The organism is Arthrobacter pascens (assembly GCF_030815585.1).
Classification (GTDB): Bacteria; Actinomycetota; Actinomycetes; order Actinomycetales; family Micrococcaceae; genus Arthrobacter; species Arthrobacter pascens_A.
In genome coordinates this window covers 3374255-3489597 of sequence record NZ_JAUSWY010000001.1, presented here as the reverse complement: position 1 = coordinate 3489597, position 115343 = coordinate 3374255, and the positions used below count along the sequence as shown (strand labels likewise).

The window sequence follows — 115343 nt, the reverse complement described above, 5'->3', positions numbered from 1 at the left end:
TCCGGGTAGTCGTCCTGCAGGATTTCGACATACCCCAGGATGGAGGTCAGGGGCGTCCTGAACTCGTGCGATACGTTGGAAACGAAGTCGTCCTTGGCTGCTAACGCGTTCACCAGGTCCGTCACGTCACTGAAAACAATCACCGATCCCGAGAAGGTGCCATCCGGGTCCTTCATTGCCCGGGCCGTTGTGGTGATGGCACGCTGTTCCTTGCCTGACCCCAGCCAGACCAGGTAGTCCGTGAATGTCTCGCCCAGGATCGCACGGCGCACCGGGCGTTCTTTGATGGGAACAGGAGTGGTGCGGTCCGCTGCGAAGACCAGCAGCTGGGACTCGTTGGGATCCTCGATATCCTTTGGCGTGGCCAGCTTGTGGTTGGCGCGCTGCTTGCGGTTCATGAGGATATCGTTGCCGTCGGCATCGACGGCAAGGACGCCCAAGTGGACAGTGTCCAGGATCGTATTCAGCAGCGACTCGTGCCGCATGCTGTTCCGCAGGCTCGCCTGGAGCAGCTCGTCCTTTTCCTCCAGGACCTGCTGTTGACGCATCATGCTCATGGTCAGGACGCTGACGGACACTCCGATCCCCAGCGTCATCACCGGCAGGAGCAAGGAACGCGCCAGGGTCTGGCCGGAGACGTCCCCCTGGATGAACAGCGGAACCCAGATGATGGCTAGGGGCGCAAAAAAAGAAAGCCACAGCGACGCCCGCGGATAGTAGCCGGAGGCGCACAGCCAGATCACGGGGAAAACCGTCAGCAGGCTGATTCCTGTAAGGCTTTCCTGCCCTCCCTCCCTGCCCGCCGCGATGGAAACGAAGTCCAGCAGCGGGATCACCAGGAAGCTGGTATACGGCAGGCGCTCCCATGGCACCACGTAGCACAGCACCATAATGGCCAGCTGGGAGACGAGGAACCCTACAAACAGCGGGTTGTCCATGGTCCCGGGGAAGAAAGCTGCTACCAGGGCGGCGGTGAAGAGGGCGGTCACGAAGAGCGGCGTCTGGCTCAGGACAACCCGGTCCGTCAGCCGGTATTCGTGGAACTGCCGGCGGAAGAACCTCAGCCGTCCTGAAGCCCACGCTTTGGGCTCACTCGCGGGTGGGGGTCCGGTAAGCCCGGTGTTGAGACGCATACCAGCAGGATATCGGCAGCCAGCTATACTTCTGACGGTGTTAACTTGGCTGAGGGGGCTGCAATGAGTGAAGCACGTGTGGGTCTGGTCATCGAGGATGACCAGGATATCCGGGAACTGGTGCGCACTGTGTTGAGCCAGGCGGGCTTTCAGGTGACGGTGGCCTCCAGCGGCGCTGAAGGCGTTCTGGCGGCTAAAACCTTGAATCCTGACGTGATCACGCTGGATCTGGGTCTTCCGGACATCGACGGTTTTGAAGTCTCACGCCAGATCCGCGAATTCTCCGACGCCTACATCGTGATGCTCACCGCCCGGACAGAAGAGCTGGATACGCTGATTGGCCTGGAATCCGGGGCAGACGATTACCTCACCAAACCCTTTCGTCCCAGGGAGTTGCGCGCCCGTGTGGCTGCCATGATGCGGCGGCCGCGTTCAGCCACGGAACCGCCAGAAAATCCCGGCGCGGCCGACGCGCCAGCAGACACGGGACTAACCGTAAGTGGCCGCGGAAACTTCAGACACAACGGCCTAGACCTTAGCTACGCGGCTCGTTCGGTGGCGGTGGATGGCCAGGAGCTGAACCTGACCCGAACGGAATTTGAACTCCTGTACGCCCTCCTGGAAGCTGGCCGAACTGTACGGACCAAATCGGACCTGGTCCGGCGGCTCCGTGACGAGGATTACGACGTCGGAAGTTACATCAGCGAAGCGGACGAACGTTCTGTGGAGGTCCACATGGGGAACCTGCGGAAAAAGCTCGGGGATTCGCCGCAGCGTCCGCGGTGGCTCCAGACGGTACGCGGCGTTGGCTACCGGTTGGCCCCAGAGGAACGTTGAGCCTGCAGGCGATGAAGGGTCTGCCGGCTGCATTGGTTAATCGGCTTCAGGAATGCGGCAGCCAGGTGAGGCAGCGAAACTGCGGCGTCCGCCTGCCGTGACTCGTCGCGAATTGCCACCTCCAGGTCCATTGCCAGCCCTGCCAGCCGCTCAGCTCCGACCATCTGGCTGGAGGTCTTCAGGCTAAGGACCGCATCAATCGCACCGTCCAGGTCCCCGGTTGTCAGGGCGAGCCGCAGCTTGGCGATCCTATGAGGAAGGTACTCGATGAAATTCGCCACGAACACGGTGCAGTAGCCCTCATCGTCGTCCAGTTCCGCCCGCAGCCGGTCAAGCACTGACTGGTCCACCAGCGGTCGACTGGAGTCATCAGGCTGTGTCATGACGGTCCTTTTCGCTGGGCTCACCCGCCCCGGAAACGAGGCCGTGAGGTAAGGCATTCGTCCTCCTTCAGATTAGGTCCCTTCTCTTACCCGGCAACGGTTGCGGAGGAGGATTGCGGCTTTCTTGGGGAGACTGCGGGATTTACGGATCGGTGGCTCCGCTGGGCGGGGCCACCGGATTCAATCTTCTGACGGGGTGATCAACAAGGGAGGGCGTAAAGGAGAAAGATTGGCTCAATATTCCCGGTGCGTCTGCTGAGTGCCGAGGAACTGCACCAGCTGGTTCTCCAGGGCCGAGCCGTCCTTCAGCTCGCACTCCCACACGGTTAGCACCTTCCAGCCGGCGTCTTCGAGCTGACGGCGCTGATCTGCGTCGCGGTTTCTGGTCCGCGTGCGCTTGGTTTCCCAGAACAAGGCATTGGCCTTGGGGGAGTGCTGTCCCACGCGGCAGTCGTGGAAATGCCAGAAGCACCCGTTGACGAAGATGACCTTGCGGCGGCCCGCGAATACCAGGTCCGGATTGCCCGGGAGGCGGCTTTTGCCTGCCTGCCCGTGCAAGCGGTACCGGTAGCCCTTGGCGTGGAGGAGTTGGCGCACCAGCAATTCCGGCTTGGTGTTTTTGCCCCTGATCCTGGACATGTTCCAGCTGCGCTGCTCCGGAGTCAGCCTGTCCGCCATGCTTCCAGTCTAGGGAGGTCCTAGATGTCGCGCTCCGGCTGTTCTCCGAGCTGGAAATGGCGGCCGCTGACGGACGCGGGATCGATCTCCACGTAGAAGTCCTTTAGCGTTGGAACCCATGACTTAAGCCCCAGTTCCTCCGCCGCTGCAATCTCCGCCGAATTGCTGAGGACTCGCGCAGTTCCCCTGAGCACCACAGACCACGCTTCGTCGGACAGGATGCCGTCCGTTTCAAAAAGCACGGTGGCGTTGATTGTCAGCTGCGCCAGCTTGTTGCCCGGCGCCGTCCGGAGATAGATCTTCCGGTCCGAGGTCAGGTAGTTGACTGGGAAAATGTCAGGCTCGCCCGCAACGGACACCACCAAGCGGCCGTGCCGGGTGCTCTCCAGGAGCTTCCAGGACTGCTCGTCGTCGAGTTCCAGGACCGGGTTTCCATCTGCGTGATTGAACATCATGGCCCTATTCTTCTACGTTCCGTAGAAAAAGACCAGAGGCATCCGATATCCGCACCGTCAGGCCGTGGTGACGCACCGTCGCTTCACAGTCTTGTCAACACTTAACCCGGCTGAAACAACGCCGTGACCAGTTTGTCGTCCCTGCTGGTTAGCGTCGCAAGGAGACGTCCAACCAGCGCGTTCCAACAATCACGTCCCATCGACGAAAGCGACCCGCCGAATGAGTAACGACCTGGAGAGTACCCAGCTATTGGAGCCGACGGCGGCAGGCAGTGCCGGCGTCGTCAGCGGTCCGGCTGAAATCACGACGGCGGGCAACGCCGCGGCACTGAGCGCCACCAAGGAGAGCCTGGAGGATTACACGCTCCGGTTTGCGCCGCGCTCGTACCGGAAATGGAGCGCCGGGGTGGTGGCCACCAGTGCGTTGGGCGGCATTGCCTACCTGGCCGACTTTTCCATCGGGGCGAACATCGGCATTGCGTACGGCACCATGAATGCCATCTTCGGCATCTTGGTGGCGGCTGTCATCATCTTTGCCACAGGCTTTCCGCTTGCTTATTACGCCGCGCGGTACAACATTGACCTGGACCTGATCACCCGAGGTTCCGGGTTTGGCTACTACGGATCCGTGGTCACGAACGTCATCTTCGCGACGTTCACGTTCATCTTTTTTGCCCTGGAAGGCTCCATCATGGCCCAGGGCCTGGAGTTGGGCCTTGGTATTCCTCAGTGGCTCGGGTATGCGGCGTCCACGGTGATCATCATTCCGCTCGTGATCTACGGGATGAACACGCTGGCCAAGCTGCAAGTCTGGACCACTCCGCTGTGGCTGCTCCTGATGGTGGTGCCGGTGGGCTACCTGCTGGTTTCCCATCCGGAGAGCATCGACGGCTTCTTTGCCTACACGGGTGGGTCCGGTTCCGGCGGCCCCAACCTTGCCTCGGTGATGCTTGCTGCCGGCGTTTGCCTCTCGCTCATGGCGCAGATCGCCGAGCAGATCGACTACCTGCGGTTCATGCCTCCGAAGACTGCTGAGAACAAGGGCGCCTGGTGGCGTGCCGTGATCCTGGCCGGGCCTGGCTGGGTGATTTTCGGGGCGATCAAGCAGATCGTGGGCATGTTCATTGCCATCTACCTGATCGCCACCCTGGATCCGGCCGCATCCGTTCACGCGAACGAGCCGGTCCACCAGTTCCTAGGGGTGTACCAGGAGATGATGCCGGCGTGGCTGGCGATGAGCCTGGCAGTGGTGCTGGTGGTCATTTCCCAGATCAAGATCAACGTCACCAACGCCTACTCCGGCTCCCTGGCGTGGACCAACAGCTTCACGCGCGTCACGAAGACCTACCCGGGGCGGATGGTGTTTGTGGTGGTGAACCTGGTGATCGCGCTGATCCTGATGGAGGCCAACATGTTCGATTTCCTGAACACCATCCTGGGCTTCTACGCGAACTGTGCCATGGCCTGGGTGGTCACCGTGGCGTCCGACATTGCCATCAATAAGTACCTGCTCAAGATCTCGCCCAAGGTTCCGGAGTTCCGCCGCGGCATGCTGTACGCGGTGAATCCGGTGGGATTTGTGTCCATGCTGGTATCCGCGGGGATCTCCATAGCGGTGTTCTTCGGGGCCTTCGGTGCCGCAATCCAGCCGTACTCGCCGATCTTCGCCGTCGGGCTGGCGTTGGTCCTGCCGCCGGTCCTGGCACTGGCAACGCAGGGACAGTACTACCTGCGGCGCACTGATGACGGCATTGACCTGCCAATGTTCGACGCCGACGGGAACCCCAGCGACCAGAAGCTGCTTTGCCACGTCACCGGGCTGGAGTTCGAACGTCCGGACATGATCCGCTCGGCCCAGGACGGGCCCGACGGCGAAGCGCAGTACGTCTCGTCGCTCGCCCTTTCGACGGACAAGACCGGGCAGTTGGTGCTGCCGGCGCAGAAGTAGCTTTTCTCTTTGTTTGGTCGGGAGGCCGGTGCATTTATGTGCCGGCCTCCGTTTTGACTTTTTATTGGTGCGTGACGGTGGTAGAACCAATGGCGGGTGCCTGTGGATAACTTTGATCGCTGAAATGTGACCTGGGCTACCCTTAAGTCATTGTTCGGAGCCAGGCGTCTTGAAAACTATCGGGGGATTAGCTGCCCATGACATCGCACAAGTTCCTTACGTCCCGTTTTCCTGCGTCCCGGCGCGTGCGCACGTTTCTTGTTGCTGTTGTGGCCGCGGCTGCCCTGATGCTCGCCGGATGCAATTCAGGGGGCACTCCCAGCGGTCCGGACACTACGTCTCCATCTGCCACGGAGTCTGCGACGCCGAGCCCGACGCCTACGCCCACGCCTGCTACCGAAACGAGTAGGGCGCTCAACTTGATTGCGCCGAAATTGCCCGAGGACGCAAGTAGCAACACAAAGGACGGCCTTCAGTCATTTTCGAGGTATTACGTGGAACTCCTTGAGTATGCATATTCGACAGGGGAGGTTTCTAAGTTGGAAGGCATTAGCTCGCCGACTTGCTCGACCTGCTCGGGGCCCATTGGCGATATCGAAAATGCATACTCTGACGGCGGGTGGGTGGTGGGAGGAGACCTTGAGGCAACGGCTGTCACAACGAGCTTTCTTCCGTCGTCGACTGGATCTTTTTTCGTGAACCTGTCTATCAAACAGGGCAGAACTGCCTACTACTCAGGCCCCGGGATTCTCCGTAAAGATATTCCTGCGCCAACCGAAGACGCGCCTATGCAGCTCACTGCGAAATTCCTGAGCGGGGCTTGGCAGGTTGAGGACTTCTCACCACCTAAAGGGCTTCAATGAGTCCTAAGGGAAATTCTCATGCTTCCACAAGACCAGTCCTTCATTGCTCCATCGGCGCCATATTGGCCATTGTTCTAAACCTGGTTGCATTCACCGCTGTGGGTTACGCAGACAGCTTACAAGGGACCAATTGTCATGTGGACGGTGGTCTCACCGGGAGTGGCGGTTCGGCGTCAGGTGTCTGCGGTGGGGACAATATTCCTAGTCCTCAGGAACAACAGCCGATCGAACCAGTGGCAGATGACGGCTTTGAGTACTGGTGGGAGCCAGAATGCAGCGCGGACGTTCAAGTCGAGCAGGAGTGCGCTTTGGTTGCAACGAGGAGTTGCCAGAGAGAGCCTGATGGACAATTTCTTCGCCCTGTTCGCGCTCCCAGAGACAATCTAAATCTGAAGCAGCAGTTGGGTAATGCCAGATGTGTCTATCCTGGAGAAAATCCTGGGGAAGTCATTGCTCCCCAAGACCCTGTTGTTTCCTTGGCTCAGTTCCAAGAACTTCCGATTTCGGCAGGCTCTTCCACAGTCCAACCCTCCCCCCATACACTCGTTGGCGCTCAAACCAATGTATTTGCTGTCGCGACGGAGCAGATCCTGCAGCTGACGGTCGTTGGCCGATCCGTTCGTGTCAAGGCCATTCCAGTGGAGTATCAATGGGACTACGGCGACGGAAATGGATTGGGGCCGTCGACGCTATCTGGATCTTCCCTCCCACCAGAACGATGGGGGGAGAAGACGAGAACCAGCCATATTTACAGGTCGACTGGTGACGTCTCCGTGACCCTCTCTACGTTTTATCGCGGCGAGTATTCAGTAGAAGATGGGCCGTGGCAGCCGATAGTAGGCAGGGCCACGGTAGTCACAGCGCCCCAGACCATCAGCGTGTGGCGGTCCATCACCCGGAACTACGCTGACGACTGCAATAGAAACCCGCGTGGACAAGGCTGCCCAGGCGTCGCTCCGGCTCCCTAACCAGTAGAGGTCCTAAGCAGCAGGAATCGAGGGAAGAGCAGCAGCCCATCGGTGATCCCCGTCTCTTCCGGAATAGTTGCAGACGCCGGGCAGTTGGGCACAGCAGAACCAATTCATCTTGAAAGGAACTGCGCATGCTGTTTTCCCCGTTGACCCTTGGCGAGCTCGAACTGCCCAACCGCCTGGTGATGGCGCCCCTGACCCGCGTCCGCGCCGGTGAGGACGGCGTGCCCGGGCCCCTAGTCGTCGAACACTACCGTCAGCGCGCCTCGCTGGGACTTATTGTCAGTGAAGGCGCCTACCCGAGCCCTGCCGGCCGGTCTTACCCAGGCCAGCCCGGACTGGTCACGGAAGAGCAGATCGCCGGCTGGAAGAATGTCACCGACGCTGTTCACGCCGAGGGCGGCCGGATGTTCGCCCAGGTCATGCACGGCGGGAGGGTCTCGCACCAGGACATCACCGGCGGCCACCGCATTGTGGGCCCCAGTGCCATAGCCATCGAAGGGGAAGTCCGCACCGCGACAGGAAAGCAGCAGTACCCCGTGCCGCACGCGCTCGCCACTGATGAGCTGCCCGTGGTGATTCAGGAGATTGTCAGCGCATCGCTCAACGCGATTGAAGCCGGGTTCGACGGCGTGGAACTGCACTCGGCCAACGGTTACCTCCTGCACGAGTTCCTGGCCCCGAACGCCAACGTCCGCACGGACAGCTATGGCGGGTCGCCGGAAAATCGGGCCCGCTTTGTCATCGAGACGGTCAACGCGGTAGTGGCTGCGCTTGGGGCCAACCGGGTGGGCATCCGCATTTCGCCGGAGCACAATGTCCAGGGCATTTCCGAAACCGACGCCGCAGACATCCGGGCAACTTACGAAGTCCTCGTAGACAGCATTGCACCCCTGAATCTTGCCTACTTGAGCATCCTTCACCACGAACCTGCCGGTGAGCTGGTCCAGGATCTCCGTGCCCGCTTTAACGGGACATTCCTGGTGAACACCGGCTTCGGTTTTGTCACCACGCGCGATGAAGCTGTCGCGCTGGTTGCCGACGGGTACGCCGACGCAGTCGTGGTGGGCCGCCCCGCCATCGCCAACCCGGACCTGGCCCGCCGTTGGAAGGAAAGCCTCCCGCTGAATGAGCCTGACCCGTCCACTTTCTATGGCGAAGGCGCGAAAGGTTACACGGACTATCCCGCCTACGCAGGCTAAAGGTTCAGTAATGACGACGGCGGCACCCGGCCTGGGTGCCGCCGTCGCTGGCTGCTCGGTGTGCTGTCCCGGCAGCGGGCGCCAATAGGCCATCCGACGGCTCTTCTTGGCTCATCTATCAACGTGGACCGCTCGGGATTCTCCTTGTTTGCCCATATGAGGCCCGGCGGTAGCAAAATAATACTCCACCGAATGGAGTATCGCTAGGGGTTTATTCGCGGGCATCCCAAGCTGCTAATTGGGGAACGGTAGGATTTGGCCATGACTGACCCCGTGTTCGAAGCCGCCTACCAGGCCGCCCAGAAAAGCCTCAGAGAAGGCGGCATCCCCATCGGCGCTGCACTGGCGCGTGCGGGACAGGTTATCGCCACGGGGCACAATGAACGTGTCCAGCAAGGCGATCCGATTGCCCATGGCGAGATGTCTGCGCTCCGGGCGGCTGGCCGCCAGGTCAATTACCGGGACACCGTGCTCTACACCACCCTGGCACCGTGTGCCATGTGTACCGGGACCATCATCCAGTTCAAGATCCCCAAGGTTGTTGTGGGGGAAGCCAAAACCTTCCCCGGCGAATTCGATCTGCTCCGGTCCCGCGGAGTGGAAGTTGTGGTTCTGGACGACCAGCGCTGCATTGACATGATGCGCGACTTCCAACGCGATCACGCGGAACTCTGGGCCGAGGACATCGCTGAAGAAGTGGATATCCCCGAATAGCTAGAGAAAAGCCTCTCTCCCTGTTCCTTCCTGCATCACCAGCTTGCCGTCCTCGATGGAGACCAGCAGGCTCTTGGGCTTTCCGCTCACTTTGAGGATGCCTTTGAGTCCCCGGTTGGTGACTTCCACACCCACCTGGGCGCCTTTGGCGGGCAGCTCCACTGTCGCTTCGTACGCTTCTCCGAGGAGCGGGTTGGTGGACACTCCCACATCGCGGCGGACCTCTTTGCCGTTGACCATGACGGTGATGTTGGCCTCCTCGAACCCATCTTGGAAGACGATGAGCAGTTCCCGCATGGTGGCCTCTTCCTCGAGATTGGTTGCCTGTGACGGCATATCCACTACAGCACTTCGCGGCCCCGAGCGGAATACCCGGATACTGAGCCGGCTCGTTGCTGGTGCAGCGGTTCAGGTCAGTAGGGCAAAATGTTCTGGTGACCCAACTCCCGCAACGCCCCTCCGCCCCCGTGCCCGCATCCCAGGCGCCGGACAACGCGATCCATAGCCAGATTGCCGCCGAGCTGGGCGTGAAAACCTGGCAGGTGAAGGCTGCCGTGGAACTGCTCGACGGCGGGTCGACCGTCCCGTTCATCGCCCGGTACCGCAAGGAAGCCACCGGAACGCTGGATGACACGCAGCTCCGCGAGCTCGACGAACGCCTGCGGTACCTCCGCGAGCTGGAGGACCGCCGTCGTACAGTCCTTGAGGCGATTGCCGCCCAGGGCCAGCTGACTCCGGAGGTCCAGGCGGCTGTCATCGCCGCGGACACCAAGTCGCGGCTGGAGGACATCTACCTCCCGTTCAAGTCCAAGCGGCGCACCAAGGCGCAGATCGCCCGCGAAGCCGGGCTGGAACCCCTGGCTGAGATCCTGCTGAAACGTCCGGAGCTGGACCCGGAGCGCGAGGCTGCCAAGTACCTGAACCCCGAACATTCCATTGATGACGCCGCAGCCGCCCTCACCGGTGCCCGCTCCATCCTGGTGGAGCGCGTGGCGCAGGACCCTGACCTCGCTGCAACCTTGCGCGAACGGCTCTGGACGCAGGGTCGGATGGTGTCGCGCGTGAAGATGGGCAAACAGGCTGACGGCCAGAAGTTTGCGGACTACTTTGAGTTTGCCCAAGCGCCGTCCGGGATGCCGTCGCACCGGGTCCTGGCGTTGCTGCGTGGCGAGAAGGACGGCGTCCTGGAGCTGGATCTCGCCGAGGCGGACCCGAACGACGACGACGCCCTCGCCGCTGCGCGCTCCCGCTACGAAGCCGCGGTGGCTAAGTGCCTGGGGGTCGCCGACCGCGGCCGTCCCGCCGATGCCTGGCTCGTCCAGACTGCCCAGCTGGCGTGGCGCTCGCGTGTGCTGGCACGCCTCACGGCAGACCTTCGCGGCCGGATGTTCACCGCAGCGGAGGACGAGGCCGTGCGGGTGTTTGCCGCCAATCTGCGCGACGTCCTGCTCGCCGCACCTGCCGGGAACCGCGCCACCCTGGGCCTGGACCCCGGGCTGCGGACGGGTGTGAAGGTGGCCGTGGTGGACGGCACGGGGAAGGTGGTAGCCACCGATACCGTGTATCCGCACGCACCGGCGCGGAAGTGGGACGAAGCGTTGGCCACCCTGGTGCGGTTGGCGCGGAAGCACGCCGTCGAGCTCGTGGCAATCGGGAACGGCACGGCTTCCCGTGAGACAGACAAACTGGCCGCGGAGCTCATCAAGCTGCTGCCCGCTGCGGACCGGAAGCCGCAAAAGCTGGTGGTGTCCGAGGCCGGTGCGTCGGTTTATTCGGCCTCAGCCTTGGCCTCGGCGGAGTTGCCGGGGATGGATGTGTCCCTCCGTGGCGCAGTGTCGATTGCTCGCCGGCTTCAGGACCCGCTGGCGGAGCTGGTGAAGATCGATCCCAAGTCCATCGGAGTGGGGCAGTACCAGCACGACGTCACGGCATCGAAGCTGGACCGCAGTCTGGACGCCGTGGTGGAGGACTGCGTGAATGCCGTCGGCGTGGACGTGAATACGGCGTCGCCGGCGCTGCTCAGCCGCGTGGCCGGCGTCGGTCCTTTGCTGAGCGAAAACATTGTGGCTTACCGGAACGAGCACGGGCCGTTCGCCAAACGCAGCGAGTTGAAGAAGGTGCCGCGGCTGGGCGCCAAGGCGTTTGAGCAATGCGCGGGCTTCCTGAGGATCACTGGGGGTGCGGAGCCGCTGGATGCATCCAGCGTGCATCCGGAGGCCTATGCGGTGGCCCGCAAAATCCTGGTGGCCGCCGGTTCGGCCCCGGCGTCGTCTTTGGACCCGCGGAACTTTGTGGACGGAACCTTCGGCCTGCCCACCGTGCAGGACATCCTGGCGGAGCTGGACAAGCCGGGCCGCGACCCCCGGCCGGCGTTTGCGGCGGCCACGTTCTCGGAGGGAATCGAGAAGATCTCCGACCTTAAGCCCGGCATGGTGCTGGAGGGCACTGTCACCAACGTTGCCGCCTTCGGCGCGTTTGTCGACGTCGGCGTCCACCAGGACGGGCTGGTGCACGTTTCCGCCCTGGCCAACCGCTTTGTCTCCGATCCCCGCGAGGTGGTGAAGTCAGGGCAGGTTGTACGCGTGAAAGTGCTTGAAGCCGATCCGGAGCGGAAGCGGATCTCGCTGACCTTGAGGCTCGACGACGAGCCGTCACCTTCCGGCGGCCGGCAGCCTGCGGGCGGAGGCCGTCCGGCACGAGCGGCCGATGGAGCAGGCGCACGTGCAGGCAGCGGCGACCGCACAGGCTCAGGCTCGGGCGCCCGCGGCCCCCGTCCGGAATCCAGCGGACGCAAAGCCGCTCCCGCACCGAAAACAGCATCCGCAAGCCCGCCGAACACTGCCCTGGCGGAGGCACTGCGTAAGGCGGGCCTCGCTTAGTAGGCAATCCAGTCTGAGGGCCTCGAGCACGTGCTTAACCGTCCGGTGTGCTCCGATCAGGTCGACGCCATCACGGCCCTAACGTCGGTGTTGTCCCTCGTCCTGCTGTTCTCCGGTCTCATCGTTGTGCGCATCGTCTTTATGGCGGGCTTCCTGAAGATGGTGCTCCAGCTTTTCTTCTGCATCGCGGCGGCGTTGACCCACCGTGCGCATCTGTTGAGTCGTCGGCGCCCCATGGGCGTGCTGGTGCGGGCCAAGGTCCCGCAGATTCTCGCTCATACTGAAATGGTCTCACTCGAGACCGGCATCAGGAAGGCTCGGTCTCGCACCCCACCGGAGCACTGTTTGCAGCTAATTACGCCCCCGCCGTGCATGGAAGGCAGCGGATGTGAAGGCACAGCCCCGCGATCAATCTGGACGGCGGCGGGTCCACCACGATGGTGGCCAACGGGGCTGTAGTAAACACTCCGTCAAATACCGGCGGCTCGGAGCGTGGGGTAGGCGACGCGCTGGTGGTGCTGCCCTCCAGGAAAACGGTCGAGCGTTAGACCGGCGGCTGCGGAAAGCAGACCGGAACCGGTCCTACGCAAGCGACAGGGTGAACGCCAGGACGAACCCTGCAGCCGTGCTCAGAGCTACGGCAGGGCCGCCATGCTCGTAGGCTTCCGGCATCAGCGTGTCTGCCAGGGATGCAATCACCGCACCGGCAGCAAAGGCCAGGGGCAGCGAGATAGCTTCCGGGTCGGTGCCGGAGAGGGGACCTGCGCCTACCACTACTGCAGCCACCAGCAGGACAGCACAGGCAACCCACAGCCCGATGATGCTGACAGGCGAGCGTCCCTGGCTGCGCATGGACGCTGCGCCCACAAGGGCCTCGGGAAAGTTGGATACAAAAATGGCGGCGAGTAGGGCCAGACCGCCGGTTCCCTCGCCCAAGGAGACCCCCAGGGCGACATTTTCAGGCACTCCGTCGAGGGTGACCGCTGCCAGGAGCGCCATGCCTGCCGCTCCGCGGGTGGATGTGGCCGCAGCCGGACGCTCAGCAGCCGCGGCGTCGGTGTCAAGCTTGGCGCTGCCTTGGAATTCATCCGCCGGAGTGGCCTGCGAACCTGGCTGTGCCCAGCGGTCCAGGAGCGCACTGAGCGCGGTAAACACGATGGCGCCAACCATCAGGCCGATGGCGGCCCGGAGGATGCCGCCGCGTTGGTAGGCGTCCTCGAAGAGTTCGAAGGCAAGGGCGGTGATCAGGGCACCGGCGGCGAAGGACAGAAGGATGGCCAGGAGTCGCTTGGGTAGCTCAAATCGAACGCCAATGAAGGCACCCAGAATCAGTGCACTGGATGCTATGACGCCGAACAGCAGCGACATCATCATGCCGTCAGTATAGGAGTGCGGTGCTGGTCAGGGAATATGATGCCGAAGCTCTGCATCTGCTGAAGAACTTTCGGGGCTGGACGGTTTCTGCAAGGCTGGAGGCATGACTTACTTCTTGGAATACACCATCCCCGCTGCTTCCGACGATGCCGGGTTTGAGTTCCCTTACGATGAGATTAATGCGGGCTCCACGATTCCCCTGACGCAGACCCACGCCGAGACCGTCCATGCGCCAGATTTGCCCGCGCGGACAGGCATTATCGGTGCCACTGTCCCAGAAGCGAAGCTCGAAGCCGAGCAGCTCATCACGCACAGCCGCGCCACGGAAGCCGCTTTGTACTTTGATCCGTCAAACTCGCTCCAGGCCGGCGTCGGGACCTTGGTGGCTACCTTCGCCGAAGGCCGCGGTTGGCAGGACGCCTAGTTCATAACCCGCGTTCCAAGACGGGACTGTCCGATAAACGGCGTGTGGGTCCGGCCGGTTTTCATTAGTGAGTGGTTCTTTCGAACCGACCGGCGAAGGTAATCGCGAACGCGTTCAGCGCAGGCTTCCACCTCATTACCCAGCGTGCCCGGCCGCCGCCGGTTGGATCAAGAGATCTGGTGACCAGATACAGGCATTTCAGGGCCGCGGCCTCGTTCGGAAAGTGCCCGCGGGCCCTCACAGCCCTTCTGTAGCGGGCGTTGATCGACTCGATCGCGTTCGTTGTGCAGATCACCCGGCGGATCTCCACGTCGTACTCCAGGAATGGCACGAACTCAGCCCAGGAGGACTCCCAGAGCCGCACGATTGCCGGATATCGCTGGCCCCATTCGGCCGTGAACTCGGCGAACCGGTCCTTCGCCGCCTGCTCTGACGGGGCCGTGTAGACGGGCTTGAGCGCCTTGACGATGCCGTCGCGGTGCTGGCGTCCGGCGTAGCGGAAGCTGTTGCGTATCAGGTGCACGACGCACTGCTGCACCACCGTTCGCTCCCACGTGGTCGTGATCGCCTCCGGCAGGCCTTTGAGCCCGTCACAGACGGCGATCAACACATCTTCAACGCCCCGGTTCTTCAGCTCGGAGAAGACCTGCAGCCAGAACCGTGCACCCTCGCCGCCGTCGCCTGCCCAGATGCCCAGGATCTCCCGCTCACCACTTGTGGTGACCCCCATGACGACATAGAACGGGGTGTTGCGCACCTGCCCGTCACGGACCTTGACCACGACCGCGTCAACGAAGAGCACCGGGTAGATCGGATCCAAAGGCCGGGCCGACCATTGGGCCAGTTCCCCGGCGACCTTCTCCGTGATGCGGCTGATGGTGTCTTTGGAGACCTTGGCCCCGTAGACCTCTTCGAAGTGCGCGGCGATTTCCCCCGTGGTCAGCCCCCGGGCGGACAGCGAGAGCACGATCTGGTCGATTCCGTCCAGACGCCGTTTCCGTTTGGGCACGATCACCGGCTCGAACGAGCCGTCCCGATCCCGGGGCACCTCGATCTCGACCGGGCCGATCTCGGTCAGCACGGTCTTTGACCTGGTGCCGTTGCGCATGTTGGCTGCGATCGGTCTCTGGCCATGCTCGTGCCCGAGGTGCTCGGTCAGCTCCGCTTCCAGCGCGGTCTCCAGCACATTCCTCGTGAGCTGGTTCAGCAGCCCACCCGGGCCTACCAGGCTCACACCCTGTTCCTTGGCCTGCGCGAGCAACCGCTCCGCAAGCTCCTTCTGATCGATGATCTCTCCCGTCACAGGATCGATCATCACCCCTGTCATCTCGGTCGTGGAATCTGACACGGCCATCTCCTTTCGGATCAGGCCGGACCCCACACACCGTTATTCAGACAGTCCCTCCAAGACGGGCTCAACGGCAAGCCGGAGCAGGTGTCAGGGACCTAGGCCGACTGCGAAAACCTGCCAATCGGGAAGTGGATCTTTGGGCAGCTCCACGTCAGCCGCCACTTCGGGAGGGTCCGGGATGTCGTCCGGCCAGTGGGGTGGTTCCCAGTCCTGTTGTTCGCTGGCGTAGTGGCGGCCGGTGGGTGAAATCCAGCCGGGTGGTTCGTTGGGTCCGGCTCCGGTGGGTGTCCAACTTGTTGTGTGTTTGAGTCTGTGGTGTTTGCGGCAGGGCTGGCCGAGGTTGGTGATGCCGGTGGTGCCGCCGTCTGCCCAGGCGAGGAGGTGGTCTGCTTCGTTGTCGAGGGAGTGGTTACTGCAGCCGGGGAACGGGCACTTCCCGTCGCGCAGGCGGAGCCACTGCCGCATCGCCTTCGGTACCCGGTAGCTGGTGCGTCCGATCTCCAGCGGTGCCCCGTTGCGGGGGTCGGTCAGGACCCGGTGGAAGGAATCAGCCCCGTCGGCGACAAGGCGGCGGGCCATGGACGGCGGGACGGTCCGTAGCCGTCGAGCGTGGCAGGCTCCTCCCCGGCGCCGAGCAGGGAGAGTACGGGGACGGTGAGCAGGACTTGGGCTGTGGGAGAGCGGGTTCCTTCCGCGACGCCGCGGAGCAGCCAGGCGGCGGCCTGGTCGGCCCTGAGCTGCGTCAGGGTCCGCGGCTCGTCCGGACCCTGCACTGCCCGTGCGGCGGCTGTGGCCCGGTTCCAGATGCCCTCGGCCTGGTCGGCGGGCAGGTACGCGGAGAGCCAGGCCATGCCGTCGCGGTCCGGGGTGTATTCAAGGCGTCGGTCCTCGGCGCTCTTGGCGTGCCTCGTCTCGATGGATACGGGGTGGTGGCGTTCCCGCCAGGTGCGGGCCTTGTGCCGGAACCGGGACGGGACGAGTTCCCCGGCCGGGCAGCTGCGGGCAGGGTTTGGTGTGTCGGGGTCCAGGAAGTGCGCTTCGAGCGCCTTGGTGCCGGCGGGGTCGAGGTTGGCGGTTTCGTCGACCATGACCCTCGCGTGCTGCCACGAAATCGTCCCGGCCTGCAACGCGGCGAGAGTCAGGGGAAGGGCGGTGGTGAGTTCACAGGCTTCGGACAAGAGGGCCCCAGCGGTGCGTTCGCTGACCGTCAGGACGACGCCCGCGACCTCCGCGACCACGGCCATTTCGTTGGCGGTGTTTTCCTGCGGCGACGCGGCCGGTGACGCCAGAGCCTTGGCCCCTTCCGCAAACTCTGCGGCGGTCCGGACTTTCAGGGCGGCAGTATGTGCTTCCAACCGGGCGATCTCGGCCAGCCTGTCCAGACAAGCATCGACCTGGCGGCGCAACGGATCTGAGCCGGAAGCGTCGTCACGCCGCGGATTGCAACGGGGACTGGCAAGAACAGCGACGGAAGCCTTAACGGCCTCCAACGCATCGTCTGCTCCTGTGCTTTCCATACTCAAATGATCCTGCGAGGGTCTGACAGTAATGCTCCGAGGCTACGCGGCCTTCCTCAGAGGAATTCTGAACCGGCTTTGGCAATCAAACTACAACCGCGGATGCGAGTTGCACTGGGACACTCTGCTCAGCCCACGTGGCTGTCAGGATCTTTTGTCCCGATGTCAGTCCGCTGAGATCGAGGACGCCGCTGACCAACAGGTCGATGTGCCCTGTATGGATGGTTGTTAAGCAGCCCACCGTTTCGGGAACGGCTGAGGTGACGGCTGGAACGCCAGTACCGGGTATACCCGAACCCTGCAATTGCACTGTCTCAGCGATCAGCTCAAGGTGACCATCGACGTCGAGCAGCTGTTCGGCTTGAGGCTGTCCTGACAGTATTGTCGTGGCCAAGGTGGACGCGTAGACGGGATCACGGGCGGCGTCGTAGACCCATCTCGTTCCGAGTACGGAGTGCTCGGTGGTTCCGATGAGGCCGGCGTTGGCGCCGTCAAGGGGCGAGTCCCTGTACGTCAGCGGAACCTGAAAAACTGCGCCCTTGCTGGCCAGGAGCAGTGTTTCTACGCCTACCTCGCCCTCCGGATCATCAAAGCGGAACGACCCTACACGCACTAGATCCGTTGACTCCCCCTCCGCGAACCATGGCTGGCGGGGTAGCCACATACTGAGGAGCTCTAATTGGATGGTTTCACGGTAGCCGTGTGAATGATTGCCATGCGTCCCAGCGTGGAAGCAGTACAGAATAGTTTCAGCTCGACGTTACCGCCGGTGAAGCTCCTGTGGGATCGGATGACCCCTCGGACGGTTCCTTCTGCCAAGGCCAGCGGCCGGTGATCTCCAGTTCAAGCGAGAAGCTCAGGAATGTACGGATCAGCACGATAATCGCCAGGACGCCCACGCTCTCGTAGGTAGGCGTCACGGCGACGGTGCGGATGATGTCGGCCGCCACGAGCAACTCGAGCCCGAGCAGGATGGACCTGCCCAGCAACTGCCGGTACGAGCGGTAGACGGTTAGCTTCTTCGAGCCTTCAGGTAGCTTCCGCGGCTGGTAGCCCCTCAGTGCCATGGGAATGGAGACCAACGCGCCGATGACCATAACTGCCACTCCGGCAAAGTCCATGTACCTGCCCACGGCCTCGATAATGTGCTGAAAGTCCATGTTCCCCTGCCTGTACTCTCCGGATGCAATTTCTGCTTGTCCCGCCGCAGCTACAGCCTAGACGCTCAGCTACAGGTGCCGGACGCCTGTTCCCGCCAGCACCTCGCGGTAGCCCTCTCGGAATGACGGAAAAGCGAAATCAAACCCGGTACTCCGGAGGAGTGCATTGCTGCAGCGCTTGTTTCCGCCGCGGGCTTCCCCTGCAGGCCCGGTGGGCGGCTCCGGGAGATCCAGTTCCGAAGCCAGGAACCGCAGGACCTCGCCCAGCTCCGCGGGATGGTTGTCCACACCTAGATATACCGTGGCAGGCATGGATTCCATAGTGGTCAGGTGGACGATCGACGCTGCGGCATCGTCGCGGTGGATCCGGTTGGTGTAGCGCGGCTCATCCGGAACGACCGCCGAGCCGTTTCGGACCTGGTTTATCAGCCGAGTCCGCCCCGGTCCGTAGATCCCCCCGAGCCGCAGCACGGTTCCGGCTATTCCCGTCCCGCTCAGCCGGTTGTGGAGCAGGTCCTCCGCCTCGCGCATGATGCGGCCGGAGAATCCGCCGGGAGCCGCCGTCGTGCTTTCATCGATCCAGCCGCCTCCTGCGTCCCCATACACGGCAGTGGACGAAACAAAAAGCACCCGCCGCGGCGTGACGCCGTCGCGCTTAAGGGCATCCAGGACGTGCGCAAGCCCGTTCACATAGGCGGCGTGGTAGGCATCCTTGGTGGGGGAGTCGGCAGCAAGGGCGACGACGACGGCGGAGGTGTCCGCCGGGATGGGCGGAAGGTTCGCGCTGCCCAGGTCAGCCGCCACGCCTTCGATTTCCACTGGAAGTTTCTCTGGCTGCCGGCGCCATCCCACCACGCGATGACCCGCTGCAGCAAAACGCAATCCGGCTTCGGTTCCCAGGTCACCGCAGCCGGCCAGGAGGACGGTCAACGGATCAGGGCGCCGGAACCGGGAAGAATACCCGCGGATCCTGGAGGAGGGCCGGATAATCGAAAGCCGACCTGGCGATGACCTCGGTGACGCTGAAGTTTCGGCCGAACCTGCCATCTTCCAGCGTGATGGGCCTGCCGAGCACCTGTCCTACGGCGAACTTGCTGCCGTCTTCGAAGGCGACAGCCACCGTGGTCTTGCCGGGAAGGGTGGTGAAGGCTTCCTCCTGGGCCTGGCGTTTGCGGGTGGGCTTTTTGACCAGTTGCTTGGGCGGCAGCTTGCGCGGCTGCTTGGAGGGACGGCGCGAGCCGTCGTCGACGTAGACCGGGGAGTACTCGTCCTGGCTGGCACGCGGAGCGTTGGTGCGGCGGACCGGCGGCAGGGCCACCGTGTCCAGCGACTGGGGATCGATCTCGGCGTGCGGCGAACGGAGGATCCAGAGGACATCGCCATCAGGATCTACCGGCAGGAACTCATGCTTCGGCTCGGGCCAAATGAAGTCAAGGTCCGGCTCGGCGTCAGGGAATACCGCTTTGTAGAACTTCGGGTCCTTGCGGAGCAGCTTGGAGCGGTGGCTCAGGTGGAAATCGGGATTTCCGAGCCACTCCGGCAGGGGGATTTTGGCCACGTAGTCCGGGTGGGCGGCTTGGGGCGCAAACTCGGTGATGTTGGCGCGTGTGTTGTCTGCATGGCCGCGGGAGGTCCATTCGTCCACCATCGCCAGGCCGTACAGGGTCAGCGCGGGCACGTGGCCCATCCACATGCGGACGGCCGGGTGGGTCTGCCAGCCGTACTCGGGGATCACCAGGGCCCGGAGGGTCTGCAGCGCCTCGACACGCTGCTTGCCAAGCCTGGCGGTGTCCAGCGCGGCGGCGCTCTGCCGGAAATCGGGGTACGGAAGGAAGGTTTGCATCCCTTCAGTCTGACGGCACACGCCGCATGTGCCAATTGCAGTGCCGGCCGCCACATCGGAGACGGGCGTCGATGTTCACATGGTGGACCGATGCATACAGCGCTAGGGGTCAACCACTAAGATGTCGGAAACCACCCCCGGCGTCCCGGAAGCCCTCACATGACGACTACACCTGAAATGACCCCCAGAAACACGCAGCCTTTGACGCCCAAGTTCGGGCAGATGCTGAGTCCGGAGGCCAAGGGCATCCTGGTCCTTGACGAATTTACCCTCGATCCGGCAGCAGCACGCAAGGAGCAGCACGGTTTTCGTGCTGCCATTGCATCCGTCGCGCTGACGCTCCGGCGGATCATCGCCCTGCGGATAGTCATCGCACTGGTTGCGATCGCAAACCTGCCGTTGTTCCTGCTCTCCAGCGGATGGTGGATCTACGCCGTGTCCTTGACTCTGGTGGTAGGCGTGCATGCTGCTGTTTCCTGGCTCAACCGGCACGAGCCCAGAGTGCGCCAGCGCCAGATGCTTGAGTTGCACCTGCACCGGGAACGCAGCGCCAACTACCGCAAGGTCCGCGACGCCGTGAAGTACATGATCGATACGCCCAGCCGGATGAACGAGCACCTCTACCTTGAGTTGCTTGCGGTCAAGCGCGTTGCAGTCAACGTCGCGCACGGCACGGTGGCACTGTTGGACACCAGCGACGACACCGCCTGGAAGGTGCGGATCGTCCGCGAACTTCCGGTAGCTGCCTAAGCAATCAGGCTGCCAACCTGCCTGCCGCCAACCTCTAGATAGAACAACGACGCCGGAGCTCCCCACAGGGGGATGCTTCGGCGTCGTTTGTTGTCCTCGCTGTTAAGGAACGTAGGTTGTCGAACCTGTGCCCCTACGCGGAAGGCCCTACGCGGGAAGCTGTAGGACCTGCCCTGCGAACACCATGTCCGGGTTGGCAATGGTATCCAGGTTGGCGTCCGCCAGGCTCTGCCAGCCGCCTTCAATGCCGAGCTTATCGGCCGCTGTGATGAGGGTGTCGCCCGGTTCCAGCGTGTAGGTGTCCCCGCTCAACGCCACCGGAGCTGCGTGCTGCGGCACCGATTCAACTACGGGTGCTGCCGGCAACTGGGTGACAGGCGCCTGGGTGACCGGCACGCTCTGGACTGGCACGCTCTGGACCGGGGCGCTCTGCGGCGCCACCGCCGTCGCGCCGCCACTCAGGCCAAGCTTCGAGGCACAGGATGGCCAGGCGCCCCAGCCTTGTGCGGCCTGGACCTGTTCGGCAACGGCGATCTGCTGCTCGCGGCTAGCGTCTGCTGCCGAGCCAGTGCCGCCGTAGGCTGCCCAGGTGCTGGCGCTGAACTGCAGGCCGCCGGTGTAGCCGTTGCCCGTGTTGGTGGCCCAGTTTCCGCCGCTTTCACATTGGGCCAGTGCATCCCAGGTTGAGGTGCTGGTGGCCGCGTTGGCCGCCGTGGCGGAAAGCGCCAGGCCAGCCATGGAAACAGCGGCCAGGGTGACTCCACGGCGTGCGGCAGTACGGATGGTGGTGTTTTTCATGGTTTGCGATGCTCCTGAAGGCCACCTGCGCTCGGTCCGTCCCCGGAGGTCGTTGCGCCACTGCCCGCCCCTGACGAAGAGAGGTCAATACGGTGTCTGCCGGCCGGGCAGTTCTGGTGGAGGCAGCACCGGGCATTCATTGGCCCGCGTCGCAGGCACGCTTTCACGCTAGGACAACAACGCGCCGTTATCAAATCGAGATGTTTTCTGGGTGTTGGCTGGTCGCTGGCTGGTGGCGCGGCCTGCGGGGCAAAAGCCGCGGGGCGCGCGCCATCGTCCGAGGGGCATATTCTTGCCTGATGGAACCGACGCAAATCTCCGAGCCAAACCAGCCTGATGAGACAGGCGACGTTGAGCAGCTTCCCGCGGAAGGGTTGCGGCTGCTTCCCGTGGCCGAGCTGCACCTGCACATCGAGGGCACGCTCGAACCCGAACTGATCTTCGAGCTGGCGGAGCGCAACGGCCTCGTCCTTCCGTATTCCGGGCTGGAGGAGCTGCGCGGATTATACGAATTCTCGGACCTGCAGTCCTTCCTGGATCTGTACTACGCCAACATGGCGGTGCTCCGGACCGAACAGGATTTCGCCGACATGACCCGTGCGTACCTCGCCCGCGCGTCCGCTGCAGGGGTGCGGCACGCAGAGATCATGATGGATCCCCAGGCACACCTTTCCCGTGGCGTCTCCTTGGAAACCTGCGTCAATGGCGTGGCATCCGGGCTCGCAACGTCGGTTGAGGAATTCGGCATCTCAACCCTGCTCATCGCGGCGTTCCTGCGTGACCTGTCCGAGAAATCCGCACTGGAAGTCCTGGACGGACTGCTCGCCATGAACGCCCCCATCGCCGCGATCGGCCTGGATTCGGCTGAAGTAGGCAACCCACCGGCCAAGTTCGAACGCTTGTTCACCCGGGCACGGGAAGCAGGCCTGCGGCTGACGGCCCACGCAGGCGAGGAAGGGCCGGCGTCGTACATCATCGAGGCGCTGGAGATCCTGGGCGTGGAACGGATAGACCACGGGATCCGCTGCATGGAGGATCCGGACCTGGTGGAGCGGCTGGTGGAGGACCGGATCCCGCTGACCGTGTGCCCGCTCTCAAATGTCCGGCTCCGTGCCGTGGACACCTTGGCTGACCACCCGCTGCCGGCGATGCTCGCCGCAGGGCTGAATGTATCCGTCAATTCAGACGATCCGGCATACTTCGGCGGGTACGTGGACGACAACTTCGCGCAGCTGGATGCGGCCTTCGAGTTTTCCGAGTTCGACCGCGCACGCCTCGCCGCAAACTCCATCCATTCGTCGTTCGCCTCCGAGGACAGGAAAGCCGAGCTCCTGAATGAGCTGAATGGCGGTAAGTAACGGCGCCCTTCCCGGCAGCGAGGCTTGGCCACGGCAGACAAATTTCGGAAATTGCCGGGCAGCTGTGGATATCCCGCGGACGTCGTCCGAGAAGGCACTGACGACCGGCCCCATCGCCCGCCACATAACCGCTACACTGGTGCCGCAAGCGCGTAGGGGAAGGGTCCGGCGGCACCCGGTTTCTGTCCTCAACGGATTGAGCTAACCGCCCATTACCCGAGACTCCCGCCTCACTTAGGGTCTGGTTCTCGTCATAGTCGGTTACGACACGCGGAGTTAACCGTTACGAATCGCGCAATTTAACAGGTTCTTGGCAAAATGCTGAATGACCAATCGCTTCACAACAAGGGGAACCATGGCCACGCCCACCGCAGAAAACACCTACCTTCGACTCAAGACCGCGTTGGATGTCCTGACTGAAGGCGTGTGGTCCGGCGATGCACTGAACGCCGGCGAGGTCTTGGCGGAAGCCACTGTCCGTGTCCCGTTCAGCCCGCACGAGGCCGAATTGCTCAGCGGTGGAATTCCCCGTGGACACAAAACCCTTACCTCGGCCACGGCCAAACTGGTCAAGGCCGGCTGGCTGGTCAAGGGCCGCTCCGGCTGGACCATCACCGAGGAGGGCATGCGTGCCACCGTAGCCTTCCCTGATGCGGCCTCCTTCGCGTCAGCGCTCGACGCCGGCACTCCCGTCCCAGCCGGCACTCCAATTCCTGCCGCTCCGGCTGCCGCACCGGCCAAGACAGCAGCCGCCAAGACAGCAGGCAGGACCGCCAGCCAGAAGACTGCCGCAGCCAAGGAGGACACCGTGAAAGAAGCTCCAGTAAAGAAAACTCCGGAAAAGAAGGCTCCTGCAAAGAAAGCAGCCGACGCCGTGGGCAAGGCCGCCAAGCTAATCGAGGACGCAGTGGAGCCGGTAGTCAAGGCCGTGCGCACGCGCAAGGCTGCCCCCAAGGCGAAGGCAGCCGCAGCAGCTACCGCCGTCGAAACTTTCCCGCAGCCCGAAGCCGTGGCTGTAGCCGGTGACTTCAACACCATCCTGGGCGCGCCGGAGAACTGGGCGCCCCAGTACGACGAGGCTCAGCTGGAACTCGATGCCCTGGACCAGCTGTGGAAGCTCAGCGCGGAACTGCCGGCCGGTTATTACACCTTCAAGATCGCACTGAACCGTTCCTGGGAAGAGAACTATGGCGCGTTCGGCACGTTCGATGGGCCCAACCACGAGCTGCACCACGACGGCGGCACGGTGACCATCCGTTACGACCACCGGACCCGGGACATCACCATCAACTGACCCACTTATGCGGCCCCCGCGGAGTCCTAGAATGAGTCATGGATTCCGTGGAGGTTGCGGGCTTGCGCATTGCCTACCAGCGGACCGGCCGGGGTCCTTCGCTGGTGTTGCTCCATGGCGCATACGAGGACAGCCTTATCTGGCGTCGGCAGCTGGACGGGCTTTCGAATGAATTCACAGTGTTCGCCTGGGATGCTCCCGGTTGTGGTCAATCGGATGATCCTCCGCCTGACCTGACCGCCCAGGGCCTCGGGACGCGCTGGCCGGATTCCTGGCCGCAGCGGTCCCGGGGAATCCGCACGTTCTGGGACTGTCCTGGGGATCCTGTGTTGCCTTGGAGCTCTACAAGGGCCATCCGGAAGCCCCCGCATCCCTGGTGTTGGCGGCGGCCTACGCCGGCTGGGCAGGGTCCCTGACACCGGAAGAGGTTGAACGCCGCATCGCGCAGATCACGGCGGAGCTGGACCAGCCTGCCGAGGCCTTCTTTCAGGACTGGCTGCCCACATTGTTCACCGAGCGGGCTGATCCTTCCCTCTTGCGGGAGTGCTTGGCCATCGCCTCAGACTTCCACCCAGCCGGAATGCGGGCCATGCTCAACGCCATGGGCCGAGCTGACTACCGCGATGTCCTGGTCGCTATCGGTGTGCCTACGCTCCTGCTCTACGGGGCAGAGGACGTCCGTTCCCCGCTGGATGTCGCCCGGGAAATGCACAGCCGGATCCCCGGCTCTGAACTGGTGGTGATTCCCGACGTCGGGCATCTGGCCCCGTGCGAAGCCCCCGAGGCCTTCAACACCGAGGTCCGCCGGTTCCTGCAGTCTCTTCCCGCCTGAGTCAGGCGCGCTCCGGAGCAATCCTTGACTTGGGCTGTGCGCTGCAGCACTGTGGATTTGGTCGCTGTGACCGGTTTTCACCGATTCAGGAGATGCAAAAATGACGCTTCCTTCAGGCCTCACTCCGGGTGTTTGGACTCTGGACATGTCGCACAGCGAGGTCGGCTTCACGGTCCGCCATGCCGGCATCAGCAAGGTCCGGGGGCGTTTCACGGAAGCCAGTGCCGAGGCCCATATCGGCCACTCCCTGGCCGAGTCCTCGCTGCACGCCACCGTCAAGACGTCCAGCTTCGATTCCGGTGATGCCAACCGGGATGCACACGTCCGTGGCGCTGACTTCTTCGACGTGGAGAACCACCCCGAGATGACCTTCCACGCCACATCGGTGGAGGGCGACGGCGAGGACTACACGCTCACGGGAGACCTCACTATCCGCGGCATCACCAAAGCCGTTGAGCTGGAAGTGGAGTTTACCGGCGTGGCCGTGGACCCGTTCGGTGCCACCCGCGCGGGGTTCTCCGCCGAGGCGGAGATCAGCCGCAAGGAGTTTGGCCTGACTTGGAATGCTGCACTGGAAACGGGCGGCTTCCTGGTCAGTGACAAGGTGAAAATCAACGTCGAAGCCGCCCTGGTCAAGCAGTCCTGACGTCCATGACTCCGCCTGCAGACCCGGCAACGGGCGATGTCCGGCTCTCTGCCCGCGTGTTCGGCGTGGTCCAGGGGGTCGGATTCCGATTCTGGACAATGGGCAAAGCCGAGGATCTGGGACTGACCGGAACAGTGAAGAACCTCGACGACGGGTCGGTGGACGTGGTCGCGGAAGGGCCGCGGGAACGGATCCAGGATTTCCTGGACTGGCTGAATTCGGACAACACCCCCGGCCGGGTGGAGCGGGTGGAGGACTCCCTCTCCGCGGCCGAAGGGACGTTCCGGGGATTCAGGGCCCGATGACCGTCGGCTCAGCCTGGTTAGCGCGGTCTCAGCCTGGATAACGCGGGCTCAGACCGATGAACGCCCCCAGTTCCTCCAGTGCCCCGGGTTTGGACGGCATGTAGTTGGTGAGTTCGGGGGAGCGGACAATCACCGCGCGCCACTGGCCGCGGGAGACTGCCACGTTGATCCGGTTCCGGTTCAGCAGGAACTCGGCACCTCGCGGAGCCTGGGCCACCGCTGAGCATGCCATGGACACCAGCACCACCGGCGCTTCCTGGCCCTGGAACTTGTCCACCGTGCCCACCCTGACGCCGCCCAGGCCGGCCTTCTGCAGGGCATGCCGGACCAGCTGGACCTGGGCGTTGTACGCTGCCACCACCAGGATGTCCTCTGCGGTGAGTGGCTGGGCCGGTTTGTCGCCGCCTGGAATCCATTTCAGACCGATGTGCCGCTGCGCCTGCCGAACAACTTCCGCAGCTTCTTCGCTGGAGCATGTGGTGTTTCCCGTGTGGTCAACGAACACCGTTTCCACGCCCGGCGGCAGCTCGGCGAGGCTGCGGAGTGATGCGGCGGGAGCCGATTCAAGTTTGCCGTCGTAGCTCAGAACAGACACGGCACGGCACAGTTCCGGATGCATCCGCCAGCTGTCCGCCAGGAAGTAACCCAGCTCCGCGGGAAGAGTCGCATGGCCGGCAGCGAGCCAGCCCAAGGCGGACTCGTCCACCGGCTCAGGGTGGGAACCCTGCGTGACCTGGGGAAGCTGCTGCGGGTCACCCAGGAGCAGGAGCCGCTTGGCTGATCGTGCCACGGCCAGGGTGTTGGCGAGCGAGAACTGTCCGGCTTCATCAATCACCAGCAGGTCAAGGGAACCGGCTGGAACCGATTTGCCGGTCATGGTCCACGCGGTGCCGCCCACCAGGCAGCCGCCGCCCGAGGCCAGCAGGGCGGCAACCTCATTGTCCGAGGTGCAGTGCCAGAGCACCTTGTGCGGAGTGGACAGCTTCTTGGCCACACGGGAAGGATCAACCCCCGCGGTTTCGATTGCCGTGCACAGCATGTTTTCCACCACCGCGTGCGACTGCCCCACCACGCCAATCTTCCAGCCGGCGTCCACCAGCCGGGCAATTACATGCGAGCCGACGTACGTCTTGCCTGTCCCGGGGGGACCCTGCACCGCGAGGTAGGAGTGGTCCAGGTCCAGCAGTGAGGTGGTGATCGCGGTGACATAATCCGCGGCGCCGGTATCGTGCGGTGAAGTGCTGTCCGGTGAAGTGCTGGCCGGTGAAGTGCTGGCCGGCCCGACGGCGGCAGGAGCCTGGAGTGTGCGGAACCTGGGCGGGAACTTGCGGAGGATGTCCACGCCGGGGTGATCCGGCAGCGTGGGCACGGAGGCGCCCACGGCCTGGGCCAGTTCGGCAAGGGCGGCCTCCAGGCTGGCGGTGCGCACCGGTTGGTCCTCGGTCAGGGCGATGGGAATGTGCGGGTAGGCGGGGACCTTGCCTGTCTCTTTCTCCTCGATGGTGATGATGGTCCTGCCGGCAATAGTTGGATGATCCTCGACGTCTGTGACCAAGGTGCCGAAGGTGAAGCCGCGGGCGGTGGGACTTCCTTGCGGATCCTCCAGGCCGTCGGGGACGGGAGTGTCGTAGAGCCGGCACCACGTGCTGCCCGGCTTGAAATCCGAGCCTTCGCTCATGGTCCCGGTGAGCTTGAGGATGCGGGTGCGCATCCGGACCGTGGGCTTGGAAAGCTTCCAGTCCGTGAGCACCTCGGCGGTATCCACCACAAATACGTTGCGGTGGTCGGACCAATGATCGATCTCGGATTCGGTGCGGTCGAAGTGTTCCCACCAGAACTGCTTCCGCTCGCGCCGGTGGAATCCGGTGGCTGCGGCCACCATGGCGATGGCCCGCTCGTCGTTGGTCCAGGGCCTCGTGTCCGGAAGTCCGGCGAGGTACTGCTGGAGCCGGAGTTCCTCCGGCGTAGGTTCGGCTTCGGGGGCCCCAGGCTGCGGCGGCACAGCCTGATGCGGCAGGAACTCACCGGAGCCGGTCTTTCTGGAACCGGCCTGCTCACTGGAACCGGATCCGCGCAGCCCTAGCAGCCAGTCGCGGAGGCGGAGGGTGGAGAGGCAGTCGTACTCGTTGTAACCGGAGATGGAGGCCAGGATGTCGGCTGCCCTGGCGGCGTCGCCGTCGTCCCTGGCGGCACAATAACCGGCGTAGGCCACCACTGAGGCGCCTGCGTCCTTGACGTCGCCCGAGCGGAGGTGGTCTCCCATGTAGAGGGGTTCGAGCTTTTTGATGGAGTAGGACGGCTCGGAGATGCGCAGCGAATGCCGTGCCGTGGCGTAGAGATCCACCAGCACCCCTTCGCGGAGCCAGTTATCCACGATGTCCTCGCCCGCCAGATGAGTGACGGAGAGATTCCGGAGCGCTGATTTCTCGTAAGCGGCGTAGTGGTAGACGTGCATGTCGGGGTGCCGGGCCCGGCGTTCTTCCACGTAGGCGAGGAAGTCCAGGAACGCCTGCCGTTCCTCGGAGCGCGAGTGGGCCCAGAACGGGCGGAACACGGGCTGGTCAGCGGATTTGGCCTGATCAGCAGGACCGTCAGCAGGAGCCTCGATGACGCCGAAGAGGTACTCCAGCCCCCACTTGCCAGTGGCCGGATCCTGCCAGAGCGGATCACCCTCGAAGTCGAAAAAGATATCACCGGGACTGGGCGCCGGAATGCCTGCCAGGGCGTTCTCCGGCAGTACCTTGAACGTGACCGTGTGCTCTTCACCGTCCTTGGTGAAGGTGCGGGAACCGTCCGGAATGTCACGTCCCAGCTGCATTCGGGCCTGGTCGCGGAGCCTGGCCAATGAACCGGTGGCCTTGCCGGCGGCCAGGTCCGCCAGGGCGTCGATGGTGGTGATCCCGTCTGAGATGAGCTTCTTGCGCCGCACCGCGGTCATGCCGCCGACCATCAGGAGGTCGCGGTGGGACAGTACCTGCTCCGCGCAGTAGTTGCACCGCCCGCAGCAGGTGATGCCCGGCTGCAGCCACCGCACTGCGGAATCACCAGCGCGATGGGTTCCGGTAAGGGCACGGAAGCGGTCGCGGCGCTCGCGGAACACCGGCAGCAGGTCAGTGAGTGAATGGACGCTGCGAGCGTACTCCCCGTCAACCACCGAACCCAGCACCAGGGTCACCTTCGGGGACGGTTCCAGACCCATCCCGATCAGCTGGTCGCCATAGGCAGCCAGCTGCAGGAGTGCACCTACCTTGGCGTGCCGGGCCAGCTTGGTATCCCACACTTCGTAGCGGCCGGTGTTGCCTGTTCCGGCGGCCTCGTTCACGATGAAGTCCGCGTAGCCCAGGAACTCGCCGTCGAAGAAGGTGGCCTGGAAAACGACGTCCGCCCCGGCCCGGAGTGCCAGTTCTGTCTCCGCCCGCTTGGCCAGTAGATCCGCGCGGACGTTCTGCCCACGCTCAATGGAGTAGACACCGGCACTGCGGCTGGCATCCCATTCGCCGTATTGATCGATCAGCCCGGCCAGGACTTTGGCCTCGTGCTTGTCCCCCAGGGCGCCGGCACGCCGCTGCATCTCGTCGTCGGGAAATTCGGCCCTGGGGGAGCGGCCCAGCTTTTCGTCCAGGATGCGGAGCGTGCGGTACTCACACTCGCTGGCGGCCACAAGGTCGCTGGCGGAAAACACCAGGTCCTGCGGAGCCACGGGGCCGGTATCAACACCGGCGGGATCAAGCAGAAACACGGGGCCTCCCCATTGACAGCCTGGCCGGAGGACTGTTCCCCTGGCCCTGACTTGAATCTAGCAAGAGGGGCTGACATTAACCCCTGCTAGCTTTGCGCTGCCCGCACCTGGGCTTTGTCGTGCTCAGCGTGGGCGCTCCGCAGCAGGTTCAGGAACTCCGTCTCGTTGCGGATGAGCCGCTTGTACTTCTCGGGGAGCTTGCGGATTTGCTCCTCTTCCCAGCACATCCTGGCGAAGATCTTGTCCCGCTCCGCCATGTCCGTTTCGTAGTTCAGGTCCAGGTATTCGGTGGCGTGCCGCTTGGCGCCGGATACTGCGTTCTTGGCCTTGCCCTTGGGGCTGAAGATGGACCCGAGCACGGTGACCACCAGGACCCCGACGATCACGCTCAGCGACGCCTCGGTGCTGACTTCCACCACGTTGACGTGCTGGCCGTCGTTGATGAACGGCAGGGTGTTCTCGTGGAGCGCGTGCAGGATAAGCTTCACGCCGATAAAGCCCAGGATGGCCGCGAGCCCGTAGGCGAGGAAAATGAGCCGGTCCAGCAGACCGTCGATGAGGAAGAACAGTTGGCGCAGGCCCATCAGCGAGAACGCCGTCGCGGTGAAGACGATGAAAACGTTCTGCGTCAGTCCGAAGATGGCGGGAATGGAGTCCAGTGCGAACATAATGTCCGTGCCGCCGATGGCCAGCATCACCAGGAGCATAGGGGTGAGCACGCGTTTGCCGTTTTCAACGGTGAAGAGTCTGTCGCCGTCATAGTGTGCCGACGCCGGCAGGTAGCGTTTGGCGAGCCGGACCACCAGGCCCTCGGAGTCGTCGTCGTGGTTGTCTGGTTTGAGCAGGTTGCCTGCGGTGATCAGCAGGATCAGCCCAAAGATGTAGAACACCCAGGCGAAGCTGTTGATCAAGTGGGCGCCCAGGAAAATGAACGCAGTACGGGCGATGAGGGAGAATACGATGCCGAACAGCAGCACTTTTTGCTGGTCCGCGCGGGGCACCCTGAAACTGGCCATGATGATCAGGAATACAAAGAGATTGTCCACGGACAGGGCCTTCTCCGTGATGTAGCCGGCGAAGTACTCGGTGCCCATGGTGGGCCCGCCGAACCACAGCACGCCGAGGCCGAAGAGGAGGGCGATCCCTACATAGATCGAGGACCAGAGAGCCGATTCCTGGAGTGACGGGGTGTGGGCCCTCCGGACGTGGAAGAAGAAATCGAAGGCCAGCAGGGCCACAATTCCAGCGACGGTCAGGGTCCAGACAAAAGCGGGTACTTCCACGATGCGCGCCTTTCGCTTGGGCTGAGGGCTGCCGTCAGGAGCCGGCCGTGCCGGACCTTCACGCAACGCCGTTTCTGGCTTCCACCCTAGCCTGTATGGCCGGCGTCCTCCTTGACTTCCACCGCCGCCTGAACAACTGTGGAAGTGACTGTTCCCGCCAGCACCGGCGCTGGTTGAGGCAGCAGCCTTTGACTCAAGGAGCGAACAGCGTGACGCGCAAAAACCCGCGGGTGGAAGAATCTGACGAGGCAAACCTGGAAGCCAGCGGCAGCCCCAAGACGTGGGCCGCGGGCATCCCGGGCGTCTATCACTCGATGAAACCTGCCATTGAACACATGGGCCTGCACCGGGCACGAAAGACGCTGCTGGCCCTGAACCAGAAGGACGGGTTCGACTGCATGAGCTGCGCCTGGCCGGACCCCGGGCACCGCAAGACCTTCGAGTTCTGCGAGAACGGCGCCAAGGCGGTCACTTGGGAGGCCACACCCGTGGTGATCGGTTCCGAATTCTGGGACGAGCACCCGGTCAGCGAACTGCGGGAGAGGTCCGAGTACTGGCTGGGGATGCAGGGCCGCCTCACGGAGCCGGTGTACAAGCCCGCGGGGGAGGACCACTACCGGCCCGTCAGCTGGGACCAGGCATTCTCAATCCTTGGGGATAAGCTGACGGGCCTGGCCAGCCCCGATGAGGCCACCTTCTACACAAGCGGCCGGACCTCCAACGAGGCCGCGTTCCTGTACCAGCTGTTCGTCCGGGCCTACGGGACCAACAACCTGCCAGACTGCTCCAACATGTGCCATGAGTCATCGGGCTGGGCCATGGGCCAGACCATCGGCATCGGCAAGGCCACCATCTCCTACGATGACTTCGCCAAGGCGGACCTGATCGTCATCATGGGCCAGAACCCGGGAAGCAACCACCCCCGGATGCTCACGGCGCTGGAGGAAGCCAAAGAGGCCGGCTGCCACATCGTGGCGGTCAATCCGCTGCCGGAAGCCGGACTGATGCGGTACAAGAATCCGCAGAAAGTCAAGGGGATCGCGGGTCGCGGCACTGAACTCGCCGATCAGTTTATGCAGGTCCGCATCGGCGGCGACATGGCGCTGCTCCAGGCTGTTTCCAAGCGGGTCCTCGATGCCGAGGCAAAGAACCCCGGAACCGTGCTGGACCACAACTTCCTTGAGGAACACTGCCAAGGGCTGGACGAGCTCCGTGCCCACCTTGCCGGGCTGGATGAGGCCACCGTCCTGGAGGCGACAGGGCTGCGGACCGAAGAGATTGACGAGTTGGCCGCGCGCTACCTCAAGGCGGAGAAAGTCATCATCACCTGGGCCATGGGCATCACGCAGCACAAAAAGGGCGTGGACACCATCAAGGAGATCATCAATCTGCTGCTGCTCCGGGGAAACATCGGCAAGCCGGGTGCCGGGGCCTCGCCCATCCGCGGGCACAGCAATGTCCAGGGTGACCGCACCATGGGCATCTGGGAACAGATGCCGCCAGCCTTCCTGGACGCGTTGAGCAAGGAGTTCAGTTTCGAACCTCCCCGCAAGCACGGCGTGGACTCGGTTGAAACCATCAGGCAAATGCGCGACGGCGGGATCAGGGTTTTCGTCGGACTGGGCGGCAACCTGGTGGGAGCCATTTCAGACTCACACGCCGCGCAGGCGGCGATGCAAAACACGGAGCTGTCGGTCCAGATTTCCACGAAGCTCAACCGCTCACACACGGTCACGGGTGCGGAGGCGCTGATCCTGCCCACCATGGGCCGCACCGAATTCGACCAGCAGGAATCCGGCCCGCAGTTTGTGTCCGTGGAGGACACCGTATGCGCCGTCCACGCCTCGCAGGGCACGGTCCAGCCCGTGGCGCCGGGACTGCTGTCCGAGGTGGCGATCGTCAGCAGGCTGGCGCAAAAGGTCGTGGGCAATTCCATCCAGGCCGACTGGGCAGGGTTCGAAAAGAACTACGACCTCATCCGGGACCACATCTCCCACGTCGTGGCAGGGTGCGAGGACTACAACCGGAAGATCCGGCAGGAGGGCGGCTTTGTCCTGCCAAACGGGCCCCGGGACTCGCGGACGTTCAACACGCCCACTGGCAAGGCCATGCTGACGGTCAACGCGCTGGAGCACGTGGCTCGCCCGGCGGGAACGCTGATCCTGCAGGGCATGCGCTCGCATGACCAGTTCAACACCACCATCTACGGCCACAACGACCGGTACCGCGGCATCAAGAAGGGACGCGAGGTGGTTTTCGTGAGTCCGCAGGACCTGGCTGAACTGGGGCTCAGCGACGGCCAGTACGTGGACATCCACGGCGTGTACAAGGACAACGCGGAGCGGGTGCTGCGGAACTACCGGGTGGTTTCGTACCCCACGGCTGTTGGTTGTGCCGCCGCCTACTATCCCGAGGCCAACGTGCTGGTGCCGCTGGACAGCGTCGCCGAGGGCAGCCAGACGCCGGTGTCCAAGGCTGTCATCGTGCGGCTGGAGCCCACTAAGGAGCGGGCTATGGAGCCGGCGGCGGCAGGCTAAGGAACCGGAGGCGGCGGCAGGCCGGCCTGGACGTTCACGGAGTCGCGGCTCGACTGACGTCCGGACGGAGCGGCCCAGCCTGGAGCGATCGTGAGGCCTACTGCGCTGTGTCGGCCCAGCCTTTGCTGGCCGGACCGCCGTCGTGCCCGTCCTCACACAGCCGGAAGGCGACGGCAGCGGCCTTTGAAATTGCCGCGGCGGACGAGGCTTTGGAGCCGGCGCTGCCAGTCCCGGCCTCAAGGCCAGCCGCATAGCCCACCATAAACGTAGTGACCGGCGCTGCAGCGTGGATCACCGAGCCCGCAGATTCCCGGGCCAGATTCAGGAGCAGTTCCTGATCCACTTCCAGGTCGAGAATCTGCAGCGCCTGGGCCAGCCGCTGGCTCCACTGGTCCAGGACCCGTGCTTCATCGTCGTCCACAGCCATGTTCCCTCCTTGCCGTTCCGGTGTCCACGACACTACAAGGCTTTGCGGGGTAAGTCACCGGCACGGCGAAGGCGGGGAAATAACGTCAGCGGCGATGAGGTTACGCTGTAGCAGAAAGCCGCTGCCAAGGAGATCCCGATGAGTGACATTACTATCCGCAACAACCCGGAGCGCGAGCGTTTTGAAGTGCTCCACGCCGGAAACGTGATCGGCAAAGCCGCGTACAAAGAGTACGACGGCGGCGGCGCACCTCAGCGGATCTTCTATCACACCGTAATCAATGAGGAATATGGCGGCCAAGGGCTCGCGGGAAAGCTCGCCACCGCGGCCCTGAATGAAACAGCCGCAGCCGGGATCACGATTGTGCCCGTCTGCCCGTACATCAAGAAGTTCCTCACCAAGCACCCGGAGTATGCGGAAAACACCACCGCCATTACGCCGGCGCACCTGGAGTTTCTCGACGTCGCCCTGGCTCCCCGCACCCGGGCGTAGAGGACAACTGCCCTTTCCCGAAGCTGCAGGCGGGCACTAAAGAGGACCACTTAGTACGTCTCCGCCCAACGCTCACGAACGGGCCCTTGTCAAGGCTCACGGGCTATCGCCCGTGTCCGGCCGTAATGATTGCGCCGATATCCCCTTTTCATCCCCAGTTCGACTCAAACTATTGCCTCAGGAGCGCAGGAACCCTACTGTTCAACTCATTGTGAGCGCTAACATCGCTCGGCTGCCAGATCAGCATGGCAGAACGTCCCCTATTGCCTTGGGGGTGGGAGTCACACACAGAGGAGTGTTCATGACCGCGAGCGGTACCTGGCTAAGAATGGCATCGGCCGTTGCGGCCTTCTGCGTTGTTTCCACGTTGGTGATCGCGCCGGCGCAACAGGCGCATGCCGGCGCCCCCGAGGATGAGGCCGCTGTGCAGGCAGCCGCCAGCGCCTTACTCGTGACAAACATCGACGACGTGCGCGGGAACCTGACCCTTCCGACCACCGGCGCGCAGGACACGTCCATCGGCTGGGCTTCCGGCGACAGCGCAGTAGTCGATCCGAGCGGCGTGGTCCACCGTCCCGCGCATGGTGAGTCGACCGAGCAGGTGATGTTGACCGCCACCATCACGCGGAACGACGCCTCAGCCACGAAGACGTTCAACGCCGTGGTACCGGCCCTCCCGGAGAAGCCGCAATTTGAGGCGTACATGTTCCCCTACTTCACCGGCGACTCCCTTGCCGGTGAGAAGATCTATTTCGGCGCCAGCAACGGCAACGATGCACGCAACTGGCTGACCCTCAACGGCGGTCAGCCGGTCAAGACGTCCACCATGGGCACGAAGGGCCTGCGCGACCCGTTCATTGTCCGTTCCCCGGAGGGCGACAAGTTCTACATGATCGCCACGGACCTGTCGATCGGCAGCGGAACCACCTGGGATGCGTCCCAGCGGCAGGGCAGCCAGTACATCGAAATCTGGGAGTCCACGGACCTGGTCAACTGGTCCGATCAGCGCCACGTGAAGGTATCTCCGGACAATGCCGGCAACACCTGGGCGCCTGAGGCCTACTACGACGCCACCCTGGGCGAGTACGTGGTGTTCTGGGCCTCCAAGCTCTACACCACCGCGGACCACAGCGAAGCCCAGCCCAACCAGATGCTGTATGCCACCACGCGTGACTTCGTGACGTTCAGCCCGGCGAAGGTGTGGCAGAACACCGGCAAATCCAGGATCGACAGCACCGTAATCGCCGAGAACGGCACCTACTACCGTTTCACCAAGGACGAGGCCCAGACCACCGGCTGCCTGGACATCATGCAGGAGCACTCCACCAGCCTGACCGCGGTGACGACCGTTACCTCTGCAACTTCCGACACCTGGAAGCTCGACGCCACCTGCATCGGCAAGAAAGCCGGCACCGCCGCCGTCGAAGGACCCACCGTATTCAAGGCCAATAACGGCGACGTCAACGGCCCCGGTTATTACTTGTTCGTTGACGAGTTCGGCGGCCGAAAGTACATCCCGTTGTTCTCCTCGGGCCTGCAGAACGCCAACTGGACAGTTCCGACCGGGTACTCGCTGCCCTCCCCGGCTCCGCGCCACGGCACCATCATGCCGATCACAGCTGCCGAGCAGAAGGCCCTCATGGGCGCCTACCTGCCCAAGGCGACGTCCGTGGCCCCGGTCAAGACTGTCACCGTCGTCGGAACCCAAGCGAAGCTGCCCCGGACCGCGCCCGTTACCTTTGCCGACAACAGCACTCGGGAACTCGCAGTAACCTGGAACGCTCCCGAGCCCGCTGACTACTACACCCGCGAAGGCACCATCACGGTGACCGGCGCCGTCACCGGAACCGACCTGACTGCTGCCGCCACGATCTCCGTCATCCCGGCGGGCAGCGACACGCTGCTCCACTACGACTTCTCCAAGGTCAAGGGCACCGTGGTGCTGGACTCGTCCCCCTGGGGCCGCGACGGTGCCATTAAGGGCACCGGCGCCACCGTCAACGGCGATGTCCTGACCCTGCCCGGCGGCGCGTCGAACAGCACTGCCGGCTACGTCCAGCTGCCCACCGGAACGTTCGATGGCCAGAACACGCTGACCATCTCCGCCTGGCTGAGAAACGAGACCGCCGCCGGAAACTACGCGGCAATGTTCTTCGGCGGGACGAACTCCCTGCCCAGCCAGTACTGGCTGCTCAATCCGCGGAACCCGCAAGGCCGTTTCAAGTCCGTGATCACGGATGGGCAGAACACGAGCGCCCCTTGGGGGACGGAGGCTGGCATCTCGCCCACAACCGCCTCACGCGGAATCGCTGGTCCTGTGACGGACAATTCCTGGGGCCTCTACACCACCGTGGTGGAACCCAACCAGATCACCGGGTACTACAACGGAACCAAGATCGGAACGGTTGCCACCACCCGCACGGTGAGCGATTTCGGCACTGGGCTTGTCTCCTACATCGGCCGGTCGTCCTACGCTGACGCCTTTTACAAGGGCGGGGTCAGGGACGTGCGCGTCCACAGCACCGCCAAAACAGCAGAACAGATCAAGGACTACTACTTCAGCACCGTGGACCCGGCCGTCCTCGACGCGGCCCTCCAGTCCGATGCCGACGCCATCAACCTGGGCCCGACCCAAGTGACGGGCAACCTCACCCTGCCCACCAGCGGAGCCAAAGGGTCTGCCATCAGCTGGGAGTCTTCGGATCCTGCCGTCATCTCTGTCACAGGCCGGGTCAACCGTCCCGCCGACGCCGATGCTCCGGTCACGCTTACGGCAACCCTCAAGCTTGGCACCAATACCGTCACCAGGCAGTACCAGCTGACAGTTGTTGCCCAGAACCCGGTTGCCGACCTCACCCGGGCTGCCAAGCGCTACGTCCTCCGGCCCACCATCGTCTCTGGGACAACCTTGCCCGCCGCCCAGAGCGGACACGCTGTTGCTTACACCACCAGCACCGCAGGAGTTTCAATCACGGACAATGTGCTGCGCACCAGCGCCGGCGCTCCGGTGACCGCAAAGGTCACGCTGACGCTCCGGTCCGCCGATCCTGCGATCGACGCCGAGGTCACCAAGGACTTCACCGTCACGGTCCTGCCGGAACAGCTGGCCCGGTATGTTTTGAGCTATGAGCGCGCCGTGGTGAACACCGCCACGTACAGCGGAAAGCTCGCCTACAGCATGCACCTCGGCCTCGGCGCGACAACGGACGACTTCAAGGCCCTGAACGACAACTACGGGATCCTGTTCGCGAAGGCGGCCCCCACCGGCGCACTGGACATCCTGAGCACGCGAACCCTCCGGAACCCGTACGTGTTCCAGTTGGCCACCGGCGGGTACGGCGTCGTCGCCACGCGGGCAATTGACAATGGATCCGATGATTCCTCTGCCGCCAGCTCGCTGTTGTACTTCACCTCCCCAGACCTGTTGACCTACACCGAGGTCGGCCTGGTTGACCTCGGCGTCACCAACGGTGTGAACAAGCCCAAGGCGGTGTGGGACTCCGCGGCCTCGGCCTATCGTGTGGCCTGGACAGCCGACGACGGCACGGCCTACCACACCTCGTTCGGCAGCCTCAGCATCCCCGGCAGCCGAGGTGAATTGGGAACCGGAACGTTGACCATCGATGACCCGGCCGTGACCACTGCCGTCCCGGGCTCGGCACCGTCCACCGTCCTTCCGGTCACCGAAACTGTGGCTACCGGGCTCGCCAACAGGTACGGGCGGATCCGCAACACCGCCGTCACGGTTCCCAACCAGGAGGTTGGAAGGAACACCACGGTGGACCTGAACGGCCTCGCCGCAGCGCTGGACTACTCTGACGGTTCCACGGCTTCGCTGCCGGTGGATTGGAAAGCCGAGGACGTTGCGGCCGTCAACACCGCCGTGCCCGGGCAGTACACGGTGCGAGGCACCGTCCGGCAGCGGGCCTACTCAACTCCGTTCATCGGGGCCGAAGCGGACCCGGCAATCCTCAAGTGGAAGGACAGTTACCTGTTCATCGCCACCGACGATGCCAACGTCATCAACGCGAAGAGCATGTTCCTGCGCAAGGCCAGCACCATCGTGGGCCTGAAGACGGCGGCCGACCACTCCGTCGCTACCATCGGAGGCAGTGCAAACATTGCCGGCTGCTTCTGGGCTCCCGAGCTCCATGAAGTGGCCGGGGACCTCTACATCTTCTACGCGCCGTGCATCGGGCAGGCCAGCTGGAACAAGGTGCAGGCCTTTGTGCAGAAGCTCAAATCCGGCGGCGACCCCACGGTCGCTGCCGACTGGGAGCCGGCGAAGCAGGTTTTGAAGGCCGACGGTTCGCCGCTGCAACGCGACGCCAGCCACCCCGGCATCAGCCTGGACATGACCTACTTTGAGGACGGCGGTAGGTCCTACGTCGCCTGGTCCCAGCGCTACATTGGCAGCCCGAACGGTGATGCGGAGATCTGGATCGCCACGGTCAACCCGTCCGACCCGACGCGGCTGACCAGCGAGCCCAAGAAGCTGGTGACCTCGGAGTACGGCTGGGACACCAACACCACCAACGTGGCCGAAGGCCCCTTCGTCATCAAGCGCGACGGCAAAGTGTTCCTCACTTACTCAGGCTCGAACGTGGACACCACCTACGCCGTCGGCCTGCTCACCGCCTCCTCGGAAGTGGACCTTACAGACCAGTCCAACTGGACGAAGGGCAACTCACCCATCCTTAAGAGCGACCCTGCCATCGCGCAGCTCGGGCCGGGCCATAACAGCTTCACCACCGATGAGGACGGCAACCTGGTGTTGGTCTACCACGCCAAGTCGACCAACACCTCACTCCGGGACACCTTCCTGCGGCGCGTGCACTGGGCCGAGGACGGACGCCCGGTGCTGGACATGAGCACCAGCGAGGAAGTGGCGCCGGACAAAGCTGCCGTGAGCATCACGGTAACGGTGCCCGCCACGGGCGAGGCGGTGGCGCCGGCGCCACCGGCCGCGCCGTCGCTGAATGCCGACGGCACGTCACTGACCGCTGCCTGGGTAACGCCGGGCGACGGCGGCTCTCCCATCACCGGTTACACCGTGACCCTTTACACGTCAGAGGGCGCCGTCCACCGCACCATCCAGGTGGACGCCTCCATCAGCTCGCACCGCTTTGCGGACCTGGAGCCGGGCAGCTACCAGGCCACGGTAGTGGCCACCAACGCTGTGGGTGACTCGGCGGTCTCGGCTAAGTCGTCGCCGGCAGTGATCGGTTCGCAAGTGCTGGCCCGTTACGACTTTTCGTCCGTCGTGGGGACCTCCGTGGCCGACGCGTCCGGGAACGGGAAGACCGCTACCATCGTCGGCAACGGCGCGACAATTTCGGGTAAGGAGCTGACGCTGCCCGGCGGTTCCTCGACGAGCGGGGCCGCGCACGTGAAGCTGCCCACCGGGATGTTTGACGGCCAGAACACGCTGACTATCTCCGCCTGGCTGAAAAATGAGACCGGCTCAGGGAACTACGCAGCGATGTTCTTCGGTTCGGCCGCCTCGCCGCCGAGCCAGTACTGGCTGCTCAACCCGCGCAACCCGCAGGGCCTGTTCAAATCCGTGATCACTGACGGGAACGTCCCGTCTGCGCCGTGGGGGACCGAGGCCGGCATCTCGCCGACCACAGCGTCGAAGGGCATCCCCGGCCCGGCCACCAACAATTCCTGGGGCCTGTACACCACGGTGATCAAGCCGGGGTCCATCACCGGGTACTACAACGGGAGCAAGATCGGCACCGTCGCCACCACCCGGACGGTAAGTGACTTTGGCACCGGACTTGTGGGCTACATCGGCCGGTCCTCCTACCCGGACAACTTCTACAAGGGTGGGGTCCGGGATGTGTCGGTGTACAGCACCGCGCTGTCCGACGCCGACGTGGCGAATGCCTACTACGCGGGTTCGGACCCGGCAGTGGCGAAGGCTGCCTTGGATGCTGACGCGGCTGCCTTGGACCTGGGCCCCAAGTCCATCGCGGCTGACCTGACGCTGCCGCAGGCCGGGGCGAAGGGCTCGAAGATCACCTGGTCCAGTTCGGACCCGGCGCACCTGGACGCGAACGGCAAGGTCACCCGGCCCGCTACCGAGGACGTCACCGTCACGCTGACCGCGACCCTCGAACTGGCCGGCCAGGCCACCACCCGCGCCTTCACCTTCACCGTGATTGCGAACACTCCACAGAAGGACCTGCAACTGGTGGCGAATTCCTACAACCCGGCGGTCGACGTCGTCACGGAGGACATCCGCCTGCTGACCGCTGTCGGGAACGTAACTCTCACCTGGCAGTCCTCCAACGCCCAGGTGCTCTCCGACACGGGCACGGTGACCCGGCCGGCCGCGGAGGACGTGACGGTTACCCTGACGGCGACGTTCGCCGCCAACGGCCTGACGGAGGTCCGCACCTATAACGTGAAGGTACTGGCTGCGGACGGCGGGCGGATTGGGTCCTACATCCAGTCGGGCAACACTGCCCGCACCGATGCCCTGCACCTGGCTTCCCAGGATGCCGCAGCCCTTGGCGGCGCCACTTACGCAGGCCTGAACAACGGCCGTCCCGTCCTGTACCCCACCCTCGGTGCGGCGAAGTTCGGTTCACCGACGTTGTTCCGGAAGGTTGACGGGTCCTTCGGGCTCGTCGCCACCGTGGACAGCAACTCGTCGTCGATCTACGTCTACGACTCGGCTGATCTCGTGACCTTCACGGGAGAACGGCTTGTCGCCTTCAACAACAGGAACATGGCAGCAGGCTCCGTTGCAGTGAAGTACGACAACAGCATCGCGGCCTACCGCCTGACCTTCGTATCAAAGACCGACGGCAAGACCTACCAGGTCACCACGAAGGACTTCTCATCCTTCAAGGATCCGGTTGAGGTGCCGGCGGTGCCCGCATCAGGCCAGGGTACGTTCCCGTCGGGCGCCCTGGAGGCGTCATCGATCGGTCTGACGAAGACCGAGTACGACCGCGTCATCGCCAAGTACAGCCGTCCGTTCAACACCGGCGTAGCTCCGTTCAGCGATGTCACGCTCGACGGCGGCGGGCAGCTCACGCTGCCGACGACGTCGGAGGTGCAGTACAACAACGGTTCCACCACCACGATGGGCGTGCAGTGGAACCCGGCCGACGTGGCCGCCGTCGAAACCGGCAAACCCGGCACCTACACGGTCAACGGCACCGTACAGCGGCCCACCTACCCCGAGAAGCTTGTTGCACAGCGGGCCGATCCGGACGTGATCCGCGGCGATGACGGCTATTACTACTTCACCGCTTCCTACCCGATGGTGGGCAGCGGAGACCCTGAGGGCTACGATCGCGTGACCCTGCGCCGGGCAACGACGATCGCCGGGCTGGGCAGTGCACCCGAAATCACCATCTGGGACGAGAACACCTCAGCGCTCAACCGGTACATCTGGGCGCCGGAACTGCACAAGGTGGGCGACAGCTGGTACGTGTTTTTCAGCGCCAGTATCGACAGCAGTGTGTGGAGCATCCGGCCTGTGGTGCTCAAGCTGGACGGCAACGATCTGATGGATCCGAGCAAATGGCGTGAACTTGGCCGGATGAAGCCCGCAGCCGGCGACACAGACGCCTTCCGGAGTTTCTCGCTGGACATGACGTACTTCGAGAACGCCGGCAAGCACTACGTGGTGTGGGCCGAAAATCCTGGTCCCTCCATGTTGCGCATGGCCACCATCGACCCCGCTGATCCGTCGCAGCTGACCAGCAAGTCGGTCCTGCTGTCCACACCGACGATGGCCTGGGAGAAGAACGCAGGGCTGTCGATTAACGAGGGTCCGGCCGTCATCAAGAAGGACGGAAAGGTGTTCGTCACGTTCTCGGCGGCAACAGTGGACGCGGCCTACTGCGTCGGCTTGCTATCGGCTGCCGACAATGGAGACCTGATGAACCCGGCGTCGTGGACCAAGAACCCGTATCCGATCCTGACCACTGCTGACGTTCCCGGCCAGGCCGGCCCCGGCCACAACTCCTTCACTGTGGACGAGTACGGAAACCCGGTCATCGTGTTCCACTCGCGGACAGTCGGAGAGGTTTCAGGGCCCGGCGACAAGGGAGACGGCGGCCTTTTCGATCCAGGGCGGCATGCCAGGGCGGCAACGGTGCACTTCGGCTTCGACGGCCAGCCGGTCCTGAACATGACGGCAGCCGAAGAGCTCGCTGAGGCTCACAAGAACGTGCAGGTCAAGGTTGTCGTCCCGGACTCGGCAGCGCCGGTACTGACCGCCGCTTTGGATCCTGCTGAACCGACCGGCAGCAACGGCTGGTACACCGGGGATGTGGCTTTGGTTGCGTCCGCTGCCGACGATTCTGCCGCGACCATTGAGTACAGGCTCGACGGCGGTGACTGGCTAACTTATTCGGCGGCCGTCGCGATCGGCGAAGGCACGTCCGCTGTTGAGGTCAGGGCCACGGATGAGGCCGGAAACCAGTCCGCGGTCACCACGCTGGAGGTCAGGCGTGACGTGACGGCGCCCGAGGTTTCGGCGTCGTTCGATGACCAGGGCGGGGCTTCACTGGGCCCTGTGGTCGTGACGCTGGCCGGCACTGACGCGGAGGGCGGTTCGGGACTGGCTGCGGTGGAGTACTCGCTGGACGGCGGTCCGTGGACCGCCTACGACGGGCCGCTTCCGGTCTCCGGAGCGGGCAGCCATACGCTGGCGTACCGGGCGTCCGACGTTGCAGGCAACGTCTCCGCGGAGCAGGCTGCAACGGTCATCATCGCGGCACCGGACACCACCGCGCCGCTGCTGACTGTGACCGTGTCTCCCGACGCTCCGGACGGCTCCAACGGCTGGTGGAAGTCAACCGTGAGTGTGACTGCCGCTGCTACGGATGACAGCGGAACGGCGCCGTCGATCGAGATCAGCCGGGACGGAGGGCTCACCTGGGATGTGTTCGCGCCGCTGCAGTTGACGGATGGCAGCCCTGGCTTGAAGATCCGCGCGGTGGACCAGGCAGGCAACGTGTCTGCCGTCATCGACCGGGACATCAGGATCGATCGGGTGGTCCCGTCGGCGTCGGCAGAGGTGGACGCTGCGGCCCGCAAGGTCACCGTCACGGGTGCCGACGCGGATCCAGGTTCCGGCGTGGCCGGCCTGGAGTACCGGGTCAACAGTGCTGAGCCTTGGACGCTGTCGGCGAGTGCGAGCGCCGACGTAACGGTGGGCGCAGGTGCCGCCACAGTGGAGTACCGGGCGGTGGACTCCGCAGGAAATGTGAGTGTTGCACAGTCGGTGCTGGTGCCGGCGGCAGCGGCGCCCAAGGCGGACGTGACTCTTACCTCGGCGGCCCAGCCGTCGGCGGAGGGGTGGTATGCCAAGGATGTCAGCGTGAAGATCACTGCGCCGGCCGGGACGGCGGCACAGTACCGCTTCGACGGTGGTGCGTGGAAGTCGGCGGCGCAGCCGTTCACCATCTCGGCGAACGGCCCGCATACAGTGGATCACCGTTTGCTGAAGGACAACGTGGTGATGGACGGGTCGGCTGGCAGTGTGGCAGTGAAGATCGACAAGATCGTGCCGACGACGGCGGCCGTCACCACGCCGGAGTCAGGCACCGGGACTCCGCGGAACCCGGTGACCGTGATCTTCTCGGCCCAGGACTCGCTGTCAGGTGTCGCCAAGATCGAATACCGCCTCAACCTGGGCGCGTGGACCACGATCGCTGCCGGCACCCCGCTGAGGATCTCCACCCGCGGTGACTACATGGTCAGTTACCGGTCCTTCGACGAGGCCGGCAACGCCGATAAGGTCCGCACCACCGCAGTGAAGATCACCGCGGATGTGGCACCTTCCCTGAAGGCCAGCTCCGCCACGGTGAAGCCCGGTGCTTCCCTGACCTTCACGGTGGCCGGCTTCGACCGCTGGGACCGGGTTGTCCTGACGGCCGGGGGCACTACCCTGGGCTCGGTGTCCACCGATGTGAAGGGCGCAGGAAAAGTTACGCTGCAGATCCCGGCGACCACCCCGCCGGGACCCCTGACCGTCACTGCAACGGGCAGTGACGGGGAGCCCGCAGCCACAGTCAACGTCACAGTAAAAAAGTGAGCCAAGAAGTGACCTGACCGGCGGAACCACATATCTGGACCAGGGGTATGCGGCACATCAACAGTGCCGCATACCCCCTTTTTCATGGGATCCTTCATGGAACCGGTGCGCCGACTTCACGAAGTGGTGGATCCGGAAGCCCGTGCGCCAGACTGTTACCGTGAGCAACGAACCCCGGACCGGACTGGCGGTCGCCGGCCTCAGCCTGGGCACGGCGCTGAACCCGCTGAACTCCTCAATGATCGCGGTGGCCCTGGTGGTGCTGCGCGCGGACTTCGGGCTCGACGTCGCCACGGTCACCTGGGTCATCACCTCCTTCTACCTCAGCTCCGCGGCAGGCCAGCCGCTGATGGGCAGGCTCGCGGACAGGTTCGGGCCCCGCCGCATGTTCATGCTGGGAATGGGGCTGGTAGCGGTCACGTGTGCGCTGGCTCCGTTCTCGCCCAACTTCTCCCTGCTCTGCGTGGCCCGCGCCGTGATGGCGCTGGGGACCGCGGCGGCCTATCCCAGTGCGGTGGTGATGATCGGGGCAATCGCGCAGCGCGCAAAGCTGGAATCTTCCCGTCCGCTGGGCCGGATCCAGATGGCCAACACATCCGCGGCAGCGGTAGGACCGGTGGTGGGCGGACTGCTAGTTGGCCTGGTGGGCTGGGAAGCGCTGTTCCTGGTCAACGTGCCGCTGGCTCTGGCGGCGCTCCTCATCGTCCGGCAGGTGGCCCCGGCAGACGAAGCCCGCGAACGCGGAAGCCTCGGTGAGCTGGTCCGCGATTCGGACATCCCGGGCATCCTGGGCTTCGTCGGTTCCCTGCTGCTGGTGATGATGGCCCTGCTGAACGTGGCCCCGGGATACCGCTGGTGGATGCTGGGCGCCGGAACGCTGATCGCCGCGTTGTTTGTGTGGCGCGAACTCCGGTTCAGCCCGCCCTTCCTGGACCTGCGTCTTCTGGGCAGGAACCGCCCGCTGATGCTGGTGTACCTGGGGTTCGCCGTTTTCAGCAGCGTCTACTACTTTGTGTTCTTCGGCCTGCCGCAGCTGCTGCAGGAAGCGGCTGGCTACGATCCCGGTCTGGTGGGTCTGCTGATGCTGCCTCTGGCCACCATGTCAGTCTTGGCCACGCCGTGGGCAGTCCGCGCTATGTACAGGTTCGGCGTACGGCGGGTGCTGATCGCTGGCGTCGTACTTTTGACGGCAGTGGCCGGGCTGATGTGGCTCCTTACCGGCTCACTGTCCATTCCGCTGGTTCTGGCCCTCACCGCCCTCATGGGCATTCCGTATGGAGTGGTGAGTATCGCGTCCAACCAGGGCATGTTCGTCTCCACCCGGGCGCAGGAACGGGGCGTTGCGGCCGGGATCTTCCAGACGTGCCGATACGTTGGCGCAATTACCGCCACGGTGATGATCGGTGTCTTCGCAGGCGGCGGCGTGGACCAGGGGAATTGGGGGCTGATGGTGGTGGCCATGCTGGTACTCAGCATGGTGGCGTTTCTGGTGACCCTGCTGTGGCGGGAGCGGACGGATTAGGCCCTCAACCCCATAGAACCAAGGAACGCCGTCGCGTCCTGCGCCACCTGTTCCGGGCACTCCCATAAAACCGCGTGCGCTACATCGGGGTAGACCTTCAACACGGAGCCGGCTATTCGAGCCGCCAGGGCTTCCTGGTCCCTCCGCGGCAGCAGACTGTCCTGGCCGCCCCACAAGATCAGCGTGGGCGCATGAATGGTTCCGGCCTCGGTGGGCGGCGTGGCCGCACACAGGCCGTCCAGGATGCGCTTCCAGGCGTGCGCCGGCATCCTGACGCCGTTGCGGACCAGGTTCTCGATGTCAGGCCCTCCACTTCGTCGGCGAAGGGCGGCCGACCCCGGAGGCTCAGGGGAGAGCCCACCAGCACCAACCCCGCGACCCGCCCGGGGTACGCAGCGGCCAACTGCTGGGCGACGTAGCCTCCGCTGGAGGAGCCAAGGACGAATGCCCTTTCCACACTGACGGCATCCGGAATCGCGGCGGCATCCTCGGCCTGTTCTGCCAGCGAATAGCCGTCCTCCGGTTTGTCTGCAGCGCCCTGTCCGCGGAGGTCGGGAACGTAAACCCTGAAGCCGGCCAGCAGGGGTAGGAGACGGTCAAAGCTTCTCTGGGATTCGCCCCATGCGTGCAACAGGAGCAGCGGCCTTGCTTCGGCGCTGCCTTGGACGAGGCACGGGACCGTGATGCCTGTGCGGAGGCTGAGATTCCGGACCTCGGATTCCATAGGCTCAGGGTACGCCTCGTCACCGGCCCTAGCTCTCCACCCCGTATACCTTCGGCAGCTTCAGGCCGCGCTCCTCCATAACCGTGCGCAGGCGGCTGGGGTAGTCCGTGATGATGCCATCGACGCCCAGGTCCATCAGCCGCTCCATGTCGGCGGTTTTGTTGACGGTCCACGGGATGACGGGCAGGGCCAGTTCGTGGGCGTCGGTGATCATCGCCGGGGTGACCGAGCTGAACGTGGGGGAGACGACGTCGTACCCCTGCGCAGCCGCCGCCTTGGCGAGCGAGCCGTCGTAGTCGTCGATGTCGATTCCACCCAGGTTGGGGCTCGCGCCGGGCTGGCCCACCTGCAGCCACGCGTCGCCGCTGGACAGCGCCACGAGCGGAAGCTGCGGGGCGATTTCCTTGGTCAGGTTCAGCGAGGACCAGTCGAAGGACTGCACGGTGGTGCGGTCCGCCATGCCCGCCTTGAAGACCTCGATGACAACGGCCTTGGTAAGCGCCACCATGCCCTCGCCGCCGGCCAGGCCGTCCTCCACCTTGGTCTCTACGTTGAAGCGGACCTTGTTCGCATCCAGGTCGCGGGCGAGCTGGTAGACGTCCTTCAGCTCGGCGATCCGGTTGCCCTCGATCACGTCCTGCTCGGGATAGCCGGGCAGCTGGGTGAAGCCGCAGTTGAGGGTCTTAACCTGTGCCAGGGACAGCTCAGCAACGCGGTCGCCCACATAGGGGAATTCGGCGTCGCCCGGGGCGGCAGGATCGGTATCGATGCATTTGTTGGCCTGGATGGTGTCGTCGTGCCAGACGATCACCTTTCCGTCCTCGGTCAGGTGCGTGTCCAGTTCCAGCGTGGTCACGCCCACCTGGAGCGAGTTGGCGAACGCGGCCAAGGACTCCTCGGTCCATTCGCCGCGGCCGCCGCGGTGGGACTGCAGGTCGAACGAGCCGTTGCGCTCGTTGGTGGTGACGACAGCGTTCGACGACGGCGCAGTGTTCGACGACGGCGCAGTGTTCGACGACGGCGCAGTGTTCGACGACGGCGTGCCGGCTTCCGCGGTCGGCATGGCATCGGCGGTGGCCGCTGAACCGTTCGCGAGGGAGGTAATGAGGGCAGCGGCCGCCGCGGCTGTCAGGACTTTGCGCATGGTGGTTCCTCCTGAGTGATGGGTCCGGGCGCGATGCCGGTGACCCGTTCACGGTAGAGAACCCAGGTGGACTGCCGTCTGCGCGGAGTTGGACCGGAGGTAAACAGGTAGGACGGAGCGGCGGGGAAGGCCAATCCCCAAAGCGCGAACGAACAGTTAGGGCCCCTTTTCCGCCGGGCGCCCCAACTGTTCGTTCGGACTTGGAATCAGGGGGTCAGGAGGCCCTCGCTTACGTTGAGGTCCGCATCGGTTCCGGTTGGCTCGATGCTGATCATGGGCAAACTCCGCTCAAGCAGCCAGAAAACCACTAGGCCGAGACCACAGCCCAGGAACCAGCTGTAGTTACCGATCCACGTCGCATTGACCGTCGTGGCGCCAAAATCGAGCAGCATCTTAGGAATTAGCACAGACGCGACGGAGACGGCACCGCTGATTGCCACGGCTTTGACGGCGTTCGGGTTGTAGCCGTTGCGGAACCAGTACCGGCCGCTGGGTTCCATGGTGTACATGTCATCCACCCATACCTTCTGGTGGCTGATGAGGTAGTACCCGGCGATCAGGATGCCGAACAAGGGCCCGATCAATGCGCCCAGGACTCCGAGTGTGTAGTGGATGGCGTCGTTGTTGGAGTACCAGTTCCACGGGGTCAGGATGACAGAGCCGACCGCGGCGATCATGCCCCCTGCCCGCCAGCTGATTTTCTGGGGGCTGACGTTGGAGAAGTCGAAGGCGGGCGAGATGAAGTTGGCCACGATGTTGATGCCCACGGTCGCGATGACGAAGGTGAGGCCGCCGAGCAGCACGGCAAAGACGGTGTCGATCTCCTGGACGGTCTTGACCGGGTCGGTGATGAGGCGCCCGAACACCGGGATCGTGGCTGACGCCGTGATGACCGTCAGCAGCGAAAAGAACAGGAAGTTCACGGGCAGGCCCAGGAAATTGCCCTTCTTCACAGCCTTGTAGCTCTTCCCATATCGCGCGAAATCGCCGAAGTTGAGCATCGGACCGGAGAAGTAGGAGACCACTAGGGCTATGGCCGAGATCATCACCGGGATAGAAGCTGCGAAGTCCAGGGGTGGCCCGCTGGAGAGGTTAAGGCTGATGTTGCCGATGCCCGCCTTGGAGACCAGGTAGATGGCAAGCACCAGCATCACTACATAGACGGCGGGGCCGGCGAAGTCGATGAACTTCCGGATGCTTTCCATGCCGTTCCAGAAGAGCGCAGCCTGTGCCAACCAGAGGATTCCGTAGCAGATCCAGCCCAGGGTGGAGAGCCCCAGGAAGCCGGACTGTTCGATGTCGTACAGTGGCGCCATCGAGGGGAAGAATTTCAGGAACACGATCACCAGGGCCTCGGAAGCCAGGAACGTCTGGACGCCGTACCAGGCCACCGCGATCAGCCCGCGGATGAGGGCCGGGATATTGGCGCCCTTGACGCCGAACACGGCCCGGTTAATGACTGGATAGGGAACACCCGTGAGCTGGCTGGGTTTTGCCACGAGATTGCAAAAGATGTTCACGATGACGATGCCCACCAGCAGGGAAACGAGGACCTGCCAGCTCGCCAGTCCGAGCGCAAACAGACTTCCGGCCGTCACGTATCCACCGATGCTGTGGACGTCGGACATCCAGAACGCGAAAAGGTTGTAGCTGCTCCAGTGCTGGTTCTTGAGCGGGGCGAGATCCTCATTGCTGAGCTGTGGATCATACGCGCCATAAAGACCGGTGGCCGGCGGATCGGCTTCCCGCAAGGGAGCGGCCGTCTGGGACTCTGACATGGGTTCCTCTGATTGATCAGGACAGCCGACGGTCCGGCCGTTTCATACGATCAATTAGATGGAACGAGTGTTTCACTGCTGTTACTGCCGCAACAATTTCTCTTTGCGTATCCCTTCCTCCAGACGTCCCCACTTGCGTGCTTCAATGCGACTCGATCTCGTCCAGCGAGTCGAACAGCCCGGTGACTTTCCGGACACGCTCCCGGCCTGCACGGCCAAGGGACGTGAGGACTCCGTTGGCCAGGACGCTGACCAGGCTCATGGCCGACGCATAGCTGTCCAGGGCCTGAGCATTGTCAACAGGGCATTCGATCCAGATGGTGACATCGGCCGCAAACCGCCTTGCGCTTGAATCTCCGATAAGGATGGTCACCGCTCCGGTAGAAGCGGCTGCCTTGAGGACCCGGTGGAATTCGGCGGGCCTACGGCGGAACCCGAAAATTACCACTGCGTCGGCCTTGCCGAGGCTGGCCAGTTCTTCGCCAAGGCTTTGCCCCGATAGAGGGGCGAGGTTTACCTGTTTGCGGCATTGGAGCAGTTGTTGCCGTAAGTGCAGGGCCACGGGGAAGCTGTTGCGGTATCCGATCAGGAGGACGGTGTCGGCGTCGGCCATTTTTCGGGTCGCCGCCGCCAGCCTAGAATCATCGAGGAGCTCGAAGAGGCGGCGCACGTTTTCCAACTCCCGCTCCATGTGGCCGACCAGGCCGGCGTCGGCACTGTGCGAACCGAGCGGGATTCCACTGGAACGTATGTTGCGGGTGTGCTCTTTGACTTCGTTGAAATCGGCAAAGCCCAGCCTGCGGAACAGGCGGCTCATGGTGGCTTTGGAGACGCCGCTGAGGCTGGCGAGTTCCGCTGCATTGAACGTGGCGAGGTCGCCCATCCGGTCCAGGAGAGTGTCGGCAGCCTTCTGTTCTTGTGGGCTCAGCTCCGGATAGTGCTGTCCGATTCGTTCGTCGATCCTCATGAAACAACCGTCTCATGGCGCGGGGCAGGGTCAATGTCCCGAACTCTTCACGGGCGCTCCTTCCGGGGCATACTTCTATCACGGCCAGAACGCAGGAGAGGGAACCATGCGCATTCTTGTAGCCAATGTCAACACCACACAGTCCATGACCGACTCCATCGCTGCCCAGGCGCGGCGGGTTGCAGCGTCAGGAACGGAGATCATCGGACTCACGCCGCGCTTCGGTGCCGTTTCGTGTGAGGGAAATTTCGAAAGCTATCTCGCCGCTATCGGCGTGATGGACAGGGTGCTGTCCTATGAGGGGCCGTACGACGCCGTGATCCAGGCGGGCTATGGCGAACACGGCCGCGAAGGCCTGCAGGAACTCCTCGATGTTCCGGTGGTGGACATCACCGAAGCGGCAGCGAGCACCGCCATGTTCCTTGGGCACAAGTATTCGGTGGTCACCACCTTGGACCGGACCGTGCCCCTGATCGAAGACCGGTTGAAACTGGCCGGACTGGATGTCCGCTGCGCGTCTGTCCGTGCCAGCGGGCTGTCAGTCCTTGAGCTCGAAGTGGACCCGGACCGCGCCATCGAAGCGATTGTGGAGCAGGCACTGCTGGCCGTCAGCGAAGACAAGGCGGAGGTCATTGTCCTGGGCTGCGGCGGCATGGCGGGGCTTGACGAGCAGATCCGGCGCCGGGCTGATGTGCCGGTGGTGGATGGAGTGGCCGCGGCCGTCACTATCGCGGAGTCGCTCGTGCGGATGGGGCTGTCCACGTCCAAGGTTCGGACCTACGCTCATCCTCGTTCCAAGTCGGTCACAGGCTGGCCGTTGGCCGGCGTGGATGTTCCTGCCGTGCCGCTCTAGATCCGCTGATCGGTGCGTGGACGTGCCCGCATCCGGCTGAGCAGCAGAACGGTGCGGGGGACCGGGCAGACAATGGCCAGTGCGAGCACCGCCACCAACGTGACTCCGACGTCGGGAAACTGGCGGACTATGACGGCCAGGTTGGTGTCGAACTTGGTGGGGGCATAAATAAAGCACAGCCATAAGGCAAAGCCGTCGAGGCCGAGCGCCGCAATGGCCACAGCCAGGGCCGGCCACCGCTTTCGGGCGGACGCATGTCTCCGGAGCAGAAAGAAGAGCGCCAGCCACAGGCTCACCACCTCCGCCAGCAGCAGTGCCAGCGAGACCACCCAGCTGTACCGCTGGAGCCAGTCCTCCTGCACTACCGTCGGCACCGGGTCCTGCCCGTGGAGAATCCGGAGAACGTTGGTATCGATGGCCTTGAGCCGTGACGGGGCGGACGTGTCGTTCCCGTTGATCATCAGGACGACGCCAAGGCCGGAGGCGGGAACCATGGCCTGGTACGTGTGGGAATTGCCCCATTCCCCTTGATGCTCCACGAGCAGCGGCAATGCGTCCAGGTCCGGCTCCTCCGAAAGGTCGGCAGACTCCACGAGCGGTCGGGTGAACCACCCCATGGCGTAGCCCTTGGTATCGTCCACCCGCACTCGTGGCTTGAGCAAAGCCGCCACGCTTTCCGGCTGGAGGATGCGCCGGTCCCTGTACCCGCCCTCGTCCAGCAGGGCGATCAGCTCGTGGCTCTTGTCCTCGGCCGAGGCGTACATGGTGGTGGACGGCATTCCGGTGGTGGGTGCGGGCACATCGGTCTGCAGCCAGAACGCGCCGAACCACAGCGAATGGCCGGCAGCAACATTGTCCGCGCTGGCACCAGCCCGGGTCGGATGGCTGTGAGTCATCTCCAGGGGCTCGAATATGTGATGCTCCATGTAGTCCCCGAACGGCTGGCCGGAGACGGTCTGCACCAGGAGGCCCAGGATGTTGAAGTTGGCATTGGCGTACCCGAACGCTTCGCCCGGGACTCCGGTCAAAGGGGAACCTGACAACGCGCGCACACCTTCTTCGATGGCCTCCGGGTACTGGGCGTCGGAGCCTTCGAAGGCCGTGTCTTTGGAGGCCATGCCGCTGGCCTGATGGAGCAAATGGCGAACTGTGACCTCTGAAGCGCGGCTGTCCTTCAACGTGAACCAAGGCAGGTATTTCTGCACCGGTTCATCCAGCTGCAGCCGGCCGGCCTCAACCTGCTGCATCACGGCAATGGCTGTCAGGGATTTGGTGGTGGAAGCCAGCAGCACCGGAGTCTGGGCCGTCATCGGCCGCCCTGAATCATCGGCGCGGCCAAATGCAGCAGAGTGCACCTGGAGGCCGTGCTGGACGACGACGATGGCGGCACCAGGAATCCCGAGTGCGTCCAGCTGGTCCTGCAGGAAGATGTCCAACGCGTCATAGGCCTGCGCCGGATAGGAGCTTTCCGTTGCAGGCGATCCGGCAGGGACTGCGGCCATCGTGAAGCCCAGGAGGCCGACAGTCAGGAGGCGCGGCAGAAGGTAGCGCGATGAACGGGAAATACGTCGCATGCCCGTACCTGCAATTCGGCTGACCGTCTCTTCACGGTATGGCCTTGCTGGGCGGAAAACAATGCACCCGCTCTCCGGGTCCGGTCACTTCATCCGATAGTTTCAAAGAATTATCAGAAACAGACATAGCGAGTTCATCGGCGGCGCTCCCAAATTTGTTGGATTTGGCGCAATGCGGCACCGACGCGCGACGATATCAGCGCATCTTTGGACCCCGTCTTCTCCAGAAGACTCCTTGTGCTTGCGTAAACTTTACGATAGTTTCTTCATGTGATGCAGGTCGCATGGTGGGGATCATGCGGCGGAGGTGCCGAGCAAAGGACAAAGATGACCATCAGCCCAGACGCGCGCACGGCGGAGGAACGTCTCCAGCGTATGCATAGACGCTTGGGAGGCATTGCCTACGGCGGAGATTACAACCCCGAGCAGTGGCCCTGCGAGGTATGGCTTGAGGATGCGCGCCTGATGCAGGAAGCCGGCGTCAACCTGGTCACCCTGGCCGTGTTCTCCTGGAGCCGCCTCGAAACGGCGGACGGCATCTACGACTTCGGCTGGCTTGATGAGGTCATGGACCTTATGCACCAGCACGGCATCGGTGTGGACCTGGCCACCCCGGATGCCGTTCCGCCGGCCTGGCTGATCGCGCAGCATCCTGACATCCTGCCGGAGCTCGCCGACGGCAGCGCGTTCGGCTTCGGCTCGCGCCAGCACTTTGACGTCTCCCATCCGGTCTATCGCCAAAAGGCTCTCGCCATTGCAGGGAAGATGGGGGAGCACTACGCCAGGCACCCGGCGCTGATGATGTGGCACGTGGGCAACGAATACGGTCCCGTCTCCTACGGCCCCTGGGCGGACAAAGCCTTCCGCAAATGGGTGCAGACGAAGTACTCGACGCTGGAGGAACTGAACCAGGCCTGGAGCGCCGACGTCTGGGGCCAGGTGTACTCGGACTGGAGCCAGGTGGGCGCTCCCGCGCAGCCGCGGACCTGGTCCAATCCCACCCGCCGGCTGGACTACCACCGCTTCACATCCAGCAGCATGCTGGAGCATTTCAAGGCAGAGCGGGACATCCTGCGCCGCCACACGCCGGACGTTCCCATCGTCACCAACTTCATGCGCTTCTACAAGAACAACGATTACTGGGCCTGGGCTGCCGCAGAGGACGCCGCGGCCCTGGACATCTACCCGGACCCCCGCGAAGCTGACGCCCACGTGGCGGCGGCCCTGAATTTCGACCTCATGCGGTCCCTCCGCGGAGGCCAGCCCTGGATGGTCATGGAGCAGGCCACCGGAGCAGTGAGCCAGTGGCCGGTCAACGTCTCCAAGCTGCCCGGCAAGATGCGCCTGGGTTCCTACCAGGCCATTGCCCAGGGCGCGGATGCCATCCTCTTCTTCCAGTGGCGGCAGGCCAAAGGCGGCACGGAACGCTACCACTCCGCCATGGTGGGCCACTCCGGCCCCAACACCCGGATCTTCCGCGAAGTGACCCAGCTCGGGAACGAACTGAAGGAACTGGACGGTCTGACCGGCACACGGTCAGCCGCCAAGGTGGCCATCGTCTTCGACTGGGATTGCTGGTGGGCCCTGGAGCTGGGCAACTCGCCCCGCTCAGACCTGACGTATGCCCAGGAAGTCCTTCGCCTTTACCGCCCGCTGTTCGATGCCAACGTCACGGTTGACTTTGTGGACACCAAGAGCGACCTGAGCCAGTACAGCTTGGTCCTCCTGCCAGCTGCCTACCTGCTCACCGACGAATCCGCCCAACGGTTCGAGGATTACGTGTCCGACGGCGGCCGCCTGGTGGTCTCCTACCTCTCCGGCATCGTGGACGAGTCCAACACCATCCGCCTGGGCGGCTACCCCGGCGCCCTCCGCAAGGTCTTGGGAGCCTGGAGCGAGGAGATGCACCCGCTCGCCGGTGAGGGTGAAGAAGTGAAGCTCGCAACGGCCGACGGCGGCACAGCCTCCGCCAGTTACTGGACCGAGCACCTTCACACCGACGGGGCCGACGTGCTGGCCAGTTACGACTCAGGCCGGCTCGCCGGATCACCGGCGGTCACCCGCAACACATTTGGGAAGGGAACAGCTGTGTACCTCTCGGCACGGGTGGACAACACCTTCCTGGAGTCCCTGCTCTTTGCAGAACGCCAGGCGGCGGGCGTCCAGCCCGAGCTGGCAGCTCCGCCGGGAGTCCAGGTCCGCCGTCGTACTGGCAACGGCAGCAGCTTCCTGCTGGTTCTGAACCACAACGATGCCCCGGCGGGCATCGACGTCGGACGCGGGGGAACCGACCGGATCAGCGGCCGTCCCCTCCAGGGAACCGTTGAGCTTCCCGCCAACGGCGTGCTGGTTCTGCAGGAGTCCGCCACCGACGAAACTTCACGATAGGCAGGGAAGGCGATGGCAATACAACTAGAAGTCCCACCCGAGGCGGCCGCGCCAAGCGTGCCGGATAAGGCCCAGAAGCCGCGGAACAAGCCTGGCGGCTGGAAGCTGGCGATCAAGCGGGATTGGCGCCTGTACACCCTGCTAGCGCTACCACTGCTCTACTTCGCGATTTTCCGGTACCTGCCCATGGCCGGCAATGTGATCGCCTTCCGGCAGTTCCAGCCGGGCGGCAGCATCTTCGGCGAGAAATGGGTGGGGCTGAAGTACGTCACCCTTTTCATCAACGATCCCAGCTTCTGGCAGGCGTTCCAGAACACGATCATCCTGGGAGTGCTGACGCTGCTCTTTTGCTTCCCGATGCCCATTATCTTCGCCCTGATGCTGAACGAACTGCGCTCGCAGAAGTTCAAGAAGTTCGTCCAGACCGTGGCGTACCTGCCGCATTTCATGTCCGTGGTGATCATCGCGGGCATGATCCTGCAGAACTTCTCCATGACCGGCACGGTGAACCAGATCGCCAACACCCTCTTCGGCACCACGATGAACTTCACGCAGGACGCCAGCTGGTTCCGGCCCATGTACATCAGCTCCGAGGTCTGGCAGACCATGGGCTGGGGCGCCATCCTGTACCTTGCTGCCCTGACCCGGGTGGATGAGTCCCTGTATGAGGCCGCCAGGATTGACGGTGCCAACCGGTGGCAGCAGACCTGGCATGTGACCCTCCCGGCCATCCGGCCCACCATCATCACGCTGCTGATCCTGAACATCGGCACGTTTATGGCGGTGGGCTTCGAGAAGATCTTGCTCATCTACAACCCGCTCAACTATGAAACGTCGGACGTCATCTCCACCTACCTGTACCGGGTAGGCCTGGAATCAAGCAACTTCAGCTACGCGGCCGCCATCGGAATGTTCGAATCCGTCATCGGCCTGACGCTGATCCTCTCCGCGAACGCCATCTCACGGCGCGTCACGGGAACGAGCCTGTGGTGAAAGGGGCAGTCATGAATGGAGCACTCCTGAACCGGCAGGCCAAGAAGGACACCGGCGTCCTGTTGAAGGACATGAAGGAATCGCGTGGCATGAAGGCCTTCCGGATCTTCAACCTGGCGTTCCTGCTGGTGGTGGTGTTCTTGACGGTGTACCCGTTCCTGAACATCATTGCCCAGTCGTTTTCCAGCGAAGGCTTTATCAACTCCGGACAGGTCAACCTGTTTCCGCGCGGCTTCAACGTGGAGACGTACAAGCTGATCCTCGCGGACTCCACGTTCTGGAACAACTACGGAAACACGGTCCTGTACACGGTGGTGGCCACGGCCATCTCCATGGTCCTGACCACAACGTTCGCGTACGCCATCGCCAAGAAGGACCTCAAAGGCCGCAGCTTCTTCATCGGCATCGCGGTGTTCACAATGTTCTTCAACGGCGGCCTGATCCCCAACTACGTGCTGATCAGCTCGCTGGGGATGCGCGACTCCATCTGGGCCGTGGTGCTGCCCAACGCCATCAGCGTCTTCAACCTGCTGATCATGAAGTCCTTCTTCGAGAACATGCCGCGTGAACTGGAGGAGGCCGCCGCCATCGACGGCCTCACCCAGTACGGCGTGCTGTTCAGGGTGGTCCTGCCGCTCAGTAAAGCCATCGTGGCCACCATGGTCCTGTTCTACGCCGTGGCCAACTGGAACTCCTGGTTCCAGGCCTTCCTCTACCTGGACAAGCCTGAGCTGTTCCCGGTCACCATCTACCTGCGCAACATGATCGCCGGAGCAAGCAACACGGCAAGCGCCGGCTCCACGGTGGAAAACGTGGGCCAGATCGCCGCCAACATCCAGTCCGTCACCATCGTCCTGACTGTCATCCCCATCCTGTGTGTCTACCCATTCGTCCAGAAGTACTTCTTTTCGGGCATCATGCTCGGTTCCGTCAAGGAATAAAAACCTACGAAAGGAAAGCCCATGATCCGCAGACGAGACTTTCTCGGCCTCGCGTCCGTCATAACCATCGGCCTGATGGTGACAAGCTGCGACTCAGAGTCAGCCGCAGTGGATACGTCCAAGTCCCGCACGGGTGCCATGGACAGCTTCGGGGTAGGTGACACGTTCAAGGCGACGGCGCCGCTGACGTTCAGCTGCCTCTTCAGCGACATGCCCTCCTACGCCTACAAGAAGGACTGGCTGTTCTTTACCAAGCTCGCCGCTGATACCAATGTCACCCTGGACGCCACCGTCGTCCCCAGCAGCGACTATGAGCAGAAGCGCAGCCTGCTCATCAGCTCCGGAAACGCCCCGGAAATCATTGCCAAGACCTACCCGGGCCAGGAATCAGCCTTCGTCTCCTCCGGAGCCGTCCTTCCGGTCAGCGACTACGTGGACCTGATGCCAAACTTCCAGGACAAGGTCAAAAAGTGGAAGCTCGAGCCTGAGATCGAGGGCCTTACCCAGGCCGACGGCAAGTACTATGTGCTGCCGGGCCTGCATGAGGAACTGTGGCCGGACTACACCCTTGCGGTCCGCACGGACATCTTCGAGAAGAACAACATCGCCATCCCCAAGACGTGGGATGAGTTCCGCGAAGCGCTGCGCAAGCTCAAGAAGGCCTATCCCGACGTCGTGCCTTTCTCGGACCGCTTCAACGGCAACGCCGTGCTGAACATCGCCGGCACCGCCTTCGGCACGGTGAGCGGCTGGGGTCTGGTGGACGGTCTGGTGTTCGATGAATCGGCCAAGAAGTTCAGCTTCGGCGCGGGTTCCGGGGAATTCAAGGCGCTGATCACCTACTTCAACTCCCTGGTGTCCGAGGGCCTGATGGACCCGGAGAGCTTCACCCAGCCGGACGACTCCGCCGTCCAGAAATTCGTTACCGGCAAATCATTCGTCATCAGCACCAATTCGCAGAACATCGTCACCTACCGGACATCCATGGAGCAGTCGCTGGGCAAGGGCAACTTCGCCATCTCCAAGATCACTGTGCCCGGTGGTCCGGCCGGCGACGTGATCGGGGGCTCGCGCCTGGAGAACGGCATCATGCTCAACTCCTCCGTTGCGGACAAGGACAACTTTGTGGCCCTGATCCAGTTCATCGACTGGCTCTTCTACAGCGATGCCGGCCAAGAGTACTCCAAGTGGGGTGTCAAGGGCACAACGTACGACGTGGTCAACGGCAAGCGCACGCCCGCCCCCGATGTGAACTTCCTGGGCCTGAACCCGAAGGGCACCAAGGACCTGCGCGTGGACTACGGCTTCTCCGGCGGCAACTTCGCCTATGGCGGGACCACCGATCTGCTGCAGTCCACCATGAATGAGGAGGAGCTCAAGTTCCAGAAGGACATGCAAAGCAAGACGCCCAAGGCCGTGGCACCGCCCGTTCCGTTCAGCGATACGGACCGCGAGCAGGCCACCCTGGTGCTGACCCCGCTGAAGGACCACGTCAAGCAGAACACCTTGAAGTTCATTACCGGCCAGCGGCCGCTCGGCGAGTTCGATGCCTACGTCAAGGAGCTCGACGCCAAGGGCCAGTCCAAGTACGTTGAACTGGCGAACAAGGCTTACAAGGCGTACGCGGAGAAGAAGTAGGTTCTGCCTCACCGCGGCGCGGCCTCCCGGACATCCACCCGCGGGGCCGCGCCGCCGTCGTCACCGGTAGGGTCGTCACCGCACGGAAGGCACCTGTTGACACAGAAGATAACGGAGTACGGCTCCGGCCCGCTGTTCAAGGCAGCCACCACGGTCTACGGGGTGATGGTGGGCGACCTGCTGCTGGTGGCGGCGAACGTCCTGCTGGTGCTGGCCCCCCTACTCGTGGCCTTGTCCGCCGGCATGCCCACCGCGTCCGTCTCCCGTTCCCTGCCGGGATACGGGGCGCAGCTTGGGCTGGTTTTCCTGGCGTTTGTGCCGATGGGCCCGTCCCTGGTGGCCGCGGCCTACGCGTTCAACCGCTTGTTGGCGGGGGAGGAAACCGGGGTGTTCCGTGACTTCGTCCGCGGCTACCGGGCCAACTTCCGGCAGGCGCTCGCGGTCTGGCTGCCGTACCTCGCGGTGCTGGCCGCCGCCGTCGTCAATCTTTTGCTGTTGCCCGGAACGCTCGACGCCGGGAATCCCACCCAGTCAGCCGCACGGGTGGGGTTGTTGGGGCTGGGCCTTCTGGTGGCCACCGCAGCCGTGACCGCCATGCTGCTGCTGTCCCGGTTCACCTTCCGCGTGCGGGACATTTACAGACTCTCGCTCTACAGCCTTGGTGCACAGAAACGGGTTTCATTGGGGAACGCCGGCATCCTGTTCGTCACGGCGTTCCTGCTGACGGCCACCACCGCTGCGCTGATGCTCTTCATCGCCGGTGCCGTGGTGTACCTGATCTGCCTGAATTCCCGGCCGATGCTGCGGTTCATCGAACAGAAGTTCACGGTGGCGGGGGAGGAGTGAACCGCCACTGCTGAAGCACTGCGTGCGGGAATTCTCAATTGATTCTTCGAGCACGGCTACGACGCATCCTTGATGAGCCCACGCGGCTATTGACTTCCTCCCGGATGAGGCTCAGTGTGGGGTCCTACACACCACATCGTTGGTGATATTCGTTCATGGTGGGGGCCACAGAACGCATTCCTTTGGGTCGCTTAAGCAAAGGCCCAGTCCTGATCGGCATGCCGGAAGCGGGTATTCCGCGGATACTTCAACGCGCCCGACCCGATCGCACAGTTTCCCATATCGGAGCAGGCGCGAGCCTGCCCGAGACCGTCTATGCACCAGCAAATACGGCTAACCGCGCCTATTTAACGCGGTCCCAACACAAGAATTGATCGCTGCTACCTCGGGCAAAGCCCCCTGGGGCAGTCAACTTCAGGGGACGACCATGTTGATTTTTAGTGCTTTTCGGACCAGGGCTGTCGAAGGCCCCTTCGCCATTCGGTGGAGGGCCGTCGTCTGCGCCGCCGCGCTGACATGCGCTTTGCTACTGGCGGGCCTACTGTCCACGCCCACCCCTGCCCGCGCCTCGGGTTCGGTGGTGGGGTTGGGTGCTGCGGAGAGTTTTTCGGTGTTGGGTGCCTCGACTGTGACTAATACCGGTCCGACGAATCTTGGCGGGGATCTGGGGGTCAGTCCCGGGACTGCGATTACGGGTTTCCCGCCGGGCACGCTGGGTGGGAGCAGGCATTCTGCTGATGTGAAGGCCGGCGCGGCGCATGCGGATTTGCAGGCCGCGTATAACGATGCTGCCGGGCGCACTGTGACTGAGGTTGTCGGCGGGGATCTGGTGGGGCGGACGCTTAACGCCGGAGTCTATGCTTCGGCCAGTTCTCTCGGGTTGAGCGGGACTTTGACGCTGGACGGTCAGGGCGATCCGAACGCGGTCTTTATTTTCCAGATGGGTTCCACGCTCACGACGGCTTCGGCCAGCCAGGTCAAGCTTGTCAACGGGGCCCAGGTCTCGCATGTTTTCTGGCAGGTCGGCAGCTCCGCGACTCTGGGCACGGGGTCCTCGATTGCCGGGACGATCATGGCGCTGGCATCGATCACGGTGACTACGGGCGTGAGCATCCAAGGCCGCGCCCTGGCTCTCAACGGCGCGGTCACCCTGGACAGCAACACCATCACCACGGCTCCGGCGGTCGTTCCGCTGCCCTCGGGTTCGGTGGTGGGGTTGGGTGCTGCGGAGAGTTTTTCGGTGTTGGGTGCCTCGACTGTGACTAATACCGGTCCTACGAATCTTGGCGGGGATCTGGGGGTCAGTCCCGGGACTGCGATTACGGGTTTCCCGCCGGGCACGCTGGGTGGGAGCAGGCATTCTGCTGATGTGAAGGCCGGCGCGGCGCATGCGGATTTGCAGGCCGCGTATAACGATGCTGCCGGGCGCACTGTGACTGAGGTTGTCGCGGGGGATCTGGTGGGGCGGACGCTTAACGCCGGAGTCTATGCTTCGGCCAGTTCTCTCGGGTTGAGCGGGACCTTGACGCTGGACGGTCAGGGCGATCCGAACGCGGTCTTCATTTTCCAGATGGGTTCCACGCTCACGACGGCTTCGGCCAGCCAGGTCAAGCTTGTCAACGGGGCCCAGGCCTCGCATGTTTTCTGGCAGGTCGGCAGCTCCGCGACTCTGGGCACGGGGTCCTCGATTGCCGGGACGATCATGGCGCTGGCATCGATCACGGTGACTACGGGCGTGAGCATCCAAGGCCGCGCCCTGGCTCTCAACGGCGCGGTCACCCTGGACAGCAACACCATCACCACGGTGGAATGACGTGATGGCCCTCCGGCGGCACGCTGGCTGGGCCCTTTCGGGACGCCCCGGTCAAAGGCTATTGACCGGGGCTCTCCGCACAACAGCTAAGACCTGTTCCTAAACCTCGCCTGACCTACTCCAGGATCGCACCGGCGGCTGCTGACACACGCTAAGCCGTCGGCCGGAGCGAGGTGATCATCCGCTTGATATCCCGGTACTCGGCAGTGCCCGCGTATATCTTCGCCTTCTCCAGATACGGCAGGGACGCGTCGCCGGGGGTCTCGTTGTTCGCGGGGTTGTAGAACGCCCCGAACATGGCAGCGTTGGGCGGCCAGGTGAAGAAGTGGAAGATGGCGCAGGCGGAGTCCCCGGTAGGTGCCGGACCGGTCGCGATGCCATAGGCCGCGGCCGGAGTGTTCGCCGGACCCGGATCCGTGGCGTTGCCGCGGGTCTCGAAAACGTACCGTGGCGTCATGCCGTCCTGCGTCAGAGCCGTCAGCTCCTGCGACTCCAGAACGGAATAGGGGTACCGCTCCGTGCACGTGGATCCCGTGGCCATGTTGGTCCGGAGGGTCGCCAACGGCTTCCCCGCCTGGTTGGTAATCTCCGCGAATGCGCCGCCACCTTCAGCCAGCTCCCCGGCGGGATCCCTGACGCTCCACGCGGCCGGATGGTCGAAGGTCAGCTGGCCGTCCGCCGTCGTGTATTCCGTCCAGGTCGCCGGCGCCGGGGTGGTGCCGGTAGCGCTCGGTGTACCGCCCGACGTCGGCGTTTGGCTCGGCGTGACAGTTGCCGTTGAGGACGTTACAGGTGCGCTCGTGGTGCCCGGTCCCGGCGGCCCTGCCTGCTGGCCGCATCCTGCAAGCAGCAAGGCGAAAAGAAATGCCGCGGGAACCGCGACGCCGGACGATGCTGATCTGCGCATGTCACCCTCCCGGGGCCGATTGTGGTCCCTTAAGTGTTGCGCCGTCCGGAGCTTTGGGACCTCGGCTGAGGGTGATTGGCATCGAACTGTTGTTGCGTATAACGATCCGCCCCGCGTGCCGCTCTGGGCGGTGGGTGAAGTCCATGCCTTCAGCTGTTGATGAGCTGCTCTCGGAGGATGTCTGCGTGCCCGCAGTGCTGAGCCAGCTCGCGCAGCATGTGAAGGTACACCCAGCGCAGCGGCAGCGGGCCGCGGCGGTTGCCGTGGACCAGGTCGTCCTGCCCCAAGGATGATGTCGCGCGGCGCGATGCCTCGCACGCCTCCTGGTGTGCCCGCTGGACCGCTGCGATACTGTCGCCGTCGTCGAGGATGAACGACTCGTCCGGTGTGGCGGGGATGCCGATCTCGGCGCGGGGCCGGCAGGTGACCGCTTCGTCGAACCAGACCTTCTCGACAAAGGTCGCGTGCTTCACCAGGCCCAGCAGTGTTGTCCGGGAGGGCACCAATGATCGGCGCACCTGCTCCTCGGTCAGCCCGTTCAGGCAGCTATTAAGCGCGTTGCGGTGCTCGTCCAGGAAGGCCTCGAACTGAGCCTGGGCCGGCTGGCTGATGACGTCCTCGGCGGACGAGGTGGGGAGGGTAGACATGTGTGAAGTATTCCAAGACCCTGACACAGGAGCAATCAGCACAGATCAGCATGTCCGGACTTTTAGACCGCTCGGAGCCTTCCTAGACCTTCACCGCGGGCCACGGCAATACCGTCAGTGAGGGCCATTCTTCACTCCACCGCCTGGTCTTGGCCACGTACACGTCGCGGGGCGCAAGCACAGGGTTCGGTACCACCTTCCGGCCGAACAGGTCATCGTAACCGTGCGGCGCATACGTTCTCAGGCCGCCGTCGTCGCCTGCCGTGACTGCGAAGCAGCAGGTCTTCGCGGCGAAATGATCTATCGCATCGGCCGTGCTGGTGAAGGGCACAGCAGGAACGCAGAAATGTTCCTCATACCAAAGATGCACGCGGGCTTCGTTGCGCACTTCGACTTCCGCGCCCAGGTCCTTGAACAGTTCCCGCGCCCGGCGAATTACCGCGTCTTCCGCCTCGTAAGAGGTGTCCTCGTCAAAGTAGAACAGGTCGTAGTCCCGGATGCCGGCGCCCGGGTCCCTGCCGTCCAGTACGTTCCAGACGGTCTGGAACAGGGCCCCCGCAGTCAGCCACCAGTCCGCAATACCCAGCAGCGGCGCCAACTGAAGGATCTGCCGGTTGACCGGATTCCTTTGGATATAGGTGAGAAAGAGTCGTTCATCGTGGCGCGTCGCAGGTTCATCCTGCCCCAGCCCCTGACGGAGGTTCACTCCACTGCCCGGGAGTAGACGCTGATATGGCGGCTGCTGGACGCGGTGAACGGTTGAGCGCTCCAATCGCCCCATCGATCTACCAGCCTAAACCCGGCGATTCTCGCCATCAGATCCATTTCGCTCGGCCAGATCAGCCGGCAGGAGATTGGAAAGAGCCGCACACCATCCTTGGTTAGAGAGACGTGGTTCTCATCGAGAATCTGTGTCACCGGGTCGTAGCGATTAGCATCCAGCACCACTTCATCGTTCGTGAGCTGCTCGACGTTAATGAACTGGTCGCCGCGAATCCAGGTCGACGGCACCGCTGCCTCAACCACGAACACGCCATCTTCTGTCAGGTGTCGAGCCGCGTTTTCGAAGCATCGCACCTGATCATCCTGGGTGAGAATGTTGTAAATGGTGTTGAAGACAAGATAAACGAGTCCGTAGTCGCCGCGAGGCGCGGATACACGCGCCATGTCGCCCACCGTCACATCCACGTTGTCGCCACCGGGCTTCTTTCGAAGTTGCGCGACCATGTCCGGCGACAATTCAATTCCGTCGACGCGGATGCCACGCTCAGAAAGTGGGATCGCAATCCGGCCGGTGCCTATGGCAAACTCCAGCGCGGAACCATCGCCGGCATGACGTGCGAGAAATTCGACGGTCTCGGCCTCATCCCCGCGCAGCGAATGACTGTCATATCGTTGTGCAACTTCAGGGCCGAAACTCTTCGCGGGGTCAAATCCATCCATTCCACGAGCCTAGCGATGGAAACTCGTCAATGACGGCGTTTCCATTACTCAGTTGGGCACGTTCTTTAGTCCGGCGAACATGTCGCTGGCGTGCCTTGCGAAATCAAAGCCGCCGTCGCTTCCCCGGGCGGTATGCATCGCAAGCGCCCATGCACCCTCGAAGAGTCCGATGCTCCACCGCGCTTCAGCGAGTCGATGCGCACCGCCAGGGAGGCCGTATTCCTCGAGCATGGCGTGTTCACCGTCGATATCAAGATTTGCGGCTCGTGCAACTGTCGCGAGATCAAACATTCCGTCGCCAGCGCCGGCGAACTCCCAGTCAACAAGCCACAAGCGGTCGCCGTCGTCGATGACGTTGTTAGGCCACACGTCATGGTGGGTGAGGACAGGCGCCGACGTTTCCCGTGCACGGACTCGCCGCAGAATTGAGTCGAGGCCATCGGGCACGCGCGCGCCGCGTGCCGCTGCGCGGGAAAGCATCCCTTCCACCCTGTCGGCGAGCGTCGGAAGTTCGCGCGGTGCCGGCACATGGGTAGCTCGAAGCAACTTCGCCATGCGTCGCACACCGTCGTCATCAAAATCGGAATCACTGAGTATTCGGCCGTGGTGATCAATCAGGTGCGAAGACCGTCACGGCAATGCACACCTGCCGCGTCGAGCATCCACGGAGAGTCGACTCATTGAAGGCAAATCGAATCCGATGTTATCAATACAAGATCGAGAGATAGGGAGCCCGGGAGTTGGGCGGGGTCTTAGCATTGGGCATATGAAGGTTGGGAAGATTTACGAACACTCAGGGAGGAACTGCAATGACCGGTGACAGGGATCGGGATGCTTCAAGGCGCCCGCGGCAGGCCCGCCCGCGTGACGCTCTTGGGCGTCCGCTGCCGTACGGAAGCGCTGGCGTCGAGCCGGTCTCGGAGGAGCCGCTGCCGCCGGTGCAGACCTTGGTCTCGGCCCGGAGTCTGGTGGAAGCCGGCCGGCCCTTCGCCGCGCATGAGGTGCTCGAGGCCCGCTGGAAAGCCGGGCCGGCCGAAGAGCGCAACCTTTGGCAAGGCCTCGCCCAGATCTGCGTCGGGCTCACCCACGCCGCCCGGGGGAACAGCGTTGGCGCCCTCCGGCTCTTCGAGCGCGGTGAAGCCCGACTCGAGGAGTATGGCTCCGGTGAAGGGCCGACCTACGGGCTCGACCTGACCGACGTCGTGAATTGCGCACGTGATCGGATGCGAACCGGCCGCTGAGCCGGCGACTATCCGCGGCTGCAACCTTCTTCAGAAAGCCACTCATTACGTAGTCTCACGCCTGTCCGAGGCCGTGATCCGCAGCGCCACCTTCGGGCACTTCGCCGTTGGCTACAGCCTCAATCCAGTCGGTGGCAGCGTCCGAGAGGTAGAAGCCCGACGGACCGCTTTGAGAGACCGACCCACCTACGGAAGCGATCTCCGCGACCACCTCTGCCAGCAGAACGTCACCGTTATTCTCAATTAGCCATGCCCTCGTCGACGGCTTGAGCTTCGGCCACCACTGGTCGATATTCATAGGCCAAGTATGCCGCTCCGGCACCAGGGCGCGACCGCTGAAGGGCGATCGTTTCTGTCCGCTAGTTGGTCCTCCGCCCGAAGGCCGTTCAATGACATGCTTTAACGTGTCCAGGTTGCACTTACATTGGGGGTAAAGCCATGACTGAAAATGCCGAGGCCGTTTTACACGACGGCACCACCATCCCAGTCACCATTCATGGAGACGGACCCGCGCTGCTGGTGCCTGTCAGTCTCGCACCACATACGACGGCGGAAGCCGAGACTATGCGTCAGTGGGGCGCGGACCCTGATCTGGGGCCAACCCTGGTCAATGGGCTTGCACGATCGAACCGGGTGATCGCCGCCGACTACGAAGCACATCGGATGGCTCACCCGGCCCCAGACACCCTCACACCAGGGAATGTCGCGGCAGATTTCCTGGCCATAGCCGACGCCGCTGATGCCGACGTCTTCGCCTACTACGGCTACTAGTGGCTGGCGCTTAGCGGTTTGCAGCTCGCCCTTCGCACAGACCGTCTCCGGGCGCTGATCATGGGCGGATACCCGCCTTTCGATGGCCCGTACAAGAGCATTCTGGCCGTCACCCGGGCGGCGCATTCGATGTCCGCCCAGGCACCTGCCCAGGCTGCCTCGCCGGTCACTGAAGCCGAGCCTGGCGACTGGGATTCCGTTCCCATTCAAACGAACGAGGCACAAACCCGCCAATTCGTAACCCTCTACGAGGCACTCCAGGACTTCGACGACTTTGCCGCCGCCGTTCCGCGTGACTTGCCCCGGCTCGCCTTCGCCGGCGCAGACGACCGGATCGATTACGGACCGGCATGGGGCAACGTCCAGGTGAGGATCGGTGAGCCTTTGGTGACGCACAGCGGAGCACTCGCCGAGGCCGGATGGGACGTCGAAATACTTCCGGGCCTCGACCACATGAGCGCGATGCACGGCTCCGTCGTTCTGCCCCTCCTGACGGGCTGGCTCCAGAAGGTCGGCTGGGCGAAGTAAGTGCCCCGGCGAGTCTAGTATTTCCGTGGATTGGATCGAAGATGTCTCAGTGCGTGGCCACAGAAACGCTGGCCGACAAGTACACGACAGCGTCCACCTGCAAGGTTGTGGGGGCAGAAGCGCTCAGGAAGCTACATCGAGCTTCTCAGCCGATGACCTTCGTAGTGTGCCCTGGAGGGCATCGAGGGAGAGGGCCAGTTCTTCGGCAAGGGCAGCCACGATCATGAAGGACGGGGTGGCGATTCGACCCGTCTCGATCTTCCGGAGTGTCTCAGGGGATATACCTGCACCAAGAGCTACCTGGACCAGTGTCCGTTCCCCCCGCGCATTACGGAGCATCTCTCCGAGCAGCTGCCCTGCTCGGATGTCTTCTGGGCTTAGTGGGACTCTAACCATCTTCTAAGAGTAGTACCGTTATAATAATAACGGTACTACTTGGAGGAATCATTGATTGAGCTACTCACGCCTCGAGAAGTTGACGCGGCACGCGTCTGTGGACAATTCGTGGCGAAGACTCTCTCGGACTTGAGGGACAGAACCGAGCCCGGGACGAATCTCTTGGAGATTAACGATTGGGCAGCCTCGATGATCCGGATAGCAGGAGCTCGCTCGTGCTATGTCGACTACACCCCATCATTTGGGCGCGGCCCCTTCGGAAAGGTCATCTGCACGTCCGTCAACGAAGCCGTTTTACACGGCCTCCCTCATGACTACGTCCTGATGGATGGCGATCTACTTACCCTTGACTTCGCAGCAAGTGTTAACGGGTGGGTCACTGATTCCGCCATCAGCTTCGTTGTAGGGGATTCTTCTGCACCCGGAGACCAGCACATGATTGAAACAACGGAGAAAGCGCTTCTGGCCGGTATCCATGCAGCCCAGCCCGGAGCGCGTATTGGAGACATCTCTCATGCAATTGGCTCAGTGCTCGAATCAGCGCGCTTTAGGGTCAACAGCGAATTTGGCGGGCATGGTGTAGGAAGCACCATGCACCAGGACCCGCACATACCGAACATCGGTACCCCAGGACGCGGATACGTGCTTCGCCCGGGACTGCTTCTGGCAATAGAACCATGGATCATGGACGGCACCAGCAAACTTGTTACAGCGCCTGATGGGTGGACCTTGCGCAGTTCCAATGGCCGTCGGACCGCGCACTCCGAGCACACGATTGCCGTCACGGAATCCGGACCCGTCATTCTCACTCAGCTGGTCTGAAGAGCGAGTCTTCCACCCCAAGCGAAGTCCACAAGCAGCCGGGCGGGTGGTGGCTCGGATCAGGTGGGGCTGATCGCGGTGGCGGTCAGGTGGGTGGTGGCGTTGCGGATCTCGTCCAGGAACAGTGCGGGCTGTTCGAAGGCGGCGAAGTGGCCTCCTCGGGACGGCTCGTTCCAGTAACGGATGTCGGGGAAGCGGCGCTCGGCCCAGCGGCGGGACGGACGGGGGTTCTCGCGCGGGAAGATCGAGCACGCGGTGGGGACCATAATCTGATCGGCGGCGCCGGAGCGGAACAGGGCCTGGATCTCGGCGAAGCTTTCCCAGTAGAGGCGTGCGGCGGACGCGCCGGTGGCAGGCAGCCAGTAGAGCATCAAGTTGTCCAGCAGTTGGTCTCGGCTCAGGACCGACTCCAGGGTGCCGTCGTGATCGGTCCAGGCGTGGAACTTCTCGATGATCCAGGTGAGCAGGGCCGCGGGGGAGTCGACCAGTGCGTAACCGATGGTCTGTGGACGGGTGGACTGCTCGAACGAGTAGCCGTCGCCGGAGGCAGCCTTGGTCAAATCGGCAAGGGCGGCGTGTTCGGCCATGGTCAGGTCGTCGAGCGTGGCGGGGTCGGCGGCCACCAGCGGGGGCATCAGATGGATACCGATAAGGCGTTCGGGGTAGTGGGTGGCCAGAGCGGTGCTGACGCTCGTGCCCCAGTCATGGCCCTGCGCGAGGAAGTAAGGGTAACCGAGGAGGGTCATCAGCTCGGCCCAGGCGCGGGCGACCCGCCGCACCGTCCAGCCCTCGGTCGCGGGCTTGTCGCTGAAGCCGTAGCCGGGCAGCGACGGGCACACCACGTGGAAGGCGGGCTGCCCGGCGGGCGGGTCCGCCAGCGGGGCGGCGACGTCCGCGAACTCCACCACTGAACCGGGCCAGCCATGGGTCATCAGAAGCGGCACGGCGTCGGAGCGTACTGAGCGCACGTGCACAAAGTGGATGGCCAAGCCGTCGATCACGGTGCGGAACTGTGGATGGCGGTTGAGACGAGCCTCGGCGGCGGCGAAGTCGTATTGCTCGGCCCAATCGGTGCAGAGCTCCCGGGCGTACGCGAGCGGGGTGCCCTGCGTCCAGCCGCCGGTGGTCGACGGCTCGGGCCAGCGCGTGCGCCGCAGCCGGCTGCGGAGGTCGTCGACCGTGGCGGCGTCGATCCGCACTCGAAACGGGATGATCGGATCGGCGGTCGCGGCCACATCAAGGGCGCCTGACATGGGATTGCCTCCTTGCGCGGGCCGGGGCAGATCTTCATATGCCTATCTTGGTGAAACGACGAATCCGATAGAAGCGCCGTCTTCCTTGGACAAAGAATATGCTGAATGCCACCACTTCAGGGCACCACGGAAGGGCGGCCAGGCCCTCAACTCCGTTTGCGAAATTCGATCGTCGAATCATGGAACTGATCGGGGTGACCGGACACTATGAGGTATGGGCGAAGAATCGGGTATCTCGGACGAGGTGTTGTGGTCCCAGGTTGTCAACGGCGACGGTGACGCCTTCGGATTGCTTTTCGACCGCCATCATGACCGGGTGCGCCGGCATGCTCTCAAAGTGCTGAGCCTGCCTCACGTGGCTGAGGACGTCACCGCCGTGGTCTTCTATGAGGCATGGCGCCGGCGCGCCAATGTCCGCATAGTGAATGACTCGATACTGCCTTGGCTGTTGGTCACCACGAACAACACCCTCCGTAACCACGTCCGTCAGCAACGCCGCTACAGGCACTTCCTCAACCAGCTCCCGCCGCCACAGGATGCGGCCGACATTGCCGACGGCATTGCCGAAGCCGATGAATCCAGTTTCAAGTCCTCTGCTCTTCGGGAAGCTTTCACGAAACTAAGACCACAAGAGCGCGACGTGCTCACCCTGTGCGTCATAGGGGGCCTGGGAGCCAAAGAGGCAGGTGCTGCCCTTGGCATTGCGGATGGAACGGTGAAGTCCCGGCTCCATCGAGCGAAATCCCGGCTTGGGACCCTGTATAGCCAAGTAGTGCATGAACAAGAGCCGGACCCGCAGGCAATTCTTGGACGGAGAACATCATGAACACATCCGAGTTCCAGGCTGACAGGCGTGAAGCGCTACGCAGGCAGCTCGTCAAGCTCCCGACCCTTGTTCCGCTGAAGCCTGCCGGACCGGCCCGCCCTCACCCAACCCGTCGAGTTTTGCTCGCCGCCGCGACAGCAACAGTGGGCGCGCTGGTTGTAGGGCAGATCAGCATTACCGCGCAAAGCGCGCACGCAGCAGGGGTCCTGCGGGCAGTTGCGGAGCAGTCAATGACCTTCAGCGATCCCGTGCCAAAGCCGGGCGAATACCTGCTGATCCACACGCGCGCCAACTGGGGTGTTTCCAGCGTGGATGAATCGGGGACCATCAAAAACTCGATGAACGTCCAGACAATTGACGTTTACGTTCCAGGCAGCCCAAATGAGGACTGGGTCCTCCGGCGCGACTGGGGCGATGCCGCCCCGGTACCCATGGAAACAGAGGTCATCCGCGCCAAGGACGGATATTTTTATGGCGGCCCGTGGAGCCTGCTGAGCGAGGAGGAGCTGGACGCTCTGCCGCGGGACGGGCAGGCGTTATACGACCACTTCAACTCCCAGTACGACGGGGGTTCAGCCTCACGGGATGAGAACAACTTCGTACGCATCACCGACATCCTGAGGCTAGGTCTCGTTCCTGCCGACCTGCGCGCTGGCCTCTACCAGGCGCTGGCTTTCATCCCCGGGGTCAATGCCAGCGAGCAAGCCAACTTCGACGGCAAGGTCGGCATAGCGATCGGGCGGACAGAACCACTCCGCGCCGGCCAACGGGCAGAAATGATCATCGACCCCGATACCGGGCTGGTCATCGGCGAACGAGCCATCATGACTTACGCAGCCTTCGGCTTCGGCTCAAATGAAGTGGTTGGCCACACTGCCATCGACTACCGAATCGTCGACTCCGCCCCCGAATGAGTGTCGTATGGACTGTCTCAGTTCCTAGGAAACGAGACAGTCCAGTGCCATGACGGATCGAAAGTTGGATCGGGGTCGCGGATGATGGGCCACGGCGATCGATGCGGTATTGCCTGGTTCGATTCTGAGGACCGCGCGGATGGCTCCTGCCGTTGCGGCGTACGTCAAACGCGTGTACGGGTCCGCCGGTTTCCCACTGGTCCATGCTGCGCCTTATGTATTCCCTGTCAAGTCGAACGTGTTGAAGCTATGTGGGTAGGCTCGATCTCGAACGCGCCCCGCAGCCGGTAAATGCCTGTGGACACGGACAAGGTCTTTGAACCTAAGACGATCCCGTCCAGAGGAAACGGCCAGCCTCCTGCAGTTCCCGCGCTGTTGGCGGATTCGCTCCATGTCGGGTCGCACTGATGGCTGCCGCGGCAGCAGCCACCGTTCCGAGCCGCCTGAGCTGCTCCTCATCGAAGTCCGGCCGGGAATCGGTCAAGATCCCAGCGATGAACGAGGACATATAGGAATCGCCGGCACCCACAGTGTCCGCTGCTTTTACCTCCGGCGCGGCAACGTGCACCTGGGAAGACTCTGAGTAGAGGTCCGAACCCCTCCGCTCCTGCAGTTACGGCAACTACTTGCACCCCGAGCTACAGGATGCGGCGCGCAATCTCAGCTGTTCCGAGTCCCGGGTAGAGCCAGGTAGCGTCCTCATCGCTCAGCTTCACCACATTGGCCAGGCGCGCCGTGGCCTCGAAGGTCTGGTGTGCCTGGGCATGGTCTCCGATGATGTGCGACCGGATATTGGGGTCGTACGTGATGACGCACCTGCCGTAGAAGAACTTCATCACAGACCGGAAGTGCGTGGCCCCGGGTTCAAGAAAGGTGGCCAGGGATCCGGTATGCAGGACTTTGGGAATGAAGGTGGGACTCACCTGCGGCAGCGTCCACTCGATGCCAAGGCATATGCAGCCGAACCTTTGCTGTCCAGCGAAGCCGTTGCCGTGGAGGTGCGTCTCAGGCGGGTGGCACCCCGTAGAAGCTGCACTGCAGCTGAATCCAGATGCTGCCGGATGGCTTCGGCCCTCCGGTCCGCGCCCAGCACTGTCAGCAGGCCTGTGTTCACACTCAGCCGCCCAAGGCCGTAGGCCACGTTGGGGCCTGACCCGCCGGCGAATTCCACAGGTCCGGCTGACGTCGTGATGATGTCGGTCAGGGATTCCCCGACGACAACGGGTTGGGCCGCTGGGAGCCAGAAGTGGTGGTCACGGCTGTCCTGACAGTGCGGCCTGACGTGTGGTTCCCACGCCATTCACTATCAGCTTCGAAACTATGTTGAGCAGGGGCGTGGAGACGGCGTTAGCCACCGTCAGCGTCACGGGCGAGTCCACAATGGGCACTGGGACTGCCATGATGCCCTGATGGCCGGAGAGTTCCAACACCCCGGCGTCGATGATGGCCCGCAGCTCGGAGCCCTCGTCGGCCGGTAGGAACGCGTCGGCGAAGTCGGCGTTCCCGGCCACCGTCACCCGGATACCGCCCCCGTCATGCCGGAAGGTGGCCAGTGGCCCCTTCAGGGTGGCGAGGCTGATGACCGTCCCGGCGGTGACGGCGCACCGGAGGTCGGCACCGCCGTCGAGCACTGTCTCAAAAACCGTAGCGCTGACCTGCTCCAGGGAGCCCGGCCGGGAGTACGTTGCGAGGTCGGCGTGGGGTGCGGCCGCCAGAGTATCGCCGTCGAGCGTCAGCGTGTGCGGGATGCTCAGCGCGCTGGCCCACTGCCCTTCAGGGCTGATAACGCCGCGGACCCAGAAAATCAACGACTGCGCGCCGTCCCTGTCCCGGAAGAAGGAAGGGGCGTAATAGCTCTTGCCGTAGGTGAGCTGGCCCCACGAGCGGGCGATGAACTGACCATCGGAGTAGCTTCCTACGCCGTAGGCCACGTAGTGCAGAACGTCGTCTTCCCAGATGGAGGTGACCAGGACGTGGGAACCGTCAATCTCAATGAGCTGGGGGCATTCCCACATCGTCCCGGTCCAGACCGGATCCATCTCCGTGCCGGAGCGTTGCGCGGCGATGCCATCCAGAGTCCACTGCGACAGGTCCGGGGAGCTGTAGGAAACCGCGGCTGCGGTGCCGCCCTCCAGCCCGGCGCCGACGAACATGCGCCACTGTCCGCCGTCGCGGAAGACGAACGGGTCCCGGTAGGCCAGCACGCCGGCATCGGGAGCAGTCATCAGTTTCGCGCCTTTGGTCCACGAGTTCCAGGAGGCGTCGTCGGGTGTGGCGGTCCTGACTGTCCCAATGCCGATGTCGGGTTCGGTGACCGAGGTGTAGAACATCGTCGCGCCGCCATCGGGGCCGGTGGCTATGGAACCCGACCAGATGCCATCGTCACCTTCACCGGGTGCGACGGCGACGGACTGTTCCGTCCAGGCAATCATGTCGGGGGACGTGGCATGACCCCAGTGGCAGTTGGAGGCCCACGTGGTGCGGCCCGGAACGTACTGGTAGAAGAGGTGGTACTGGCCGTCCTTCCAGGTCACGCCGAGGGGATCGTTGATCCAACCCTCAGCGGCTGTGAAGTGGAAGGCGGGGCGGGTTTCGTGCGCGTTCATGCTGATCCTTCGGTGCTGTCTGCTGGTGGAATTACTGGACGGGGACGCTGTTTGCGGCCAGGAACCGCTGCCGGACCTCCCGGGCCTGATCGGCGTTGGCCTTCTCCCAGTCGTCAATTTCTGCCCTGCGTTCGTTGCGGACGGCGTCCCGCGTTTCGGTGAACTGCTTCATCCGTTCGGCGGAGGCGTCGCGGGCGGTCTGCTGGGCCGGCGTCAGTTCCGGCAAGGGCCGCTCCTCCACCTGGTCGCGGGGCCGCAGCGGCAGGCGCTCCTCCACGGCGGCGATCTCCAGCACGGGGGAGGGGAGCGTCTGGTACCAGTAGGCGGTGGAGGACCAGTCATCGGAGAGGTGGTTGGCGTGGCCGTGTTCGAAGGTGACCTTGATGCGTTTCTGGAACCTGATGGGATCGGTCATGTGGAAGCGGTAGCTGTGGTGGAAGCCCGGCACGTTTTCTTCGTGGACCATGGTGCCGTTCATCAGGAAGGCGTTGTGCTGCATGCCCCAGGCGTGGCCAAAGTAGTCCTCCATGCCGGTGCCGTGCAGGCTGGGCGGCCAGGTGTCGTCGTCGATGAAGATCATGTCGTCACCTTCGCCCCACCATGACCCTTGGAAGTGGCGCACGGCCAGGTTGCAGCCCACATAGTGGCCCTGGCCCTCGGTCTCGAGGACCACGTAGTTGTCCTCGCCGGAGAGGTTGGGGATGGCCACCTCGATGCTGTTGGTCTGCAGGTCCGGGCCCCATCCGGCGTTGGGCTTCTGCCGGCGCCAGTGGGCGTGGAAGTAGGCCGTGTCCTCCGGCAGTGGCTCGGTGTAGAGCTCGTAGTCGATGTAGAAGTACTGCAGGTACGGGATGTCGTTCTGGTTTTCAACGGTGATGCGTGCCCTTGAGTTGAAGGGCATCTCGAAGTAGCTGTTGAACGCCGCACTGCCGCCGAAGGTGTTCAGTTCCCCTTCCTTGGCGGAGACGGAGAGCGGCAGGGAATCGTAGGAGCCGGACAGGGAATTCAGCAGGCCGAAGAAGTCACCCAGTGGCGCAATGACGCTGGGGGTTTCCTGATCATCCCAGTACATCCTGATGACGATCTTGCGGTAATAGTCCGGGTCCACCACTTCCCAGCTGACGCCGAGGGCGTTGTGGATTTCCAGCATCGGCACGCCCACCAACTCCGGGGAGATCTGGCCGGGGCCCGGCTGGATCCGACAGGACTGGGTCATCCAGATGTGCGTGATGGAGCCCGGGCCCTCGATGTCCGCCAAGACCCGTTCCTCGCCGGGCATCACGATCCAGTTGTCGCGGTTCCGGCCGGTCTGGTCCCAGCTGGAGGCGCGGGCCGTGCGTGCGGTGGAGAGCTTGGTCAGGCTTGAGAGCAGGCCTGAGCGGGGCGATGTTGCCATGGTGGTTGTACCTTTCAGGAAAGTTGTTCAGCCCTTGACAGCTGATTGGGTGAGGCTGGCGATGATCCACCGCTGGGCCACCAGGAAGACGATGAGGGCCGGTGCGATGGCGATGGTGGTTGCTGCCATCACCTGGGCCACGTTGCCGGCACCGTACGGGCCGAGCATGAGGACCAGCCCCAGCGGCAGGGTGGCGGTGTCCGTGCTGTTAAGGAAGATCGACGGGGCAAAATAGGCGTTCCAGCTGCCCAGGAACGTAATTACACCCAGGGTGCTCACGGCGTTCTTGGCCAGCGGCAGCGCGATCAGCCGGTAGGTCTGCCAGGCGGTCGCACCGTCCATCCGGGCGGCGTCGATGATTTCCTGCGGCAGCCCCAGGAAGAACTGCCGCAGCAGGAACACGCCCAGGGCTCCGGTGATGCCGGGCAGGATCAGGCTGAGGGGGTTGTCCAGCAGGCCGAAGGCCCGCATCAGCAGGAACAACGGAATGATGGTCACCTGGGCCGGCACCATCAGCGAGGACAACAGGCCCACAAAGATTGAGTTTCGGCCGGGGAATTCCAGCTTCGCGAACGCGTAGCCGGCCATCGGTGCTGTGATGATCATGCCGATGCTGACGGCGATGGCGATCACCGCGCTGTTGAACATGTTCTTGAGGATCGGCACGGGTCCGCTGACCGCGTCGGCGTAGTTGGACCAGTCCAACTCCGTGGGCAGCCACTGCGGCGGCAGGTCGTACGCCTGGCTGGCGTCCCGGAGCGAGGTGGTGAACATCCACAGGAACGGGGCGATCATTCCGATGGCGCCCAGGACCAGCAGCCCGACGGAAATGTACTTCCCGACCGTGGGGCCGGGCCGCCGTCGTGGTACGTCTTTTTCTTTACCTGGTGTTCCGGCACCTGGCCGGGACGGAAGGACTGTGGTGTTACTCATTGTTCACCCATGACTTCCTAAGGCGGAACTGCACCATGGTCACCAGCATGATGATGAGGAACAGTGTGACCGCGATGGCTGAGGCGTAGCCCATATCGAACTTGTTGAAGGCCACTTCGGCGATGTACATCACCACGCTGCGGCTGGCGTCGCCCGGGCCGCCCCTGGTGAGGACGATGATCGATTCGTAGATCTGGAACGCGCCGATGATGGTGATGGTGATGTTGAAGAACGTTGCCTGGCTGATCATCGGAAGGGTGATGCGGCGGAAGACCTGCCATTCGTTGGCTCCGTCCATGCGGGCGGCTTCAACCATGTCCTTCGGGACTTCCTGCAAAGCGGCCACGAAGATCAGCATGGCGAACCCCACGTTCCGCCAGGTGTCGACGATGATCACCGAGACCTTGGAGAATTCCGAGCTGTTGAGCCAGTCGATCCGTTCCCCGCCCAAGGCAGTGATGTAGTAATTCAGGATGCCCGTGTCCTTCTGGAAGAGTGCCTGCCAGATGATGGAGACGTACACCAGGGCCACCAGGTACGGGAAGAAGTACGCGGAGCGGAACACATAGGTCAAGGCCCTGGGGAGCCGCTGGTTGATCAGCACAGCAAACAAGAGCGCAAAGCCGTTGATGAGGACGACCGCCGCCCCGACGTACAGGACGGTGTTGCCGTAGGTGGTGGCGAGCCGTTCGTCCCGGAACATGCGGGCGTAGTTGTCGAACCCCACGAACTTGGGGGCTGTCAGGATGTTGTACTTGGTCAGGCTCAAGTAGATCGCGGCGACCAGCGGGCCGAGGACGAAAACCAGGAAGCCGATGATGGTGGGAGCGGTGAAGAGGTACCCGGTGAGGGCTTCCCGCCGACGGGTGGCGGTGAGCCGCCCGGGGCGGCCCCCGCGCCCCGACGGGGGCGCGGGCGGCAGCTGGGTTTTGGGGGCTGTCAGGGTCACTGCTGCAACGCCTCCTCAACATCCTTTTGGGCCTTTTCCAGGGAGGAACCGATGTCTTGGCCGGACATGATCTCGTCCATGGCCCGCATGAACGCCGGATCCAGCACGTTGTAGGCGCCGGGGGCCGCTACCGGCTTGGCGTAGGACAGGGAGTTGTAGAACTCTTCGGCGTGTTCGGGGGAGGAGAGGAACTCCGGTGATGAAGCGGCAGTCTTGGTGGACGGAACGGCGGAGCCGGCGTCGGCCCATTTCTTCTGGGTCTGCTGGTCGGTGAGCATCTTGATGAACTCCCAGGACAGTTCCTGGTTCTTGGACGCCTTGGAGATGGCGAACGCTCCGGCGCCGAAAACGGTGGACTTGGTGGTTCCCTTCGGCCAAGGGAGGATGTCGTAATCGGAGAAGCCGGCCTTGGCGAATCCGCCGGTGACGAAGTGCCCGGCCCCGGTCATCGCTGCCTTGCCGGCGGGGAACAGCTGGTACGGGTCGGAGCCCTTAGGCTGCGGAGCCACACCATGCTTTGTTGCCAGGTCCCGCACCCATTCCACGGTCTCCTGGACCTTCGGATCGGTCAACTGGGCTGTTTTGAGGTCCTCACTCATCATGGAAGTGCCGTTGGAGTAGAGCCACGGGGTGATGCCGAAGGAGTAGTACGGCATGGCGAACCCGTAAACTTTGTCAGCGCCGGAACCGGTGGTCAGTTTCTTGGAGATCTCCAGGAAGTCGTCCCATGTCCAGTCATCGCTAGGCCGTTCGATGCCGGCGGCCTCGAACATCTTGGTGTTGTAATAGATCACCATGGTGTTGAAGGTGTTGGGCATCAGGTACGTGGAGCCGTCCTTGCCGAATCCCGCGAGCAGCTTGGGATCGATGTCCTCGCGCAGGGCCTTGGCTTCGGGGTCGTTCTCAAGGAAGCCGTCCAAGGGCAAAAACAGCTCGTTGGCCAGGCCCAGCTCCACGCCTTCGGTGGCGATGTTGATGACGTCGGGAGCCTGACCCGCCGCGGCCTGCGTCACCAGCTTGTTGACGTATTCGGTCCAGGTGGTGATGGGGGTGAAGTTGTTGTTCACCGTCACGTTCGGGTACTTCTCCTTGAAGCGGTCGGCGACACCGTCGTACACGGCTTTGTCTCCCGGATCGCCCCAGTTCGAGATGGAGATGGTGGCGGTGATGTCCTTGGCGGGGGCCGCATACGGCCCGTCCGCTGCGGGCCCGGCGGACTCCGTGGCGCTCCCGCAGGCGGTGAGCGCCAGGAGGGCCGCGGCTGCCGCCGTGGCGATGGAGGTGCGGACTGTTTTTCTCATGTGATGCTCCTTTGCATGCGGCGCCTGGAGGGGGCCTGATGGGATGCGATGGGGTTGTGTGTAGCTGTTTGTGGGGCTCTTATTCGGTGGAGCGGCGGAATTCGATTTCAGATTCGAGCCGGAGGATCTCCGTGGGAACATTGGGGTTTTCGATACGCCGCAGGAGCATACCCACGGCGCTCTCACCCAGCCGGAACGCCGGTTGCCGGACGGTGGTGATCTGGGGTTCGAACAGGTCCGAGTAGGTGAACCCGTCAAACGTGGCAAACGCCATGGTGCCCGGCACCTGCAGGCCTTCATGCTGTATGGCCCCCAGAGCGCCGGCGGCTAGCAGCGTGCTGCAAGCCAGGATCGCCGTGGGACGATCCTTGGATGTGGTGAGAAGTGTCCGGACACGGTCGAACGTCGATGCCGCAGTTACCGTGCCTTCACACAGCAGGCTGGCCGGCACCTCCAAGCCCCGATCCAACATGGCGGCGTGGAAACCGTCGTAGCGCTCACGGAGTGATGAAACCCGCAAATCCCCGGAGATCAGCAGGATCCGCTGGTGGCCGCGGGTGGCGAGATGTTCAACCAGTGCTGCCATGGCGGACTGGTTATTGACCCCCACCTGGTCCACGTCCAGGTCCGCGAGCCGGTCCAACAGGACCAGCGGCTTCTTGTCCTCACGGATTCTCGCCAGCAGTCCGTCGCTGGAACCGGCCGCCCGTGCAATGATCAGGCCATCCACGCGGCGGTCCAGGAGTGCCTCGACGGCCGCGCGCTCCCTGGCAGTATCTTCCGCCGAGTTGGCCAGCAGCAGGGACAGGCCGTTTTGGGCCGCGGCTTCTTCCACGCCGTGCACCATGTCCGCGAACGCCGGCTCCCCGGCATCCGAAACAACAAGGCCAATGGAGTCAGTCCTGGCGCGGCGCATGGAACGGGCCAGCACGTCCCGTCGGTAACCGGTAGTCCGCACAGCACTCATGACGCGCTCCCTGGTCTCCGGCTCGACATGCCTCGTGTCGTTGAGGACGTGCGACACAGTGGAGGTCGAAACGCCGGCAAGGGATGCGACATCGACGATGGTTGCCACTGTGACTCCTTCTAGCGAAACGATTGCGCGAACGTTTCGATAGTAGAGAGAAACGTTTCGATGTGCAACAGGTCACAGAAGAAATGTTGGTTTTTTCCGGCTTTCCTGGCCGTGGGCCGTGGGCCGTGGGCCGTGTGGCAGGGGGAAGGCCTGGGGTGCTGAGGTCTTAGGTGGCCGGCCGCGGGGCGGTGGAGGCCCGGTATTCGATTGTGGGGGCCAGGCGGACTACCGAGGGTTTGCCTGATTTGTCGGCGATCCTCTTGCTTAGCAGTTCGGCCGCTGTGGCGCCTACCTGGAATGCAGGCTGACGGACGGTGGTGAGCTGGGGCTCGAACAGGTCGGCGTAGGCAAAGCCGTCGAAGGTGGCGAAGGCAATGTCCTCCGGCATCCGGAGCCCGCGCTGCTGGATGCGCCGCAGTGCGGCTGCAGCTAAGACGGTGCTGCAGGCGATCACGGCGGTAGGAGGCTCGGCTGCGGACAGCGCTGCCTCGATGCCGGCGTCAGTTTCTGCAGGTTCGAAAGCTATGACTGTTAGCTGGTCCGATGGCGCGATGCCGGCCGCGGCCATGGCTTCGGCGAAGGCATCGTGCCGTTCCTGCAGGGTGGCAACCCTGGTGTCCCCGGCGATCAGCAAAATCCGTTCGTGGCCCTGCGCCACCAGGTGTTCCACAAGCTCCATAGTGGGCTCGCGGTTTTCAACTCCCACCTGGTCGTACGGGTCAGCGGAAAGCCTGTCCATCAGCACCAGGGGCGTATTGGAATTGGCGAATTCGGAGAGGGCCTCAGGACCGGAGCCCGCCGCACGTGCCAGGATGAGGCCGTCGACCCTGCGTCCAAGGAGGGCTTCGACTGCGCGCGCCTCACGTTTCGGGTCTTCAGCGGAATTGGCCAGTAGCAGGGTGATGCCCTGGCTGGCAGCGGTCTCTTCCACGCCGCGGATCATCTCGGCGAAGGCCGGCTCCCCACCGTCGGAGACAATGAGACCGATGCTGTCCGTCCTTGAGCGCCGCATGGCGCGGGCCAGTGCGTCCTGCCGGTATGAGGTTTCCTCGATGGCCTTCAGTACCCGCTGCCGTGTCTCATCACTTACATGCCTGGTTCCGTTCAGGACGTAGGAAACAGTGGAGATTGAAACGCCGGCAAGCTGTGCCACTTTTACCATCGTCGTCATCGTTGCCGCCCTCGGTGAATCGTTTACGCGAACGTTTCGCGTAGCCTCCGCCAGTTTACAGACGGGCAGGCAACCGAAGGCGAAGGGCCCCGTTCTTCCTGCCGGGAGTCCGGAAGACGGCGTTCGGGAAACGCAGTCAGGAAGAACGGGACCCAAGGGTTAGTGGTCGCTATGTTTTCGGATCCCCCGCTGCAGTTTCCGCGTCACCACATGGCCTTGTTCAACGGAGTGACACTGAGACTCTCCACCCGGGCGGTTCCCCCTTCCGAGAACAGTGAGATGGACTGGGCACCGGCGGCGGGAAAGACCTGGTCCGTCAGAGTCGCCAGCCCGTCTTGGGCAAAGACTTCCACGGATGCCCGGTCCACGTAGATCCGTAGGCGGAGCCTGCCGTTGGCAAGCTGCACGGGAGCATCGTCCACCGAGGCGAAGGCCGGATGGAAGCCCTCGTTGCCTGAGTTGGTTCTGTCGATGAAGGCACGACGGGTTGACGGCATATATCCGATCCGCGTTGCTTCCGTGCCGTTGCCCAGGACTTTCAGGCCGAAGGAGGATGCCGTGCCGGGGGAGAACTCGGCATCGATCTGCACCACATCCCCGGAGATGGGAAGGTTGACCGTGCCGGGCTGGATGTCCTGCGCCGGCGCGGTGTAGGTGGCGGCGGTGTTTTTCAGGGTGTCCGTTTGCGTCACTGCCTTCTGGCGGAGCCGCGGTCCCTTCGGCATCTGGGTGAGCACAACTTCCCGCGGCAGCGCCATCGTTCCCCGCCAGGTTGTAGTGGGAGTGGCCTGGCCGTAGTCCCAGTTGTTCATCCAGCCGAGCATCACGCGCTTGCCGTCGGGGGTGTTGTTGAAGGACACGGTGGCGTAGTAGTCCTTGCCCGAGTCCAGCCAGTCATGCTCCTCCATGCGTGGCAGTGCTTCCGTGTCCGAGAGGACGAACTCGTCGGCCAGGAGGTGTCCCCATCCATTGCGGTTGTTGTCCACCAGTTTGATGGTGGCCTGGCTGCCCCGGAATTCCTTGACGTCCCAGGCGGTCCAGTCCAGATGTTCACTGTCCGTTCCCGTGGCCGTCCGCACGGTTTGGCCGTTGACGATCAGGTTTACGGTTGTTTCAGTGCTGCGGGGTTTCGCAGGGACCGAGCCCAGGACCATGTTGTCCAGGGTCAGGGTGTCCCCAGGGGCCGGTGGCGTTGTCCACTATCCGGATCCGGGCAATTTGGCCGAAGTACTGCGACACGTCCCAGTTTTTCCAGTTGAGGTCGCCGGAGTTGGAGCCGGCCGGTGGAAACGTATGGCAACGGCGTGCGCCACGTCGTCGTTCTTGATCCGGACGGAAACAGTCTGTCGCTTGCCGAGGCTCCCACGACCTAAGCGACTCGCAACCCCGCCCCAGGTCAGTGACGTTAGGCTGAGAAGATGCGTTATCAGATCCGGCAGGCCAGTGCTGAGGATGCTGATGCCGTCGTCCGTATGCACACCTTGGCCCACGAGGAGTGCTACGCGCACGTGTTGCCCCCGGAGTTTTTCAAGGCCCGCCGTGCAAGCATTCCCGAAAGGGTCCAAAGACGCCGGCCCTATCTGGACAGCACAGACCCCCGGATCATCGCCTTGGATGGGAACAACGAAATTGTTGGATTGGCCGACGCCGGTCCGGGGCGCGATGAGGACCGGCCGAAAACACTGGAGCTCTATTCCATCTACTCACTCAGGAGCACCTACGGCACAGGGCTCGGGACGGCACTGTTGAAGGCCGCCATAGGAGACTCAGCAGCCTACCTCTGGGTGCTCGAGGACAATCCCCGGGCGAGGGCTTTCTATCGTAAGAGCGGTTTCCGCCCTGACGGCGCACGCAAGCTGCTTCCACCTGACTGGCACGAATTGCCCGAGATTCGAATGGTACGTCCCGCCATGCTCCCTACACCTGGGGGCTAACCGGCTGCCTGTGCTGCCACCAAGAGCTCCGTAGGCCGAACATTCTTAGAACTCACAGCACCCTGCGACCATGGACGAGTGATACTCGACCGAACGTTCACGTGGTGCGGCCGACAGTTTGCACCGGTGGCCCTCATGGCAGACCTCCAACGCTGGTTATGCACAGATCGAGTCACCAGACAGCGGGGCTAATCCACGGATAGCGAACTCCCGCTCTGTGCCGCTCTGCTGCAAAGGGCGCGTGATTTCCGAGATAATTCCTTTTCTGTGCGTCTCAATTCGGCTGGATGTCGCAGTAGGGCGAGACTAAATCGGGGCTATGGGAGACAATGGGACGGCGGCCGCCACGCGCCACAGTGAGAGCAGTCACATTGGCCGGACGTCTGTTCAGCCGGTGTGGACTGTAAGTCTCAATGAGGAGGAACGATGGGTAACGAAGCCGAAACTCCGGACGCAGCGGCGTCCGTGGATTTTAAGCAAGTCCAGTCGACCAAGCGGTTCCAGGAACTTCGCAAACGTCACCGCAGCTTTGTCTTTCCCATGGCCATTGCCTTCCTGCTCTGGTATTTTGCCTACGTCTTGCTGGCTGACTATGCCGCCGGATTCATGTCCATTAAGGTCTGGGGAAACATCAACATCGGGCTCATCATGGGCCTTCTTCAATTTGTTTCCACCTTCGCCATTACGGGCTGGTATGTCAGCTACTCCAACCGGAAACTGGACCCCATCGCCGCCGAAATCCGCCACGAAATCGAAGGCCACGAGTTCGACCAATCCGGCAACCGCGTGGACGGCGCGGCGAAATAAGAGGGACCCGGTTCCTGTGAGAAGCCGTGTCCTGCGGCTTGAGAGGCGGAATCCCGGCTTTTCAGAGGGTCTGTCCTTTCGCCTTGGAGCCCTTCCATAGATGATGGGCGCGGTGGCTGCTTTCGGCATGCAGAACCAGGACGGGGCAGTCCGCGTGGGCAACGCACGCAGAGCTCACGGAGCCGAGGTGCATGCCAAGGAATCCCCCGTGGCCCCGTCGTCCAACCACCAGCAGTGAAGCGCCGGCAGCCGCTTCCACGAGCTTCGCCGCAGCCGGTCCGCGGACCAGTTGCGAGTTCAGCCTTTCCGGAGTCTCCTCACCGAACGCCTTTTCCAAGGCGTCCGCAAGAGTCTTCGATGCAGCCGCTTCAAACCGGGCGAAATCCGGTGGAACGTATCCGGCGTAAATCTCCGGAAAATCCCAACAGGCAATAGCGATAATGGTGGCGTTCAGGGCGGGCGCCAACTGCGCCCCCAGACGGAGCGCTTGGATGGACGAGTCCGAACCGTCCACGCCGACAAGAACCTTGGCTTCCGAATCCATGATCATTCTCCTTCGAAGGTGAATCCCGTGGTTGTTCCTCTAGTTTGCAACTCCCCTTAGCGGTAGCTGTGGGCCGAGCATATGCGCACCCGCAGGCGAACGGAACTGCCTACGGAAGTTTCTCGGGACTGTCCCGGAATCTGATGCTATTTAGGTCCAACCACCGAAGTAGCCGCATGGGCTAAAGCAGTGTCCACGGGTCCGTCCATACCGTGTAACCGCTCGCCTTATCGACAAATTCGCGGGAGCAAGAGCCTTGAGCTGCTATCCAGAGACCGGATGAGTCGGGCATGACATCTTCGACCATGCCCCGTCGGTGAAGGTCATTGTCGAGATGAACGTCCACCACCCTTCCTACCAGGGATTCCCATTCATCCGTGCGGCGCATCCCTGGGATTGCAACGTGTCTGTTAATCATTCTGTGTACGTCCTAAGTAGGGCGAGGTTCAATTCCTGCTGGCGTTGTGCGTGGGTGAGGAGTCCGTCCGTGCCCGGGCGGCTGGCTTCAGCTACGAGTTTTTGAGCGTTGAGTGGGGCTATTTTTTCAGTGATTGGGCGATCTGGGCCATGACGGTGTTGTCTGCCAGGGTGGTGGCGTCGCCCACTTCGCGGCCCTCGGCCACGTCCTTGAGGAGGCGGCGTATGATTTTGCCGGAACGGGTTTTGGGGAGTTCCGGGACCACGAGGATGGTTTTGGGTTTGGCGATGGGGCCGATTTCCTTTCCCACGTGGTTGCGGAGTTCCTGGACGATGGCGTCGCCGGAGTCCACGGCGTTCCCGCGCAGGATGACAAACGCGACGACGGCCTGGCCGGTGGTCTCGTCCGCGGCGCCCACCACGGCGGCCTCGGCCACGGCGGGGTGGGATACGAGTGCGGATTCGATTTCGGTGGTGGAGAGCCGGTGGCCGGATATGTTCATGACGTCGTCCACGCGGCCCAGGAGCCAGATGTCCCCGTCCTCGTCCTTCTTGGCCCCGTCCCCGGCGAAGTACATGGTTTCGAAGCGGGACCAGTAGGTGTCTTTGAACCGTTCGGGGTCGCCCCAGATGCCGCGGAGCATGGCGGGCCACGGTTCGCGGATCACCAGGAACCCGCCGTGGCCGTTGGGCACGGATTCGCCCTGTTCATCCACGACGTCCACGGCGATGCCTGGCAGGGGGACCTGCGCGGAGCCTGGTTTGGTGGCGGTGACTCCCGGGAGCGGGGCGATCATCTGCGCGCCCGTTTCGGTCTGCCACCAGGTGTCGACAATGGGGGCGGGGTGGTCCTTCTTCTCGCCGTTCTTGCCGGCATTGGCGCCGATGACGTCCCGGTACCACATCCAGGCCTCGGGGTTGATGGATTCGCCCACCGAACCCAGCACCCGGATCGAGGAGAGATCGTACTTGTCCGGGATGTCCCGGCCCCACTTCATGAACGTGCGGATGGCCGTGGGCGCGGTGTAGAGGATGGAGACCTTGTACTTTTCAACGATCTCCCACCAGCGGCCCTGGTGCGGGGCGTCGGGGGTACCTTCGTACATGACCTGGGTGGCGCCGTTGATGAGCGGGGCGTAGGCGACGTAGGAATGGCCGGTGACCCATCCGACGTCGGCCGTGCACCAGTAGACGTCTGTCTCAGGGTGCAGGTCGAAGACTGCCTTGTGGGTGTACGCGGTCTGTGTGAGGTAGCCGCCGGTGGTGTGCAGGATGCCCTTGGGCTTGCCCGTGGTTCCGGAGGTGTAGAGGATGAACAGCGGGTGCTCGGAGTCATGGCCCACGGCTGTGTGACCGGTGGAGGCGGCCTCGACGGTGTCGGCCCACCAGTGGTCCCGGCCTTCGTGCCAGTCCACGTCCTGGCCGTTGCGCTTGACCACCACAACGTTTTGCACGCTGTGGCCGTCCCGGGACAATGCTTCATCCACGGCGGGCTTGAGGGCGCTGGGCTTGCCGCGCCGGTAGGTGCCGTCGGCTGTGACCACCAGTTTGGCCTCGGCATCTTCAATCCGCGACCGGAGGGCGTCCGCGGAGAAACCGCCGAACACCACGGAATGGACGGCACCGATCCGGGCGCACGCCAGGAGCGTGATGACTGCCTCCGGGATCATGGGCAGGTAGACGGCTACCCTGTCACCCTTGGAAACGCCGAGGGATTCAAAGGCGTTAGCGGCCTTCTTCACCTCGTCGGTGAGCTGCGCGTACGTGTACGTGCGGGTGTCTCCCGGTTCGCCCTCGAAGTAGATCGCGACGCGGTCCCCAAGGCCGTTCTCGACGTGGCGGTCAAGTGCGTTGTAGGCAGCGTTGACCTCGCCTCCGACGAACCACTTGGCGAACGGCGGGTTGGACCAATCCAGGGGCTGGGTGAAGTCTTTGTTCCAGGTCAGCAGTTCGCGGGCCTGCCGGGCCCAGAAGGCGGGGCGGTCGGCGTCGGCCTCCGTGTAGTCGGCTGCGGTGGCAACGGCGTCGGCGGCGAATTCCGCCGACGGCGCGAACTGGCGGTTCTCACGGAGCAGGTTTTCAAAGGCGTCGCCCTGCTGTGCCTGGTCGGATGATGTCGGGGCGTTGGACATTGGTAAACCTCTTTGCTTTCTCTGCTATGTGCTGCGTTGGAAATGTGCTCTTTATCCACAAAAGAAGGGTGGTCCGGATCCGGCGGACCCGCCCCACACAAATCCATGCGGGGGCGTGGGCGATGAAGCTGAGTTTCCGCACGCCGGGCCGCGGCCCGTCTCTCGGGGTGCCTGTTGCGAAGGCGTCGCCGACCGGCGGACGGAAGTTTCAGCCGGCCAGGATTTCCGGTTCGCTGGATCCGTCGAGGAAGCGGGCGTAGGCGGGAACCGTCAGGAAGGCGGGGAAGGCAGGGTCGAGGGTGACTTCTTCGAAGATGTCCCGTGCGTCGGCGAAGCGGTCCCCTTCGAAGCGTTCGAGTTTGGCGAATTCCTCATCGAGCATGTCCTCGACCCAGCGGCGGGTGATGATCTCGCCGCGGTCGGTGATGGCGCGGGCGTAGATCCATTGCCACAGCTGGGAGCGGGAGATTTCCGCGGTGGCGGCGTCCTCCATGAGGTTGTGGATGGCGACCGCACCGTTGCCGCGGAGCCAGGATTCGATGTAGCGGATGCCCACTTCGATGTTGTTCCGGATGCCCGTTTCGGTGATGGTCCCTTCGGTGGCGGCCACGTTGATCAGGGCGCGATCATCGGGGGTGACGTCTTTCGCGGCTGCGGTCCAGCTGGTTGGGACGCTCGCCCAGGATGTCGTCCAAGACCTCGCGGCAGACCGGAACCAGGTCCGGGTGGGCCACCCAGGAACCGTCGAAGCCGTCATTGGCCTCGCGGGTCTTGTCCGCACGGACTTTCTCGAAGGCGTTGGTGTTGGCTGCTTCGTCCTTGCGGTTGGGGACGGCGGCGGCCATTCCGCCGATGGCCATGGCGCCGCGTTTGTGGCAGGCACGGACCAGTTGTTCGGTGTAGGCGCGCATGAACGGCTGGGTCATGGTGACCTGGGCGCGGTCCGGCAGGACGAACCGGGGGCCGCGGGTGCGGAAGTTCTTGATGAGGGAGAAGATGTAGTCCCATCGGCCGGCGTTCAGGCCTGAGGCGTGGTCTCGGAGTTCGTAGAGGATCTCCTCCATTTCGAAGGCCGCGGTGATGGTTTCGATCAGCACGGTGGCGCGGATGGTGCCCTGCGGGATGCCGAGCAGGTCCTGGGCCAGGATGAAGATGTCATTCCACAGGCGGGCTTCGAGGTGGTTCTCGATCTTGGGCAGGTAGAAGTACGGGCCCTTGCCCTGGGCGATCAGGCGGCGGGCGTTGTGGAAGAAGAACAGGCCGAAGTCCACGATGCCACCGGCGACCGGGGTGCCGTCGATGAGCATGTGCTTTTCGGGCAGGTGCCAGCCACGGGGACGGACCACGATGGTGGGCAGTTCCGCGGTGGGGCGGAGCTTGTATTCCTTGCCTTCGGGGCTGGTGAAGTCGATCCGGCGTTCCAGTGCGTCGGTGAGGTTCAGCTGGCCCTTGATGACGTTCCGCCAGGTGGGGGTGGAGGAGTCTTCCATGTCCGCGAGCCACACCTTGGCGCCGGAGTTCAGGGCGTTGATGGTCATCTTCTGATCCACCGGTCCGGTGATTTCCACGCGGCGGTCTTCCAGGCCCGGAGCCGGGGGAGCGACCCGCCACTCCGGATCGTTGCGGATGTCAGCGGTCTCGGGGAGGAAACGCGGGTCCTTGCCCTGACGGATCTCGGTGCGCCGGTCACGGCGGGCCTGCATCAGCTCGTGAAGGCGGGGCGCCGTTGCATTGTGCAGCCGGCCCACGAACTCGAGGGCATCCGGAGTGAGGACCTCGCCCTGCCGCTGGATGGGCTGGGCAGTCAAAGTAATGCCGTTGATAGTGACGTTGTCAGTAAAGCTGTTCATCGGACTTCTCCTCGTGCATGGCCCATCTGGGTAGCAGTAAGTGTCGTTTTGAGCCTCCAAAACGACACTTACTGCTACTTACTTGGGGAAATTAGTGGAACTGATCTGCTTCGGTGGAACCGTTCAGGGCCAGCGTGGATGCGTTCGGGTTGAGCGCAGTGGCGATGTCGTCGAAGTAGCCGGTGCCGACTTCGCGCTGGTGCTTTGTCGCGGTGTAGCCGCGGGACTCGGAGGCGAATTCCTTGTCCTGGAGTTCGACGTACGCGCTCATGCCTTCACGGGCGTAGCCGTGGGCGAGATCGAACATCGAGTAGTTCAGGGCGTGGAAGCCGGCCAGGGTGATGAACTGGAAGGTGAAGCCCATGGCGCCGAGTTCACGCTGGAACTTGGCGATGGTGGCATCGTCCAGGTGCTTGCGCCAGTTGAACGACGGTGAGCAGTTGTAGGAGAGCATCTGGTCTGGGAAGTCGGCTTTGACGGCCTCGGCGAACTTGCGGGCAAGCTCGAGGTCCGGGGTGCCGGTCTCCATCCAGATGAGGTCCGAGTACGGTGCGTAGGCCTTGGCGCGGGCGATGCAGGGTTCGATGCCGTTGCGGACCTTGTAGAAGCCCTCGGCAGTCCTCTCACCGGTGATGAATTCCTGGTCGCGCTCGTCCACGTCGGAGGTGATCAGGGTGGCCGCTTCGGCGTCGGTGCGGGCGATGACCACGGACGGGGTGCCGGCAACGTCGGCGGCAAGGCGGGCGGCGTTCAGGGTGCGGACGTGCTGCTGGCTGGGGATCAGGACCTTGCCGCCGAGGTGGCCGCACTTCTTCTCCGAGGCGAGCTGGTCTTCCCAGTGCACGCCTGACGCGCCGGCCTGGATCATGGATTTCATGAGCTCGTAGGCGTTCAGCGGCCCGCCGAAGCCGGCCTCGGCGTCGGCAACGATCGGCACCATCCAGTCCTCAACCGTCTGGATGCCTTCGGAGAACTCGATCTGGTCAGCCCGGAGCAGGGCGTTGTTGATGCGCCGGACCACCGTGGGAACCGAGTTGGCCGGGTAGAGCGACTGGTCCGGGTAGGTGTGGCCGGAGTTGTTGGCGTCCGCTGCCACCTGCCAGCCGGAAAGGTAGATGGCACGCAGGCCGGCCTTGACCTGCTGCACGGCCTGGTTCCCGGTCAGGGCGCCCAGCGCGTTGGTGTAGCCGCCGGTCTTGTGCTCTTCGGTGAGCTGCTTCCACAGCTTCTCGGAGCCGCGGCGGGCCAGGGTGTGCTCTTCGGAGACGCGGCCGCGGAGGCGGACCACATCCGTTGCCTTGTAGTCCCGGGTCACACCTTCCCAGCGCGGGTTGGCGGCCCACTCCTGCTCCAGGGCGGTTGCCTGTTCTTCGGGCGTCGGCTGGGTGGGCTCAAATGCTGCAGTCATCTTTGTCTCCTTGGTTGTGCCCGGAGGCCGGCCCGTCCTGCGTTTGCTGCAGGTCGGGCCGGACCGGTGCGGTGTTGCACGGCCTCGCAGCCGCAGGACGTCATTCGTGGCCCCCGCCAGCGAGACGCCGTGGACGGCGCACCCGCCCACGACCTAACTCCCGTTAGTACTTTGAATTATTCGTTTCTTTGCTGAGCCAATCAATGCCCTGCGGCGGCGGTCTCCGAAGGCGTGTCCGGGACCGCCGCCGCTGGCGTGTGAGATTGATCAGTACTTGATGACGACGCGGCCGTCGATCTTGGCGTGCTTCATTTCGTCAAGGACTGCGTTGACCTCGGAGAGTTCCCGGGTGGACACGGTGGGGTGGATCTTGCCCTCCGCGTAGAACTCAATAGCTTCCTCAAGGTCCTGCCGGGTCCCCACGATGGAGCCGCGGACCGTCAGGCCCTTGAGCACAATCTCGAAGATCGGAGCCGGGAAGTCACCCGGCGGCAGGCCGTTGAAAACGATCGTGCCGCCGCGGCGTGCCATCCCGATCGCCTGGCCGAAAGCTGACGGGTGCACTGCGGTGACCAGGACTCCATGGCAACCTCCGGTTTCGCGCTGGATAACTTCCACGGGATCCTCGTGCAAGGCATTGACGGTCAGTTCGGCGCCGTGTGCCTTCGCCAGGGCAAGCTTGTCGTCGGCGATATCCACGGCGGCCACGCGCAGGCCCATGGCCACGGCGTACTGGACGGCAATGTGCCCCAGGCCGCCGATGCCGGAAATGGTGACCCACTGCCCTGGCCTGGCCTCGGTCATCTTCAGGCCCTTGTAGACGGTCACGCCTGCACAAAGCACCGGGGCGATTTCCACCGGGTCCGAGCCGGCCGGGATACGGGCGGCGAAGCGGGTGTTCACCAGCATGTACTCGCCGAAGGAGCCGTCAACGCTGTACCCGGCGTTCTGCTGCGCTTCGCACAACGTTTCCCAACCGGTCCGGCAGTACTGGCAGTCGCCGCAGGCGGACCAGAGCCAGGCATTGCCCACGAGATCTCCGACAGCAAGGTCCGTGACACCTTCGCCAAGGGCAACCACTTCGCCCACGCCTTCATGGCCGGGGATGAACGGCGGTGACGGCTTGACCGGCCAGTCACCCTCAGCCGCGTGGAGGTCGGTGTGGCAGACGCCGGTGGTGATGACCTTCACCAGGGCCTCCCCACGGCCCGGAGTGGGGACGGGGAGGGTCTGGATCTGGAGATCCTTGCCGAATTCGGTTACTACTGCTGCTTGCATTGTCGTCGTCATTGTCGATATTCCTTGCGTCGTTTGTGCGTGGAGCAAATAGTGCGGGGTATGAAATTTGGGAGACGGGCCGGAAGAAGCCGGCTTGTCTTCCGAGTGGCTGCTGGCCACAAGGTATTGCCTGGCCTCCTGATGGTGGCCCAGATGCGTCGGGCGTGGATAGCCCGCCACTGTTCCGTGCCGCGGGCTTGGGACGTGAGCGGCGCCATGCCGTGGTTTGCCATGCGAAGAAGATTGTCGCCAGCTCCCGCGATGAGCGGGACGATGGCCGTTGCCTCAGCTTAGGCGCGGCAGGGTTGCAGTCAGGTTGCAGCCCTGTGAGTCAGCTCACTTACGCTGGCGTGTTCCAAGTTCGGATTCCAGACGCTCGATGTCAGCGACCACCGCAGCCCTCTTGGGCGAACGCGGCGGCAGTGAAGGCACGCTCGATCCGCGCTCCCCACAGAGCTGACATGCCCGTCGGTCTAGTGCCTGACTACTTCAGGAGTCTGCGCCTTGGTGTTGCCAAAAGCGGCCCGTAAGGTTCACAGTGAAGTAGGTCACATCGAGGTCGGAAGCCCGGCCCCGGGTCCTTGGGTAGCCGCATATTCGCTGTGGAGGTCCACCATGAGCACAACGTCTGACAAAGTCTTCGACGTAACTCCCGAAAGCGACGAACCCAAGCTCAAGCGGGTCCTGGGGCCCAAGCTCCTGCTCCTCTTCATCGTCGGTGACATCCTCGGCGCCGGCGTCTATGCGGTGACGGGGACAATGGCCGGACAAGTCGGTGGCATCGTCTGGCTGCCCTTCCTGCTCGCCTTCGTCGTCGCGACCTTGACCGCCTTCTCCTACCTGGAGCTGGTCACCCAATACCCGCAGGCAGCGGGCGCGGCGCTCTACACGCACAAGGCATTCGGGATCCACTTCGTCACCTTCCTCGTCGCGTTCGCCGTCGTCTGCTCCGGCATCACCAGCGCCTCCACCTCCGCGAATGTACTGGCACAGAACTTCTTCGGCGGCATGGAGATCAACGGCTGGATGGCAGTGCCCGGGCGGGAGGTGATCACCCTGGTGGCGATGGGCTTTATGCTGCTACTCGCAGTCATCAACCTGCGCGGCGTCGGCGAGAGCGTGAAGTTCAACGTGGTGCTCACCCTGGTGGAGATGATCGCGCTGTGCATCGTGATCGGCGTCGGCTTCTTCGTGCTGACGCAGGGGACCGGGAACGCAGGAGAGATCTTCGTCTTCAATGACTACCAGGACAAGGGACTTTTCCTGGCCGTCACCGCGGCCACGTCCATCGCGTTCTTTGCGATGGTGGGCTTCGAGGACTCGGTGAACATGGTCGAGGAGACCAAAGAACCCGAGAAGATCTTCCCGCGCACCATGCTGACCGGCCTCGGCATAGCTGTGCTCCTCTACATGCTGGTGGCTGTTTCCGTGGTCAGCGTGCTTTCACCCACCGAACTTGAGGACATCCGCGAGGCCGAGGGTGCCGCGCTCCTCGAGGTGGTGCACAAGGGGTCGCCGGACTTCCCGATCGACAGGATCTTCCCGTTCTTGGCGGTGTTCGCCGTGGCCAACACCGCGTTGATCAACATGCTGATGGCCAGCCGCCTGATCTACGGCATGGCCCGCCAGGACGTCCTTCCGCGCCCGCTGGGAAAGGTGCTGCCGGTCCGCCGGACGCCATGGGCAGGCATCCTGTTCTCCACCGTCCTCGCGCTGGGACTCATCTGGTACGTCAGCAGCGATCCGGAAAGCAATATCGTCGCCAACCTTTCAGGCACGACGGCGTTCCTGCTGCTTTGCGTGTTCACCGTAGTGAACGTGGCCTGCTTGGTGCTTCGGCGCAAGAGGGACCCTGACCGCAAGGTTTTCTTCACGTCACCGGGGCAGCTGCCGCTGCTGGCCGCCCTGCTGTGCGCCTTCCTCGCCGGCCCGTGGGTGGGCCGGAACCCGATCCAGTACCAGGTGGCTGGCGGGCTGATGGCCATCGGCATTGTGCTTTGGTTCATCACGTGGCTGATCACGAGGAAATCCAACACCGGCCCGGGCGAACCGGTCGGCACCCAGAACATCGGCAAGGACGATCAGGTCCCGCCGCCTCCACGTGGCGGGTGACTCTGGGTCAGCGCGCCTTTGAGTGCTTGAGGGCAATCCCCGCGCGCAGGCCTTTCATGGCAAGGGCAGTTTTCGTCGCGACGGCGCCTGATTGGGTGATGATCAGCACCGTCAACAGCGCCGCAGCGACGTGCGCGTCCAGCATCAATTCAATGTCGTGATGGCCACCCAAGGCCTGCGCCGGCTGCGGCTGTTGCCACACATACGACTCATGTGTGTGCCCGGACGAACCGCCCCACCCGTCTCCGGAGAAACCGGCAAAGGACAGGTGCAGGAGCTGCTGGACGACGCCCGACACCAGAAACAGCACCCACACCGGGACATTCAGGTGGGCGAGCATGGACGCGCCCATGCTCAACAAAGCCGTCAGTGCCAAGAGAACCCAGGGACCCGGAACGGCTTCGCCGGCCACCAGATGCGCGGAGGCACCGAGCGCGACAGCCAGCGGGCCCGCCACCCAGGCCGCATGGACTCGCCGCCGGGCCAAATCCTGTGCTTTCACCGGTCACCTCCCGCCGACGTTGGCTGGCCGCGATCGACATTCCCACCGGGAAGTGAGCTGCCTCTCGCCTAAGTACCTACCCCTTTTCAGGGCCATCAACACAAGGCTTGCCGGCAGGAACAAAAAGCAATCGCAGCCACTGACAATCCTTGATACGAACCCGGGAGTATCCTTCCCGATCACCCCCGGGCGTGGTGCTATGGATTGCGCTGTTTTCCCTGCTCAAGCGGGGTTTTCAGGAGTAGGATTTTGGCATCGGCAGGATGTCTGGGACTCCTTGCCGCGAGGCCGGTCCTCCATCCGAAGGGCTGGCGACCAGCGTGAAAGTGAGACCAAAATGACTACCGCTTCACACCCCGCCCAACACCACATGATGGGGTTGACTCTTCACAACACAGCCTTGGGTATTGGCGCGGTTTTCCTGCTGGTTGGAGTCCTCGGGTTCATCCCGGGAATCACCACCGATTACGGCGCCATGACCTTTGCCGGACCTGAGTCCGGGGCCATGCTGCTTGGTGTCTTCCAAGTGTCAGTGCTGCACAACATCGTCCATTTGCTGTTTGGCGCGGCCGGCATTGCGATGGCCCGGACAGACTCGATGGCCCGCTGGTTCTTGCTTGGCGGCGGCGTGGTGTACCTGCTTCTGTGGATCTACGGCCTGGTCATTGACATGAACACGGGCGCCAACTTTGTCCCGTTCAACTCTGCCGACAACTGGCTGCACCTGGTCCTCGGCGTCGGCATGGTCGGTTTGGGCCTCTGGCTCGGCAGGGATGCCATGGCGAAGAAGATGAACGGAAGCGGCATGTAGCGCTTCCCACCGTTCGTTCAAAACCACGACGACGGCCGTCCCCGGAGCAGGAAATCTCCTCTGGGGACGGTCGACGTCATCATACGACGCTGGCCGAGTATTACCTGGGATCCGGAAGTGACGCAGTGAATGCCGCATCGAACAGTGAACGGCCGGAAGGCGAACCGGTCTCCCTCTGGGTCGCCACCGCCGGGTCCACAGATTTTCCCGTCCTGGACGGCGATATAGATGTCGACGTGGCAGTCATCGGCGGCGGTATCGCCGGGCTGACCGCCGCGTTGGGGCTCAAACGCGCGGGTCACACTGTCGCGGTCATCGAGGCAGCCCGCGTCGGAACCGGCGTCACCGGCCACACCACCGGCAAGGTCACCTCCCTGCACCGGCTCACATACACCGGACTTGCACGCAACCACGGCAATAACAACGCCCGCACGTACGGGCAGGCAAACCAGGACGCGATCGAACACGTCGCGCAGATTGTGGCCCAGGAGGGCATCGACTGCGACTTCCGCCGCGTCGCCAACTACACCTACGCCGAATCCGATGACGCGCTCGAACGTGTCCGCGCAGAAGCCGCCCTTACCGCGCGGCTCGGCCTTCCTGCTGCCTTCACCACCGAGGTGCCGCTGCCCTTCCCGGTAAAGGGTGCTGTCCGGTTCGACGGCCAGGGGCAAATCCATGCTCTCAAGTACGTCCAGGGTCTCGCCCGTGCGGTCAACGGTGAGGGCAGCTTCGTCTTTGAGGGGACGCGGGCGCAGCGAGTCCGCGATGGCTCCCCGGGCGTGGTCGACACCGAGCGCGGCACGGTCCGGGCCCGCGACATCATCGTCGCCACGAATGTGCCATTCGGCGGCCAGGGCCTGTTCTACCTGCGGTCTCATCCGCACCGCTCCTACATCGTCGCCGGCCGGGTGGACACCCCGCCGATGGACGCCACGTTCATCAGCGCAGACGAGCCGATGCGATCCATTCTGACCGTGAGCGGCGGTGGCAGCAGTTACGTGCTGTCCGGCGGCGAAGGTCATCGAATGTCCGAGAGCGGCGATACAGCCGGGCGGTACCGCAGACTCGCCGCCTTCGCCCACGACCGCCTCGGCGTCGGCGAGATCGCTTACCGCTGGTCCACCCAGGACGGCATCCCGCTCGACGGGCTGCCGTACGTCGGACTCATGTCCCCTACCTCCAAGCACGTGTACGTGATCACCGGGCTGCGCAAATGGGGCCTGACCAACGGAACCGCCGCCGCCCTCATTCTCACTGACACCCTCACTGGCAGGGAGAACCGCTGGGCCTCGGTGTTCAACAGCAACCGGCTCACCCCGGTAGCCAGCGCGGGACGGTTCATAAGGGAGAACCTCAAAACCATGTCAGCCGTCCTGGCCGGCAAGCTCAGCGGCCCACCCAGCCCCGCGGCCCTGGCCCCAGGGGAGGGCGCAGTCATCAAGGCCGGAGGAAAGAGCACCGCCGTCTACAAAGACGACGACGGTCAGGTCCACGCCGTCTCCGCCGTCTGCACGCACCTGGGCTGCACGGTCGGTTTCAATTCCGCCGATGTCACTTGGGATTGCCCCTGCCACGGCTCCAGATACGCTACCGACGGCACGGTCATCCAGGGACCCGCCAGCAAAAACCTCCCACCCGCACCGCAGCCCTGACCGCCCGCCGCTGCCCTCCGGTGAAAGGCTGGCTGCTGATCGGCTACGCCAGGGGAGTGACTGTCACCGCGGTCAGCATTTCGCGCTCGAAGCCCACCACGCGCCGCGGTCCGTGCAGGATCACTTCGTGCGTGTGCACATCGTCAATGCTCGACGTCGCCAGGTGCAGCTTGACCAGCCCGGGCGCCACAATGCGCTCCAGCCCCAGTCCGGTGAAGGACGTGCGGTCCGCATGCACGGTGAACACCACAGTGGCGGAGGCACCCGCGGCCAGTTCCACCCGGGCGTAGCCGATGAGTTCGCGGACAGGGCGGACCACTTCACCTGCCGGGTCGGTCAAATACAGCTGCACCACTTCGGCGCCGTCTACGGCGCCGGTGTTGGTGACCGTGCAGCTCAAAGTGACGGCGTCCGACGTCGACATGGTGGGGGCGCTGCACCGGTGGTCCGAGAAGTCGAAGGTTGTGTAGGACCCGCCGTGGCCGAAGCCGAACAGCGGTGTGGGGTCCTGGGCGCTCACCTCGGTCTTGCCCGCCAGCCTGCTGTGCAGGTAGGTGCCGGGCTGCCCGCCGGGGGAGCGGGGGAGGGAGACGGGGAGCTTGCCGGAGAAATTGGACATCCCCAGCAGCAGGTCCCAGAGCGCTTCCGCGCCTTCCTCACCGGGAAAGAATCCCTGGATGATCGCGTGGGCCCGGTCAGCGAACTCACCAAGCGCATACGGGCGTCCACTGAGGATCACAACGATGGCACGGGTACCGGCTTCCGCGGCTGCGGCCAGGACGCGGTCCAGCAACTCGTGCTGATCGCCGGGCAGGCGGAGGTCTGCCGCGTCGTTGCCCTCGCCGGACGTGCCCCGGCCGAACAGGCCCGCGTTGTCGCCCACCACAATCACGCAGGTCTCCACTTCCGCGGCGATGGCGCAGGCCTCGGAGATCTGCCCGTCGGTGCTCGCCTCGCAGGTGCCGGTGACGGCGCTCCGCACGTCCGCGAACCGTTCCGCGGCCACGGCCTCAACGGTGGGGATCCTGACGCCCAGGGGAACTTCCGGATGCGCGGCCCCCACGTGCGCGTCAAAGGAATAGCAGCCCAGCATGGCGAACGGGTCCGAGGACAACGGACCCACTACGCCGAGACGTGAAGCGCCACTCAGCGGAAGCGCGGGCGTGCCGTCGAACTGGCGGTTGGTGAGCAGCACCAGCGACTGCACAGCGAGCTCACGCGCCAATTGACGGTTTTCGGCGGGGTCCAGGTCGATGGCCTCAGCCGAAAGAAAAGGGGGGTCCGGATCGAAACCGGCGTCCAGCAGGCCCGCCTCGAACTTCTGGGTCAGCACCCTGCGCAAAGCGCGGTCAATAAGATCTTCCGAAAGTCTCCCGTCCCTGATCCGGTGGAGCAGGGGTTTGCCGAAGCAGTTCACGGTGGGAAGTTCGACGTCGACTCCTGCCTCGAGTGCCAGTGCGGCGGCGTGGCCGCCGTCCTCCGCCACCCCGTGCATCAGCTGCAGGAAGGAGACGCCGAAGTAGTCGGCCACCACGGTGCCCTCGAAACCCCAATCTTCCCTGAGCAGGGTGGTGAGGAGGGCGCGGTTGGCGGCCGCCGGCACGCCGTCGACGTCGGTATAGGCGTGCATGACCGAACGTGCCCCGCCGTGCTTGATGGCCATCTCGAACGGCGGAAGCATCACGTCCGCGAGCTCCCGCGGACCCATGGAGACAGGGGCGTGGTTGCGGCCCGCGCGGGAAGCGGAGTACCCCACAAAGTGCTTGAGGGTTGCCACGACTCCGGCTTCCTCGAGCCCCTGCACATAGGCCGTGGCCACCGTGCCCACGAGGTAGGGGTCCTCGCCGATGGTCTCTTCGACCCGGCCCCAGCGGAGGTCCCGGACCACGTCCAGCACGGGGGCCAGGCCCTGGTGCACTCCCAGACCGCGCATGCTGGCGCCGATCCGCCCCGCCATTTCCCGGACCAGCGGAGGGTTGAACGTGGCGCCCCAGGCCAGCGGAACGGGGAAGGCGGTGGCTTTCCAGGCGGCCAGGCCTGCCAGGCACTCCTCGTGGACCTGCGCGGGAATGCCGAACCGGGACGCGGCCATGATCTCCCGCTGGGCCGCTGCCAGGGCGCCTGCCCCTGCCGCGGGTTCTAGGGGAGTGGTCCCGTACATGCGGGTGATCTGCCCCAGGCCGTCTGCAATGACTTCGCTCCAGGAGCGGTTATCACCGGCCAGTTGGCTTTGCAGCGGCGCCACTGAATCGCCCTCAATGGAGGCGTTCACCCAGACGCCTACCAGCTGGGCGAGCTTTTCTTCAAGGGTCATTTCCCTGACAAGCCGTTCGACGGCGTCGTACCCGGCGGGGCGCTGGACTGCTTGGGTTTCGGCTGCTCCGCTGCTCACGGGCGTCTCCTTGGGTTGTAAACCATTTCCTAGAAACTATCAGAAAATTCCGTTTAGTTTCTAGACCAAGAATCCTTGACTTGCAGTACATATGCTTCCTACGGTTGAAGAAGTGGGGCGAGTGCGCCTCTGGATTCGTTCGTAAAATTCAACTATTTGATGGAAAGTTTCGGAGCAATCCGGACGCGGGCCGATGTTCGACTGCAAAGACGGAGAGAGCAAAATGCGGAGCTATAAAGTGGCCATTGTTGGTACCGGCGGGATAGCAGCCGTCCACGCGTCCAATGTGGAACGGACCGGCGGCAGGGCAGAGCTGGTGGCGGCCTGCGACGTGGACGCAGCTCGCCTGGAGGCTTTCAGCGACGAACACAGCATCCCGGGAAGGTTCCATAGCCTCACCGAACTGCTGGCGCAGACCAAGCCGGACATCGTGCATCTGTGCACGCCGCCCATGATGCACATCGACCAGGCAATCCAGTGCCTGGAAGCCGGCGTCCATGTCCTGTCCGAGAAACCGCCGGCCCTGAGCCTGGCTGATTTCGACAGGCTGAACTCGGCCGAGATCGCAGGCGGGGCGCAGTTCTCTTGCGTCTTCCAACACCGGTTTGGCGACGCGGCGGCAGCCGCCAAGAACCTGATTGGCGAAGCGGACTTCGGCCGGCCGCTCGTGGCGCGCTGCGACACGCTCTGGTACCGGCCGGACAGCTACTGGGACCTGCCCTGGCGCGGATCATGGAACGCCGAGGGTGGCGGACCCACCATGGGCCACGGTATCCACCAGTTCGACCTGCTGCTCCACCTCCTGGGCCCGTGGCAGGAGGTCACGGCCATCGCCACCCGGCAGGCCCGCAAAACCTCCACCGAGGACCTGTCCGCAGCCTTGGTGCGCTTTGAGAACGGGGCCGTGGCCACGGTGCTGAACTCCCTGCTGTCGCCCCGGGAGACCTCGGACATCCGCATCGACACCGAGTTCGCCACCATCGAACTGTCCCACCTCTACGGCTACTCCATACAGGACTGGACCATCACCGGGGCGCCTGGCCACGAGGATCCGGTCCGTGACGCCTGGGAAAGCCAGCCGCTGGAGCAGGGGAGTGGCCACTCGGCCCAGTTCCTGGCGATGTATGACGCGCTCGACGCCGGTTTGCCGCTTCCGGCGGGACGCGATTCTGCGCGCCAGACACTGGAGCTCGCTGCCGCCATTTACGCTTCCGCGTTCACCGGCAGGGCGGTGCAGCGTGGCGAGATCGTGCCCGGGCATGCCTTTTACGGCGGCATGGACGGCGACGGCCTGGGCACTCGGGTTCTGGAGTCAACGTCCCTCGCGTCCACCTCGCCCGCCTGAACACATTCCTCAGATCCTTACTGACTTTTGGAGATCCTTGTGACCACCACCGCTACAAGCACCACCGCAGCTACAGATACCCGCCTGGGCTATGCCGACGACGGCACCTCCCTGACCTTCACTGCCGGGGGACAGGAGCTGGCCCGCTACACCTATCTCCCCGAGGACGACCAGTACGAAAGCCCGCGCCCGTACTTCCACCCGCTCAGGACCCTCGGCGGCGACGAGGTCACTATCTCCCGGCCGTGGGACCACGTGTGGCACAAGGGACTTTCCTGGGCACTGCCGAACGTGGGGAAGGACAACTTCTGGGGCGGCGCCACGTACACGCGGGAAACGGAATACGCCAACCTGGACAACAACGGCGCCATGAACCATGAGGTCTTCTCCGAAATCAGCGAAACGGGCGCAGGCATCACCGCAGCCGAGTCCCTCATCTGGACCCCGCAGGAGGGCCAGCCCGTCATCGCCGAAAAGCGCCGCTTCAACATCCGGCTGCTGGATGTTCCCAGTGTGCCAGTCGGTTCTCCCAGCGGGGCGTGGATGCTGCTGTTCGAAACGGAAATGACCAACATCTCGCCGGACGTGATTGAGATCGGCAGCCCCACCACCGAGGGCCGGAACAACGCCGGCTACGGCGGGCTGTTCTGGCGCGGGCCGCGGTCCTTCACTGGCGGCGAGTTCCGCTCGGTGGAGGGTACAGGTACGGACGAGTTCATGGGCACCCGCTCGCCGTGGATCGCCTTCACCGGCCAGCATGATGTCACCTGCCGGTTCTCTTCCATCATGTTTGTGGAGGACAGCGCCAACCCCGGCGCCCCGAACCAGTGGTTCGCCCGCTCGTCCATCTTCGCCTGCCTGGGCTCCGCGCCGTTCTTCAGCAAAGCAGTACCACTGAAGGAAGGCCAGCCGCTGGCCTACCGCTACGCCGTCGTGGTTTCAGACGGGAAAGTGGACGGGGCCCTGGCCGCGAAACTGGCTGAAGCAGCGAAGGCAGCGCTGGAGAGCTGGACGTAATGGCCGTGGCAGCCAGCACCTTCCCGGGCGCTACCGCCATTTCGGCGGTCAGCATCTACGACTGGCCGGCCAGGGACGGCGCAGCGGGCGGCACCCCGCACCTGCACACAGCGTCCACGGAGGCGTACATCGTGCTGGAGGGGACGGGCCGCCTGGAAACCCTGGACTCGAGGGGGTTCGCGTCCACTGACCTAAGAGGATGCCGACGGCGGCGATCCGGTTGCGGAGGAAGCCGCCCGCCGTCGTCGTGACCTGGCGCTGGAGGGGTACTTTCAGCTCAAGGAGGACGTCCTCCGGTCCGGGGTTGCGGCGTTGGCAGAGTTCCATACGGCGGCAGCGAAGCTGGTCGGCGGGAACACCGCCACTTGGGCGGGTTTCCTGGAACACGGGGCGGCAGCTCAGGCCGAACTGACCAAGGAGCATTTGCGTTCTCTGGAACTCAAGGAAAGTTTCTTCCTCCAGGAGTCCGCTACTAGGATGGGAGAACGGAAAACCCGCAGAATCTACGGCATGTGTGGACGGATCGAGACGTGGGAACTTTCCGATAACAGTCAGCGCTGAGGATGATCCCCAGCTCGAAGAGGGCGGTTTGCGAATGGCTAAGGCGGACGTTGGACGGGCCACCATCAGCGAGATTGCCAGGGAAGCCGGCGTCTCCGTTCCCACTGTTTCCAAGGTCCTGAACGGGCATGCCCATGTGGCGGCGGCGACGCGTGCGCGGGTTGAGGAGATCATCGCCCGGCGTGACTACGCGCGCCGCCCGGCGAAGCGGAGCAAGAAGGCCGGCCTGATTGACCTGGTGTTTCCGGGGCTGGGCTCGGAGTGGGCGCTGGAAATCATCGAGGGTGTGGAGCGCGTGGCGCAGGATGCCGGGTACGGCACGGTGGTGAGCAGCCTGTCCATGGACGGATCGCGGATCCGGCCGTGGCTGGCAAACCTTGCGGAGCGGAAGTCGGACGGGCTGCTGATGGCGGTCTATGAGCTGGACTCCAAGCAGATCCAGCGGATCAAGTCGCTGGGGATTCCGGTGGTGCTCATTGACCCGGTGGGCCAGCCCGGACCTGACCTGATGACGGTGGGGGCCGCGAACTGGGAGGGTGCCCACTCGGCCACGGAGTACCTGCTGGGGCTGGGACACCGGCGGATCGGCATGATCGGCGGCCGTGAGGACCTGCAGTGCAGCAGCGCCCGGGAAGACGGGTACATCTCCGCGCTGCGGCGGGCCGGCATTTCGATCGATCACGCGCTGATGGTTCCCGGCGATTTTTCCATCGAAGCCGGTGAGGCCGGAACCCGAAAACTCCTGGAGCTGGCTGACCGGCCCACCGCCATCTTCACGGGCAACGACGCCCAGGCCCTGGGTGCCTACCGAGCGGCGCGCAGTGCGGGCCTCCGTATTCCGCAGGATTTGTCCCTCGTTGGTTTTGACGACATTCCCGCGGCCGAATGGATCGAGCCGGGCTTGACCACCATCCGCCAGCCCGTGGTCCAGATGGCGGAGACAGCCATGCGCGCGCTGCTCCGTCACCTGGACGGGGACGAGGAACTCCCGCAGCGGATCGAGCTCGGGACCGAGCTGGTGGTGCGGGGCTCGACGGCGGGACCGGCAAAGGCGTAGCCTGCCCCTGGTGCCCGGACCCAAATACGCCGGCCACCACGTTGCCGGGGTTCATCAGCAAACCTCAGCAGCGCAGTAGCCGGCGTCAGGGCGATCGGGGACTGCTAGTCCCTTTGTGCGGCTTGTGTGCCGCCGGCCGTGAGGGAGGCCTGAGAACGACACTCCCGGCGCCTCTGGTACCGCCCAAGTGAGGTAAGGGATACTGCCGGTATGAACGGGGAGGCATGGTCGTGAGGATCTTGATCGTTGAAGACGAAAAAGTGTTGGCCGAAACGGTTCGCCGCGGGCTGCGTAATGAGGGGTTTGTCGTGGATGTGGCCCACGACGGCGTCAGCGGCATGTCGGCCGCGATAGAGAATTCCTATGATGTGATTCTGCTGGATCTGATGCTGCCGCTGAAGAACGGATACGACGTACTCAAGGGAATCCGGGAACACCGGATCTGGACTCCTGTCCTGATGCTGACGGCGAAAGACGGTGAGTACGACCAGACGGACGCATTCGACCTCGGGGCAGATGACTACCTGACCAAGCCCTTCAGTTTCATGGTGCTGGTCGCTCGGATCCGGGCCTTAATGCGCCGCGGGGGCCCTGAGCGGCCGGTGGTCCTCGCCGTGGGGACCTTGAACCTGGATCCCGTGAGTCGCAGTGTTCGCCGCGGCGATACTCACATCGGGCTCACGGCCAAAGAATACGGGCTGTTGCACTACCTGATGCGCAGGCACGGGCAGGTGGTCTCCAAGTCCGAGATTCTCGACAACGTCTGGGATTCTGCCTTCGAGGGGGGAGATAATGTCGTGGAGGTGTACATGGGCTACTTGCGACGGAAAATCGATATACCTTTCGGGCTGCACACCCTCACCACTATCCGGGGAATGGGGTACATGCTCAGCCCCGACCGTGCCGCAGCGGCTTCCCCAGCCCCTGCAGCAGAGTGAGCCGCTGAGGTGGGGCTTTCTCAGGGGACTCTTCTTGACCGGGGAATGCCAGCTCGAACCGGCACCCGCCGCCGGGAGCTTCCATCGACAGGATCCGGCCGCTGTGGGCGCTCATGATGGCGGCCGCGATGGCCAAACCCAGGCCGCTGCCACCGCTTTCGCGGGACCGGCTTTCGTCAAGCCGTACAAACCGTTCAAAGATCCGCTCGCGTTCGGCAACCAGCACGGGCGGACCATCGTTGTCGATGGTGAGCAGGACGCCGTCAGCGGTGTTGCGCACTTCGATGCTGATCCGAGACTGTGCGTGTCGCTCCGCGTTGTCCAGGACGTTCCGGACTGCCTGGCCGAGGCGACGGACGTCGCCTGTAACCCGGGCCGGTTCAAGAAGGGCCTCGATCTCATGTTTGCTGGTGGAGCGCAGACGGCGGACCTCTTCATCCAGGACGTCATCCAGATCCACATCTGCCGTATCCAGACGCAGGCCCCCGTCGTTGGTCTTTGCCAGGGTCAGCAGGTCCTCGACGAGGTAGCGCATCCGCGCCGTTTCCCCGGCTAGGATTTCCTTCATCTCCTCCCACGTGGCCCCGGACGAATCAGCGGCCGCGATTTCCACTCCAGCGCTGAGTGTCGCCAGGGGGCTGCGTAATTCATGGCTGGCATCAGAGACGAAGCGTCGCTGTTCCAGATCCGAAGCCTGCAGCCGTTCCAGCATCATGTTCATCGTCAATGCCAGGGCCTGGATCTCGTCGGACGTCTGAGGCACCTCGACACGGCCGTCCAGCCTCCTGGCGTTAATGCCCGCGACCTGGCCTCGGATCCGCTCAACCTGGCGCAGCGACCGTCCCACGAGTATCCAGACACCGACGCCGACCCCTGCCACCAACAGCGGTGCGGCGCCAAGCATGAACCACGCCACCGTGGTAACCGTCTCGGACTGGACCTGCACCGTGGCGGCAACAACAACGGTGTAGACCTTCCCGTCCTCTCCGACACCCGTGGCAACCACGAACAGTTCATCGTCAGGTAGGCTCTTCAGCCCGGAAACGCGCTGGGACAGCGTTTGCTTCGCTTCTGGACGCAGCGTCGTGATCGGCGTCGCGGCCGTGGCAGCAACGGACGCGGCGTAGACCGATCCCTTGGGATCCAGGATCTGGATATACTGGCCCGGGCGGGCGGCGGACCTGACGTATTTGCCCGCTTCATCGAGGTCCTGTTCTACGATGTGGACAATCACGTCCTCGGCCTGCTGGCGGGTGAGTGTTTCCGTGGAGGCCACCAGAGCACTCTGCAGCAGCAGCAGCAGGATCAGTCCGCCTACGAGCAGCGCGGCCGCCACAGCGGCGACCGCCGTGGCCGTGGCGCGCTTGCGCACACCCCAGCGGGTGCGCACCGTTTCGGACTGAGGGGGCACCTTATCGGCATCCATGTTCCAAGGATGCGTCCCCGTCCCGCCAGAAACAAACCCCTCGCCGATACTCCTCAGGTCAGTCACATGCCCGTTAAGCCTGCTCTTATGTTCCATGACGCACAATGGTGACATGGCGCTGTGCCACGCGGCCGTGAAGCAGCAGCTAACCCTGGAAGGGAGCCGCCTATGACCGTACATGGACGGCCGGAAGGCCGGGACTCTTGCTCCCGGCGCCAATGAGAACCCGCGAGGTTCCTCCTACAGCTTCGCGGGTTCTCTTTGCCCTGCCAAACGTGGAGTGCCCGCCTTGGTGTCAGCCACTCCGGAAAATCTCCCAGCCCCGCGGGGGACTGTCTGATGAACGGTTTGGCTGATGAACGGTTTAACGGGCGGTTTCAAGGAGGAGCTTCGGCTGCCGCGAGACTTGCCCCTCACGCTAGTAGGAAAGCAGGCTGTGCGTTGGCTGAGACAGGCTGTGCGGCGGCTGAGAATTGTCCGGTGAATGTTGGAGGCGGAGAAGACGTAGAGCAAGCTAGGAGTACACAATTCGAAACGGCTGGGGAGACAAGTAGAGGAGACTGTCATGGGCAAGAAAACCCTTTGGATCACCGGCATGGCTACGGCAGCGGCTGCGATCGGGGGAGCGTCCGCTGCGGTGGCGGGCAGCACGCCCGGCGACGATCAGCCGTTAACTGGATCCGTCCTCCAGCAGGCCAGCGATTCGGCCATTGCCCACACAGGTCCAGGCACCGTAGCCAGTGCAGAAACGGACAATGACGCCAATACTTCATATGAAGTGGGCGTCCGGTTGAACAACGGCAACAGTGTCGAAGTTGAGCTCAACAGCTCGTTCCAGGTGGTCACGACGGAGCACGACGATGACGGGGCCGGCTCTGGGCCGCCTTTGAGCGCCGCTGACCGGGAGAAGGCAGGACAAGCCGCGGTGGCGAGGGTTGGCCAAGGGCGGGTCGGAGAAGTGGAACGCGAGAACGAAGGCGGCTCCGCGTATGAGGCGGAGATCATCCTTCCGGACGGCTCCGAAGTTGACGTTGAACTGGGAGCAGATTTCCAGGTCCTGCGGACGGAAGCGCCCGAGCGCGACTGATCGGCGGGCCTGACCCCAGCCGAGCAACCGAGTTTTTCCCGCCGTCCTCGCGAGGAGGGCATTCGTACCCGAAGGCAGTGTTCGGTCAGGACGATAGCCTCAGCATGCAACACGGCCACGTGCCGAGCAGGGAGCCGTGGGATGAAGAAAACGACACGGATTCTTTTGGTGGTCCTGGTAATCAACGCCGCTGTCATGGTCGCGGGAATGTTGCTCGGGCCTGACACCGCAGGCTCTGCCTTCTTGGTGATCTCAATAGGAATCGGGGCCTATGCCGCCCACGGGCGAGGGAGGGAGGCAGGACATGAAACCGGGGGGCCTGGGTCTGGGGCAATAGGAGCGGGAATACAATGACCCCATGGGTTCCGTTGGCGATTCCTTGGCCGCTTTGCCTCCGTCGGATCGGGCTTGTCCTCAACGGGTGATTGAGGTTGCGCGGGCCGTGGCGCCGGAGGCTGTTGATGGCGTGAGCTACGGGATGGCTGCCCTGAAGCTTGACGGGAAGCCGCTCCTTGGAGTCGTTGCAGCTGCTAAGCACCTCTCCGTCTTTCCGTTTTCCCCGGAGGTTATTGACGCCGTCGCCGGAAGGCTCGAGGGCTTCTCCCTGTCAAAAGGCACCATCCGCTTCACACCGGATCATCCCTTCCCGGACGAGATCATTGAGGAGATAGTCCGCCTGCGGCGCACGGAGATCCTCAAGTAGGCCGCCCGTGCCAGGCTAGCCATGAAGCAAGGGGTGTCACCGACGCCTCCTGCCCATGGAGCGGACGCACCGGATCCGGTTTATCGTCTATTGGGTGCAATCGCCCATGGGGATGCGAGGATAAGTCGGACCTGCCGTGTGGCTGACTAAACTGAATGCTGAGGAAGGCGGTCCGTACAGTGAAGGAAACTGCTACCGGCATGCCGGGAACGGTCCTGCAGGAGCGCTACCGGGTAGGCGAGGTGCTTGGACACGGCGGCATGGGCACTGTGTACCGCGGCACGGATCTGGTGCTGGGCCGCGATGTCGCACTCAAGATTTTCCGCGCGGACCTTGCAGATCCGGCAGAACTGAGCAGGCAGCAAAGCGAAGTTCGGTTGCTTGCACGGCTGAACCATCATGGTCTGGTTACCCTCTTCGATACCGGCACGCTCCTCCAGGACCAACGGGACGTTCCCTTCCTCGTGATGGAGCTGATCCCTGGAATTGACCTTCACCGTCGTCTCGCAGCCGGGCCGCTGACGGGAACTGAAGCAGCGCGGATAGGGGCGGAACTGTCTGAGGCGCTGCAGTACATCCACCATCACGGCGTGGTGCACCGTGACGTCAAACCGGCCAATATCCTGCTGGCCCGCTATGCGGCAGATGCCGAAATCCGCGCCAAACTCGCAGACTTTGGTATTGCCCGGATGCTCGACGGGGCCCGGCTAACCGCCACCAACATGATTCCTGGTACGGCCGCCTATCTGAGCCCGGAACAGGCCAGCGGGGAGCCCGTGGGCCCGCCCGCAGACATCTATTCACTGGGCTTGGTGCTGTTGGAAGCTCTCACCGGGAAGGTGGAATTTCCGGGTTCCCCGCTTGAGGCCGCTGTGGCCCGGCTGTCGCGGGATCCGGTTGTACCGGATGCTCTGGGTAAACGGTGGAAATCGCTGTTGGCCGCCATGACTGCCCGCGACCCTGATGAGAGGCCGGACGCCGGCAAGGTCGCCAAAGCTTTGCGCGACGGCGGCGACTGGAGCACGCTGTCCGGGCCGGTGGGTGCTGCAGATGCTAACGACGAACTTGAGCCCCAGCGAACCCTGGTCCTGCGCGCGGGCCAAGGGCAGCGTCCTGGCGCTGCAGCGCCTATTGGGAGCGAAAGAGGAGTGCTTCCTGCCCTGCCGAGCAGCGAAATGACCAATGCCACGTCCTGGCGGCCAGCTCCTCAAGTCCCGTCACGCAAGCCGGCATCAGTCCGCCAGCCGCCAGCATTGTCGCGGCCTTGGAGGAACCTGCGCAACATCGGTAGCCGCAAGCTGTGGGTTTTCGCGGCGTTCTGCACCGCGACGGGAGTACTCATCGCCGTTGTGTTGCTGGGTCCGATTCCGCGTTCTTCGCCGGGGCCGGTTGATGCCCCGGCTCCCGCCGTTCCGGGGCAGATGGGCGACCATTTCAAGGAGCTGGAAGAGAGCGTCAGGCCATGATCCACGTACAGCCCACCGGCTTGAAACGTCCTGGTCCGGAGCTGCGGCCGGGCCAATTTCCTCGTGGGAACAGCTTCTTCCGGATAGCCGCCACGTGGATCCTCACAGCCCTCCTGCTGGCTGGGTGCGCGGGTGCACCTGAGTTGGATGAACAGGTGGCAGGAAACCTCCAGGCCCGTGTTGCTGCGGCCAAACAATTCGCCGCCCAACAGGATTTCGGTGCTGCCGTGACTGAGCTTGAGAAGTTAGGCAATGAAGTGCAGGCTGCGGCAGACCAAGGGCGCCTGTCGCAGGAGAGGCAATCCCGTATTGAGGCGTCAATCGCCAAGCTCCGGGCTGACCTGGACGCGGCCATCGCCGCCGCTGAACCGCCAACACCCAGTCCAACAGTCCCTTCACGTGAACCTCAACAGGAGCCTGGCCGGGAGGGAAAGGAGGACGCGAAAAACGGGGAAGGCAAAGACGAAAACAAAGATCAAGGCAAGGATGACTGACCGACTGATGACTGACTGCTGGTGCGGTCAGTAGAGCGGTCAGACGGCGAAAGGCCCTGGCCAATGGCCGCTGGCCGGGGACTCCTTCCCCGGCTTAGAGGATTGAGTACTGGGCGATGATTACCCCTGTAGCCGTCGTGATTGACCGCTGCAGAGTCAGATCGAGGCGCTGGCCGTCACCGAACAACTTCGTCCCCGAACCGAGCACGATGGGATGGATCAGCAGAATGTACTCGTCGATCAGTCCGCCTGCGTGCAATGACTGGACGAGTTGCCTGCTGCCCAGGATCGTCAGGCCGCCGTTGACTTCCTCACGGACGGCGGCGACAGTTTCGGTTGCCTCACCCGCAAGCAGTGTTGAGTTCGGATATGCCAAGTCGGTTCCAGCCGATCTGGAGACCACATACTTTCGCGAGTTCAGGAGAACATCGGTGAAAGGGTTCGGTTCCGGCGTCGTGCTCCAAAACCCGAGAAGGTCTTCGTACGTGCGGCGGCCGAACAACAGAGAACCCTCGGATGACATTCCCTCGCCAGCGAACTGCATGGATACCTCATCCTGATAGCCATTGGCCCAGCCGCCGTACTTGAATCCTTCGCGAGTGTCCTCATCGGCCCGTCCGGGTCCCTGCATGACCCCGTCAAGGGTGACGCTCTGGAAAGCACTTATCTTTGTCATCACATGCTCCATCAATCGAATGGGTCCAGCGCCGGGTCCCGATTTCATCGAATCTCACCAAGTTCCCGGGCGCGGAACACGCCTAACCAAGCCCCGCACAGCAGGATGCCACGCCGGCAGTTGCGCGAATAATTTCCACTGAGCTTTTCAGTGGATTATCTGATAGCGCACGTGGGTGACGAGCCTGGTGCCGCTCGCTTCCGTCGGCTCAAGCTGAAGGTTCGCGACGCCGTCCAAAAGCCGCTCGCCCGATCCCAGAACGATGGGTGCGATGTGGAGCCGCAGCTCGTCGATCAGCCCCGCTGAAAGGTATTGGCGGACGGTCTGCGCTCCTCCGGCAATGGCCACGTCCTTGTTGCCAGCGGCCTTCCACGCCTGGCCCAGCGCCGATTCGATCCCATCGGTCACGAAGTTGAACGTGGTGCCGCCCTGCATCTCCAGGGGCTCGCGTGGATGGTGCGTGAGAACGAATACGGGTGCGTGATAGGGGGGTTCCTCACCCCACCATCCCCGCCATTCCTCATCCCAGTCCCCGGGTCCTGCGAACATGTTCCGTCCCATGATGTAGGCACCGGCCGCGAGGATGCCTTCGAGCGCGGCTGCGTTGGACTCGGGTTCTTCGAACTGCCATCTGTGCAGCAGCTCTCCACTCTCGCCCAACGGTTCCGCCCGGCTTTGGTTCGGACCGGCGGCGAATCCGTCGAGGGAAATGGTCAGGTCGCACGTGACTCGGTTCATGCGCCCATCATGTCACCACCCGGCGGTTCGGGTCCGGGCTGAGCGTCCAGTAGTTGTCGCCGTTGTGCCGCTCGCAGGTGATGTTCCCGTGGCCGACGACCCACCGCGCAAGGAGGTCGTTTGTGTCATTATATGCGTATGAATGCAGATAACGGAGTTTGTTCCTTAGGGGTGGACAGCCAGTACGTGGAGTTGGCCGTTGAAGTCTTCGCTATGCTTGCCGACGCGACCAGGGTGCGCATCATCCTTGCCCTACGCGACGGGGAGATGGCGGTGGGCGCTTTGGCTGAGGAGGTCGGGAAGTCACCGGCCGCAGTGTCCCAACATCTGGCCAAAATGCGCCTGGCCCGGATGGTTTCTACCCGGCAGGACGGAACCAAAGTGTTGTACCGGCTGGAGAATGAGCATGCCCGCAAGCTGGTGGCGGACGCGATTTTCCAGGCCGAACACGCGCTCGGCGAAGAACCCGCCCACCATCGCCGGGATAGGAAGGAGGGCTCATGAGCAGGCCAGGACCGGTCCATGAGCAGCACACAGACCATGGACATAGCCAGGGCCACGTGCACGGGCACGAGCACCATCATCATAGCGGGTTCAAGGGCTGGCTGGTGGAGCTCTTTGTTCCCCACACGCATGACGCTGCCGATTCGATCGATGATGCCATGGAGGCAAGCACTGAAGGCGTGCGTGCCTTGAAGATCAGTCTCTTCCTTCTTCTGGTCACGACTCTCTTGCAGTTCCTGGTGGTGCTGATCAGCGGTTCCGTGGCTTTGCTGGCTGATACGATCCACAACTTCTCGGATGCCCTCACGGCGGTGCCTCTGTGGGTTGCATTCATCCTGGGCCGCCGCGCCGCGACCCGCCATTACACCTACGGATTCGGGCGGGCGGAAGACCTAGCCGGGCTGTTCATCGTCGGTGTCGTCGCCCTGTCCGCTGTGATCGCGGCGTGGCAATCCGTTGACCGTCTCCTGCACCCCCAGCCCCTGAGCAACCTGTGGTGGGTCTTCGCGGCCGGCCTGATCGGTTTTGCCGGAAATGAGGCAGTTGCCATGTACCGCATCAGGGTGGGCCGCCGGATTGGTTCGGCCGCCCTGGTCGCCGACGGCGTGCATGCCCGCACGGACGGCTTTACGTCCCTGGCTGTCGTCCTCGGCGCGGTGGGGGTCATGCTTGGCTTCCCACTGGCTGACCCCATTGTTGGTATGTTCATCTCCGCAGCCATTCTGGTCCTTTTGTGGGGGACGGTGCGCAGCATCGGGCGCAGGTTGATGGACGGGATCGAACCGGACCTGATCGATGCGGCACACAAAGCCCTCGAGGGCACCCCGGGCGTGCTGGCCGTGCCGCGTCTTCAGCTGCGCTGGTCGGGACACCGCCTGCAAGGCGCCGCGACGCTGCTCGTCGCCCACGACGTGAGCCTGGCGGCGGCTGAACAGACGACCCATGAAGCCGGACAGCGCCTGAGCCATGCCCTGCCCAAGGTTGACGATATGGTGCTCACGCCCCTCACCGCCACGACAAAAGGCAGCCGCGCATGAGGTCGAGCATTGAAGCCTTAGAAAGAAGGGAGGGGCTCTAGGAACACTCCAGAGCCCCGTCCAAGTGGCTGTCAGTGCTCGTCGTAATGTCCTTCGTGTTCGGCGTGCTTGTGGCCGTCATGGAGGTAGTCCAGGTGGTCGCCGTGCTGGACTGCCTCATGGGTGCAGTCCGGGCCGCCGTGCTGGTGTTCGGTGAGTGTGTGTTCGGCCGGATCGTCGTGTTCGTCGTAGTGGCCTTCGTGTTCGGCGTGGCGGTGCCCGTCGTGGAGGTAGTCCACGTGGTCGCCATGCTGGACGGTCACGTGCGCGCAGTCCGGGCCGCCGTGCTGGTGTTCGGTGAGTGTGTGTTCGGCCTGGATTTCCTCGGTCATGATGTGCTCCTTCTCTGGGTGCTGTTTGGCGCCTTGCGTTCCTGGCTGTGTGCGATGGCATCCTGAATGACGCGGGCGACGTGACCATCTGTCAGGGAGTAAAGGGTTTCCCGTCCGGACCTCGCCGCCGTGACGAGATTGATCCCCTGAGCAGCCGCAGATGCTGGGAGACCAAGGGCTGGGACAGCTTCGTTGCCTCAGCCAGTGCGCTCACGGACGAGGGCTCGTGGGCAAGCGCGCACAGGATGAGGAGCCGTGAGGTGGCGGACAGGGCCTTGAACAGCTCGGCCGCTCCTGAGAGGGCGCCCTCATCGGAATTCACATGAAAACATAAGCATGCAACTATGTCGCCGAGCAAGGCCTTCATGCTGAGCAGAGAAGTTCCACGCAAGGATTGTGCGCCGGTCTGCGGCTGTCACGCCCACAACCCCGAAGCAAGGCGACTCGCCGCCCAAATCTATCCGTTACGCAAGCGTGACATTAGGGGAGGGTTTCCTGTACGGTTTTGGGGTGGCCCATCTAGCTTGGGCCGCGTCCGGGATGACGCCGAGCTCTGCCACATCCCGGACTCCCAGGACTAAGGCAGAGACGGGGGACCCAGAGTCTTCGGGCCGCTGCCCAGCGGCCCTTGGGGTGAAGCCGTCACGTCTAACGTGCTGGCCGGTTGACCTCTTCCGAACCCGACAGCTAACTCCGCAGGCGTGAGAGGCAACCATTATGTCCCGTTCGCTGGATCAGTCGCGCCCTTTTCGGGCCGGGCGACACCGTGCAGAAGCTGCGCCATCCATCACCACACCACTCACCCCGGCAAGCCCCGACGCGGAAGTGTCAAACGCCGGGCAGGCTCCCACTGAACCGATTCCGACGGCACTCGCACCGGCACTCACAGAACCGGCTCCCGCTGCACCGCGACGAAGCAGGATCAGGCGTCCGGCCTTTGAAGCACCCCCGGCCCCGGAAACAGCGCCCATAGCTGAAGTTCCTCCCGCGCCGGCGGAAAAGAGCACCGCTCCGGAAGCTGCACTCACAACCGCCCCCACGGCAACGCGGCGGAGCAGGGCAGGACGCGCGGCTGTTGAAACGCCAGTGGAGACCACGCCTGCTGCAACCCCAAGCAGCGAACCTGTAAGCGCGCTCAGCCCTCATGTGGCTGCCGCCTTCAGTTCCCAGCCCCGTGACGTCCTGCGGAAGGCCGCTTCGGTTCGCGTCATGGGTCAGCGGATGACTGTAGTTGCCGGCGCCCTTGCCGTACTGCTTGGTGTCGGCGCCGCCGGGCAGGCCACAGAAGTGCCCTTTTTCGGCAAGGAATCTTCCGCTCAGGACGCCGCCGTCGCATCAGATGCACCTCCAGCGACGTCAGGAGCACGGCCTAGCTCCTCTACCGGCCCGGCGACACCCCGGCCCAGCGTATCGAGTGGAACCCCGATACAGCCCGACCCCAGCACCGGTCGTGTGCCGGCGGCCGCGAATCCCAGAGCCGCTGCTTTGCCGTTTGTCGCCCGCCTGCCCAAGCAGACTGCCTCTCCAGCCGTGGCTGGAATGATAGCTGCGACCTCCGCCGCGGCTCCGCCCGCCGCGGCTCGGCCTTCCTCGGTCCCGTCCTCGAACCCTCAGTCCCCGTCCACCTCGTCAACGCCGCCTACGTCGTCAACGGCAACAACGGCGCCGTCGCCGACACCAACAACGGCACCGACAACGGCTCCGACGACGAAACAGGCGGCGAAATCGACGTCGACACCTACGACGCCGACATCGTCGCCGTCGCCGACACCAATGTCCGCCTCGCCCGCTCCCTCCCCGACTGCGGCTCGCCCTACTGCCCCACAGGACGAGGATGACGCCGCAGAAGACACCGTGACACCCGCGCCTACGTCAGCGCCCTCGGCTCGTCAGGAGGGGGCGCGGAGCAAATCAATGCGCTAAACGTGGGGAGCATTCACGGCAGCGCGGGACCTCAGGGTTGCCGTGCAAAAGCCGCTCGGCGGAGCTTTTTCAGGGGTAATCATGGCATATTGACATGCAGATTTCGCGGGAATACTGTCTGCCTTGGGCCTTCCGCCTCGCTCCCAAAGAATTTCGGCGCTGAGTCTAGGACTCTTCTGCTAGGCGAGGGCGCCAGCGAGGAGTCACTAATGTCTTGGGAAATGACCGGAAAATATACCTCCAGTTGCAGCTGCCAGTTGATCTGTCCCTGCCCCGTCGATGGCCCGCCCACCGGTCCGAATGGCGAGTGCCGCGGCGTGGCTGTGTTCCAGATCGCGAGCGGAAATCTCGATGACACCGATCTCTCGGGAGTTGTTTTCGCCTTCGCCAATTGGTTCCCGTCGAACCTCAGCGCAGGCAACTGGAAGGTGGGTATCGTCGTCGACGACGGCGCCTCGGATGCTCAGGCGAGCGCGCTCGAAACCATTCTCCACGGTGATGCCGGCGGCCCGTTTGCGGATTTCGCCGCACTCTACGGGGAATGGCTGGGCGTAGAGCGTGCGGGCGTCACGTTCTCCGACGACGGCGACCGCTCGTCCGGCTCGGTAGCCGGGCGCGCGGACTTCACGTTCGAGCCGCTGGCGGGGCCGGGCGGCGGTTTCACCACCGAGAAGAACGCGATGTATGGCTTCGCCGAGGAGTTCCGGATCGGAAAAGCGCCGGGACACTCGGACCTGTTTGGCCTCGACTTCGACGGCGTCTACGGTGAGGCCGCGGACTTTGCCTACGCCAGCGAGATGGCCGAGAACGCTCCCCGGGGCCGGGTCTGAACGCGCCTGGCTGATGCGGCGCAAGAAGCTGTTGACGAGAGGCGGCACGCACCCACTGGAGCGCGCCGCCTCTGTTTCGCCTGCCACGGCGCCCCGGGTCGATCCGCGGGAGGCCGGCCTGATCGCTGCCCTGCTCATACTCGCCGCAGCGAGTTGGATCTTCACCTCTGTGCAGATGAGCGGAATGGACATGGGCCCCTGGACGGACCCGGGACCGTTGGGATTGTTCGTCACGACGTGGGTGGTAATGCTGGCGGCCATGATGTTCCCGTCCGTGGCGCCAATGGTCGTGGCCTATTCGCGGATTCAGAGCCACCGCCGCAAGACGGGGCGCTATGCACCGCCGGGATCCACCGCTGTGTTCGTGGCCGGCTACCTGATCACCTGGACGGTCTTCGGCGTGGCGGCCTATTCGCTCTATTCGGGAGTCGCATCATTGTTTCCCGGGCTCGTCGCGTCGGATCAGGGCGGCCGCTACCTGGCGGCCGGAGTAATCATGGTGGCGGCCGCCTATCAGTTAACACCCGCCAAGAACGTCGCGCTGATGAAATGCAGGAGCCCCATGGACTTCATCCTTCACCGCATGCGGAACGGGTATGGTGGCGCGCTGCGCATGGGCGTGGAGCATGGCGTCTGGTGCGTCGCGTGCTGCTGGGCGCTCATGGTGGCGCTGTTTGCGCTGGGCGTGATGAGCGTCGGCTGGATGGCGGTG

Annotated in this window: 101 protein-coding genes, 3 pseudogenes and 1 riboswitch (2 of these 105 running past the window's edge); of the genes and pseudogenes, 50 read left to right on the top strand and 54 right to left on the bottom strand. The window is 63.6% G+C overall.

Translation table 11 applies throughout. The features are described 5' to 3' along the window. Nucleotides 1–1133 carry the 5' portion of a sensor histidine kinase gene (locus QFZ30_RS16095; RefSeq protein WP_307077901.1) on the bottom strand. The gene continues 559 nt to the left of window position 1, outside the view, so the window shows 1133 of its 1692 coding nt (coding positions 1–1133); its start codon is at nt 1131–1133; the stop codon falls past the left edge of the window. 63 nt (nt 1134–1196) lie between these two features. Here QFZ30_RS16095 and QFZ30_RS16090 point away from each other — a divergent pair, with 63 nt between their 5' ends. After that, nucleotides 1197–1970 carry a response regulator transcription factor gene (locus QFZ30_RS16090; protein ID WP_307077899.1) on the top strand — a complete coding sequence of 258 codons (774 nt, stop codon included), beginning with the start codon at nt 1197–1199 and terminating at the stop codon, nt 1968–1970. Here QFZ30_RS16090 and QFZ30_RS16085 read toward each other — a convergent pair. From QFZ30_RS16085 to QFZ30_RS16075, 3 genes are all read right to left on the bottom strand, one after another. After that, nucleotides 1943–2353 carry an Hpt domain-containing protein gene (locus tag QFZ30_RS16085; RefSeq protein ID WP_307077897.1) on the bottom strand — a complete coding sequence of 137 codons (411 nt, stop codon included), beginning with the start codon at nt 2351–2353 and terminating at the stop codon, nt 1943–1945. The two genes, QFZ30_RS16090 and QFZ30_RS16085, sit on opposite strands and share 28 nt — an antisense overlap. 234 nt (nt 2354–2587) lie before the next feature. Next, the gene (locus QFZ30_RS16080; protein ID WP_307077895.1) at nt 2588–3031 is read right to left on the bottom strand and encodes a very short patch repair endonuclease; all 444 of its coding nucleotides are present in this window, start codon (nt 3029–3031) and stop codon (nt 2588–2590) included. Nucleotides 3032–3051: 20 nt separating this feature from the next. Continuing rightward, on the bottom strand, nt 3052–3486 hold the full coding sequence (locus QFZ30_RS16075) for a pyridoxamine 5'-phosphate oxidase family protein (RefSeq protein WP_307077893.1): 435 nt from the start codon (nt 3484–3486) through the stop codon (nt 3052–3054). 220 nt (nt 3487–3706) lie between these two features. Between QFZ30_RS16075 and QFZ30_RS16070 the strand changes: the two genes are divergently transcribed. The 4 genes from QFZ30_RS16070 to QFZ30_RS16060 all read left to right on the top strand — a co-directional run bounded on the left by QFZ30_RS16070 (nt 3707) and on the right by QFZ30_RS16060 (nt 9184). Further along, entirely contained in the window at nt 3707–5434 is a 1728-nt protein-coding gene (locus QFZ30_RS16070; protein WP_307077891.1) for a purine-cytosine permease family protein, read from the top strand. A gap of 197 nt (nt 5435–5631) precedes the next feature. Then, nucleotides 5632–6297, top strand: coding sequence for a DUF6318 family protein (locus tag QFZ30_RS22065; RefSeq protein WP_373462851.1), 666 nt, complete (start codon nt 5632–5634; stop codon nt 6295–6297). Between the two features lie 1102 nt (nt 6298–7399). Further along, nucleotides 7400–8470 (top strand): alkene reductase, encoded by a 1071-nt coding sequence (locus tag QFZ30_RS16065; protein ID WP_307077889.1) that lies wholly within the window; start codon nt 7400–7402, stop codon nt 8468–8470. 261 nt (nt 8471–8731) lie between these two features. After that, nucleotides 8732–9184, top strand: coding sequence for a nucleoside deaminase (locus QFZ30_RS16060; RefSeq protein WP_307077887.1), 453 nt, complete (start codon nt 8732–8734; stop codon nt 9182–9184). Here QFZ30_RS16060 and QFZ30_RS16055 read toward each other — a convergent pair whose 3' ends face one another. After that, nucleotides 9185–9481, bottom strand: a complete 297-nt coding sequence (locus QFZ30_RS16055) for a hypothetical protein (protein ID WP_307080305.1) — start codon at nt 9479–9481, stop codon at nt 9185–9187. It abuts the gene before it with no gap. Between the two features lie 137 nt (nt 9482–9618). On the opposite strand from QFZ30_RS16055, the gene QFZ30_RS16050 reads away from it, so the two are divergent. After that, nucleotides 9619–12063: a Tex family protein gene (locus QFZ30_RS16050; protein WP_307077885.1), complete on the top strand. Its 2445-nt coding sequence runs from the start codon at nt 9619–9621 to the stop codon at nt 12061–12063. Between the two features lie 78 nt (nt 12064–12141). Here the strand turns inward: QFZ30_RS16050 and QFZ30_RS16045 are convergent, their stop codons facing one another. Next, on the bottom strand, nt 12142–12342 hold the full coding sequence (locus QFZ30_RS16045) for a hypothetical protein (protein ID WP_307077883.1): 201 nt from the start codon (nt 12340–12342) through the stop codon (nt 12142–12144). 128 nt (nt 12343–12470) lie between these two features. On the opposite strand from QFZ30_RS16045, the gene QFZ30_RS16040 reads away from it, so the two are divergent. Further along, entirely contained in the window at nt 12471–12611 is a 141-nt protein-coding gene (locus QFZ30_RS16040; protein ID WP_307080303.1) for a phosphodiester glycosidase family protein, read from the top strand. Nucleotides 12612–12645: 34 nt separating this feature from the next. On the opposite strand, the gene QFZ30_RS16035 is transcribed toward QFZ30_RS16040, so the two are convergent. Further along, on the bottom strand, nt 12646–13437 hold the full coding sequence (locus tag QFZ30_RS16035) for a ZIP family metal transporter (protein WP_307077881.1): 792 nt from the start codon (nt 13435–13437) through the stop codon (nt 12646–12648). A gap of 103 nt (nt 13438–13540) precedes the next feature. Between QFZ30_RS16035 and QFZ30_RS16030 the strand changes: the two genes are divergently transcribed. After that, a complete protein-coding gene (locus QFZ30_RS16030) occupies nt 13541–13861 on the top strand; it encodes a hypothetical protein (protein WP_307077879.1) in 321 nt (106 codons plus the stop codon). Nucleotides 13862–13925: 64 nt separating this feature from the next. Here the strand turns inward: QFZ30_RS16030 and QFZ30_RS16025 are convergent, their stop codons facing one another. The 6 genes and pseudogenes from QFZ30_RS16025 to QFZ30_RS16000 form a co-directional block, all read right to left on the bottom strand. Beyond that, complete coding sequence (locus QFZ30_RS16025; protein ID WP_307080003.1) at nt 13926–15176, bottom strand: IS256 family transposase; 1251 nt, start codon at nt 15174–15176, stop codon at nt 13926–13928. Between the two features lie 123 nt (nt 15177–15299). Beyond that, a pseudogene (locus tag QFZ30_RS16020) lies at nt 15300–16729 on the bottom strand (DUF222 domain-containing protein). Between the two features lie 85 nt (nt 16730–16814). Beyond that, entirely contained in the window at nt 16815–17393 is a 579-nt protein-coding gene (locus QFZ30_RS16015; protein WP_307077877.1) for a maltokinase N-terminal cap-like domain-containing protein, read from the bottom strand. A gap of 85 nt (nt 17394–17478) precedes the next feature. Further along, nucleotides 17479–17889, bottom strand: a complete 411-nt coding sequence (locus QFZ30_RS16010; protein WP_307077875.1) for a DUF1622 domain-containing protein — start codon at nt 17887–17889, stop codon at nt 17479–17481. 69 nt (nt 17890–17958) lie between these two features. Continuing rightward, on the bottom strand, nt 17959–18819 hold the full coding sequence (locus tag QFZ30_RS16005) for an SDR family oxidoreductase (RefSeq protein WP_307077873.1): 861 nt from the start codon (nt 18817–18819) through the stop codon (nt 17959–17961). A gap of 4 nt (nt 18820–18823) precedes the next feature. Then, nucleotides 18824–19732 carry an MSMEG_6728 family protein gene (locus QFZ30_RS16000; protein WP_307077870.1) on the bottom strand — a complete coding sequence of 303 codons (909 nt, stop codon included), beginning with the start codon at nt 19730–19732 and terminating at the stop codon, nt 18824–18826. Nucleotides 19733–19909: 177 nt separating this feature from the next. Here QFZ30_RS16000 and QFZ30_RS15995 point away from each other — a divergent pair, with 177 nt between their 5' ends. Continuing rightward, nucleotides 19910–20482: a hypothetical protein gene (locus QFZ30_RS15995; protein WP_307077868.1), complete on the top strand. Its 573-nt coding sequence runs from the start codon at nt 19910–19912 to the stop codon at nt 20480–20482. Between the two features lie 147 nt (nt 20483–20629). Here the strand turns inward: QFZ30_RS15995 and QFZ30_RS15990 are convergent, their stop codons facing one another. After that, nucleotides 20630–21280: a LysM peptidoglycan-binding domain-containing protein gene (locus QFZ30_RS15990; protein WP_307077866.1), complete on the bottom strand. Its 651-nt coding sequence runs from the start codon at nt 21278–21280 to the stop codon at nt 20630–20632. Between the two features lie 299 nt (nt 21281–21579). Between QFZ30_RS15990 and QFZ30_RS15985 the strand changes: the two genes are divergently transcribed. The 6 genes from QFZ30_RS15985 to QFZ30_RS15960 all read left to right on the top strand — a co-directional run bounded on the left by QFZ30_RS15985 (nt 21580) and on the right by QFZ30_RS15960 (nt 25715). Next, nucleotides 21580–22638 (top strand): adenosine deaminase, encoded by a 1059-nt coding sequence (locus tag QFZ30_RS15985; protein ID WP_307077864.1) that lies wholly within the window; start codon nt 21580–21582, stop codon nt 22636–22638. A gap of 355 nt (nt 22639–22993) precedes the next feature. After that, nucleotides 22994–23932 (top strand): pullulanase X25 domain-containing protein, encoded by a 939-nt coding sequence (locus QFZ30_RS15980; protein WP_307077861.1) that lies wholly within the window; start codon nt 22994–22996, stop codon nt 23930–23932. A 38-nt stretch (nt 23933–23970) separates the two neighbouring features. Next, on the top strand, nt 23971–24348 hold the full coding sequence (locus QFZ30_RS15975) for an alpha/beta fold hydrolase (RefSeq protein ID WP_307077859.1): 378 nt from the start codon (nt 23971–23973) through the stop codon (nt 24346–24348). Continuing rightward, nucleotides 24237–24764, top strand: coding sequence for an alpha/beta fold hydrolase (locus tag QFZ30_RS15970; protein WP_307080301.1), 528 nt, complete (start codon nt 24237–24239; stop codon nt 24762–24764). Before QFZ30_RS15975 ends, QFZ30_RS15970 begins: the two co-directional genes overlap by 112 nt. A gap of 100 nt (nt 24765–24864) precedes the next feature. Then, nucleotides 24865–25410 carry a YceI family protein gene (locus QFZ30_RS15965; protein ID WP_307077857.1) on the top strand — a complete coding sequence of 182 codons (546 nt, stop codon included), beginning with the start codon at nt 24865–24867 and terminating at the stop codon, nt 25408–25410. Between the two features lie 5 nt (nt 25411–25415). Further along, a complete protein-coding gene (locus tag QFZ30_RS15960; protein ID WP_307077854.1) occupies nt 25416–25715 on the top strand; it encodes an acylphosphatase in 300 nt (99 codons plus the stop codon). A gap of 28 nt (nt 25716–25743) precedes the next feature. On the opposite strand, the gene QFZ30_RS15955 is transcribed toward QFZ30_RS15960, so the two are convergent. After that, a complete protein-coding gene (locus tag QFZ30_RS15955) occupies nt 25744–29454 on the bottom strand; it encodes a TM0106 family RecB-like putative nuclease (protein WP_307077852.1) in 3711 nt (1236 codons plus the stop codon). Nucleotides 29455–29540: 86 nt separating this feature from the next. Then, on the bottom strand, nt 29541–30737 hold the full coding sequence (locus QFZ30_RS15950) for a TerC family protein (protein WP_307077849.1): 1197 nt from the start codon (nt 30735–30737) through the stop codon (nt 29541–29543). 209 nt (nt 30738–30946) lie between these two features. On the opposite strand from QFZ30_RS15950, the gene QFZ30_RS15945 reads away from it, so the two are divergent. Continuing rightward, entirely contained in the window at nt 30947–33274 is a 2328-nt protein-coding gene (locus QFZ30_RS15945) for an FdhF/YdeP family oxidoreductase (RefSeq protein ID WP_307077847.1), read from the top strand. 97 nt (nt 33275–33371) lie between these two features. Here QFZ30_RS15945 and QFZ30_RS15940 read toward each other — a convergent pair whose 3' ends face one another. Beyond that, entirely contained in the window at nt 33372–33701 is a 330-nt protein-coding gene (locus QFZ30_RS15940) for a DUF6457 domain-containing protein (protein WP_307077845.1), read from the bottom strand. Between the two features lie 138 nt (nt 33702–33839). On the opposite strand from QFZ30_RS15940, the gene QFZ30_RS15935 reads away from it, so the two are divergent. From QFZ30_RS15935 to QFZ30_RS15925, 3 genes are all read left to right on the top strand, one after another. Continuing rightward, entirely contained in the window at nt 33840–34193 is a 354-nt protein-coding gene (locus QFZ30_RS15935; protein WP_307077843.1) for a GNAT family N-acetyltransferase, read from the top strand. Between the two features lie 301 nt (nt 34194–34494). After that, nucleotides 34495–44256, top strand: coding sequence for a family 43 glycosylhydrolase (locus tag QFZ30_RS15930; RefSeq protein WP_307077842.1), 9762 nt, complete (start codon nt 34495–34497; stop codon nt 44254–44256). Nucleotides 44257–44416: 160 nt separating this feature from the next. Then, a complete protein-coding gene (locus tag QFZ30_RS15925; protein WP_307077840.1) occupies nt 44417–45778 on the top strand; it encodes an MFS transporter in 1362 nt (453 codons plus the stop codon). Here QFZ30_RS15925 and QFZ30_RS15920 read toward each other — a convergent pair. The 4 genes and pseudogenes from QFZ30_RS15920 to QFZ30_RS15905 all read right to left on the bottom strand — a co-directional run bounded on the left by QFZ30_RS15920 (nt 45775) and on the right by QFZ30_RS15905 (nt 50391). Next, nucleotides 45775–46502, bottom strand: a pseudogene (locus QFZ30_RS15920) (alpha/beta fold hydrolase). The gene QFZ30_RS15925 and the pseudogene QFZ30_RS15920 sit on opposite strands and share 4 nt — an antisense overlap. 28 nt (nt 46503–46530) lie before the next feature. Then, complete coding sequence (locus tag QFZ30_RS15915) at nt 46531–47646, bottom strand: glycerophosphodiester phosphodiesterase family protein (RefSeq protein WP_307077836.1); 1116 nt, start codon at nt 47644–47646, stop codon at nt 46531–46533. Between the two features lie 206 nt (nt 47647–47852). After that, nucleotides 47853–49424: an NCS1 family nucleobase:cation symporter-1 gene (locus QFZ30_RS15910; RefSeq protein WP_307077834.1), complete on the bottom strand. Its 1572-nt coding sequence runs from the start codon at nt 49422–49424 to the stop codon at nt 47853–47855. 142 nt (nt 49425–49566) lie between these two features. After that, nucleotides 49567–50391 (bottom strand): MurR/RpiR family transcriptional regulator, encoded by an 825-nt coding sequence (locus QFZ30_RS15905; protein WP_307077832.1) that lies wholly within the window; start codon nt 50389–50391, stop codon nt 49567–49569. A 106-nt stretch (nt 50392–50497) separates the two neighbouring features. Here QFZ30_RS15905 and QFZ30_RS15900 point away from each other — a divergent pair, with 106 nt between their 5' ends. Then, nucleotides 50498–51244, top strand: a complete 747-nt coding sequence (locus QFZ30_RS15900) for an aspartate/glutamate racemase family protein (protein ID WP_307077830.1) — start codon at nt 50498–50500, stop codon at nt 51242–51244. Here the strand turns inward: QFZ30_RS15900 and QFZ30_RS15895 are convergent. Then, complete coding sequence (locus tag QFZ30_RS15895; RefSeq protein WP_307077828.1) at nt 51241–52818, bottom strand: serine hydrolase domain-containing protein; 1578 nt, start codon at nt 52816–52818, stop codon at nt 51241–51243. The two genes, QFZ30_RS15900 and QFZ30_RS15895, sit on opposite strands and share 4 nt — an antisense overlap. 327 nt (nt 52819–53145) lie before the next feature. On the opposite strand from QFZ30_RS15895, the gene QFZ30_RS15890 reads away from it, so the two are divergent. The 6 genes from QFZ30_RS15890 to QFZ30_RS15865 all read left to right on the top strand — a co-directional run bounded on the left by QFZ30_RS15890 (nt 53146) and on the right by QFZ30_RS15865 (nt 61437). Then, nucleotides 53146–55206 carry a beta-galactosidase gene (locus tag QFZ30_RS15890; RefSeq protein ID WP_307077826.1) on the top strand — a complete coding sequence of 687 codons (2061 nt, stop codon included), beginning with the start codon at nt 53146–53148 and terminating at the stop codon, nt 55204–55206. A 12-nt stretch (nt 55207–55218) separates the two neighbouring features. After that, nucleotides 55219–56199 carry an ABC transporter permease gene (locus QFZ30_RS15885; RefSeq protein ID WP_307077825.1) on the top strand — a complete coding sequence of 327 codons (981 nt, stop codon included), beginning with the start codon at nt 55219–55221 and terminating at the stop codon, nt 56197–56199. 11 nt (nt 56200–56210) lie between these two features. Next, on the top strand, nt 56211–57140 hold the full coding sequence (locus QFZ30_RS15880; RefSeq protein ID WP_307077823.1) for a carbohydrate ABC transporter permease: 930 nt from the start codon (nt 56211–56213) through the stop codon (nt 57138–57140). A gap of 21 nt (nt 57141–57161) precedes the next feature. Further along, nucleotides 57162–58778, top strand: a complete 1617-nt coding sequence (locus tag QFZ30_RS15875; RefSeq protein WP_307077821.1) for an ABC transporter substrate-binding protein — start codon at nt 57162–57164, stop codon at nt 58776–58778. A 96-nt stretch (nt 58779–58874) separates the two neighbouring features. Then, a complete protein-coding gene (locus QFZ30_RS15870) occupies nt 58875–59624 on the top strand; it encodes a YesL family protein (protein ID WP_307077819.1) in 750 nt (249 codons plus the stop codon). A gap of 427 nt (nt 59625–60051) precedes the next feature. Beyond that, a complete protein-coding gene (locus tag QFZ30_RS15865) occupies nt 60052–61437 on the top strand; it encodes an ice-binding family protein (protein WP_307077818.1) in 1386 nt (461 codons plus the stop codon). Between the two features lie 151 nt (nt 61438–61588). Here the strand turns inward: QFZ30_RS15865 and QFZ30_RS15860 are convergent, their stop codons facing one another. The 5 genes from QFZ30_RS15860 to QFZ30_RS15840 form a co-directional block, all read right to left on the bottom strand. Then, nucleotides 61589–62344 carry a hypothetical protein gene (locus tag QFZ30_RS15860; RefSeq protein ID WP_307077816.1) on the bottom strand — a complete coding sequence of 252 codons (756 nt, stop codon included), beginning with the start codon at nt 62342–62344 and terminating at the stop codon, nt 61589–61591. Nucleotides 62345–62493: 149 nt separating this feature from the next. After that, nucleotides 62494–62991 carry a DinB family protein gene (locus QFZ30_RS15855; RefSeq protein WP_307077813.1) on the bottom strand — a complete coding sequence of 166 codons (498 nt, stop codon included), beginning with the start codon at nt 62989–62991 and terminating at the stop codon, nt 62494–62496. A gap of 82 nt (nt 62992–63073) precedes the next feature. Then, complete coding sequence (locus tag QFZ30_RS15850) at nt 63074–63697, bottom strand: nucleotidyltransferase family protein (RefSeq protein ID WP_307077811.1); 624 nt, start codon at nt 63695–63697, stop codon at nt 63074–63076. Further along, on the bottom strand, nt 63694–64434 hold the full coding sequence (locus tag QFZ30_RS15845) for a class I SAM-dependent DNA methyltransferase (protein ID WP_307077809.1): 741 nt from the start codon (nt 64432–64434) through the stop codon (nt 63694–63696). Before QFZ30_RS15845 ends, QFZ30_RS15850 begins: the two co-directional genes overlap by 4 nt. A 48-nt stretch (nt 64435–64482) precedes the next feature. Continuing rightward, a complete protein-coding gene (locus QFZ30_RS15840) occupies nt 64483–64989 on the bottom strand; it encodes a phosphotransferase family protein (protein ID WP_307077807.1) in 507 nt (168 codons plus the stop codon). A 383-nt stretch (nt 64990–65372) separates the two neighbouring features. Here QFZ30_RS15840 and QFZ30_RS15835 point away from each other — a divergent pair, with 383 nt between their 5' ends. Then, a complete protein-coding gene (locus QFZ30_RS15835; protein WP_307077805.1) occupies nt 65373–65675 on the top strand; it encodes a DUF309 domain-containing protein in 303 nt (100 codons plus the stop codon). Between the two features lie 55 nt (nt 65676–65730). Here the strand turns inward: QFZ30_RS15835 and QFZ30_RS15830 are convergent, their stop codons facing one another. Continuing rightward, nucleotides 65731–65973 carry a hypothetical protein gene (locus QFZ30_RS15830; protein WP_307077803.1) on the bottom strand — a complete coding sequence of 81 codons (243 nt, stop codon included), beginning with the start codon at nt 65971–65973 and terminating at the stop codon, nt 65731–65733. 140 nt (nt 65974–66113) lie between these two features. On the opposite strand from QFZ30_RS15830, the gene QFZ30_RS15825 reads away from it, so the two are divergent. Both QFZ30_RS15825 and QFZ30_RS15820 read left to right on the top strand, forming a co-directional pair. Then, nucleotides 66114–66446 (top strand): hypothetical protein, encoded by a 333-nt coding sequence (locus tag QFZ30_RS15825; protein WP_307077799.1) that lies wholly within the window; start codon nt 66114–66116, stop codon nt 66444–66446. A gap of 18 nt (nt 66447–66464) precedes the next feature. Continuing rightward, nucleotides 66465–66974: a hypothetical protein gene (locus QFZ30_RS15820; protein WP_307077797.1), complete on the top strand. Its 510-nt coding sequence runs from the start codon at nt 66465–66467 to the stop codon at nt 66972–66974. Between the two features lie 123 nt (nt 66975–67097). On the opposite strand, the gene QFZ30_RS15815 is transcribed toward QFZ30_RS15820, so the two are convergent. Then, complete coding sequence (locus tag QFZ30_RS15815) at nt 67098–67313, bottom strand: helix-turn-helix domain-containing protein (protein ID WP_373462850.1); 216 nt, start codon at nt 67311–67313, stop codon at nt 67098–67100. A 108-nt stretch (nt 67314–67421) separates the two neighbouring features. Here QFZ30_RS15815 and map point away from each other — a divergent pair, with 108 nt between their 5' ends. After that, on the top strand, nt 67422–68192 hold the full coding sequence (map, locus tag QFZ30_RS15810) for a type I methionyl aminopeptidase (protein WP_307077794.1): 771 nt from the start codon (nt 67422–67424) through the stop codon (nt 68190–68192). A 59-nt stretch (nt 68193–68251) separates the two neighbouring features. On the opposite strand, the gene QFZ30_RS15805 is transcribed toward map, so the two are convergent. Further along, complete coding sequence (locus QFZ30_RS15805) at nt 68252–69445, bottom strand: epoxide hydrolase family protein (RefSeq protein WP_307077792.1); 1194 nt, start codon at nt 69443–69445, stop codon at nt 68252–68254. Nucleotides 69446–69659: 214 nt separating this feature from the next. Here QFZ30_RS15805 and QFZ30_RS15800 point away from each other — a divergent pair, with 214 nt between their 5' ends. Beyond that, complete coding sequence (locus QFZ30_RS15800) at nt 69660–70271, top strand: RNA polymerase sigma factor (protein WP_307077790.1); 612 nt, start codon at nt 69660–69662, stop codon at nt 70269–70271. Then, nucleotides 70268–71185, top strand: coding sequence for a CU044_5270 family protein (locus tag QFZ30_RS15795; RefSeq protein WP_307077788.1), 918 nt, complete (start codon nt 70268–70270; stop codon nt 71183–71185). Before QFZ30_RS15800 ends, QFZ30_RS15795 begins: the two co-directional genes overlap by 4 nt. 322 nt (nt 71186–71507) lie before the next feature. Here QFZ30_RS15795 and QFZ30_RS15790 read toward each other — a convergent pair whose 3' ends face one another. The 11 genes from QFZ30_RS15790 to QFZ30_RS15740 form a co-directional block, all read right to left on the bottom strand. Further along, nucleotides 71508–71798, bottom strand: coding sequence for a PfkB family carbohydrate kinase (locus QFZ30_RS15790; protein ID WP_307080299.1), 291 nt, complete (start codon nt 71796–71798; stop codon nt 71508–71510). A 25-nt stretch (nt 71799–71823) separates the two neighbouring features. Continuing rightward, on the bottom strand, nt 71824–72108 hold the full coding sequence (locus QFZ30_RS15785) for a hypothetical protein (RefSeq protein WP_307077786.1): 285 nt from the start codon (nt 72106–72108) through the stop codon (nt 71824–71826). Beyond that, the gene (locus tag QFZ30_RS15780; protein ID WP_307077784.1) at nt 72105–72485 is read right to left on the bottom strand and encodes a PfkB family carbohydrate kinase; all 381 of its coding nucleotides are present in this window, start codon (nt 72483–72485) and stop codon (nt 72105–72107) included. Before QFZ30_RS15780 ends, QFZ30_RS15785 begins: the two co-directional genes overlap by 4 nt. Then, on the bottom strand, nt 72439–73791 hold the full coding sequence (locus QFZ30_RS15775) for a glycoside hydrolase family 32 protein (protein ID WP_307077783.1): 1353 nt from the start codon (nt 73789–73791) through the stop codon (nt 72439–72441). The genes QFZ30_RS15780 and QFZ30_RS15775 overlap by 47 nt, the downstream gene beginning before the upstream one ends. Before the next feature lie 31 nt (nt 73792–73822). After that, on the bottom strand, nt 73823–75187 hold the full coding sequence (locus QFZ30_RS15770; protein ID WP_307077781.1) for a glycoside hydrolase family 172 protein: 1365 nt from the start codon (nt 75185–75187) through the stop codon (nt 73823–73825). Nucleotides 75188–75214: 27 nt separating this feature from the next. Beyond that, complete coding sequence (locus tag QFZ30_RS15765) at nt 75215–76120, bottom strand: carbohydrate ABC transporter permease (RefSeq protein ID WP_307077779.1); 906 nt, start codon at nt 76118–76120, stop codon at nt 75215–75217. After that, nucleotides 76113–77069, bottom strand: a complete 957-nt coding sequence (locus QFZ30_RS15760; RefSeq protein WP_307077777.1) for a carbohydrate ABC transporter permease — start codon at nt 77067–77069, stop codon at nt 76113–76115. Before QFZ30_RS15760 ends, QFZ30_RS15765 begins: the two co-directional genes overlap by 8 nt. Then, nucleotides 77066–78370, bottom strand: coding sequence for an ABC transporter substrate-binding protein (locus tag QFZ30_RS15755; RefSeq protein ID WP_307077776.1), 1305 nt, complete (start codon nt 78368–78370; stop codon nt 77066–77068). Before QFZ30_RS15755 ends, QFZ30_RS15760 begins: the two co-directional genes overlap by 4 nt. A gap of 79 nt (nt 78371–78449) precedes the next feature. Then, a complete protein-coding gene (locus QFZ30_RS15750; RefSeq protein ID WP_307077773.1) occupies nt 78450–79445 on the bottom strand; it encodes a LacI family DNA-binding transcriptional regulator in 996 nt (331 codons plus the stop codon). A 166-nt stretch (nt 79446–79611) separates the two neighbouring features. Then, nucleotides 79612–80616: a LacI family DNA-binding transcriptional regulator gene (locus QFZ30_RS15745; RefSeq protein WP_307077771.1), complete on the bottom strand. Its 1005-nt coding sequence runs from the start codon at nt 80614–80616 to the stop codon at nt 79612–79614. A 203-nt stretch (nt 80617–80819) separates the two neighbouring features. Beyond that, the gene (locus tag QFZ30_RS15740) at nt 80820–81770 is read right to left on the bottom strand and encodes a glycoside hydrolase family 32 protein (RefSeq protein WP_307077769.1); all 951 of its coding nucleotides are present in this window, start codon (nt 81768–81770) and stop codon (nt 80820–80822) included. A 264-nt stretch (nt 81771–82034) separates the two neighbouring features. Between QFZ30_RS15740 and QFZ30_RS15735 the strand changes: the two genes are divergently transcribed. Continuing rightward, nucleotides 82035–82550 (top strand): GNAT family N-acetyltransferase, encoded by a 516-nt coding sequence (locus QFZ30_RS15735; protein WP_307077766.1) that lies wholly within the window; start codon nt 82035–82037, stop codon nt 82548–82550. Between the two features lie 426 nt (nt 82551–82976). After that, complete coding sequence (locus QFZ30_RS15730) at nt 82977–83357, top strand: DUF485 domain-containing protein (RefSeq protein WP_307077765.1); 381 nt, start codon at nt 82977–82979, stop codon at nt 83355–83357. 61 nt (nt 83358–83418) lie between these two features. On the opposite strand, the gene QFZ30_RS15725 is transcribed toward QFZ30_RS15730, so the two are convergent. From QFZ30_RS15725 to adhP, 5 genes and pseudogenes are all read right to left on the bottom strand, one after another. Beyond that, on the bottom strand, nt 83419–83901 hold the full coding sequence (locus tag QFZ30_RS15725; protein ID WP_307077763.1) for a universal stress protein: 483 nt from the start codon (nt 83899–83901) through the stop codon (nt 83419–83421). Nucleotides 83902–84437: 536 nt separating this feature from the next. Beyond that, nucleotides 84438–86450, bottom strand: coding sequence for an acetate--CoA ligase (acs, locus tag QFZ30_RS15720; protein WP_307077761.1), 2013 nt, complete (start codon nt 86448–86450; stop codon nt 84438–84440). 208 nt (nt 86451–86658) lie between these two features. After that, nucleotides 86659–88300 (bottom strand): annotated as a pseudogene (gene aceB / locus QFZ30_RS15715) (malate synthase A). Between the two features lie 91 nt (nt 88301–88391). After that, nucleotides 88392–89708 (bottom strand): isocitrate lyase, encoded by a 1317-nt coding sequence (aceA, locus tag QFZ30_RS15710; protein ID WP_307077760.1) that lies wholly within the window; start codon nt 89706–89708, stop codon nt 88392–88394. Nucleotides 89709–89975: 267 nt separating this feature from the next. After that, nucleotides 89976–90998, bottom strand: coding sequence for an alcohol dehydrogenase AdhP (gene adhP / locus QFZ30_RS15705; protein WP_307073653.1), 1023 nt, complete (start codon nt 90996–90998; stop codon nt 89976–89978). A gap of 603 nt (nt 90999–91601) precedes the next feature. On the opposite strand from adhP, the gene QFZ30_RS15700 reads away from it, so the two are divergent. Then, a complete protein-coding gene (locus tag QFZ30_RS15700; protein WP_307077758.1) occupies nt 91602–93098 on the top strand; it encodes an APC family permease in 1497 nt (498 codons plus the stop codon). 7 nt (nt 93099–93105) lie between these two features. Here the strand turns inward: QFZ30_RS15700 and QFZ30_RS15695 are convergent, their stop codons facing one another. Further along, nucleotides 93106–93600: a hypothetical protein gene (locus QFZ30_RS15695; protein ID WP_307077756.1), complete on the bottom strand. Its 495-nt coding sequence runs from the start codon at nt 93598–93600 to the stop codon at nt 93106–93108. Between the two features lie 337 nt (nt 93601–93937). On the opposite strand from QFZ30_RS15695, the gene QFZ30_RS15690 reads away from it, so the two are divergent. Continuing rightward, nucleotides 93938–94411, top strand: coding sequence for a DUF4383 domain-containing protein (locus QFZ30_RS15690; protein ID WP_307077754.1), 474 nt, complete (start codon nt 93938–93940; stop codon nt 94409–94411). 125 nt (nt 94412–94536) lie between these two features. Next, the gene (locus tag QFZ30_RS15685) at nt 94537–96066 is read left to right on the top strand and encodes an FAD-dependent oxidoreductase (RefSeq protein ID WP_307077753.1); all 1530 of its coding nucleotides are present in this window, start codon (nt 94537–94539) and stop codon (nt 96064–96066) included. Nucleotides 96067–96109: 43 nt separating this feature from the next. Here the strand turns inward: QFZ30_RS15685 and QFZ30_RS15680 are convergent, their stop codons facing one another. Then, nucleotides 96110–98458: a beta-glucosidase gene (locus tag QFZ30_RS15680; RefSeq protein WP_307077751.1), complete on the bottom strand. Its 2349-nt coding sequence runs from the start codon at nt 98456–98458 to the stop codon at nt 96110–96112. Between the two features lie 223 nt (nt 98459–98681). On the opposite strand from QFZ30_RS15680, the gene QFZ30_RS15675 reads away from it, so the two are divergent. The 5 genes from QFZ30_RS15675 to QFZ30_RS15655 all read left to right on the top strand — a co-directional run bounded on the left by QFZ30_RS15675 (nt 98682) and on the right by QFZ30_RS15655 (nt 103376). Beyond that, nucleotides 98682–99803 (top strand): Gfo/Idh/MocA family protein, encoded by a 1122-nt coding sequence (locus QFZ30_RS15675; RefSeq protein ID WP_307077749.1) that lies wholly within the window; start codon nt 98682–98684, stop codon nt 99801–99803. Between the two features lie 39 nt (nt 99804–99842). Continuing rightward, nucleotides 99843–100820 carry a DUF6807 domain-containing protein gene (locus QFZ30_RS15670; protein ID WP_307077746.1) on the top strand — a complete coding sequence of 326 codons (978 nt, stop codon included), beginning with the start codon at nt 99843–99845 and terminating at the stop codon, nt 100818–100820. A gap of 5 nt (nt 100821–100825) precedes the next feature. Then, on the top strand, nt 100826–101071 hold the full coding sequence (locus QFZ30_RS15665) for a hypothetical protein (protein WP_307077745.1): 246 nt from the start codon (nt 100826–100828) through the stop codon (nt 101069–101071). A 344-nt stretch (nt 101072–101415) separates the two neighbouring features. Beyond that, nucleotides 101416–102438, top strand: coding sequence for a LacI family DNA-binding transcriptional regulator (locus QFZ30_RS15660; protein WP_307077743.1), 1023 nt, complete (start codon nt 101416–101418; stop codon nt 102436–102438). Nucleotides 102439–102668: 230 nt separating this feature from the next. Then, nucleotides 102669–103376, top strand: coding sequence for a response regulator transcription factor (locus QFZ30_RS15655; protein WP_307077740.1), 708 nt, complete (start codon nt 102669–102671; stop codon nt 103374–103376). On the opposite strand, the gene QFZ30_RS15650 is transcribed toward QFZ30_RS15655, so the two are convergent. After that, on the bottom strand, nt 103327–104802 hold the full coding sequence (locus tag QFZ30_RS15650) for a sensor histidine kinase (RefSeq protein ID WP_307077738.1): 1476 nt from the start codon (nt 104800–104802) through the stop codon (nt 103327–103329). The two genes, QFZ30_RS15655 and QFZ30_RS15650, sit on opposite strands and share 50 nt — an antisense overlap. Before the next feature lie 565 nt (nt 104803–105367). Here QFZ30_RS15650 and QFZ30_RS15645 point away from each other — a divergent pair. The 4 genes from QFZ30_RS15645 to QFZ30_RS15630 all read left to right on the top strand — a co-directional run bounded on the left by QFZ30_RS15645 (nt 105368) and on the right by QFZ30_RS15630 (nt 108552). Further along, complete coding sequence (locus QFZ30_RS15645; protein ID WP_307077736.1) at nt 105368–105889, top strand: PepSY domain-containing protein; 522 nt, start codon at nt 105368–105370, stop codon at nt 105887–105889. A 358-nt stretch (nt 105890–106247) separates the two neighbouring features. Further along, nucleotides 106248–106592 (top strand): iron chaperone, encoded by a 345-nt coding sequence (locus QFZ30_RS15640; RefSeq protein WP_307077734.1) that lies wholly within the window; start codon nt 106248–106250, stop codon nt 106590–106592. A 179-nt stretch (nt 106593–106771) separates the two neighbouring features. Then, nucleotides 106772–108058, top strand: coding sequence for a serine/threonine-protein kinase (locus tag QFZ30_RS15635; protein WP_307077732.1), 1287 nt, complete (start codon nt 106772–106774; stop codon nt 108056–108058). After that, complete coding sequence (locus QFZ30_RS15630) at nt 108055–108552, top strand: hypothetical protein (RefSeq protein ID WP_307077730.1); 498 nt, start codon at nt 108055–108057, stop codon at nt 108550–108552. Before QFZ30_RS15635 ends, QFZ30_RS15630 begins: the two co-directional genes overlap by 4 nt. A gap of 94 nt (nt 108553–108646) precedes the next feature. Here QFZ30_RS15630 and QFZ30_RS15625 read toward each other — a convergent pair whose 3' ends face one another. After that, nucleotides 108647–109228, bottom strand: a complete 582-nt coding sequence (locus QFZ30_RS15625) for a dihydrofolate reductase family protein (RefSeq protein ID WP_307077728.1) — start codon at nt 109226–109228, stop codon at nt 108647–108649. 147 nt (nt 109229–109375) lie between these two features. Beyond that, nucleotides 109376–109966, bottom strand: a complete 591-nt coding sequence (locus tag QFZ30_RS15620; protein ID WP_307077725.1) for a dihydrofolate reductase family protein — start codon at nt 109964–109966, stop codon at nt 109376–109378. 138 nt (nt 109967–110104) lie between these two features. Here QFZ30_RS15620 and QFZ30_RS15615 point away from each other — a divergent pair, with 138 nt between their 5' ends. After that, complete coding sequence (locus QFZ30_RS15615; RefSeq protein ID WP_307077723.1) at nt 110105–110470, top strand: ArsR/SmtB family transcription factor; 366 nt, start codon at nt 110105–110107, stop codon at nt 110468–110470. After that, nucleotides 110467–111507 (top strand): cation diffusion facilitator family transporter, encoded by a 1041-nt coding sequence (locus QFZ30_RS15610; RefSeq protein ID WP_307077721.1) that lies wholly within the window; start codon nt 110467–110469, stop codon nt 111505–111507. Before QFZ30_RS15615 ends, QFZ30_RS15610 begins: the two co-directional genes overlap by 4 nt. Before the next feature lie 71 nt (nt 111508–111578). On the opposite strand, the gene QFZ30_RS15605 is transcribed toward QFZ30_RS15610, so the two are convergent. The 3 genes from QFZ30_RS15605 to QFZ30_RS15595 form a co-directional block, all read right to left on the bottom strand. Beyond that, entirely contained in the window at nt 111579–111878 is a 300-nt protein-coding gene (locus tag QFZ30_RS15605; protein WP_307077719.1) for a hypothetical protein, read from the bottom strand. 91 nt (nt 111879–111969) lie between these two features. Next, a complete protein-coding gene (locus tag QFZ30_RS15600) occupies nt 111970–112200 on the bottom strand; it encodes an ArsR/SmtB family transcription factor (RefSeq protein WP_307077717.1) in 231 nt (76 codons plus the stop codon). A gap of 229 nt (nt 112201–112429) precedes the next feature. Beyond that, nucleotides 112430–112595: riboswitch (cyclic di-AMP (ydaO/yuaA leader) on the top strand. A gap of 893 nt (nt 112596–113488) precedes the next feature. Next, nucleotides 113489–113731: a hypothetical protein gene (locus QFZ30_RS15595; RefSeq protein WP_307077715.1), complete on the bottom strand. Its 243-nt coding sequence runs from the start codon at nt 113729–113731 to the stop codon at nt 113489–113491. Nucleotides 113732–114010: 279 nt separating this feature from the next. On the opposite strand from QFZ30_RS15595, the gene QFZ30_RS15590 reads away from it, so the two are divergent. Then, complete coding sequence (locus QFZ30_RS15590) at nt 114011–114631, top strand: DUF1326 domain-containing protein (protein WP_307077712.1); 621 nt, start codon at nt 114011–114013, stop codon at nt 114629–114631. 13 nt (nt 114632–114644) lie between these two features. Continuing rightward, nucleotides 114645–115343 carry the 5' portion of a DUF2182 domain-containing protein gene (locus tag QFZ30_RS15585; protein WP_307077710.1) on the top strand. 135 nt of this gene lie beyond the right edge of the window, so 699 of the gene's 834 nt are visible here — the first part of the coding sequence; it begins with the start codon at nt 114645–114647; its stop codon lies beyond the right edge, outside the window.

What these genes read in the sequence shown, in the direction of transcription:
- QFZ30_RS15610 (WP_307077721.1), top strand. Translation starts at nt 110,467, where the DNA reads ATGAGCAGGCCAGGACCGGTCCATGAGCAGCACACAGACCATGGACAT.
- QFZ30_RS15675 (WP_307077749.1), top strand. Translation starts at nt 98,682, where the DNA reads ATGCGGAGCTATAAAGTGGCCATTGTTGGTACCGGCGGGATAGCAGCC.
- QFZ30_RS16045 (WP_307077883.1), bottom strand. Translation starts at nt 12,342, where the DNA reads ATGAGCGAGAATCTGCGGGACCTTGGCCCGCACCAGCACGCCCATGGG.
- QFZ30_RS15830 (WP_307077803.1), bottom strand. Translation starts at nt 65,973, where the DNA reads ATGAATATCGACCAGTGGTGGCCGAAGCTCAAGCCGTCGACGAGGGCA.
- QFZ30_RS15735 (WP_307077766.1), top strand. Translation starts at nt 82,035, where the DNA reads ATGCGTTATCAGATCCGGCAGGCCAGTGCTGAGGATGCTGATGCCGTC.
- QFZ30_RS15650 (WP_307077738.1), bottom strand. Translation starts at nt 104,802, where the DNA reads ATGGATGCCGATAAGGTGCCCCCTCAGTCCGAAACGGTGCGCACCCGC.
- QFZ30_RS15690 (WP_307077754.1), top strand. Translation starts at nt 93,938, where the DNA reads ATGACTACCGCTTCACACCCCGCCCAACACCACATGATGGGGTTGACT.
- QFZ30_RS16025 (WP_307080003.1), bottom strand. Translation starts at nt 15,176, where the DNA reads ATGATCGATCCTGTGACGGGAGAGATCATCGATCAGAAGGAGCTTGCG.
- QFZ30_RS16070 (WP_307077891.1), top strand. Translation starts at nt 3,707, where the DNA reads ATGAGTAACGACCTGGAGAGTACCCAGCTATTGGAGCCGACGGCGGCA.
- QFZ30_RS15805 (WP_307077792.1), bottom strand. Translation starts at nt 69,445, where the DNA reads ATGTCAGGCGCCCTTGATGTGGCCGCGACCGCCGATCCGATCATCCCG.
- QFZ30_RS15995 (WP_307077868.1), top strand. Translation starts at nt 19,910, where the DNA reads ATGACCCCCAGAAACACGCAGCCTTTGACGCCCAAGTTCGGGCAGATG.
- QFZ30_RS15890 (WP_307077826.1), top strand. Translation starts at nt 53,146, where the DNA reads ATGACCATCAGCCCAGACGCGCGCACGGCGGAGGAACGTCTCCAGCGT.
- QFZ30_RS15905 (WP_307077832.1), bottom strand. Translation starts at nt 50,391, where the DNA reads ATGAGGATCGACGAACGAATCGGACAGCACTATCCGGAGCTGAGCCCA.
- QFZ30_RS15910 (WP_307077834.1), bottom strand. Translation starts at nt 49,424, where the DNA reads ATGTCAGAGTCCCAGACGGCCGCTCCCTTGCGGGAAGCCGATCCGCCG.
- QFZ30_RS15740 (WP_307077769.1), bottom strand. Translation starts at nt 81,770, where the DNA reads ATGGTCCTGGGCTCGGTCCCTGCGAAACCCCGCAGCACTGAAACAACC.
- aceA (WP_307077760.1), bottom strand. Translation starts at nt 89,708, where the DNA reads ATGACTGCAGCATTTGAGCCCACCCAGCCGACGCCCGAAGAACAGGCA.
- QFZ30_RS15730 (WP_307077765.1), top strand. Translation starts at nt 82,977, where the DNA reads ATGGGTAACGAAGCCGAAACTCCGGACGCAGCGGCGTCCGTGGATTTT.
- QFZ30_RS15990 (WP_307077866.1), bottom strand. Translation starts at nt 21,280, where the DNA reads ATGAAAAACACCACCATCCGTACTGCCGCACGCCGTGGAGTCACCCTG.
- QFZ30_RS16080 (WP_307077895.1), bottom strand. Translation starts at nt 3,031, where the DNA reads ATGGCGGACAGGCTGACTCCGGAGCAGCGCAGCTGGAACATGTCCAGG.
- QFZ30_RS22065 (WP_373462851.1), top strand. Translation starts at nt 5,632, where the DNA reads ATGACATCGCACAAGTTCCTTACGTCCCGTTTTCCTGCGTCCCGGCGC.
- QFZ30_RS16075 (WP_307077893.1), bottom strand. Translation starts at nt 3,486, where the DNA reads ATGATGTTCAATCACGCAGATGGAAACCCGGTCCTGGAACTCGACGAC.
- QFZ30_RS16060 (WP_307077887.1), top strand. Translation starts at nt 8,732, where the DNA reads ATGACTGACCCCGTGTTCGAAGCCGCCTACCAGGCCGCCCAGAAAAGC.
- QFZ30_RS15885 (WP_307077825.1), top strand. Translation starts at nt 55,219, where the DNA reads ATGGCAATACAACTAGAAGTCCCACCCGAGGCGGCCGCGCCAAGCGTG.
- QFZ30_RS16065 (WP_307077889.1), top strand. Translation starts at nt 7,400, where the DNA reads ATGCTGTTTTCCCCGTTGACCCTTGGCGAGCTCGAACTGCCCAACCGC.
- QFZ30_RS15620 (WP_307077725.1), bottom strand. Translation starts at nt 109,966, where the DNA reads ATGAACCGAGTCACGTGCGACCTGACCATTTCCCTCGACGGATTCGCC.
- QFZ30_RS16000 (WP_307077870.1), bottom strand. Translation starts at nt 19,732, where the DNA reads ATGCAAACCTTCCTTCCGTACCCCGATTTCCGGCAGAGCGCCGCCGCG.
- QFZ30_RS15755 (WP_307077776.1), bottom strand. Translation starts at nt 78,370, where the DNA reads ATGAGAAAAACAGTCCGCACCTCCATCGCCACGGCGGCAGCCGCGGCC.
- QFZ30_RS15700 (WP_307077758.1), top strand. Translation starts at nt 91,602, where the DNA reads ATGAGCACAACGTCTGACAAAGTCTTCGACGTAACTCCCGAAAGCGAC.
- QFZ30_RS15605 (WP_307077719.1), bottom strand. Translation starts at nt 111,878, where the DNA reads ATGACCGAGGAAATCCAGGCCGAACACACACTCACCGAACACCAGCAC.
- QFZ30_RS16010 (WP_307077875.1), bottom strand. Translation starts at nt 17,889, where the DNA reads ATGGACTTTCAGCACATTATCGAGGCCGTGGGCAGGTACATGGACTTT.
- QFZ30_RS15845 (WP_307077809.1), bottom strand. Translation starts at nt 64,434, where the DNA reads ATGGATGGATTTGACCCCGCGAAGAGTTTCGGCCCTGAAGTTGCACAA.
- QFZ30_RS15940 (WP_307077845.1), bottom strand. Translation starts at nt 33,701, where the DNA reads ATGGCTGTGGACGACGATGAAGCACGGGTCCTGGACCAGTGGAGCCAG.
- QFZ30_RS15980 (WP_307077861.1), top strand. Translation starts at nt 22,994, where the DNA reads ATGGCCACGCCCACCGCAGAAAACACCTACCTTCGACTCAAGACCGCG.
- QFZ30_RS16030 (WP_307077879.1), top strand. Translation starts at nt 13,541, where the DNA reads ATGACTTACTTCTTGGAATACACCATCCCCGCTGCTTCCGACGATGCC.
- QFZ30_RS15900 (WP_307077830.1), top strand. Translation starts at nt 50,498, where the DNA reads ATGCGCATTCTTGTAGCCAATGTCAACACCACACAGTCCATGACCGAC.
- adhP (WP_307073653.1), bottom strand. Translation starts at nt 90,998, where the DNA reads ATGACGACGACAATGCAAGCAGCAGTAGTAACCGAATTCGGCAAGGAT.
- QFZ30_RS15780 (WP_307077784.1), bottom strand. Translation starts at nt 72,485, where the DNA reads ATGGCGTGGGAACCACACGTCAGGCCGCACTGTCAGGACAGCCGTGAC.
- QFZ30_RS15865 (WP_307077818.1), top strand. Translation starts at nt 60,052, where the DNA reads ATGTTGATTTTTAGTGCTTTTCGGACCAGGGCTGTCGAAGGCCCCTTC.
- QFZ30_RS15860 (WP_307077816.1), bottom strand. Translation starts at nt 62,344, where the DNA reads ATGCGCAGATCAGCATCGTCCGGCGTCGCGGTTCCCGCGGCATTTCTT.
- QFZ30_RS15770 (WP_307077781.1), bottom strand. Translation starts at nt 75,187, where the DNA reads ATGGCAACATCGCCCCGCTCAGGCCTGCTCTCAAGCCTGACCAAGCTC.
- QFZ30_RS15745 (WP_307077771.1), bottom strand. Translation starts at nt 80,616, where the DNA reads ATGACGACGATGGTAAAAGTGGCACAGCTTGCCGGCGTTTCAATCTCC.
- QFZ30_RS15625 (WP_307077728.1), bottom strand. Translation starts at nt 109,228, where the DNA reads ATGACAAAGATAAGTGCTTTCCAGAGCGTCACCCTTGACGGGGTCATG.
- acs (WP_307077761.1), bottom strand. Translation starts at nt 86,450, where the DNA reads ATGTCCAACGCCCCGACATCATCCGACCAGGCACAGCAGGGCGACGCC.
- QFZ30_RS15645 (WP_307077736.1), top strand. Translation starts at nt 105,368, where the DNA reads ATGGGCAAGAAAACCCTTTGGATCACCGGCATGGCTACGGCAGCGGCT.
- QFZ30_RS15975 (WP_307077859.1), top strand. Translation starts at nt 23,971, where the DNA reads ATGGATTCCGTGGAGGTTGCGGGCTTGCGCATTGCCTACCAGCGGACC.
- QFZ30_RS16055 (WP_307080305.1), bottom strand. Translation starts at nt 9,481, where the DNA reads ATGCGGGAACTGCTCATCGTCTTCCAAGATGGGTTCGAGGAGGCCAAC.
- QFZ30_RS15640 (WP_307077734.1), top strand. Translation starts at nt 106,248, where the DNA reads ATGGGTTCCGTTGGCGATTCCTTGGCCGCTTTGCCTCCGTCGGATCGG.
- QFZ30_RS15800 (WP_307077790.1), top strand. Translation starts at nt 69,660, where the DNA reads ATGGGCGAAGAATCGGGTATCTCGGACGAGGTGTTGTGGTCCCAGGTT.
- QFZ30_RS15815 (WP_373462850.1), bottom strand. Translation starts at nt 67,313, where the DNA reads ATGCTCCGTAATGCGCGGGGGGAACGGACACTGGTCCAGGTAGCTCTT.
- QFZ30_RS15795 (WP_307077788.1), top strand. Translation starts at nt 70,268, where the DNA reads ATGAACACATCCGAGTTCCAGGCTGACAGGCGTGAAGCGCTACGCAGG.
- QFZ30_RS15895 (WP_307077828.1), bottom strand. Translation starts at nt 52,818, where the DNA reads ATGCGACGTATTTCCCGTTCATCGCGCTACCTTCTGCCGCGCCTCCTG.
- QFZ30_RS15775 (WP_307077783.1), bottom strand. Translation starts at nt 73,791, where the DNA reads ATGAACGCGCACGAAACCCGCCCCGCCTTCCACTTCACAGCCGCTGAG.
- QFZ30_RS15960 (WP_307077854.1), top strand. Translation starts at nt 25,416, where the DNA reads ATGACTCCGCCTGCAGACCCGGCAACGGGCGATGTCCGGCTCTCTGCC.
- QFZ30_RS15930 (WP_307077842.1), top strand. Translation starts at nt 34,495, where the DNA reads ATGACCGCGAGCGGTACCTGGCTAAGAATGGCATCGGCCGTTGCGGCC.
- QFZ30_RS15935 (WP_307077843.1), top strand. Translation starts at nt 33,840, where the DNA reads ATGAGTGACATTACTATCCGCAACAACCCGGAGCGCGAGCGTTTTGAA.
- QFZ30_RS15855 (WP_307077813.1), bottom strand. Translation starts at nt 62,991, where the DNA reads ATGTCTACCCTCCCCACCTCGTCCGCCGAGGACGTCATCAGCCAGCCG.
- QFZ30_RS15825 (WP_307077799.1), top strand. Translation starts at nt 66,114, where the DNA reads ATGACTGAAAATGCCGAGGCCGTTTTACACGACGGCACCACCATCCCA.
- QFZ30_RS15660 (WP_307077743.1), top strand. Translation starts at nt 101,416, where the DNA reads ATGGCTAAGGCGGACGTTGGACGGGCCACCATCAGCGAGATTGCCAGG.
- QFZ30_RS15615 (WP_307077723.1), top strand. Translation starts at nt 110,105, where the DNA reads ATGAATGCAGATAACGGAGTTTGTTCCTTAGGGGTGGACAGCCAGTAC.
- QFZ30_RS15880 (WP_307077823.1), top strand. Translation starts at nt 56,211, where the DNA reads ATGAATGGAGCACTCCTGAACCGGCAGGCCAAGAAGGACACCGGCGTC.
- QFZ30_RS16035 (WP_307077881.1), bottom strand. Translation starts at nt 13,437, where the DNA reads ATGATGATGTCGCTGCTGTTCGGCGTCATAGCATCCAGTGCACTGATT.
- QFZ30_RS15985 (WP_307077864.1), top strand. Translation starts at nt 21,580, where the DNA reads ATGGAACCGACGCAAATCTCCGAGCCAAACCAGCCTGATGAGACAGGC.
- QFZ30_RS16090 (WP_307077899.1), top strand. Translation starts at nt 1,197, where the DNA reads ATGAGTGAAGCACGTGTGGGTCTGGTCATCGAGGATGACCAGGATATC.
- QFZ30_RS16015 (WP_307077877.1), bottom strand. Translation starts at nt 17,393, where the DNA reads ATGTGGCTACCCCGCCAGCCATGGTTCGCGGAGGGGGAGTCAACGGAT.
- QFZ30_RS15965 (WP_307077857.1), top strand. Translation starts at nt 24,865, where the DNA reads ATGACGCTTCCTTCAGGCCTCACTCCGGGTGTTTGGACTCTGGACATG.
- QFZ30_RS15590 (WP_307077712.1), top strand. Translation starts at nt 114,011, where the DNA reads ATGTCTTGGGAAATGACCGGAAAATATACCTCCAGTTGCAGCTGCCAG.
- QFZ30_RS15765 (WP_307077779.1), bottom strand. Translation starts at nt 76,120, where the DNA reads ATGAGTAACACCACAGTCCTTCCGTCCCGGCCAGGTGCCGGAACACCA.
- QFZ30_RS15840 (WP_307077807.1), bottom strand. Translation starts at nt 64,989, where the DNA reads ATGGCGAAGTTGCTTCGAGCTACCCATGTGCCGGCACCGCGCGAACTT.
- QFZ30_RS15725 (WP_307077763.1), bottom strand. Translation starts at nt 83,901, where the DNA reads ATGGATTCGGAAGCCAAGGTTCTTGTCGGCGTGGACGGTTCGGACTCG.
- QFZ30_RS15915 (WP_307077836.1), bottom strand. Translation starts at nt 47,646, where the DNA reads ATGCGCAAAGTCCTGACAGCCGCGGCGGCCGCTGCCCTCATTACCTCC.
- QFZ30_RS15630 (WP_307077730.1), top strand. Translation starts at nt 108,055, where the DNA reads ATGATCCACGTACAGCCCACCGGCTTGAAACGTCCTGGTCCGGAGCTG.
- QFZ30_RS16085 (WP_307077897.1), bottom strand. Translation starts at nt 2,353, where the DNA reads ATGACACAGCCTGATGACTCCAGTCGACCGCTGGTGGACCAGTCAGTG.
- QFZ30_RS15875 (WP_307077821.1), top strand. Translation starts at nt 57,162, where the DNA reads ATGATCCGCAGACGAGACTTTCTCGGCCTCGCGTCCGTCATAACCATC.